General features: G+C 59.4%; 96 protein-coding genes and 8 pseudogenes (1 of these 104 running past the window's edge). 39 read left to right on the forward strand and 65 right to left on the reverse strand.

All coding sequences use genetic code 11. The features are described 5' to 3' along the window. Window positions 1-123: 123 nt before the first annotated feature. The 3 genes from JN302_RS33860 to JN302_RS33870 all read right to left on the reverse strand — a co-directional run bounded on the left by JN302_RS33860 (window position 124) and on the right by JN302_RS33870 (window position 5,300). Window positions 124-2,124 carry a class I tRNA ligase family protein gene (locus JN302_RS33860; RefSeq protein ID WP_202330518.1) on the reverse strand — a complete coding sequence of 667 codons (2,001 nt, stop codon included), beginning with the start codon at window positions 2,122-2,124 and terminating at the stop codon, window positions 124-126. A gap of 327 nt (window positions 2,125-2,451) precedes the next feature. After that, window positions 2,452-3,231 carry a phytanoyl-CoA dioxygenase family protein gene (locus JN302_RS33865; protein WP_202330519.1) on the reverse strand — a complete coding sequence of 260 codons (780 nt, stop codon included), beginning with the start codon at window positions 3,229-3,231 and terminating at the stop codon, window positions 2,452-2,454. Between the two features lie 764 nt (window positions 3,232-3,995). Next, window positions 3,996-5,300, reverse strand: coding sequence for a SidA/IucD/PvdA family monooxygenase (locus tag JN302_RS33870; RefSeq protein ID WP_202334540.1), 1,305 nt, complete (start codon window positions 5,298-5,300; stop codon window positions 3,996-3,998). Between the two features lie 2,307 nt (window positions 5,301-7,607). On the opposite strand from JN302_RS33870, the gene JN302_RS33875 reads away from it, so the two are divergent. Beyond that, window positions 7,608-10,235, forward strand: a complete 2,628-nt coding sequence (locus tag JN302_RS33875; RefSeq protein WP_202330520.1) for an HAD family hydrolase — start codon at window positions 7,608-7,610, stop codon at window positions 10,233-10,235. On the opposite strand, the gene JN302_RS33880 is transcribed toward JN302_RS33875, so the two are convergent. From JN302_RS33880 to JN302_RS33915, 10 genes and pseudogenes are all read right to left on the reverse strand, one after another. Continuing rightward, window positions 10,230-10,526 carry a hypothetical protein gene (locus JN302_RS33880; protein ID WP_202330521.1) on the reverse strand — a complete coding sequence of 99 codons (297 nt, stop codon included), beginning with the start codon at window positions 10,524-10,526 and terminating at the stop codon, window positions 10,230-10,232. The genes JN302_RS33875 and JN302_RS33880 overlap by 6 nt on opposite strands. Before the next feature lie 138 nt (window positions 10,527-10,664). After that, window positions 10,665-11,435: a GntR family transcriptional regulator gene (locus tag JN302_RS33885; RefSeq protein ID WP_202330522.1), complete on the reverse strand. Its 771-nt coding sequence runs from the start codon at window positions 11,433-11,435 to the stop codon at window positions 10,665-10,667. Window positions 11,436-11,461: 26 nt separating this feature from the next. Then, a pseudogene (locus JN302_RS33890) lies at window positions 11,462-12,065 on the reverse strand (TCP-1/cpn60 chaperonin family protein); the annotation flags it as partial. Next, a pseudogene (locus JN302_RS39445) lies at window positions 12,057-12,248 on the reverse strand (co-chaperone GroES); the annotation flags it as partial. The pseudogenes JN302_RS39445 and JN302_RS33890, both read right to left, overlap by 9 nt. Before the next feature lie 567 nt (window positions 12,249-12,815). Next, a pseudogene (locus tag JN302_RS40080) lies at window positions 12,816-12,994 on the reverse strand (IS21 family transposase); the annotation flags it as partial. A 186-nt stretch (window positions 12,995-13,180) separates the two neighbouring features. Beyond that, the gene (locus JN302_RS33895) at window positions 13,181-13,906 is read right to left on the reverse strand and encodes an FkbM family methyltransferase (protein WP_202330523.1); all 726 of its coding nucleotides are present in this window, start codon (window positions 13,904-13,906) and stop codon (window positions 13,181-13,183) included. A 1,022-nt stretch (window positions 13,907-14,928) separates the two neighbouring features. After that, on the reverse strand, window positions 14,929-15,990 hold the full coding sequence (locus JN302_RS33900) for an ABC transporter ATP-binding protein (RefSeq protein ID WP_202330524.1): 1,062 nt from the start codon (window positions 15,988-15,990) through the stop codon (window positions 14,929-14,931). A 73-nt stretch (window positions 15,991-16,063) separates the two neighbouring features. Further along, window positions 16,064-16,915: a carbohydrate ABC transporter permease gene (locus JN302_RS33905; RefSeq protein ID WP_202330525.1), complete on the reverse strand. Its 852-nt coding sequence runs from the start codon at window positions 16,913-16,915 to the stop codon at window positions 16,064-16,066. Further along, entirely contained in the window at window positions 16,912-17,778 is an 867-nt protein-coding gene (locus JN302_RS33910; RefSeq protein WP_210382570.1) for a carbohydrate ABC transporter permease, read from the reverse strand. The genes JN302_RS33905 and JN302_RS33910 overlap by 4 nt, the downstream gene beginning before the upstream one ends. A gap of 53 nt (window positions 17,779-17,831) precedes the next feature. Continuing rightward, complete coding sequence (locus tag JN302_RS33915) at window positions 17,832-19,124, reverse strand: ABC transporter substrate-binding protein (protein ID WP_202330527.1); 1,293 nt, start codon at window positions 19,122-19,124, stop codon at window positions 17,832-17,834. Window positions 19,125-19,274: 150 nt separating this feature from the next. Between JN302_RS33915 and JN302_RS33920 the strand changes: the two genes are divergently transcribed. Genes JN302_RS33920 through JN302_RS33945 form a run of 6 tightly spaced genes read left to right on the forward strand, consistent with a single transcriptional unit; the run spans window position 19,275 to window position 24,827 of the window. Further along, complete coding sequence (locus JN302_RS33920; RefSeq protein ID WP_202330528.1) at window positions 19,275-20,045, forward strand: GntR family transcriptional regulator; 771 nt, start codon at window positions 19,275-19,277, stop codon at window positions 20,043-20,045. Beyond that, window positions 20,042-20,977, forward strand: coding sequence for a ribokinase (locus JN302_RS33925; protein WP_202330529.1), 936 nt, complete (start codon window positions 20,042-20,044; stop codon window positions 20,975-20,977). Before JN302_RS33920 ends, JN302_RS33925 begins: the two co-directional genes overlap by 4 nt. Beyond that, window positions 20,974-21,738, forward strand: a complete 765-nt coding sequence (locus tag JN302_RS33930) for a 2-phosphosulfolactate phosphatase (protein ID WP_202330530.1) — start codon at window positions 20,974-20,976, stop codon at window positions 21,736-21,738. Before JN302_RS33925 ends, JN302_RS33930 begins: the two co-directional genes overlap by 4 nt. Continuing rightward, window positions 21,731-22,819 (forward strand): NAD(P)-dependent oxidoreductase, encoded by a 1,089-nt coding sequence (locus JN302_RS33935; RefSeq protein ID WP_274609295.1) that lies wholly within the window; start codon window positions 21,731-21,733, stop codon window positions 22,817-22,819. Before JN302_RS33930 ends, JN302_RS33935 begins: the two co-directional genes overlap by 8 nt. Next, window positions 22,816-23,949, forward strand: coding sequence for a mandelate racemase/muconate lactonizing enzyme family protein (locus JN302_RS33940; RefSeq protein ID WP_202330532.1), 1,134 nt, complete (start codon window positions 22,816-22,818; stop codon window positions 23,947-23,949). The genes JN302_RS33935 and JN302_RS33940 overlap by 4 nt, the downstream gene beginning before the upstream one ends. After that, window positions 23,949-24,827, forward strand: a complete 879-nt coding sequence (locus JN302_RS33945; protein WP_210382571.1) for an SMP-30/gluconolactonase/LRE family protein — start codon at window positions 23,949-23,951, stop codon at window positions 24,825-24,827. Before JN302_RS33940 ends, JN302_RS33945 begins: the two co-directional genes overlap by 1 nt. A gap of 901 nt (window positions 24,828-25,728) precedes the next feature. Here the strand turns inward: JN302_RS33945 and JN302_RS33950 are convergent. Further along, window positions 25,729-26,760 (reverse strand): hypothetical protein, encoded by a 1,032-nt coding sequence (locus JN302_RS33950; RefSeq protein WP_202330534.1) that lies wholly within the window; start codon window positions 26,758-26,760, stop codon window positions 25,729-25,731. Between the two features lie 515 nt (window positions 26,761-27,275). Here JN302_RS33950 and JN302_RS40085 point away from each other — a divergent pair. The 3 genes from JN302_RS40085 (at window position 27,276) to pyrE (ending at window position 31,344) form a co-directional block, all read left to right on the forward strand. Continuing rightward, window positions 27,276-27,401 (forward strand): hypothetical protein, encoded by a 126-nt coding sequence (locus tag JN302_RS40085; RefSeq protein ID WP_446720694.1) that lies wholly within the window; start codon window positions 27,276-27,278, stop codon window positions 27,399-27,401. 1,533 nt (window positions 27,402-28,934) lie between these two features. Next, entirely contained in the window at window positions 28,935-29,678 is a 744-nt protein-coding gene (locus JN302_RS33960) for an acetoacetate decarboxylase (protein WP_202330535.1), read from the forward strand. A 1,069-nt stretch (window positions 29,679-30,747) separates the two neighbouring features. Continuing rightward, the gene (gene pyrE / locus JN302_RS33965) at window positions 30,748-31,344 is read left to right on the forward strand and encodes an orotate phosphoribosyltransferase (RefSeq protein WP_202330536.1); all 597 of its coding nucleotides are present in this window, start codon (window positions 30,748-30,750) and stop codon (window positions 31,342-31,344) included. Between the two features lie 1,040 nt (window positions 31,345-32,384). On the opposite strand, the pseudogene JN302_RS33970 reads toward pyrE, so the two are convergent. The 17 genes and pseudogenes from JN302_RS33970 to JN302_RS34050 all read right to left on the reverse strand — a co-directional run. After that, a pseudogene (locus JN302_RS33970) lies at window positions 32,385-33,008 on the reverse strand (NAD(P)/FAD-dependent oxidoreductase); the annotation flags it as partial. 177 nt (window positions 33,009-33,185) lie between these two features. Continuing rightward, window positions 33,186-34,073 (reverse strand): universal stress protein, encoded by an 888-nt coding sequence (locus tag JN302_RS33975; protein WP_010913616.1) that lies wholly within the window; start codon window positions 34,071-34,073, stop codon window positions 33,186-33,188. Window positions 34,074-34,171: 98 nt separating this feature from the next. Further along, the gene (locus tag JN302_RS33980; protein WP_027056524.1) at window positions 34,172-34,957 is read right to left on the reverse strand and encodes a response regulator transcription factor; all 786 of its coding nucleotides are present in this window, start codon (window positions 34,955-34,957) and stop codon (window positions 34,172-34,174) included. A gap of 24 nt (window positions 34,958-34,981) precedes the next feature. Further along, the gene (locus JN302_RS33985) at window positions 34,982-35,461 is read right to left on the reverse strand and encodes a NifX-associated nitrogen fixation protein (protein WP_027056525.1); all 480 of its coding nucleotides are present in this window, start codon (window positions 35,459-35,461) and stop codon (window positions 34,982-34,984) included. A gap of 17 nt (window positions 35,462-35,478) precedes the next feature. After that, window positions 35,479-35,976, reverse strand: coding sequence for a nitrogen fixation protein NifX (nifX, locus tag JN302_RS33990; protein ID WP_010913613.1), 498 nt, complete (start codon window positions 35,974-35,976; stop codon window positions 35,479-35,481). Next, window positions 35,942-37,324, reverse strand: a complete 1,383-nt coding sequence (nifN, locus tag JN302_RS33995; protein ID WP_096453646.1) for a nitrogenase iron-molybdenum cofactor biosynthesis protein NifN — start codon at window positions 37,322-37,324, stop codon at window positions 35,942-35,944. Before nifN ends, nifX begins: the two co-directional genes overlap by 35 nt. Before the next feature lie 9 nt (window positions 37,325-37,333). Next, window positions 37,334-38,824 carry a nitrogenase iron-molybdenum cofactor biosynthesis protein NifE gene (nifE, locus tag JN302_RS34000; RefSeq protein ID WP_202330537.1) on the reverse strand — a complete coding sequence of 497 codons (1,491 nt, stop codon included), beginning with the start codon at window positions 38,822-38,824 and terminating at the stop codon, window positions 37,334-37,336. Window positions 38,825-38,884: 60 nt separating this feature from the next. Beyond that, the gene (nifK, locus tag JN302_RS34005) at window positions 38,885-40,426 is read right to left on the reverse strand and encodes a nitrogenase molybdenum-iron protein subunit beta (RefSeq protein WP_202330538.1); all 1,542 of its coding nucleotides are present in this window, start codon (window positions 40,424-40,426) and stop codon (window positions 38,885-38,887) included. A 127-nt stretch (window positions 40,427-40,553) separates the two neighbouring features. Next, window positions 40,554-42,059: a nitrogenase molybdenum-iron protein alpha chain gene (gene nifD / locus JN302_RS34010; RefSeq protein ID WP_202330539.1), complete on the reverse strand. Its 1,506-nt coding sequence runs from the start codon at window positions 42,057-42,059 to the stop codon at window positions 40,554-40,556. A gap of 104 nt (window positions 42,060-42,163) precedes the next feature. Beyond that, window positions 42,164-43,057: a nitrogenase iron protein gene (gene nifH, locus JN302_RS34015; protein WP_010913608.1), complete on the reverse strand. Its 894-nt coding sequence runs from the start codon at window positions 43,055-43,057 to the stop codon at window positions 42,164-42,166. 474 nt (window positions 43,058-43,531) lie between these two features. After that, on the reverse strand, window positions 43,532-44,428 hold the full coding sequence (locus JN302_RS34020) for a bacteriophage abortive infection AbiH family protein (protein WP_202330540.1): 897 nt from the start codon (window positions 44,426-44,428) through the stop codon (window positions 43,532-43,534). Between the two features lie 9 nt (window positions 44,429-44,437). Next, window positions 44,438-45,379 (reverse strand): restriction endonuclease, encoded by a 942-nt coding sequence (locus tag JN302_RS34025; protein WP_202330541.1) that lies wholly within the window; start codon window positions 45,377-45,379, stop codon window positions 44,438-44,440. Window positions 45,380-45,507: 128 nt separating this feature from the next. Next, window positions 45,508-46,464, reverse strand: coding sequence for a restriction endonuclease (locus JN302_RS34030; RefSeq protein WP_202330542.1), 957 nt, complete (start codon window positions 46,462-46,464; stop codon window positions 45,508-45,510). Beyond that, complete coding sequence (locus tag JN302_RS34035) at window positions 46,461-47,726, reverse strand: three-Cys-motif partner protein TcmP (protein WP_202308775.1); 1,266 nt, start codon at window positions 47,724-47,726, stop codon at window positions 46,461-46,463. Before JN302_RS34035 ends, JN302_RS34030 begins: the two co-directional genes overlap by 4 nt. 25 nt (window positions 47,727-47,751) lie before the next feature. Then, the gene (locus tag JN302_RS34040; RefSeq protein ID WP_202330543.1) at window positions 47,752-48,540 is read right to left on the reverse strand and encodes a DUF5131 family protein; all 789 of its coding nucleotides are present in this window, start codon (window positions 48,538-48,540) and stop codon (window positions 47,752-47,754) included. Between the two features lie 36 nt (window positions 48,541-48,576). Beyond that, complete coding sequence (locus JN302_RS34045) at window positions 48,577-49,008, reverse strand: PIN domain-containing protein (protein ID WP_019863318.1); 432 nt, start codon at window positions 49,006-49,008, stop codon at window positions 48,577-48,579. Next, entirely contained in the window at window positions 49,005-49,304 is a 300-nt protein-coding gene (locus JN302_RS34050) for a hypothetical protein (protein ID WP_202308777.1), read from the reverse strand. Before JN302_RS34050 ends, JN302_RS34045 begins: the two co-directional genes overlap by 4 nt. 507 nt (window positions 49,305-49,811) lie before the next feature. Between JN302_RS34050 and JN302_RS34055 the strand changes: the two genes are divergently transcribed. The 3 genes and pseudogenes from JN302_RS34055 (at window position 49,812) to JN302_RS34065 (ending at window position 51,865) form a co-directional block, all read left to right on the forward strand. Continuing rightward, window positions 49,812-50,405 (forward strand): DUF6088 family protein, encoded by a 594-nt coding sequence (locus JN302_RS34055; RefSeq protein WP_202330544.1) that lies wholly within the window; start codon window positions 49,812-49,814, stop codon window positions 50,403-50,405. Continuing rightward, a pseudogene (locus JN302_RS34060) lies at window positions 50,398-51,398 on the forward strand (nucleotidyl transferase AbiEii/AbiGii toxin family protein). The gene JN302_RS34055 and the pseudogene JN302_RS34060 overlap by 8 nt, the downstream one beginning before the upstream one ends. A gap of 80 nt (window positions 51,399-51,478) precedes the next feature. Continuing rightward, window positions 51,479-51,865, forward strand: a complete 387-nt coding sequence (locus tag JN302_RS34065) for a 3'-5' exonuclease (protein ID WP_172234340.1) — start codon at window positions 51,479-51,481, stop codon at window positions 51,863-51,865. 44 nt (window positions 51,866-51,909) lie between these two features. On the opposite strand, the gene JN302_RS34070 is transcribed toward JN302_RS34065, so the two are convergent. The 7 genes from JN302_RS34070 to JN302_RS34100 form a co-directional block, all read right to left on the reverse strand. Then, window positions 51,910-52,770, reverse strand: a complete 861-nt coding sequence (locus tag JN302_RS34070; protein ID WP_010913601.1) for an ABC transporter permease — start codon at window positions 52,768-52,770, stop codon at window positions 51,910-51,912. Beyond that, a complete protein-coding gene (locus JN302_RS34075) occupies window positions 52,767-53,708 on the reverse strand; it encodes an ABC transporter permease (protein WP_172374760.1) in 942 nt (313 codons plus the stop codon). Before JN302_RS34075 ends, JN302_RS34070 begins: the two co-directional genes overlap by 4 nt. Beyond that, on the reverse strand, window positions 53,708-54,667 hold the full coding sequence (locus tag JN302_RS34080) for an ABC transporter ATP-binding protein (protein ID WP_199201504.1): 960 nt from the start codon (window positions 54,665-54,667) through the stop codon (window positions 53,708-53,710). Before JN302_RS34080 ends, JN302_RS34075 begins: the two co-directional genes overlap by 1 nt. Continuing rightward, complete coding sequence (locus JN302_RS34085) at window positions 54,664-55,695, reverse strand: ABC transporter ATP-binding protein (RefSeq protein WP_202330545.1); 1,032 nt, start codon at window positions 55,693-55,695, stop codon at window positions 54,664-54,666. The genes JN302_RS34080 and JN302_RS34085 overlap by 4 nt, the downstream gene beginning before the upstream one ends. A gap of 5 nt (window positions 55,696-55,700) precedes the next feature. Continuing rightward, window positions 55,701-57,233 carry an ABC transporter substrate-binding protein gene (locus JN302_RS34090; protein WP_244846094.1) on the reverse strand — a complete coding sequence of 511 codons (1,533 nt, stop codon included), beginning with the start codon at window positions 57,231-57,233 and terminating at the stop codon, window positions 55,701-55,703. A 220-nt stretch (window positions 57,234-57,453) separates the two neighbouring features. Then, a complete protein-coding gene (locus tag JN302_RS34095) occupies window positions 57,454-58,245 on the reverse strand; it encodes a DeoR/GlpR family DNA-binding transcription regulator (RefSeq protein WP_010913596.1) in 792 nt (263 codons plus the stop codon). Between the two features lie 54 nt (window positions 58,246-58,299). Beyond that, window positions 58,300-60,006: a pyridoxal phosphate-dependent aminotransferase gene (locus JN302_RS34100; protein WP_202330547.1), complete on the reverse strand. Its 1,707-nt coding sequence runs from the start codon at window positions 60,004-60,006 to the stop codon at window positions 58,300-58,302. A 166-nt stretch (window positions 60,007-60,172) separates the two neighbouring features. Between JN302_RS34100 and JN302_RS34105 the strand changes: the two genes are divergently transcribed. Beyond that, window positions 60,173-61,480, forward strand: coding sequence for an alkaline phosphatase family protein (locus JN302_RS34105; RefSeq protein ID WP_172374776.1), 1,308 nt, complete (start codon window positions 60,173-60,175; stop codon window positions 61,478-61,480). A gap of 38 nt (window positions 61,481-61,518) precedes the next feature. Here JN302_RS34105 and asnB read toward each other — a convergent pair whose 3' ends face one another. The 13 genes from asnB to JN302_RS34170 all read right to left on the reverse strand — a co-directional run bounded on the left by asnB (window position 61,519) and on the right by JN302_RS34170 (window position 75,332). Next, on the reverse strand, window positions 61,519-63,411 hold the full coding sequence (gene asnB, locus JN302_RS34110) for an asparagine synthase (glutamine-hydrolyzing) (protein ID WP_202330548.1): 1,893 nt from the start codon (window positions 63,409-63,411) through the stop codon (window positions 61,519-61,521). Between the two features lie 32 nt (window positions 63,412-63,443). Continuing rightward, on the reverse strand, window positions 63,444-64,358 hold the full coding sequence (locus JN302_RS34115) for a class I SAM-dependent methyltransferase (protein WP_202330549.1): 915 nt from the start codon (window positions 64,356-64,358) through the stop codon (window positions 63,444-63,446). A 30-nt stretch (window positions 64,359-64,388) separates the two neighbouring features. After that, entirely contained in the window at window positions 64,389-64,988 is a 600-nt protein-coding gene (locus JN302_RS34120; RefSeq protein WP_199201497.1) for a phosphatidylcholine/phosphatidylserine synthase, read from the reverse strand. Continuing rightward, window positions 64,985-65,803 carry a phosphocholine cytidylyltransferase family protein gene (locus JN302_RS34125; RefSeq protein WP_202330550.1) on the reverse strand — a complete coding sequence of 273 codons (819 nt, stop codon included), beginning with the start codon at window positions 65,801-65,803 and terminating at the stop codon, window positions 64,985-64,987. Before JN302_RS34125 ends, JN302_RS34120 begins: the two co-directional genes overlap by 4 nt. Window positions 65,804-65,833: 30 nt before the next feature. After that, window positions 65,834-67,024, reverse strand: coding sequence for an aminotransferase class I/II-fold pyridoxal phosphate-dependent enzyme (locus tag JN302_RS34130; RefSeq protein ID WP_202330551.1), 1,191 nt, complete (start codon window positions 67,022-67,024; stop codon window positions 65,834-65,836). A gap of 45 nt (window positions 67,025-67,069) precedes the next feature. Continuing rightward, window positions 67,070-67,978 (reverse strand): phosphoenolpyruvate mutase, encoded by a 909-nt coding sequence (gene aepX, locus JN302_RS34135; RefSeq protein ID WP_202330552.1) that lies wholly within the window; start codon window positions 67,976-67,978, stop codon window positions 67,070-67,072. Window positions 67,979-68,485: 507 nt separating this feature from the next. Then, complete coding sequence (locus JN302_RS34140) at window positions 68,486-69,529, reverse strand: LLM class flavin-dependent oxidoreductase (RefSeq protein ID WP_010913587.1); 1,044 nt, start codon at window positions 69,527-69,529, stop codon at window positions 68,486-68,488. A 250-nt stretch (window positions 69,530-69,779) separates the two neighbouring features. Beyond that, the gene (locus tag JN302_RS34145) at window positions 69,780-71,420 is read right to left on the reverse strand and encodes an SDR family oxidoreductase (RefSeq protein ID WP_199201493.1); all 1,641 of its coding nucleotides are present in this window, start codon (window positions 71,418-71,420) and stop codon (window positions 69,780-69,782) included. 183 nt (window positions 71,421-71,603) lie between these two features. After that, window positions 71,604-72,143 carry a nuclear transport factor 2 family protein gene (locus JN302_RS34150; protein ID WP_010913584.1) on the reverse strand — a complete coding sequence of 180 codons (540 nt, stop codon included), beginning with the start codon at window positions 72,141-72,143 and terminating at the stop codon, window positions 71,604-71,606. Between the two features lie 211 nt (window positions 72,144-72,354). After that, window positions 72,355-72,600 (reverse strand): ferredoxin, encoded by a 246-nt coding sequence (locus JN302_RS34155; protein WP_027056547.1) that lies wholly within the window; start codon window positions 72,598-72,600, stop codon window positions 72,355-72,357. 38 nt (window positions 72,601-72,638) lie between these two features. After that, window positions 72,639-73,856, reverse strand: coding sequence for a cytochrome P450 (locus JN302_RS34160; protein ID WP_010913582.1), 1,218 nt, complete (start codon window positions 73,854-73,856; stop codon window positions 72,639-72,641). A 17-nt stretch (window positions 73,857-73,873) separates the two neighbouring features. Further along, window positions 73,874-74,305 (reverse strand): hypothetical protein, encoded by a 432-nt coding sequence (locus JN302_RS34165; protein ID WP_199201491.1) that lies wholly within the window; start codon window positions 74,303-74,305, stop codon window positions 73,874-73,876. Between the two features lie 865 nt (window positions 74,306-75,170). Then, window positions 75,171-75,332 (reverse strand): hypothetical protein, encoded by a 162-nt coding sequence (locus JN302_RS34170; RefSeq protein WP_202296339.1) that lies wholly within the window; start codon window positions 75,330-75,332, stop codon window positions 75,171-75,173. On the opposite strand from JN302_RS34170, the gene JN302_RS34175 reads away from it, so the two are divergent. Both JN302_RS34175 and rpoN read left to right on the forward strand, forming a co-directional pair. Continuing rightward, window positions 75,322-75,870, forward strand: coding sequence for a peroxiredoxin (locus JN302_RS34175; protein ID WP_202330553.1), 549 nt, complete (start codon window positions 75,322-75,324; stop codon window positions 75,868-75,870). The two genes, JN302_RS34170 and JN302_RS34175, sit on opposite strands and share 11 nt — an antisense overlap. Window positions 75,871-75,943: 73 nt before the next feature. After that, complete coding sequence (gene rpoN, locus JN302_RS34180) at window positions 75,944-77,398, forward strand: RNA polymerase factor sigma-54 (RefSeq protein ID WP_202330554.1); 1,455 nt, start codon at window positions 75,944-75,946, stop codon at window positions 77,396-77,398. Here the strand turns inward: rpoN and JN302_RS34185 are convergent. The 4 genes from JN302_RS34185 to JN302_RS34200 all read right to left on the reverse strand — a co-directional run bounded on the left by JN302_RS34185 (window position 77,395) and on the right by JN302_RS34200 (window position 81,072). Next, window positions 77,395-78,042, reverse strand: a complete 648-nt coding sequence (locus tag JN302_RS34185) for a nitrogen fixation protein NifQ (protein WP_202330555.1) — start codon at window positions 78,040-78,042, stop codon at window positions 77,395-77,397. The two genes, rpoN and JN302_RS34185, sit on opposite strands and share 4 nt — an antisense overlap. After that, complete coding sequence (gene fdxB / locus JN302_RS34190) at window positions 78,039-78,356, reverse strand: ferredoxin III, nif-specific (RefSeq protein WP_202330556.1); 318 nt, start codon at window positions 78,354-78,356, stop codon at window positions 78,039-78,041. Before fdxB ends, JN302_RS34185 begins: the two co-directional genes overlap by 4 nt. After that, the gene (locus JN302_RS34195) at window positions 78,353-78,556 is read right to left on the reverse strand and encodes a CCE_0567 family metalloprotein (RefSeq protein WP_027033180.1); all 204 of its coding nucleotides are present in this window, start codon (window positions 78,554-78,556) and stop codon (window positions 78,353-78,355) included. Before JN302_RS34195 ends, fdxB begins: the two co-directional genes overlap by 4 nt. 617 nt (window positions 78,557-79,173) lie before the next feature. Next, the gene (locus JN302_RS34200) at window positions 79,174-81,072 is read right to left on the reverse strand and encodes an ABC transporter ATP-binding protein (RefSeq protein WP_244846741.1); all 1,899 of its coding nucleotides are present in this window, start codon (window positions 81,070-81,072) and stop codon (window positions 79,174-79,176) included. Between the two features lie 34 nt (window positions 81,073-81,106). Here JN302_RS34200 and JN302_RS34205 point away from each other — a divergent pair, with 34 nt between their 5' ends. Further along, complete coding sequence (locus tag JN302_RS34205; protein ID WP_171903241.1) at window positions 81,107-81,262, forward strand: hypothetical protein; 156 nt, start codon at window positions 81,107-81,109, stop codon at window positions 81,260-81,262. 214 nt (window positions 81,263-81,476) lie between these two features. Here the strand turns inward: JN302_RS34205 and JN302_RS34210 are convergent, their stop codons facing one another. Continuing rightward, complete coding sequence (locus tag JN302_RS34210) at window positions 81,477-81,788, reverse strand: hypothetical protein (RefSeq protein ID WP_199201489.1); 312 nt, start codon at window positions 81,786-81,788, stop codon at window positions 81,477-81,479. Between JN302_RS34210 and nifS the strand changes: the two genes are divergently transcribed. The 12 genes from nifS (at window position 81,787) to JN302_RS34270 (ending at window position 92,659) form a co-directional block, all read left to right on the forward strand. Then, a complete protein-coding gene (gene nifS / locus JN302_RS34215; RefSeq protein ID WP_202330557.1) occupies window positions 81,787-83,043 on the forward strand; it encodes a cysteine desulfurase NifS in 1,257 nt (418 codons plus the stop codon). The genes JN302_RS34210 and nifS overlap by 2 nt on opposite strands. Continuing rightward, window positions 83,024-83,407 (forward strand): nitrogenase stabilizing/protective protein NifW, encoded by a 384-nt coding sequence (gene nifW, locus JN302_RS34220; protein ID WP_027056555.1) that lies wholly within the window; start codon window positions 83,024-83,026, stop codon window positions 83,405-83,407. Before nifS ends, nifW begins: the two co-directional genes overlap by 20 nt. Before the next feature lie 187 nt (window positions 83,408-83,594). Beyond that, entirely contained in the window at window positions 83,595-84,446 is an 852-nt protein-coding gene (locus JN302_RS34225; RefSeq protein WP_010913571.1) for an electron transfer flavoprotein subunit beta/FixA family protein, read from the forward strand. Between the two features lie 20 nt (window positions 84,447-84,466). Beyond that, the gene (locus JN302_RS34230; protein WP_202334543.1) at window positions 84,467-85,573 is read left to right on the forward strand and encodes an electron transfer flavoprotein subunit alpha/FixB family protein; all 1,107 of its coding nucleotides are present in this window, start codon (window positions 84,467-84,469) and stop codon (window positions 85,571-85,573) included. Window positions 85,574-85,584: 11 nt separating this feature from the next. Then, window positions 85,585-86,892 carry an FAD-dependent oxidoreductase gene (locus JN302_RS34235; RefSeq protein WP_027056558.1) on the forward strand — a complete coding sequence of 436 codons (1,308 nt, stop codon included), beginning with the start codon at window positions 85,585-85,587 and terminating at the stop codon, window positions 86,890-86,892. A gap of 12 nt (window positions 86,893-86,904) precedes the next feature. Beyond that, window positions 86,905-87,204 (forward strand): ferredoxin family protein, encoded by a 300-nt coding sequence (locus tag JN302_RS34240; protein WP_006333856.1) that lies wholly within the window; start codon window positions 86,905-86,907, stop codon window positions 87,202-87,204. 156 nt (window positions 87,205-87,360) lie between these two features. Further along, window positions 87,361-89,121, forward strand: coding sequence for a nif-specific transcriptional activator NifA (gene nifA / locus JN302_RS34245; RefSeq protein WP_044548983.1), 1,761 nt, complete (start codon window positions 87,361-87,363; stop codon window positions 89,119-89,121). Between the two features lie 250 nt (window positions 89,122-89,371). Then, window positions 89,372-90,853: a nitrogenase cofactor biosynthesis protein NifB gene (nifB, locus tag JN302_RS34250; RefSeq protein ID WP_202330558.1), complete on the forward strand. Its 1,482-nt coding sequence runs from the start codon at window positions 89,372-89,374 to the stop codon at window positions 90,851-90,853. A 32-nt stretch (window positions 90,854-90,885) separates the two neighbouring features. Further along, a complete protein-coding gene (locus JN302_RS34255; RefSeq protein WP_010913566.1) occupies window positions 90,886-91,080 on the forward strand; it encodes a 4Fe-4S binding protein in 195 nt (64 codons plus the stop codon). Window positions 91,081-91,170: 90 nt separating this feature from the next. Continuing rightward, on the forward strand, window positions 91,171-91,497 hold the full coding sequence (locus tag JN302_RS34260) for a nitrogen fixation protein NifZ (protein ID WP_096453587.1): 327 nt from the start codon (window positions 91,171-91,173) through the stop codon (window positions 91,495-91,497). Beyond that, a complete protein-coding gene (nifT, locus tag JN302_RS34265) occupies window positions 91,494-91,706 on the forward strand; it encodes a putative nitrogen fixation protein NifT (protein ID WP_010913564.1) in 213 nt (70 codons plus the stop codon). Before JN302_RS34260 ends, nifT begins: the two co-directional genes overlap by 4 nt. A gap of 41 nt (window positions 91,707-91,747) precedes the next feature. Next, entirely contained in the window at window positions 91,748-92,659 is a 912-nt protein-coding gene (locus JN302_RS34270) for an SIR2 family protein (protein WP_202330559.1), read from the forward strand. A 1,081-nt stretch (window positions 92,660-93,740) separates the two neighbouring features. Here the strand turns inward: JN302_RS34270 and JN302_RS34275 are convergent. The 3 genes from JN302_RS34275 to JN302_RS34285 all read right to left on the reverse strand — a co-directional run bounded on the left by JN302_RS34275 (window position 93,741) and on the right by JN302_RS34285 (window position 97,014). Then, complete coding sequence (locus JN302_RS34275; RefSeq protein WP_010913562.1) at window positions 93,741-94,709, reverse strand: GDP-L-fucose synthase family protein; 969 nt, start codon at window positions 94,707-94,709, stop codon at window positions 93,741-93,743. Window positions 94,710-94,781: 72 nt separating this feature from the next. Then, window positions 94,782-95,882, reverse strand: a complete 1,101-nt coding sequence (gmd, locus tag JN302_RS34280) for a GDP-mannose 4,6-dehydratase (RefSeq protein ID WP_010913561.1) — start codon at window positions 95,880-95,882, stop codon at window positions 94,782-94,784. Between the two features lie 142 nt (window positions 95,883-96,024). Next, window positions 96,025-97,014 carry a nodulation protein NodZ gene (locus tag JN302_RS34285; RefSeq protein WP_096453585.1) on the reverse strand — a complete coding sequence of 330 codons (990 nt, stop codon included), beginning with the start codon at window positions 97,012-97,014 and terminating at the stop codon, window positions 96,025-96,027. Window positions 97,015-97,475: 461 nt separating this feature from the next. Here JN302_RS34285 and JN302_RS34290 point away from each other — a divergent pair. Beyond that, window positions 97,476-97,871: pseudogene (locus tag JN302_RS34290) on the forward strand (IS481 family transposase); the annotation flags it as partial. A gap of 73 nt (window positions 97,872-97,944) precedes the next feature. Here the strand turns inward: JN302_RS34290 and JN302_RS34295 are convergent. Beyond that, window positions 97,945-99,111, reverse strand: a complete 1,167-nt coding sequence (locus tag JN302_RS34295) for an NAD(P)/FAD-dependent oxidoreductase (RefSeq protein ID WP_202330560.1) — start codon at window positions 99,109-99,111, stop codon at window positions 97,945-97,947. A 326-nt stretch (window positions 99,112-99,437) separates the two neighbouring features. Here JN302_RS34295 and JN302_RS34300 point away from each other — a divergent pair, with 326 nt between their 5' ends. Further along, window positions 99,438-99,707, forward strand: coding sequence for a hypothetical protein (locus JN302_RS34300; protein WP_210382572.1), 270 nt, complete (start codon window positions 99,438-99,440; stop codon window positions 99,705-99,707). Window positions 99,708-99,930: 223 nt separating this feature from the next. On the opposite strand, the pseudogene JN302_RS40090 reads toward JN302_RS34300, so the two are convergent. The 4 genes and pseudogenes from JN302_RS40090 to JN302_RS34315 all read right to left on the reverse strand — a co-directional run. Beyond that, window positions 99,931-100,163, reverse strand: a pseudogene (locus JN302_RS40090) (IS3 family transposase); the annotation flags it as partial. 28 nt (window positions 100,164-100,191) lie between these two features. Further along, window positions 100,192-100,443 (reverse strand): annotated as a pseudogene (locus JN302_RS40095) (IS481 family transposase); the annotation flags it as partial. A gap of 59 nt (window positions 100,444-100,502) precedes the next feature. After that, entirely contained in the window at window positions 100,503-101,870 is a 1,368-nt protein-coding gene (locus tag JN302_RS34310) for a sigma-54-dependent transcriptional regulator (protein ID WP_172352494.1), read from the reverse strand. After that, window positions 101,867-103,720: a sensor histidine kinase gene (locus JN302_RS34315; RefSeq protein WP_202334544.1), complete on the reverse strand. Its 1,854-nt coding sequence runs from the start codon at window positions 103,718-103,720 to the stop codon at window positions 101,867-101,869. The genes JN302_RS34310 and JN302_RS34315 overlap by 4 nt, the downstream gene beginning before the upstream one ends. Before the next feature lie 271 nt (window positions 103,721-103,991). Between JN302_RS34315 and JN302_RS34320 the strand changes: the two genes are divergently transcribed. From JN302_RS34320 to nifA (JN302_RS34330), 3 genes are all read left to right on the forward strand, one after another. Further along, window positions 103,992-105,425, forward strand: coding sequence for a dicarboxylate/amino acid:cation symporter (locus JN302_RS34320; RefSeq protein ID WP_202303126.1), 1,434 nt, complete (start codon window positions 103,992-103,994; stop codon window positions 105,423-105,425). Between the two features lie 315 nt (window positions 105,426-105,740). Beyond that, window positions 105,741-106,772, forward strand: coding sequence for a LacI family DNA-binding transcriptional regulator (locus JN302_RS34325; RefSeq protein WP_010913552.1), 1,032 nt, complete (start codon window positions 105,741-105,743; stop codon window positions 106,770-106,772). A gap of 654 nt (window positions 106,773-107,426) precedes the next feature. Next, window positions 107,427-109,142: a nif-specific transcriptional activator NifA gene (gene nifA, locus JN302_RS34330; protein ID WP_202334545.1), complete on the forward strand. Its 1,716-nt coding sequence runs from the start codon at window positions 107,427-107,429 to the stop codon at window positions 109,140-109,142. On the opposite strand, the gene JN302_RS40100 is transcribed toward nifA (JN302_RS34330), so the two are convergent. Continuing rightward, window positions 109,129-109,533: a hypothetical protein gene (locus JN302_RS40100; protein ID WP_446720695.1), complete on the reverse strand. Its 405-nt coding sequence runs from the start codon at window positions 109,531-109,533 to the stop codon at window positions 109,129-109,131. The two genes, nifA (JN302_RS34330) and JN302_RS40100, sit on opposite strands and share 14 nt — an antisense overlap. Before the next feature lie 178 nt (window positions 109,534-109,711). On the opposite strand from JN302_RS40100, the gene JN302_RS34340 reads away from it, so the two are divergent. The 5 genes from JN302_RS34340 to bioB form a co-directional block, all read left to right on the forward strand. Beyond that, entirely contained in the window at window positions 109,712-110,668 is a 957-nt protein-coding gene (locus JN302_RS34340; RefSeq protein ID WP_172352497.1) for an NUDIX hydrolase, read from the forward strand. 64 nt (window positions 110,669-110,732) lie between these two features. Next, window positions 110,733-111,707: a quinolinate synthase NadA gene (gene nadA, locus JN302_RS34345; protein ID WP_202330562.1), complete on the forward strand. Its 975-nt coding sequence runs from the start codon at window positions 110,733-110,735 to the stop codon at window positions 111,705-111,707. Continuing rightward, window positions 111,704-113,245, forward strand: coding sequence for an L-aspartate oxidase (locus JN302_RS34350; RefSeq protein ID WP_202330563.1), 1,542 nt, complete (start codon window positions 111,704-111,706; stop codon window positions 113,243-113,245). Before nadA ends, JN302_RS34350 begins: the two co-directional genes overlap by 4 nt. Before the next feature lies 1 nt (window position 113,246). Beyond that, complete coding sequence (gene nadC, locus JN302_RS34355) at window positions 113,247-114,128, forward strand: carboxylating nicotinate-nucleotide diphosphorylase (protein WP_202330564.1); 882 nt, start codon at window positions 113,247-113,249, stop codon at window positions 114,126-114,128. Window positions 114,129-114,631: 503 nt separating this feature from the next. After that, a protein-coding gene (gene bioB, locus JN302_RS34360; RefSeq protein WP_202330565.1) for a biotin synthase BioB crosses the window boundary here: on the forward strand, window positions 114,632-115,343 show its 5' portion. Its footprint extends 284 nt past the window's final position; the window shows 712 of its 996 coding nt (coding positions 1-712); it begins with the start codon at window positions 114,632-114,634; the stop codon falls past the right edge of the window.

Below are 115,343 nucleotides of genomic sequence, written 5' to 3' on the forward strand. Positions count from 1 at the left end.
CGGCCGGCCAGTGTTCGTGTCTATGGTCTGCGAGTGGCCTTCGGCAGCCAGTGGTAGCGAGTAAAGCTTCGGCATCATCGGCTTTGATTGCCGCCCAAAACTGGTCGAAATTCCGATAGGCTATTATGCCCCTTCCTCATCGAGAACAGGAATGTCTGCTCTGGCGTAGAAGCCTAGCACGGGTCCGAGATCAAAGGTCGTTCCTGGCGCAAGGCGCCGGACGGACGTGGGCCATGTTTCGGTCGATACGCCATCGATACCTCGCGCCAGCGTGCTGGCGAATCGGGGCATCAGCGGTGCGAGTGTCTGCGCCAGGATCGCAGCGGCCGTCGTCTGAAGGGCGAGCGAAGTGCGGGTGCGGGCGGGATAGAGACGTCGCGCCGCTTCATAGTTTTGCGCCTGTCGGTAGACCACACAATCGCTCACGAAACAGCAGGCTTGCGCGGCCGCGCGCCGGACCGAAAAGCCATCGTCCGAATAGGCGCGTTCCATCGCTGCGCGATGGATCTCTATCCGAGCAAAGAAAGCACGATCGGCGGGAGCCCAGTCGCCTGCGTCGGGCACACAGCCGCCAAAGTCCTGTTTGATTTCCCCGTGCAGCGCATCAAGCCAATTCAGCCAGATTCCTTGGAACACCTCGTTCTCCGTGTGGCGTAGCGCGTCCAGCGTGAAGTTCGTCCGCTCACCTTCCGGGCGTGTCAGGCCCAAATGAAGACGTACGACATCGACTGTCTTTTGGCCCAGAACCTCTTTGCCCCAGACCGCATGGCTGCGGCTTGTCGAGAACTTCTGACCGTCGAGCAGGTAGAACTCGTTCACATGATACCGGATGCGCGGCGTCCAGTGGGAGAAGACCTCAGCATAAAGTGCCGGATAAAGCAGGGCGTGGTAGAAGGAATTATCGAAGCCGAAGAAATGGACAATTTGCCAGTCCTTGCTGGGCAGGGCCGCATTCCAGTGTCGACCGAGCGATGTAGCTAGCGTCTGGATGTTGTAAAGAAAGCCAAACGCCATCTCTGGCCAGACCCAGGTCACCTGCCCCGGGAACCCCTCGGCCGGTAGCCCCCAGTCCGACGGGTGGATGATGGGCACGGAAAAGTCGCCGCGTTGGCGTAGACGCGCGAAGAGGTCCATGATCCGAACGGGGGCGCCCGACGCCCTTAAATGCCGGTCGATATTGTCGTAGCACCGTTCCAGCGCAAGTTCGGGACGGCGCACGGAGCCGACCACCGGCGCCTCGGCCGAGTGCCGCGACCGGACTGCATCTAGGTCGTGGCATAGGTTCGGTGCGCCGCATTCCTCGCAGATGTTGCCACCAGCGGAGCTGCCGCAATCGGGGCAGAGGCCGCTTACATCCGGCTCGTAAAGGTAGTCGCCTGTCACAGCATCGAAGAGCGCAGGGCTCTGGCGCAGATCTACCGCCGTGCTGCTCAGAAGACTACGGAAACACGCGGCTTGAAACTCTGCATAAGCGCTATCGCCCAAGGTGGGGAGGAAGCTGTGGACCTCACAGTCGAGAAGCGCAAGCGTGGCTCGAATCTCGTCGGCGTAGTGGCGCGCCACCTTTCCGGGCGTCGATTGATCGGCATCGGCACGCGTGGCGACGTAGCTCTGGTAATCGTCGCTTCCAGTCAGGTGATAGGCTTCGACCCCTTTCATGCGCAGGAAACGCGTGTAGACATCGGCGCCAAGATAAGGGCCAGAAAGATGCCCCAGATGCAGATCGCCATTAGGCGTCGGCGGCGTGGAGAAGACGAAGATCGGCCCGCGGGGAATCGCGACCTGTGCAGCAGCTTCGAGGGCCGCCTTGCCGTCGCACCAGTAGACATCGACGAAGTTTAGGTTTTCGAGCCCATCGTTGTGCAGCACATGCGCTTCAAAAGGATGGAACAGAACGACATCGCCGGCTGCGACCGAGATTTCCCCAAGGTCGGTCCTGACCTTGCCCGCTCCAGACAGGACCACGAAGGCCTCGATTTCGTCGTGCCGATGGGGCTCGGATGTGACGCCTGGTGCCACCTTGCCAAATGAAAACCCGGTGCCCGCGCTTCCCGTCCCAAGCGCAGCCATGTCGATACCGAACACCCGCGACAGCTGCGTTCGAGAAAACGTGGATTTCCGCATGACGAATCTCAGCTTGTTGAAGCAGTGGTATCTTCGGCTGCCAACGCAACAGCCCCTGCTGCAAGTTGCGAAGAGAGCGGCAGCCCGACACGTTGGCCGCCTCCGTTAGAATGATCCGGCTCTGGGTGCCCAAGCGGGTGACGACGGGCGCCAGTGGGGCTTTAGACGTTACAGAAGACCCCCGGCGACACCTGCACAATCGACATACCGAAGCGTCGTAACGGACTGCTGGCGATGCTCCAGTAGCCGGCAATCAAAACCATGCTCTCCGCGCAGTTTTTGGCGGCCGATCAGTTTCGTGTGCATTCCCGCCCTGGTTCCGTGAGCTCAATCGCGATAGAAAATGCCGTTTGGGGGTTTGAGGTTGTCGAGATCGGCCACTTTGCCCTCCGGCGGATTAAGGGCGCGCTTAAGCACGTTATATTCAGCGCGGGTCGGTCCACCGGTCGAAGCACGCTGGAACACCAAGTAGAGTGTACGCCGCGAACGATTGCTTTTGTTTGGTTGTGAGTAGTGCGGTGCGTAATCGTCGAAGATGAAGATGTCGCCAGCCTTCCATACTACGGGTTCCCAGGAGAATGTTTCGGCGACCTCAGGATCAATCACCCCGCCGGCATCCATGGGAAATACCCCCTTCTTGTGGTTGCCGGGACTGAAGAAAAGGCCGCCGTTGTCCGGGTCGGAGTCGTCAATGCCTATGGCAACGACCGCATGGACCATCCGGTCGGGCAGCCTGTGTGGGATGTGATAAATGTCCTGATGCGGGCGATAGCCGCCGCTATCGGGATAGTGGAAAATCAGCAACTCCTTGAGCCTGCGCGAATCTTCGTCAAGCAAATCCTCGACCGCAGACTTTATGCGCTGATCTTCTAGGAGAAGAAGACGCAATGGGTCATGGAAGTCGAGAAAATTCTCGGCCTTGGAGATGATCTTTCGATTGTCCGTCGTTTTCTCGAACCACATGAGCCATTTATCATCGCTGACATCCCAGCGTGATATGTCTTCAACAAAGCTGGAAATACCTTCCAGAGCCGCGGGATCGAAGAACCTTTCGAGCCTGACGTATCCGTCTCTCTGCCACTTTTCTCTTTGTGCATCGGTCAACATGCGAAAAGCCTCCTGTTGGAAAGAGTGGTTGGTCAAACATTCCGGTTAGAGGCAGTCGGGCGCCGTCAGGGTGTGGGCCCACGGAGACGATACTCCACGGCATGCAGACGGCGACGCAAAGTGCGTTCCGCTCCGGGTGGATTGCAAGGCTTTGTTGTCCCTCCTCGATGGAGAGATCGCCCAGGCCCGTAAAGATCTATCGCTCCGGTACGTCTGCATAGTAGTCACGGCCGAGCATGCTGTTGATGGTGCGACCGCTCGATAAGACGACCTTTCGTGCAGCCTGACGCAACGCAAGTCGTGCGCCGCGCAAATCTTTGCGACAAGTTCCCGTTCGGGTCGGGCGATCAGGGAGGCACGTCGCTGGCATCGGGTCCATCGATGCTCCAAAAACGAGTATTGTCCGCACAAGTTCGGCGCTAGACTGCCCATCCGAGGCCAAGCCGGGTCCTCGCGTTCCCTAAGCTGGTCCCGATCACTAACCTCACCCGGTCCAGCCACCACACGCATCGCTACGGGCGGGAGGCCTCCGCTGACGGCCGACGCAGCCATGGCCGTTAGGGCCACAGGGCACTTTCGAGTGAGCGACCTTGTACGGTTTCGACGACCGTGGGGCAAATTCTCGCCCGCAGAATTAAGCGATGCGCCCATAGGTCCAAGGGCATGTTCAGTCACGATGAGTTCGGAGCGGGCTCCGGACTGCGCCGCAGCGGAGGCGGACATCATTCCTTGGATGCCACCGCCGATGATCAGTAGTCGCTGAGTCATATCCCGCTGCCCATTTCTTCGGCTACCGGGTCGGGCCAGCTCTCGACGGTGGTACGGCTGATAAAGCCAGGATGCTCAGGGTTCGCGCACGGCGCGCGCTGTAGAAGGCTGTCAAGAATGCGGCGAGCTCGCCAGGCCAGCAGGCTTAGGTTCGGATCGGCCAGCCCGCGCTGCCCGGGATTGGCGTTCTGTACGAAGATGCGTCTGTCACGCGGTCCGTCCCAGCACACCGAAAAATCCTCGTTGATGACCAACTCATTGTCGGTCTGTTGCAGCCGATCCGCCATCGGTTCCAAAAAGCTTGGCACGGCGTTCTCGTAACCGGTGGCCAGGATGACGATGTCGGCCGTGACTTCTTCGACGTCGCCCAAGCCGCGCTGCAGCGTCAAGTTGTGACCCGCGCCGGCGTTGATGCAGCGCGAAACGTTGCAACCCGGCCGCAGTGCGATGTCACATAGGTCTGGCTCAAGAAATTCGTGGCGATACAGCGCCTGGTAGACGGCGCGCAAAGTGCGATCCGAAATACCATCCGAGGCGAGCACGAAACGCCGCAGGAACAGCTTGCGCTGCGGCTCGCTCATTACTGCGAAACGATCCGAAAAACAGGGCATGAACAACTCGTTTGTGAACGGGCTGTTGTCGAGGGGCAGGTAGTTTTCGCGCTGCGAGACCCAGGTGATCGAGGCAGGCCGCCGTTCTCTTGGCCCACCGACCAAATGCAACAGCACCTCGGCTCCCGACTGGCCGCCACCAACGACGCAAACATGTTTATGTCGCACCTCAGGATGGATGTGCAGCAAATCGGATGAATGGAACAGGTTGCGTCCGATCCAGCCCTGAAATTGAAGTGGAATCCGCGCTTGCTTGCCGATGCCGACCACCAGGTCTCTTGCACCGAGAACTGCATCGTCCGTCCGCACCCGAAACTCGCCATCATAGCGTATTTCGCGCACGGTCTCGCCGCCGTGGACAAGTGGGTTTCTGCGGAACGCCCAGTTCAGGTATTGCTCGAACTCAGCCCTGAGCACAGCATCGAACTGTGCATTCAGGAAGTGATACAGACGCCCGTTCTCGTGCAAGTAGTTTATGAAGGTGTAGGCGGATCGCGGATTCACCAGCGTGACCAGATCCTTGATGTGGCTGACCTGGAGTTCTGAGGAATCGAATGCGCTGCCTGGATGCCAGCGGAAGTCGACTTGCCGATCCAAGAACAGTGCTCCGTGCCCGATTTGCTCGTGTATCTGACACGCAAGGCTCAAATTGGACGGGCCAGCACCGATCCCAATGCAAGAGAGATCCAGTTGTCTTGCTCCTACTGACCTTTCCCATACAGACGCTGTGCGCAGCGAATGTGGGCCATGGCAGTTGGGCTTGCCCTCCCCGCAGGCATCGTCGACACCGCCGGACTTGCGACAGCTTGTCCGCGCGTTCGTAGTATCGGGTGTGACGCCCGCGGATCCCGGCTCCGTGATGAGGTCGGCACTCATGCGCGTGGCTGGCATCGAGAATCCCGCCTCGATGACCCCCGCGTGGTCAGTGACATGCTTTCGCAACCTATCCCTCATTGCAATTGGGCTCAGTTGTGCGCCTCGACCGCGATGAGCCGACCTTCGGCCAGCTTGGCGACCAGCGAGGGCACGGTCATCAGTGCGGCGACAGCATTTTTCCGTGGGTTTGATCATAGAAGACATCCGCTGCTGAATTCGGGAAGTCCCCTGCATCGAACGTGCCAGAGCAAAAAGATCAGCAAAGCAACGGAAGGCATGGCTTGCGATCCTGTCGAGTATCCGACATTGAGGCCGAAACCTTGCACCGGCGCCGATTTTGCACGTAGTCGTACTTTTCGACTTCATAGCGTTGCAGGCGCTCTTGGCACTTTCCACACGGTCGACTGACCTCGGCGCCAAGTGTTCGACCACCCGAAAAGGAATTTCCGTTGCAGCTGACCATCAGGCGTCGCGCACGATCGGGCCAGCCGCGTGAGCTGGAGCGCGAGGAACGAGAAAGAAGAGAGCGCGACCGCGACGACCGGGACCGTTAGAGGACCATGTTTGATCACCGGACTACGTTTACCAGTACAGCGACCCCGAGTGACGAGCGGTTTGGCAAGCTATTTGCAGCCGTCATCTGTCGGGGTGCACTGCAGGCCGCTTATGAAACGGTGTCTGGCTGGTAGCAAAACTACGTGCAGTGGCGCGGCGAGATGATAGCTTTTTTGCCGGCTTGTGGCCGTTTTGATCGTTGCGGGCCCTTGGCGCTCGAGTCTTATGTGAAGACAGACGAACCGAATCGGAATCCGACTGCTGACGAAACAGCCGATTGTGCAATGGTGGAATTCACTTACCGAGGCTGAGCGCTCGGACTGGCTGGCCTGGGCGGATTCACCGTGCCCGCGAGGCTTGGGCAGCATACTACCTTAGGCACCGCTCGATTTACAACCTGCTGGAGTGATCCACCAAATATAGATCGCAAGGAAGAATCCGCTGGCACACGGAAAGGCTTGGGGGATGATTTGGTGAGCGGCTTACAGTCGCTCCCGGAAAGGTGGCCTGGAGCACGGCACCGGCTTCTCCGGAGATCGCCTGTTGTTAGCGCCAACCTTGCTTGAATTCTTCGATGCTGGGCGAGGCGATCTCCTTGAGAGTTCCGAACCTGCCGGTCAAAACTCGGCAAGGTCGTGAAACAGATTGAGACGCCTCGCTCTCCTTACCCCATCATGGGCGGCCGAGCGCCGACCGCGAAGAAAAGCGAGTGACCTGCGGGACGGTCCAGAAAAAGTGCAGGAGTGGCTTGACCTAAACGACCGCAATCAGAGAAGACTTTGATGTCCCTCATACCGCAGCCTTCCTCATACCAGCGGACCCAGAAGCTGGCCAAATGGCGCTCTGCCAATCCTAACAGATCAGACAACGTGACAGCGCGTAGAGTGCTGGTTGCCTTGCCGCGCGGAGGCGCCAGCGGTGTATGTCTCGCCAGTTACCTCCTGCCGCGTCAGATGGCGCTGACGCTTAACCTAAACCTACACCAACTTTAACTTTATTTAACAATACGTCACAACCTTTATAAATGTACACAAGACAATGTTCTTAACATAATCAAATACTTGGCAACTACACTCGCGCTTCCGTGGCTGCGTTGACGGTAAAACCTGTAAATGGTAGTCTTTGGCTGAAAGTTTTATCAACTCCCGTTTGATCAGATGCAAGGCTACATGCAAATGGTCAGCCGATAGTCACACCCATTTTGGGCGCTGTTTCCTTGTCCTGTTTCTACTAAGAGAGCGGCTGCAAAGGTTAACTAGGATCAATTAACGATTTAACAGCGGCGGTTTGCTCCTAAGACTCCGGCTCGAGGCCGATTACTCAAACAGTCCATGGCATTTATAGTTTCTTTGCCGGCTCGTTAGAAACTTTATAGCGAATGCGGTTGCACTTTGGAAAAGTGGCGAGCCAGGCCCGAGGAATGGACGGCAGGTGTGAAGCTCGCGGCCACAAAGACTGCGCTTGCGCTGTAAATTAAGGCGCAAAACAACGCGGCTTATACTGAAGCGCTTGGCCCCCAGAGTAAAGCAAGTCAATATTTTGCAGCAGTCGTCCGAAAGGTTCCGCATGAAACGTGTGTTTGATCCTGACTCTTATGCCGAGATCGTCCCGCGAGTTCCCGGCGACGAGGTTTATCAGTTTATTGGTTACCCTGATGCAATGTTTCCAGACGGGGGCTGCCTGAGAGAAACGATCGCCCAACGGCAAAACCCGGATGATCGCCTGCTCTGGAGAGGCATGCGTGATACGCACTATAAGGCACAGGTCAGAGTAAAAGACATTCCAACTATTCTGGACGAATTCCACGACTCCATACACATCCTTTCGCTTGACTGCTTCGATACGTTGCTATGGCGCAAGACAGCAACGCCCGAAGATGTTTTTGCCGTGCTGGCCAATAATCCCGTCGCGCGAAGCTTGGGGGTGACTCCCGACCAACGGGTTCGTGCTGCTGCGCGTGCCTATCGAGCAAATCTCTTAGAGAAAGACTCCGGGGAGATCGATCTCGCTGATGTTTATCGACATTTTGCGTCGCTTTCTGGTGAGGAACGGGAACTCTTGGCCGAGGCGGAAATCCAGACCGAGATGAATGTTTGCTTTGCATTCTGGCCCTACGTCGAACTGATCAGGCAGGCGCATGCCCGTGGGATTAAAATTATTATCGTGAGCGACATGTATTTACGCGAAGGTCAGTTAAGGCGCCTCTTGGCTCGGCACCTGCCTCCAGATGCTATGAAGGCAATCAGTAAGGTTTACTGCTCTGTTGATTATGGGACACCGAAGAGTGATGCCCTTTTTCAAGTTGTGATTAAAGAGTGCGGCGTGTTTGCCTCACAAATACTTCACATTGGCGATAATGGTATATCCGATGCGCAAGTCCCGCGAAAATTGGGTATACGTGCTCTGCATTTCGTGGCATTTGATCGCAAGGTCACCGACTTTTTGCGGCTACAGCACGCGGCATCTTCGTTGATTGTAATGGAGGAGGCTGCGCCGGAGGCAGTTGTTGTCCCTCGCTATAGTCCATTTCGGCCGGTGTTCTCTGCGGAGGACCTGCATCCGAATGCGCCTGAGACAGTGATCGGCTACTTGTCGTTTGGTCCGGTGCTTTACGCCTACGCCCGTTTTCTCATGGATGAGGTTGAGGCGCTAGAACAGCGGGGCCAACGAGTAAGAGTTCTCTTTCTCTTGCGTGATGCTTATCTTCTTTCAGCTGCGTGTGAAGCCTATGCGCGCAGGCCAATTGGCAAGCTGGCACGAATCAACAGATTTGTATCTGTTGCATCATCTTTCAAAACTATCACTGATGTCGATTACTACCTCAGCGAGATCGATACGAGGATTGATAATTTTCATTCCACTGCGAAACAGCTTTTGCTTCCGCCCGAAGTGACCGAATTGCTGATACGGATCGCACATCAATCTGCCGATCCACAAAAAACGTTCCATCAGTTGCTGCGCGATGACGATGTGTTGGCGCTCATATTCCAAAAGTCGTCCGCTCTGCGTTCCAGATTGAGGCGCTATATGTCAAGTGTTTTAAAGTTGGAGGAAGGTGACACGGTTGTTTTGGCAGACAATGGCTATGACGGCACGATCTTGGACTATCTGACCCGCACCTTTAAAGATGAAATAAAAATAGACATATTGGGTCGCTATCTGGTCGCATCCCACCATCCTTACCGTCCGGCGAACAGAAAAGAGCTTATTACAACATCGTCGTGGGAATACCATTTGTTTGAGCAATGTTGTACCGCCAAGGAAGGGGCGGTTGTGGATTATGATGATGACGGAAATCCAGTTTTCGATAATGTCGAACTTAGTGAGAAGCAGTACGGGAAGGCGAAGAATATTCAATCTGAATGCGTGCGCTTCATCAATGATGCCGTGACGTTTTTTACAAAATCTGGCGTCATGCACGATTTAGCTATTTTAAAACACTCCGCCCATGCAGCCCTATTCCGCCATGTCTATATGCCCATTGAAGCGGAGCTGGAATATTTCAGGGATTTTCAACACGACAACGGTGTCGGACAAGATCGTCTCCTTACGATCTACAATCAAGAAAGTGCCTTGAAGACTGTGAGGCGCCTTCCGTCGCCTTATCGGCTGGATGCATATGAAACACGCAGCTTGGGACTTGACTTTACATTCAGCGCTTTGTTACAGAAAAGATTTAAGATTAATCTAGCCGAAAGAGATATGAACGTACGTTTTTCACCCTTGGAGATTTCGGTAGGAGGGGCGCACGAATCGAAGGTGTTCTTGCTTAGAGCGCACCATCTGTATGACGGATACTTCTCACTGTTGATTCCATATCTAAGCGGAACCTGGGTGAAGATGTTTTTGGGGCTACATTACGAGTGGTTGCAGGTTGCAGATATCGCACTATCGAACGGTGCAAGATGCGGGCTAAAAACGCTATTGGGATCTGTGGACTTGAAGGAAATAACGCAGCATGGCGAGATTTACCATTGCCTGTCGCGAGAAAGTGTTGCGATAATTCGTCCGATTGATTGTGAACAGTTCCAAGCTCCTCATTACTGTCATATTATCTTTCGCCCATTGGTTTCGAGGGCCGCTGATCCGCCGGGGGGCCAGGCACCACGCAATAATGAGGAAGAGTCACGCGTGCCCAGTGGTGCGAGTACGCGGCTGCGACGATCGAACTGGCGAACTGTTCAGATCCTATGAAGGTGCGCCGGGAGAACGGCAAGTAGTAGATGGAGAAAGTCTAATACTTGCAGGAGTAGCGTCCACGTCGGGCACGAGGAGTGCGTAGGTATCCCAGAGGCTGTCGGCGAAGCGTCGGTAGCGGATCGTATAGGCCTGCCACTGAGCATGTGCTGGAGGTGCACAGGGCAGGAGAAGAGTTTCGACATCGGTCCCCGTGAGCAGCGCGTTGGTGCCGGGATCGGTGATGATGCGGTTCTCGGCTGCGGCGTCTAGAATGGTGATCCCAGCCATCGTCGGTGTCTCGGCCATCTGCCTCGCCGCGGAGCAGTCGACGCCCCTTCGGCGCGCCAGAGTTCCAGTGTCTTGTCACCGAATTTGTCGGTGACAACGCCCGCCAGCAGTTTGCAACTCCGTACGAGTCGACGACATAAACTTCGCAGGTGGGCATCATCTGCTCCGGCCAATTAATTGGCGTGGATGAGCGATTGAGGCGCTCTTGCGCTCGATCCAGCCGGTATAATTGTAGCGATCGGCGCGGTAGGACGAGGATGAAAAGTAAATAGCCCGATCGGTCGCGTCGAAGGCGGTACGGTCAATTTGCAGCACCGCAGTACCGCTCGACACGTCGAGGGCTTTCGCCAGTCTGGCACGCGCGATGCCAGCCCGTATCTCCTGTTTGGCTCGGGCAAGCGGCACACCAAGCTGCTGCTCAAGGATCTTGGTGAGAGAGGCGTCGGCGAGGTCGATCTTTTCCATGTGGCGCCCGATTGCCGGGACGAACGAAACTGTCTCAACCGCTACGACTTCGTCGTCGATCGTGCGTAGGCGCTCGATGGTCAACACGCTTTCATCGGTCGGCACGTTAAGTGCGGCTGCAACCAAGGCATCAGCCGAACGCCAGTCGACCGTCACATGCCCAGTACCCGGTCGGAAGCCGCGCGCCAGGGCTTCTTCGGAGAATCCTGAAAAAGTGAGCAAGTCCCTGCCACTGTAACGTTTGGCAACGAACGTCCCCTTGCCAGCGCGGCGATAAAGCAAGCCTTCGCCGACAAGGGCAAGCACCGCCTGTCGCACAGTGCTGCTGCTGAGTTCGTGCTGCTTCATCAACTCCATCTCAGTGGGGAGCCGATCCCCAGGATTGAAGACGCCGCTCTCGATCTGAGACCGAATGAAATCGGCGAGCTGGATATGAAGTGGAGTTCTACCGGGCTGGACCATGCGGTCTCCTTAAGCCTAGATCACGCCTGGCTGAAGAGATCGCCGAATTTGCCGGTCTGGGCGTCCGAGCCATAGTTATCAGCCTTCTCGCGCAGCTTGCCGACGATGATGGAGCCGTTTGCCCTGCTGTTCTCCGCGATCTGGCGCGGGAGCCTCGATGGCGCGCCGCACGATATCGGCGCCGTATCTCTGGTCGGCGTTGTCGACGGCTACCGCCTCGAGTGCGCAGGGCCCACTCCGCCGCCAGGCAGGATGCCTCTCGACCGCTGCGCGGGTAGGTGTCGCGCGTCGTTGACGCGGTCCTTGCTTTCCTACACCTCGACCTTGGTCGCGCCTCCGACGCTGATCACCGCGACACCGCCGGGGAGCTCGGCCAGCCGATTCTGTAGCTCCTCGCGGTCGTAATCGGAGGTGGCCTCCTCGATCTGCGCCTTGGTCTGCGTGTGCGGCCTCGATCTCCTCCTTCCTGCCGACGTCGTCGAATATCGTGGCGTTCTCTTTCTCGATCGAGACCTTCCTAGCGCGGCCGAGCATCTCCGGCGTGACATTCTCCAGGGTGATGCCGTCGCTGATGGCGGTGCCGCCAGTCAGGATCGCGATATTCTCCAACATCGCCTTCCGGCGGTCACCGAGCTTGTGGTCCGGCGGCTTAAGCTGGCTGGTTTCATTGCGTGCGTCAGGACCGGCGGCGATAACTTTGCCCTCCTGCGGCTTTTCCTTCACGGTGTCGGGAATGGTAATGCCGCCGTCCGTCTTCTCGTCGGCTTCGATGCGGCGGACCAGGATGCGGTCATGCAATGGACGGAACGTCATATCGTTCTCCTTTAGGACAAGATTCCTCGGACTGACAGGGCTGGTGCGGGCTCGCGCGACCCTTTTTCGGTCGCGCGCACATGCGGACCCGATTTTGCTGCCTTCTCCAAGAGTGGGCTGGCCTAGGAAGTTCCGACGGTTATGCCCTGTATTGCGATTGCGCCATGGGACGCGTTGACCGTTTTCGCGATGCGACGAGACGAAGTTTGACTGGGCTATCCTGAGCCCACAAAATACGTCTTCGGCGCGTTCAGCAGCTGGCATACTGGTTGTCAGATGCCACATCAGACAGCCTGGGTTACCTCTAGGGCTACGATATGCCCCCGGTGAGAGTTGATATTCCAGCTGTCGCGAAACTGCGATACTCGATAATCGTTGCATTCTTCGGCGCACGCTCTCTTTCGACGCGTCGAGCTCGCCGAAAAAGCGAACCTCTCCCTCTTGGCCCAGTGTCCGCAATCGCGATGGCGTTCCTCGGCTTCGCGACTGCAATTCCAACAAATGATTCCCTATGATCTGCCACAGCTCGTCCTCCTGTGATGAGGATCGGCTCGGCCCGCCCGGGCAAGCCTCGGACGCGCAGTGCAGGGCGAGCCACCTCACCGACAGAGGGACATACGGTCTTACTTTGAAGCGCAGCCTTGGCGTGAAGAAGCGCTCGCGCCCAGCCTGACCTGCTTCTCGACCCAACCCTTCTCCCAACTCGACGCTGGAGTGCAGGCCACCGGCTTGACAAGATAGTGGCCGATCCCAATGCAGGGCCAAACAGCGTCATCGACGCCCTCATGCCATGGAATTCCCAGCGCTGAATGGCTGCCGCTCACGCTACATGCGGCAATATGCGCTTCAATCTGATTGCCGCGCGGCACCCGGGGACGGACGCTGGCTGGCTTGGTCTACGTTCAATGATGCGTTCGATTTGGGCCGCTGCATCAAGTCAATCGCTCGAAGACGACGTTGATGTCAGTCATTGCAGCAAGCCGGTATGATCTGCCTTCCATGAGATTGATGATCCGATCTCTATTGCCCTTTAGATAATGCTCATTTGGCTCGCATTGGATGACAGCAGGTCTGATGCACTCGTAGTCAACGGCCTCGACGAGATCGTGATCCAGTCCTTCGCAATCAATCGATAAGAAATCGATCTTGTTGGCATAAGGGGTCAGTAGCTCATTGATACCAATCGCGCTCACCTCGATATGTTCTCGGATACCTCCTATACCGTCGAAGTCGCCGAAACTTTCAACGTGTGCTTTATCCACCGACGAAAGCTCGTGGGCGTGTCCGATGAAGAGCGTCGCAGACGCTTGCGGAGCGGGCAAGACAACGGATTGAACGAGAACGTCTTCCGGGCGCGCAGTCCGGATCAGCGCTTCCAATTCAGGATTGGGTTCAACCAGAACGCCTCGCGCGCCTCTTTGGTACATAAGATAGGTACTTGAGGTAGAGATGGGGTGATTAGAGCCGATCTCGACATAAAACACACTGGCCCAAGATCTTTGGCTCTTGCAGAGTTTTGCCGCCAAGATTCCTTCGACAATAACGTCTTCTCCGGCTTGTGCGTAACTGGCCGGCGCGAAGTGCTTGATCCGAGAGTTCGGCAGATTAAGGCGAGCGATCTCTTGGTTTATGGACTGGTTTTCAAACTGGGACAGCATAGCTCGACCTAACGTATTGGAGGGGAGACCGCTACGACCGGTTGTCGCTACGGCTCTTGCTTCATAGTCCCAGCAATCGGCGTGCCACATGCCGAATGCGGTGCTTCTTACTTTTCAGGAGTGAAACACGCGCGCCCGCTGGAATGGCCGCGACACTTTTGTCGGGTTCGCGACATCGGCGCCACCAACGTCCCGGCGACTTGCCGAAGTGACGTGCAAACAGCGAAACCTGCTTGCAGCGGGCATTGAGCACTAGAGTTGCCACCTCCATGTCCTCGCTCATGCGCTACGGAAGTTAAGGCATGACAAGACTAAAGGCTCCAAGTCCGACCTTGTCCGCCAGCCGTGATCGCCTGAGGCCGGTGGCACGAGGCCCGATCACGTGAAATGCCGCCATTCGACCAGCAGGCCGTGGCGGTTCTCCATCACCCATGTGCCACGAAGCACAGCTTGGCCTCCTTGCCCGGCCCTTGCGGTAGAGCCTGGCTTCGGGATCGGGCCGGGGCATGAGCCTCCGGTTGCAACGTTTCGCGCTGCATATGGCCGGGCGGGTCACAGGCTGACGCTGCAGCGCGGCATGACCGACGTCGGAAAAGTCAAGGCCGATACCGCATCCTGGCCACCCGGTTACCCAAACGCGCTGCCAGGCCGACAATGAGTTGGCTATTCGCGAGGATTTCTCGGTGCGCTGGAACGGACCACGTGACAGTCGCATCTTCGTACAATGCGAACCTCGGGCAGCGTGGACTGACTGATCCGAACCTTAGCCCGCTGGCCTGGGCGCGTGTCGGAGCCTTCTAGACGAAACTTCATGCGGGGTTGATGGATGTAGCGCAAGCCAGCGAAATACAAAGGTTGCTGAGGCCGATCTGATAACCATTTCCCGGAGACCACACCCACCACAAACGATCTTACGCTGCCGCTGGGCGGTTTGTCATCAGTCGGCGGCAAGTCCGTCGTTGCCCATTTCAACGGCGGCATGCTGTCGTCCAACAGCAGCGTTCTGACTTTATAGCGAAGGGTCACAGGCGTGCGCCGCTTTGCCTGTCAAAGATGTGGACCCGGCGCGGATCGATCCTCAGCCTTATCTCCCCACCAGGTCGGACGGTAAGCCTGTCCTTGACGATGGCATCAATCGCGTCCGCACCAAACTTGGCGAAGATCTGCGTTTCGGAGCCAGTCGGTTCCAGCACCAAAACCGTTGCCGACAAGCCGTCGGGCGCGATGTCGATATGCTCGGGACGTATGCCGTAGATGACCGGCTGGCCGCCCTGTGCCCTGGCCCCGTCGACCGGCAGCACGGATCCGGTGTCCGAGACAAAGATCTGCTTGCCGTCCGTTGCTTCGATCTTGCCCTTGATGAAATTCATGGCTGGCGAGCCGATAAAACCGGCTACGAAGACATTGCCCGGATTGTCGTAGAGATCGAGCGGTGCGCCGACCTGCTCAACCTTGCCGTCCCGCATCACCACGATCTTGTCGGCCATTGTCATCGCCTCGATCTGGTCATGGGTGACATAGACGATCGTTGTGCCGAGGCGCTGATGCAGTTCCTTGATCTCGACGCGCATGGCAACACGCAGTTTGGCGTCGAGGTTCGACAGCGGTTCATCGAACAGGAAGACCTGCGGGTCGCGCACGATGGCGCGCCCCATGGCCACACGCTGGCGCTGCCCGCCGGAGAGCTGTTTCGGGAACCGGTCGAGCAGCTTGCCGAGATCCAGGATCTCGGCTGCTTTCTTCACCTTGGCGTCGATCTCGGCCTTCGGCCTGCCCTTGATCTTGAGCGAGAAGCCCATGTTGTCGGCGACGTTCTTGTGCGGATAGAGCGCATAGTTCTGGAACACCATCGCTATGTCTCGGTCTTTCGGCAGCACATCGTTCACCACCCGGCCGCCGATGCTGATCTCCCCGCCCGATATCGCTTCGAGACCGGCGATCATGCGCAACAGGGTGGATTTGCCGCAGCCCGACGGGCCGACGAGAATAACGAACTCGCCATCGGCGATGTCGACATTCACACCATGGATTACTTGGGCGCTTCCGTAGCGCTTGACGATGTTCCTGACGGTGACCTGAGCCAACTGGCATCTCCTCTATTGCGCATAATCTGCATCTTCATCTCGGCCATCTTGTGCTGATGCAAAACCCTCAAGATTATTCTTTGACGCCCGACATCGCAACCGAGTCGGTGAAGAAGCGCTGGAAGCCCAGCAGGATGACTGCCGGGATGAGGCTCAGAATGGTCGATGCAGCGAAGATCTGGCCGTAGTCGGTGGTATGCTCCCCCGCCATCAAGGCGAGGGTGATTGGGGCGAGGAACATATCCTGGCGCGTCGTGACCAGAAGCGGCCAAAGGTAGGCCTGCCACTGGCCATTGAAAATGATGACTCCGGCAGCGATGAGAGCCGGACGTGAAAGTGGCAGAAAAATCTGGAGGAAAATCCTTAGCCAGCCGGCTCCATCGACTTGGGCCGCTTCAATCAATGAGCGCGGTATGGCGAGGAAGAACTGCCGCAGCAGGAAAATCACTATACCGTTGCCCACGAATGGCAAGATCAGTCCGATGTAGGTGTTCTGCAGCCCGCCCCGTGCGAAGATGGCCGATAATGGGATAGCCACGACCTCCTCGGGTATCAAAAAGCTGAAGACGATGAAGGCGAAGACAACGTCGCGGCCGCGCCACTGCATCGCACTCAACGCGAAGGCTGCGGCTGCGCACACCAGCAGTGCCACAACCACCGTACATGCCGCCACGACGAAAGAGTTAATCAATCCTGTTCGGAACGATCCGCCGAGCGCACTGCCAAAATTTTCCAGCGTCGGCCGTGGTGGAATGAAGCTGCCAATGGAAAGCGGATCGAGCGAGGTGAATATCTCGCTGCCAGGCCGGAGGCTTCCGGCAACCAGCCAGACGATCGGCAGCATAAAGCCGGCGGCGACGGCGATACCGAACAGCAGATGAACGATGCGCCCCGCACCGGCCGAGTTTGTTTCTCCGGCGCTCACAGTTGCTTCTCCCGCGACAGCAACCGGAACTGGATGAGGACGATGACCATCATGATGACCATCAAGGTCAACCCCTCCGCAGCAGCCAATGGCACGTCATTGAAAAAGTAGGCCTGCTGATACACGTCAAACATGACGAGCTGCGTGCTGCCGCTGGGCCCGCCTCGGGTAAGTATTGAGATCGGCGCAAACAGCAGAAATGCGGACACCGTGTCAGCGACGATTACGAAGGCCAGCGGCCGACGCATCAGCGGAATAGTGATGTGCCACAGCGACGAAAGCTTCCCGGCGCCATCGATCGATGCTGCTTCGTAGAGTTCGCGAGGAATGTCCTTTAGGCCCCCAATGAGGAAGATCATCCAGAAGCCGCATCCGATCCACGAGCACATAACCACGATCGACATCAGCGCCTGGTCTGGCGATGTGAGGAACGGCTGAGCGCTCACGCCTATAGACGTCAACAGCGCATTTGCCAGTCCCTGCGGGCGGTATGCTGCGCCCCACAGTATTGCTCCGACGCTCGATGGGATTAATACCGGAAGGAACACCAAGGTTCGCAGCAGCGAGAGGATCCGTGAATTTTCGGCAAACAGCAAAGCGAGGCCAAAAGCGATTGCCGTCTGCAGCGGCACGGTGACCGCAACAAAGGTTAGGGTCGCCTGGAGTGTCTTGGCAAAGGAAGGCGCCGTGAAAAGAAACTCGAAATTATCGAGCCAGACGAATTCGCCGTCGGGGCCGGACAGGCTCTGCTGAACGAGCCACCCTGCTGGCAACAACCGAAACATGATGAGGGCAACCAGAGCCGGAGACAGGAAGAGGAGCGGCGCTAGGGCCGCCCTCCATTTTGCAAATCGACCAATCATGGGAGCGGCCCTCACAATCCGTCCCTCAGAAACCGCGCCCATCGCCATCGCTTTTAGCGCTCGATGCGCTTGAAACTGCGCTCAAGTTCACGTTGAAGCTGCGGAAATGTCTGGGCAGCATCACTTCCGTTGCGGATATCGCTCCACGCACGCGTGACCAGCTCCTCCAATTGGAGATATCCGAGGGTACGCGGTCGCCGGATAGCCGTGTTGGCGAGCTCGTAGCTCATCAAAATATCAACTCCCTTCAGGTTGGGATTTTGCTGGGGGATGCGGCTCAGCACTTCGGCGTTTGCTTTGATGTTTGCGGATAGATTGCTTCCACCGGTGGCAACTACCGCCCCGTCTTTGTCCAAGCCCGCATAGTTCAGGAATTCCAAGGCCCGGTCGGCGTTCGTAGTGTCCGCCGCCATTCCCAGATGGAATGATTCAGAAGGCGTCACTGGCTTGCCACCGGCAAAATACGGATGAGGCGCTGCTGCATAGTCAAGACCGTCGATCTTGTTGAATTCGGCGATTCCCCAGGGACCGCCAACAAGAAATGCAAGACGACCGGCTTTGAACAGTTCTCTCATCTCTTGGCTGTTGGTCGGACCACGCGAAGCCACACCATCGGCGAAGATGCTTCCATACCATTTTCCTGCCTGCAGCCAGGCATCATTGGCCACGTCTACGGTCAGCAAATCGTCACCCTTGACGCCTGGACCACCGCCAAGCGATTCCGTCAGAACCTGTAGCTGGTAGTAGCGATCGACCTGCTCGAAGCCGAAGCCCGTCTCGGCTCCGGCCGCCTGCACCTTCTTGGCAAGCTCGATGACCTTGTCCCAGGTCATGCGCGCGTCGGACGAGACACTCGGCGCTTCAACGCCGGCCTTGGCCAGAAGCCGCTTGTTGAAGAACAGAAGCTGCGATGACTCCCACATCGGCATTGACAGCATCTTCCCGTTGTAGGTAGCGCCCTGCACATCGCTGGGGAACAGTATGCCTTTGCTTTTTTCTCCGAAGGCGCTCGTCAAGTCTGCCAAAATGCTCAGCTTGGAGAACGTCGGGACATAAGTTGGGTCCACGAGGAAGACATCGATTCCGGAATTCCCGGTCCGGAAGCGCTGGACGATCGTGTTCTGAAGGTCGGGAAAGGGCACACCCTCATAAGCAACCTTTACGCCTGACACCTTTTTGAAGGCATCGAAGAGCCCCTTAAAATCGGCGCCGTCTCCATAGCCGAAGACCCGCAGCGTCTGGTCCTGCGCCGCAGCCGGCAACGACCCAAGCAGTGGCAGCGACGACATCCCCAGCATACCGGTCAAGAAGCCGCGCCGACCCAAGCGATAGCCCGTCATAATCATCTTGTTTCCTCCCGTTCGTTCTGCGGCCCATAATAACCGCTCCCTTAGCTTCAAGGTCCAGGCTAGGCCATTTCTTGCAAGAATGCAATAACCGAATATTGCCAGACACCAACGCCGTGTGATAGCAATGACTCGCATTGAGGAGGCCACATGGTTCAGCCCGGTAGAACACCATTGCACATTCAGCTCGCCGATATCATTCGGTCTCAGATCGAGAGCGGCGTCTTCAACCCTGGCGATCAACTCCCCACTGAGATGGAGTTGATGAAGCAGCACGAACTCAGCAGCAGCACGGTGCGGCAGGCCGTGCTTGCCCTTGTCGGTGAAGGCTTGCTTTACCGACGCGCAGGCAAGGGGACGTTCGTTGCCAAGCGTCACATCGGCCGGGACCTGCTCACTTTTTCAGGATTTTCGGAAGAGGCCGTGGCGCGTGGATTCCGGCCGGGTACCAGGCATGTGACGGTCGCCTGGCGTTCCGCTGACGCGGTGGTTGCAGCCGCTCTCAACGTGCCGACCGATGAGAGGGTGCTGACCATTGAGCGCCTGCGAACCATCGACGATGAAGTCGTGGCGGTTGAGACGGTTTCGTTTGCCGCGGCAATCGGACGCCAGATGGAAAAGCTCGACCTTGCCGACACCTCTTTCACAGAAATTATCGAGCGGCAGCTTGGTGTGGCTCTTGCGCGAGCCAGGCAGGAGATAAGGGCCGGCGCCGCGCGTGCCAGGCTGGCAAAAGCACTTGAGGTGTCGAGCGGCACTGCGGTGCTGCAAATCGACCGTACCGCTTTCGACACGAGCGATCGGGTTATTTACTTTTCGTCCTCATCCTACCGCGCCGATCGTTACATTTACACCGGCTGGATCGAGCGCAAGAGCGCCTCGATCGCTCACCCACGCCAATTGATCGCCCGGAGTAGATGATGCCCACCTGCGAAGTTTATGTCGTCGGCTCGTACGGCGTCGCGTTTTGGATTGTGGGCGACGTGCCAGCGCCGGGCGAAACCCTGCTGGGGTCGGGGTTTGCCTTCGGAAATGGCGGCAAGGGCTCTAATCAGGCCATCGGAGCTGCGCGACTCGGCGCCAGATGCAAACTGCTGGCGGGCGTTGGCGCCGACAAATTCGGTGACGAGGCACTGGAACTCTGGCGCGCCGAAGGGGTCGACTGCTCGGCGGTTAGGCAGATGGCCGAGACGCCAACGATGGCCGGGATCATCATTCTCGACGCCGCAGGCGAGAACCGCATCATCACCGATCCCGGCGCCAACGCGCGGCTCACGGCGACCGATGTCGAAGCCTTCGCAGCCACCTGGAAGAGCCCGGGCATCCTGCTCACGCAGCTCGAGATCCCAGTCGAGACGGCGGCCCGCGCGCTTGCCATCGGCAAGGCGCGGGGATTGACGACAATCCTTAATCCTGCACCTGGCCGCGCCCTGCCGAAGGAGATCCTTGCCGACGTTGACATCCTAACGCCGAACCAGTCCGAAGCGCGCATTCTGCTGGGGCTCGGCGCGCACGATCGGCAGGCCGACGCCGAAATAGCGGCAAGACTACGCGGTCTCGGCGTGGGGTACGTCGTAATGACACTGGGCGCGGATGGTGCCCTGATTGCCGGTCCTGACGGAATAATCAAAATCGCGAGCTATCCGGTCAACGTCGTCGACACCACGGGGGCCGGGGATGCATTCAATGGGGCACTCGCTGCAGGGCTGGCCAGTGGATTGACCCTCGCTGAGGCCGTTCGCCGCGGCACTGCGGCGGGCGCCCTCGCAGTCACGAAAAAGCTCGTGGTTCCGGCATTGCCCGAGGAGAGTCAGATTTCACAACTGATGAAAGATCGGACGGCCTGCGCATGAAGATCAAGGTTGCTTTCCTTCCCACCAGTCCCCTGGCTATTGCCGGAGACGTGTGCATTGTCGTGGATGTGATCCGCGCCACGACAGCTCTCGTCGGACTTTTCGACGCCGGCAGCAATCGTGTGTTTGTCGGAGGGTTTCGCTCGGACGTCGCCAAAGCACGCGCCGCCGTGGGTGAGAATGGCGTTATTTGCGCGGAGTTGGATGATGGATCAACGCCCCTCGGATTTGATCATGAGCCCTCGCCGTCCCTCCTGTCGCGACTCGATCTGTCGGGGCGCTCCGCGATGCTGGCAACGGCAAATGGCACGCCAGCCATTCTCGCGGCAGTTCGCGAAGGCGCAGCCTTGATACTGATTGGTTCGCTGCGAAACCTGGATGCGGTTGCCCGGCGTGCGCTCTCGGAGGCCTCATCGCGCAAAACAGACATCACCATAATCTGTTCAGGCCAGCTGCGAAACTCACGTATTGCGATTGAGGACAGCTATTGCGCCGGCATGATCGTTTCACGGTTTTGTGACCTTTCGAACGGTGGCGCTGTCAAACTAGACGACTCGGCGTCGCTCGCTCACGGCTTCACAATCTCGCAAGATAGTGCCGTGAAGGTGTTATTGGGCTCGATGACCGGTCGTCGCTTCATCGGCAACTGTCGGCAGAACGACGTGGAGTTCTGTGCGCGCATCAACGAATCGAAAATCGTTCCGGTCGTGACCGCGCAAGGCGAAGAATGTGATCATCCGGTTTATCTCCTCGATGCCTAGTAGCCCAGACGCCATCAGATTGATCAGTGGCCGACCTCGCGTCCTGGCCACAGCAGATCTCAGCCCGGAGGGCATCGCCTCGCTCCGCGACATGAGCGAGCTCAAATTGCTCGGCTGGGCAGCCGGCGAGTGGTTCTGTGATCGCAAGCAGCTAATGGAGGCAATTGCTGATGCCGAAGTTGTAATAGCGGGATATGAGTGCTTTGACGAGGCGCTGCTGGCTGCCGCACCTCAGCTTCGCGTGATCCTGTCAGTGCGCTCGGCCCCGGAAGCGAACATCGATGTGGCGGCCGCAACGGCGCGCGGGATCGCCGTCTTGCACACTGTCGGGCGCACGGATCACGGGGTTGCAGAGTTCACGGTTGCTCTCGCACTGGGGCTTACTCGACACCTTATCCCTGCCGGTGCATGGATTAGATCCCGCCCCCCTGACTTCGACGCCGGGGAGGACTTTTATCGCGGCACGGTATGGGGTCGCGGCGCGGGTTCTCCGCAACTCGCATTCACCGGCATTGAGCTCCATGGCCGCACACTCGGCATCGTCGGCTTTGGGGCAATCGGCCGTGTCGTCGCGGAAAAATTTTCCGGCTTTGGCATGAGCACTATCGTACATGATCCATATGTCGACAGCGCCGAGTTAAGAAGCCTCGGGGTCGAACCGGTCTCACTCGACGAACTTCTGGCACGCTCGGCAATTGTAACCTTGCACGCGCGGCTCAGCACGCAAACGCGCGGCATGATCGGCGCAGACCAGCTCGGTCGGATGGGGCGCGGCGCGTATCTCATCAACACAGGTCGGGCAGGCCTTATCGACACTGGCGCGCTACTACAGGCCTTGAATTGCGAACAGATAGCTGGGGCCGCGCTAGACGTCTTTGACACAGAGCCGCCTTCGGCAAGGGATCCGCTTGTTACCCATCCGCGCGTCCTTGCGACGCCTCATATCGCCGCGTGGACCGAAGAAATGCGTGTACGTCACACCCGCAGCATTGTGCAAAATCTACAGCGGCTCTTGGCCGGCAAACCCGGCATTCTGTCGAACCCCGAAGTTCTCACGACGGCTGGGAGAATCGTGCCTTGAAAATCATCGATGTCGCCTCCCGTCTCTATCACATTCCGCCGACGGTCTCCTGGGAGGACGCCACACACCGCGTTGCGAACCTCGAATTCATCATCACCCGCGTGACCACAGACGCTGGAATCGTTGGCGAGGGCTTTGCCTACACGACAGGGATCGGCGGAAGCGCCATCCTCGCGCTGATCGATGATTATTGCCGAACGATGATTGTCGGACAAGATCCGCGACAGGTTGAGCGACTTTGGTCGTTCCTGTATGGCCAATTGCACCGCAGCGGCACCGGGGGCATCAACACCCTCGCATTGGGCGCGATCGACATCGCGCTATGGGATATCGCGGCCAAGTGGCACGATGTTCCACTATTCCGTCTGCTTGGCGCGCACCGTGACAGTATCCCCACCTATGGCAGTGGCATCGACCTCTTCCTCGACAGTGACGCTCTACTCAACCAGGTCGAAGGGTTCCTGGCGCAGGGCCACAAGGCAGTGAAGATCAAGATCGGTCGGGACAACGCGGAAGAAGATCTCGACCGTATCACAGCCGTGAAGAAACTGATCGGCCCCACGCGACGACTGTTCGTCGATGCCAACCAGCGCTGGAATGTCGCCGACTGCATGACCCGACTGCAAAAACTAGCCGCGTTCGACCTTGGCTGGATCGAAGAGCCTCTCCATGCCGAGGATGTTCGTGGGCACGCCGACCTGCGCCGTTTCGTGTCGCTGCCCATTGCGATCGGTGAGAGCCTATACACGCGGCATCAATTTGCTGACTATCTACAGGCTAATGCCGTAGACATCGTCCAAGCGGACGTGTGCCGAGTTGGGGGTGTTAGCGAGTGGCTGAAGATTGCCAATCTGTCAGCTTCCTTCCACCGCAACATGGCGCCTCATTACATGTCCGAACTCTCCGTCGCAGTGATGTGTGCGATCGATAACGCGGACATCCTCGAATGCGTGCACGGCGGAAGCTTCTCCGAGATGGGTGTGCTTCAGACGGCGCTTCGGCTCGAGAACGGAGTGGCCTTCCCATTTGAGGCGCCCGGACATGGGGTGGTATTCGACCACGAAAAGCTCCAGCCCTTCGCTGTCGATCCTGCCCAACTGCGGAAGCGGAATCTACAGAGTGCAAAGTGATGCGGCTTCATCACGCACGCACGGCATTCGATTGCCACAACCTGCTGGGCGAAGGATGCAACTGGAGCGCATCGGACCAGAGGCTATGGTGGACTGATATTGAAGCAAAGTGCGTGTTCCGCTGGGACGACAACGGGAGGGTCGCGGCAGTGCGGCAACTTCCCGATCGTGCTGCGTTCGTCTTTCCACGCGAGCGTGGCGGCTTCGTGCTCGGCTTTCCTAAGTCTATTGTTATCACCGACCCGACCTTTACCGACTTCTCACAAGTGGCCGAAATCGAGCCGCATCTCGCGCAAACCCGCGTCAACGACGCCGCGATCGATCCTTACGGCGGAATCGTCTTGGGCACATACAATGAACGCGGCCGTGAGCCGGTCGGAAGCGTCTATCGCATCGCGCCCGATGGCAAGATCGTCACGCTCTTTGGTGGCGTAGCGGCGGCCAACGGACTGGCTTTTTCGCCCGACGGCCGGATCATGTACTTTACCGACACAACGGAAGGCACCATCCGGCGTTTCGCCGTGGCTCCGCAATTTGCGGGTCTTGCCAAGATAGGCCCACTGGCAGGCCCGAACATCGCCCCGGGATCGCCCGATGGCGCCACCGTAGACATTGAAGGGGGCTACTGGAGCGCCAGGCTACGAGGCGGCTGTGTCGTGCGTATCGATCGAAACGGTCACCTCACAGATCGCGTGGATTTGCCGAGTATGGCGCCGACCTGTGTGGCACTTGGCGGGGAAGACCTAAGAACGCTGTTCATAACCTCACGGCAAACCAGGCAATCGTCTGATGAACTTCTTCGATATCCCGAGTCCGGCAACCTCTTCCGCGTGGAGGTCGGTCAGGCTGGCGGACAGCCCTTCAGTTGCAGAATCTAGACCCAAAGGACGAGGTTTGTGTCCGTGCACGGATCTAGACTAAGACTAGTCGCGTGGGACATGAATGCGCCAGCTGCAGGTGGAATGAAACCGGGCGTCGAAGGCGTGAGGAGGGGCAGTGTGCGACATCAATCTTCGCGCTCTCGACGAAGATGCCGTATCGCTCCTCGTCCGGAAGCACGACCTCGCTCGGCCCCTCTGAACGCCACCCCATCATGCAGTGCCTGCTGGCCGACAGATTTTCCAAGAAGGCGCTCAGCCCTCGCTCGGCAGAGGCGAGGCTCGGCGCATCCATGCATCTCTGCGGGCCGGATAACGACGGATACCGGCCGGCATAGCGCGTACGAAGCTAAGGACAAAGACGCAAACACTCCGAGACGAAGGGGGCCGCCCTCGCCTCGACGCACGGCGTGCATGGCACCTAGGGCGTTCGTGTGCAAAAGCGCTGACACGCGCGCCGTCAACAACGTTGGCAGAGGTCGGCTTCACTCCTTGGTAGGGCCGTCGCAGAGAGATGTGCCCAAACCTCGTCTGGACTGCGCCGCACGCCGAGAGATCGTCGATTGCTGTCATCGAGCTTCCCCCTGTCGAACGCTGCCTTGTTTCATGTGGCGCAGGAAGCCGCCCGAGAGCCTTAGCTTGTACAAAGGAGGTGTCGTCGCGACGGCACCTCGCATCTCGAGAAGTGGGCCGGTGGGCAACGGGGAGGTTCGTTACCCACCAGCTTCCTGTCTGCGCCGCAACGCAGCCAGGATAACACGTGGTGTTAGCGCCGATCGGTCATTTTGCGGCCACGGCGAGGGCCGCCGCTGCTATGCCAAAAACCCGACCACTCATTCGCGACAGTCACGAGCGGCGGAAAGGTCGAGTTGCAATGGGCGAGCACTGGTTCGGCTTACGACTACCGAATATTCGCCAATAGCGTGGTCATGGCAGCAGTCATGGCGCTAGCATAGTTATCGGTATCCTTCACCTCGAACAGGAAGCGATTTGAACCCGAAACGGCGTCGGTCCACGTCGTGACCCCATTCGTATCGCACTTGATGTCGACGGGGCGGAAGCCAAAAACCGCATCGTCTGCGTCGGGCCCCGCGATAATGTTACCCAACTTGTCCACGGCTTGGGATGCCATGTGGAAAAAGCCTGCGGTGCACCACATAGGGCGATAAGCCTGGATTGTGTAGGAGCTCGATACATCGCTGCTCGGAGAAAGTAGCGGCTGTAGATAGCGTGCATCCGTTCGGGCCTCGAGGGAGTAGGTGAAGTAGCTTTGCAGGACGGGCGACAACTTTGGCAGGACTTCGCTCTGGTTGAAACCGTAGAAGGTACCGAACCGCTTCACCTTTGTCTCGCTGAAATCCGACCTCAGGTCCTCGAAGCACGGCATCCAGTAGATCGGGCACGGGATGTCGAACGTGGCGGCGTAAGCCGCCGCATTGAGCACAACGTTGTACTCTGTACCTCCCTGCTGCGCCACATCGGGATGGCCCGTGCCCGCGTTGAGGTAGATCCCGGCACATTTGTTACGGAAAAGGTCTGGATCAAGTTTTGCCGCAACGGCGAGATCGCGACAGGAGCCGACAATGCTAATGTAAGCCGGTCCTTCGCTGTCGCGAAGATAGTTGAGAAGGAACTCGGCGCCGGCGCGGTCCCGCCTGGGAAGGGCATTGAGCGACTCCCGGTCATGCGTGTAGGGCACGGAGGAGCCGACAGCCATGTGGGTCGGCAATCCGGTGAGGTAGCTTAGCTGTGCAATGCCGGTGACGTCCGGACTGCGGCCTGGGTAGTGATCGGGCGGGAAGTCGACCAGTACGCCGCCGAGCTCGAGCTGGCCCGATGCGGCAAGAGCATAGACGCAAGCAAGGTCCCAGTGATCGTCGGGATCGATATAGGGACGAAAGAGGTCGGTCTGGTGAAGCAATCTTACGGCCATGCGAATCCTCGTGGTTGTTCTTTAAGGCCGACATCGCGACCGAGTCGGGTGAAGAAGCATACGCAGGCTAAGTTATTTCTTGCAAGAATGCAATAATCTAATATTGCCAGCCGCCAATGCCGTGTGATAGCAATGTCTCGGCTTGAGGAGGCAGTATGGTTTCGTCGGGAATGCGGTGGCGCGAAGCGCGCGTCGAACACGTGTTTCGCTATGCCCATGTTGTCCACGCTGTGTTCCGTGCTCTCTTCAGGTGCAATTGACGTGGAACCGCTGATCACGCGCACGTTCGAATTCGTTCGAAGACAGTGTTCGAGATGAATCGCCGCATCTGCCCCGACGGGCGAAGTGAAGATGCAGACTATGTGCAATAGAGGAGATGCCAGTTGGATCAGGTCACCGTCAGGAACATCGCCAAGCTACCACGCTCGCCCTAATGCGGTGGCGGAGCTCTACGCCTACCGGATCATCGTGAATCACCGCGAGGCGTACGAGCTCTATGCAAGCACGGCGAGCGCATGTGGCGCATCTTCAGCGTCATCGACAAACGCTGTTTCCGGCCAATCGAGGTTGACCTGCTGATCGGCGATGCCTCCAAGGCCGCCGACCAAACTCGGCTGGAAGCCGAAGACCACTTTCGATGAGCTCGTCTCGGAAATGGTCGAGGCCGACTGCCGCGCCTACGGGATCGTGTTAGTGTGACGTGAAAACACGATGACTTCGCGGGCATGTGCATCTTGCCGTTTCAGGGCCGTCGGCATTTCAGGCCCGCCGCGGTCAGCCGGCATCAGTCAGTGCCTATCGTTTGGATCGGCAAATTCACACATCCTGCAAAGCAGAAAACCAGCCGCTCCATTCATGCGATCGACGATTTCGCAAAAAGCAGGGCTTTTAAAAGAGATCGCCGTATTCGTCGCATAAAAGGTTGCCCAGTACGTGACGCCGCTCAAAATCCATGGAGCAGAGAGTAACCTCGCCGTGGAGTACATTCCGATACTGTCGTTCGTCCACGCATATCAGCGCTCCGACGACTGGCTGCCGTGGTTCTACAATCTTAGGGTCTACGCTTCCACCCCTGCTGCTCACCGGTCGCGCGCGAACTAGGGCTTTGGCAGGGATAATGTCGGCGATATCGGGATGGGCCTCGCCACGAATCGAATTGATGGGATGTCGGCGTCGAGGGACCAACCAAATCGCGATACTTGTCTCCGACAAGGCGGCTATTCATGTGGGCGCCATCATCAAAAACATGAACCACGAATACCCCCAACCGCAGCGCCTGCAAGCGTTGTAGATCCCGGGGCCGTGCCAGCGCGCTTAGCCGTAGCAACTGCACGAGTAGGCTTCGAGAAACCTCACGCCCAAGGCGGCCGGTGGTTTTGGACCAGACATGCTTTTTGTCGCTGTCAGCTTTTGGACATGCATTTCAGACGCTTGAGGACAGACTTGGCCGTCTCCCCTGCGGTAATGTTGGCGTCGGCTCATCATCTAGCATCATTTCGGCGCCGGCTGTGTGGGCGGAAGATCTACACGACCTGACCGCCGCGTGCAGCGACTGCCTGCCGACTCATAGCTGATCTTTTCTCCTGAAGCCGGCGATGGGGCCAGGCCGTCGAGTGCGTGCTGCCGGATGCTGCGTATGCTGTCTGGCTAGACGGCGGATACCGCGTCACCTCCATATTTTCGCGACAGAGGTTTGGTGGCGTCGCAGGCCTTCTTGCTACACCACCGCAAGTGCTCGGGAATTCGTATCTGATCCGCGTGAGCCGAAGACCTTCTCTCTCGACTGGCTCGCCGAGGCCGTCTGTCCTGCGGGCACCAACGATTTCTCATTTGGCATGGCGCATGCGCGTCGATCCGCAAACCCCGTCATGAGGACAAATCGGAGCTGGCCGCCACTCCACCTCCTCCTACCACGAGGGCAGACGGGAAGCAGCGCCTTCAAATGAGGAACAAAATCACTTTACCTCGAATCTTGCCTCTCGATCACAACCGGAGCCATGGAACCGCGTCCGCGACCATCGCCTCGCGCCCCAAGGCAATTGCCCAGCGCAAATGGCTACGCGCGATTACGCCATGCATCCCTTACGAGGCTGCGACAGCACCTCGGAGAGCCTCGCCGCCATCATGCAGACCGATCTAAGCCCCACCTGATCCAGCACAAAGGAATTTCGAACATGCACCAAGATACCGTCCGTGGGAAAGCTTTCGCCATGCCCCTGATCAGCCCGGCCTACCCGGCCGGCCCATATCGCTTCCGCAACCGGGAGTATCTGATCATCACATATCGCACCGATCCGCAGAAACTGCGCGACCTTGTGCCGGAGCCGCTTCAGGTGTGCGAGCCTATGGTCAAGTTCGAGTTCATTCGCATGCCGGACTCGACGGGCTTCGGCGACTACACGGAAGGCGGACAGGTCATCCCTGTCTCCTTCTGTGGCCGCAGGGGGAGCTATACCCACTGCATGTTTCTCGACGACCATCCGCCGATAGCGGGCGGACGCGAGTTGTGGGGCTTTCCCAAGAAGCTCGCTAGCCCAACGCTCCGAACGGAGACGGATACCCTTGTTGGCACGCTGGACTACGGGCCGGTCCGCGTCGCGACGGGTACCATGGGCTACAAGCACCGAGCCGCCGACCTCGCGAGCGTGAGGGCCTCGCTCGCTGAACCGAATTTCCTCCTCAAAATTATCCCGCATGTCGACGGCACGCCGCGCATCTGTGAGCTCGTGGAATATCATCTAGAGGACGTCCATTTGAGGGGCGCCTGGACCGGCCCGGCAGCCCTGAACCTCTGGTCGCATGCGCTTGCCCCCGTCGCCGAACTGCCGGTGCTGGAAGTAGTCTCGGCAGTACACCTCGTCGCAGATCTCACGCTCGCGCTCGGGAAGGTCGTCCACGACTATCTCGCGAAAGCCTAGCCTCGCCATCGGAAAGGAAGAAACCATGAACTTTTACAGTGATATCTCATTGAACCAACGCGATGGGGAGCCGGTGGCCGGCTTCTCGACAAGGTGGCGCTGATCACCGAAGCCGCGAGCGGGGTCGGCAAGGATAGCGCGGTTCGCCCGCGAGGGAGCAAGAGTGGTCCGCGGATCTTGATCACAGCGAAGTCCAACAACGGCGTCCGGGATCGATCGGTTGACAGAAAATGGTTGCCAGCGAGAGGGGCAGGTGGAAAGCAGCTGATGCAGGCGATCGAAACCTTCGGGCGCCTCGATGTCCTGGTCAGCAACGCCGGCGTCCAGAACTTAGCGCCGCTTGTCGAGTTCTGCCACCAGGCACTTCCCGCCCGTGATAGGCTCCATGTCACGGTGTCGGCGAACTCAAGGCCACCAAAATCAGTGTAAGGCTTGGTCTGCTGTTCGGCGTCTGCCTCAGAGGCAGACGCTCGCCCTGTCGCCGATATCGCGTCGAGACTCGGCCTGCAGGGGAGGTGGACTACGGCCTACCTTGGACTTTGCTGCTGGCTTTTACCGTCGGTCAGACGAAGCGAGCCGAATGTTGCGCCGCGTGCTGATGAACGAAATTCTCGGCGACTCGACCTTTACCTCGCCTTTACGAGGAGGTTGCACGAAAAGCGCGGCCTTGCCCACTCGTACCACAAGAGTGGCACGGGGCGGACATGGCGGCCGAAACGCTCACCTCATGCGCAACCTGGTTAAGAAGCTGGCGCAAACGGGGCCGAGCGTGGCGGAACTCGAGGGGACGAGGATGAAACGCCCAAATCCTCAAAGAGACGGCCCGCGTCGAAAAAACCCGTGCCTAGCCGAGATTGGGCAAGGGCCAGGAGCCAAGGCTACCCAGCCGTAGCGAAGCCCGTGATCACGCTTAGGCACCCAATAACGATAATGGAAAAATCTGCGCGAAACGGTCGCACCGGTATTGACATTAATTGACACACCCCGCGAACACTTGCATAAGCCACATAGCGGTAGTGACTAGGTGCATGCCGCAGCCAATTTTTTCCCTACGGGCGAGGTCTGATCTATGGCGGCACTGGCGAAATTCAGACCAGTTGATTCCGGCCAACACGACAAGGACGAACTCCGCGAGATTGTCCGTGAGCGCTCTTTTCGATTCGGACGCTACACGCTCTCGTCGGGCATAGAGAGCGACATCTATTTCAATATGAAGCCTACCATGATGGTGGCGCGAGGCGCGCAACTTGCCGCTCTTGAATTCCTAAAAATAGCTGAGCAAGTGAAAGCAGAGTACGTCGGCGGTCTTGAAATGGGAGCGGTCCCCGTAATCGGATCGATGGCGGCTGTCAGCTCGATGATGAACAAACCCATAAACACGATCTTCGTTCGCAAAGTTCCAAAGGCCCATGGCACAAGGGACGTGATTGAAGGACTTGGGCCTAAAGAAGATCTCGACGGAAAAGTGGTCCTGATCGTTGACGACGTTGCCACAAGCGGCAAGTCGATATTGAAGGCGATTGAAGAGGTTCGCCGCGTCGGCGGCATTGTGGGTGACGCTGCTTGCCTCGTGGACCGTGACGAGGGAGCTACGGCGCTGCTAGCCCAACATGGCGTCACGCTGCACTCCGTACTGCATGCGAGCGAATTTGTGGAACGCCACTGACAATCTCATACAACGTCTTTCCGGCGACCTAGCCTTAGAGGACATTCCGCCGCTTTGCAGTGAGTGCAGGCGCCTCGCGAGTAAGAGCGATTGCCCCTGCCCATCCTCCCTGCTTTTGGTGCAACATATGCTGGCTGCCGTTCACCAGCGGCTTGACGCCATTGACTACCTCTCAGAGCAAGGCGCCATAAGACTGAAGGCTTTTACCGATTATCTGGCGGCGGTCGTTCGAATAGCTTCAGAGAGCGGCGACGCGGTACCCTGGATTGATCTAGCAACCCGGTTTAGCGCTCTTTTCGGTCCCGACGAGGTTGCCCATTGATCTCGCGCTTATTGCTTTTTCGTGGAACGAGCAGCTCGTCGGCAAATGCGTCATCGATCGCCAGCGGCGTGCCGGCGCATATGCGAGCGAAAAGCGCCGAGCTGCCGGTGATGAATCTCGAACGTGACGACGCCGATTGGCGCGATGCGCGTTGGCTCGGGGCCCTCGTACCCAAGCATGGGTGCGTTCCCATTCCGCGGCATCATGCTCGCTATCCCGTCTGTGCCGTTCTCAAGCAAGCGAGCTCGAGCGAACCGCCCCGGGTTGCGGATTTCGACAATCGTTGGTGGAGTTGGCTGGCGAATTGGCGCGTTCGGCCTTCGGCTGGAAGACCGGCTTGAGGCGGGCCAACGAACGGAATTGGCGAAGCCACGCTGGAGTATGCCTTCACTGGGGTCGCGTCCCTGCACGTGCTGTAACGTAGCTTTAGCGAAGCCGCTCGCGAGCGCGCCCTCATAGCGCCGAGCGGGCGAGCGGCTTCGGGGCGGGCGCAGAGGCTGGGTAGACGGGCCGAACTCACCTCACCCGGTCCAGCCACGACATGCATCGCCAAAGGCAAGGACCCCGCTGACCGCGCCCGCAAGGGGGGAGATTGGCCGTCATCGCTGCCTTCGCCAATCTCCAAGGCTAGAAGTTTGGAGCCGCCAGGGAAGCTGCCGGTCTCCCCCCTTGCGGGGGAGATGGCCGGCAGGCCAGAGACGGGGCTGTCCCGCCAGCGTTAGATCACATTCAATTCCCTGAACGCCCGCCCTTCAGCGACACGGCTGTACCCAAACGCCGAGCAGTCCACCGTGCGGTAGCCGCCGTGCACGATCAGCTCGGCCAGCGCCTTGCCGACCGCCGGCGCCTGCTGCAGGCCGTGGCCGGAAAAACCATTGGCGAAGAGGAAATTCTTAACCTGCGGATGCGGGCCGATCACCGCGTTCTGGTCGAGCGTGTTGTAGTCGTAATGGCCGGCCCAGGCGCGTGTCGGCTTGATCGCCTCGAAGGCGGGAATGCGGGTCGCCAGCACCGGCCAGATCACCTCTTCGAACAGCGGCCAGTCGACCTCGAAATCGGTGAGGTCGGCCGGGCCGTCGCCTTCTTCCGGTTCGGCGCCGCCAGTGAGATAGACCGAACCTTCCGGCCGGACATAGATGCCGGACGGATCGACCAGCAGCGGCATATCAGAATATTTGTCGCGCGCCTCGAAGACGAAGACGTTGTGCTTGCGCGGCTCGACCGGCAACACCAGCCCCGCCATGGCAGCCACCGTGCCGGCATTCGGCCCGGCTGAGTTGACGACGATGCCGACTTCCAGCCTGTCGCCATTGTCGAGGCTGACACTGGTCACGCTCTGGCCGTCCCACCTCCGCCTTGCGCATGACTGGAGAGATTTCCGGCGGGCGTCGCCTCCCGAGCAATGCTTTTCATGTTCGTTACTCTTCGTAAGATCGATTATTTCGATGGAGCCCCCTCTACGTATGAATGCAGGCGTCACAGTAGAGCTTTGAACAGCATCGGTGCGGGTCCGGAACCGTCATCGAGCCAAAAACAGCGGCAATGTCGGCTTTTCAAAGATCCATCTGGTCACACCGCCAAAGAGCCGCTCACGCAGCCGACGGCTGCCATAGGCGCCCATGACGATCATGTCCGCAGAAATGTCGATTGCGTGCTGCGCAAGGACCGTGGCCGCCGATTTGCCGGCACTTGGCAGGAGGTCAACCGACACCCGAGCACCGTGCCGAGTGAGATAGGCAGCGATGTCGGCTCCAGGCTCCGCGCCGTTCCCGTTGTAGTTGGCCTTCGGATCGACCAGGGCGACACGAACTTCCTCAGCAACGCATAGGAGGCCCAGCGCTTCTCGAACCGCACGGGACGCCTCGACTCGCGAATCCCAACCGACCAGGACGCGCCGTGGCCACAGCGTCGCCTCAGCCCCCTTCGGCACAACGAGCACCGGCTTTCCCGTATCGAACAAGCAGCCGTTGACCACAGGAGGTCCGAGATTCTCGTCGTTGAGGAGCCCTGGTCCGACAATCGTGAGGTCGGCGCAGAGCGCCCGCTGTCGTGCCACTTCACCGAGGCTGGCCGGATCGTAATAGTCGGTGTCAACGTCATAGGCGAGCGACATAGATTCCAGCAGTTTCTGGATATCTCTGGAGTGTCTTTCCAGTCTGACCGCGTCCTGTGTAAATCGATCGATTTGCCGAAACCGATCGTTCAATCTGGCAATTGCCTGTCCACGTCCTGCCGGCCACTCGGAGACACCATCTCCGATCCGCCGATGCGACATAAGGAGCATCGGAGCGGGTATAATCAGTACGGAAAGGTGTGCGCCGATTTCCGCACACAAGCCGGCAGCAGTTCTGACGTCCTGATCGGAATGGTCAGCGCCGGTCAAACAGAGTACCGTTTTAAAGCCCATTTTCCTGTTTCTTCCTGAGTATCCGTTGAGGGCGTTTCAGGCCGCAAGACCGGCTCACAGCGCGAGGAAAGGGAGTGGAACCACACTCGGCACTCAATTCAGCCGTCCAGCTTCTCGAGCGAGTAGCCGGCCGACCTGACGGTACGGATGACGATACCCGTCGAGGCCGCCTCCAGAGCCCTTCTGAGCCGACTGATGTGGACGTCGACTGTGCGTACACCGACATGGATATTGGCCGGCCAGGCCCCGCCGATCAGCTCGTCCCTACTGAAGACCTTGCCGGGCGCCTCCAGCAAATGCCGCAGCACGTTGAACTCGATCGGTCCGAGATGGATGTCATGGCCATTGCCGCAAACCCGGTGGGCATCGAGCTTCATCTCAAGGCTGCCATAGGAAAGCCAGCTGTTGTTTTCAATCGCGTTTGAACCCGGCTTCGGCAGCGCCAGCCTCGTCCGCAGACAATCGAGCAGCTTGGCCGGCGCCACAGGCCGCACAAAGCTCTCGTCAATGCCGGCCTTCAACAGATCGAGGTGCTGGTTCTCGGCGCCGGGCGCGATCAGGGCAATGATGGGCAGGCCGCCGGTTCGGGGCTCCCGCTTGAGCCGGGCGCAGATTGCGGACCCGGTAAGGCTCGTTGAACCGCAGTCCAGCACCACGGCCTGGAAGTCGCGATCGTCGGCCATTGCAAGTGCTTCCTTCGCACCGCCTGCCGGCTCACTGACGAACCCGTCCACCTCCAGTATGTGGCTGAGGAACAGATAGAACTCCGCATCTTGCGAACAGATCAGGACGCGTGGCTTCATCAGCGCTACCCCGAGAACCAAATTGGCCTCGACCGCGTCGGCCGCGTGGGCTGGCCATCGCGGCTCCTCAAGGCCTGACATGATCCTCTTGCTCGAAAATCGGTTTCATGCCCGTGCCACCTCGGGATAGGCGTCGATGGCTGCGATGGCATCGTCGACCAGTTTCGTACCGGCCGCGGCGAGTTTGCAGAACGTCTCGAAGCCGAATCGATGGACGTCGCGCACGGTCTTGGACAGAACGACCAGCCGCCCGGCGGTGAAAAGCACGCGCCCGAACCCCTCATGGCTCATTTCGATCATCGGCGATGCCATCAGGCCGGAGCGCTCCTCGATCGCAAGGGCGACGGCAGTGTAAAACTTGTCGAGCCTCCACAGCACGTCCGGATCGGGATCGCCGATGATCGGAATCGTACGCCGCTGTTCCTTGCTGACGATGAAGTCCGCCAGCAACTCGGCGTCCGCTTTGCCGTCCCAGGACCCGTGGGAATCTTGAGCAAGGATCAGCCGCACGAGGCACTTGACGAACGGGCTGGCAAGGGCCGCCTCGTCATCGTTGACAGCATGGCTGATCGCGACTTCAAACATTTTGCTCTTTCCTCGTTTCAGTCCTCGTCCTCGAAGGAGGGTTTCTTTTCGGCGACACCAGCTTCGGCCAGCACCTTGCGCAGCCAGGGCGGAGGACACGTTCTCAGCATCATCTGCGTGCGCAACAGCACCTCTTGGATGGTTTGTGGCTGCGGCACCTTGATTGGATGGATTTTTGCCGAAATAACCTTGGCTGCCGAAGGCCCGCCGATGGCCAGACAAAACAGCAGATGGCAGCCCTTCAGCGCCTCCACCTTCGGCGTGACGCGGTCATCGCCCTCGGTCCGACGCTTCCCGCTCTCATCGGAAACGTCATCGAAGGCCACGGCTTCCACGAGATGCCACTCCTCGCGCGTCACGTCGTAGACAGCAAAGCGCTTGGCCGACCCGAAATGGGCATTGAGATTCGTCATGTCTTGCGTGGCGATGGCTACGCGCAATGCGCCTGCCCGTCGGTCCGTCATCGGTGCGTGAACCTCGTCAGTGACGAGTGAGAGGCGACGAACGGAGCTCATCTGGCATTTCTCGTTTCCGGAATGGATCAAGCGCCTCAGGCGTCGGCGCGTGCTGGTTGGCCTGAAAGATATTGGCAACATCGAAGATCAGGTCGCGGGTCCCCCGATAGAGGATTGTGAGCTTGTGCTGGCTGCCAAGCCGGTCGAAGATCGGGAAGCCGACGCGCATGAGCGGAATGCCAAGGCGTCGCGACGCCTGGCGACCGTGGGAATGTGTTACGAGAAGATCCGCGCCCGCTGCAAGAGCTTCCAAATCGCCGAGATCGCCGATCTGAACCCACTCCGCCGGTACTTTCTGCAGAATCTTCGACAGATCGGTCGTCGTGACCGCCGCCGCGATGTCACAGCCCATGCCGGTGAAGAAGGTTGCGAGTTGATAGAGTTGGTCTGGTTCAGCAGCGATCGCAATTTTCTTGCCTCCGAAATGGAAATGTCCGTCGAGCAATGCATCCTCCAATTGCGCCCGGTGACGGCGAACCCGGGCCGGCACCGCCGCGCCCGAAACCGCCGATAGCAGCGAGACGAACCGGTCGACGGCCTTCAATCCGGTCAGCGACTGGAACACCGCGTAAGGCACGCCGGTCAACCCGTGCAGCGTTTTCGCCGGGTGGCGCATGTGCTCGCCGATGACGATGCATTGCGCGGCCGTGCCAAGCTCGCGGATTTCCTCGACGCTGGTGCCGCCATAGGTAGTGGTTACCCAGCGGTCAGGAACCGTGCCGTCGAGTGAGCCGGAGACGTCCGGAAGAATAACCGGCCTGAGACCAAAACTTTCAACCATGTCACGCAAATGCTCGACGTCAGCGACAGTGAGGTTGCATCCGGGCAGGATCGCGATCTTCTTCGGCTGCCGCGTCCGTTCGCCCGACCGTGTAATCCCTTCGATCATCGCCGCGACAGCCTTGGCCCAGCCCTCTTCGATCGCGCCGTCAAAATCGGGCGTGTTGGCGAGCACGACCTCCGTACCCGCGAGCTCTTCCACGTGCTTCAGCTTGACGTTGGCGATATCACTCGCGCAATCTTCGCCACGGGTCTCCACCAGCGCGGTCGTGCACACCCCTATCAGCTTTGGCTTTGTGCGGGTTTTGAGGTTGAGGATCGCCTCTTCCAGATGGTCCGCTCCGCCGAGTATGGTTGCCACCTCGTCCAACGCCGTTGTCTGCAAGGGGATCGCTTCCTTGAAATGCCGCACGAAGAGCACGAGCGCGAAGCTGGTGCAGCCCTGGCTGCCGTGGAACAGGGGCATCGCACCGTCGACTCCAAGAAAAGCAAAGGCGGCACCCAGTGGCTGCGACGACTTCAGCGGATTGACCGCCGCTGATTTGGTATTGCGAAGGATGCGGACCATCGGATTTCCTCAACGGTCGCCGAAGCGGTGAGCCGTCGCGCCGGCGAATTCATTGAAGGCGTTCACAGTCGCGGTCCCGTTCTTCGTGCTCGCCAGATCGTCCTCCAAGTCAGGCTGGCAATCCCACGGCGCCGGCTCCCGCACCTGGCCCCAGATCGGGTTATGAATGGCGAGGTCGATCTGCCGGACAAGTTCCACCATGCCATCATAGCCGGCATAAGGATGTTGGCGCTCCTGGTTGATATCGAGCCAGGGTGTCTTGGCCTTCAGCGCGATGAATTGCGTGCGCCCGCCCGACAGCATGATGTCGGCCTTGTGTTTTGAGAGCATGGCGTAGAGATCGCGCGCTGCCATCTGCTCGAACATGTGGTTTTCGTCCTTGAGGATCCGTTTGATCCGCTCCTTGTCTTCGACTGTGGATTTCTTGACCGAGGTGCCGACGATCTCCATGCCGATCTCCATCAGCGCGTGGACGACTGACCAGGACTTCACACCGCCTGTATTGAGCAGCACGCCCTTGCCTTGAAGCCGCGGGCGGTAGGCCTCGAGCTTCTTCCACGCAATCGCCTCCTGCTCAGCGATCAGCGTCTCAGTGCGATCGAGGATCTCCGCATCGGCGCCCTTCCTCACCAGCAGCTCAGCAATGTTTCGAAGTGCTTCCGAGGTATCGGTTATGCCGTAGAAGGAGCCCTCGAAGAACGGGATGTCCCAGCGCTCCTCCATCTTGCGGGCCAGATTGATCAGTGCGCTCGAGCACACCATCATAGCCGCCCGGGCGCGGTGCGCGGATGCAACGTCGATGTAACGCGCATCGCCCGGAATGCAGGCGCGCACCCGGATGCCGAGCCGATCAAGCAGGGGCTTCACCAGCCAGAATTCGCCGGAGAGGTTGAATTCGCCAAGGATGTTGATGTCGTAGGGTCCGGCGTCGTCGGGTTCCACCGTGCCGATGACATGATCGAGCAACGCTTCGGCGGCGAGTTTGTTGCCGAGGTTCTTGGAGCCGGCCAAGCCCGGCGCATTGATCGGCACCACGGCCAGACCGAATTTTTCGGCCGCGCGTTTGCACACGGCCTCGATGTCGTCGCCGATCAGCGCCGTCACGCAGGTCGAATAGACGAAGACTGCCGGCGGCGCATATGTTTCCTTGATCTCGCGGATCGCCTTGAAGAGCTTCCGCTCGCCCTGCCCCATCACGACGTCGAGTTCGGTGAGGTCGGTTGTGAAGCTTGTCCGCCACAGGGTTGGCCCGGACGAAGCTGCGCCTCTGTTGTCCCAGGAATTGCCCTCGCAGGCGAGCGGCGCATGGACCAGGTGCGCAACGTCGGTGATCGGCTGCAGGACGATCTTGGCGCCGTCAAAGGCGCAGCCGCCGGCTGCCGCCCCGGGGGTCAGCGGCTTCGAGCAGCCCTCCTTGCGCGCCCTGGCATCCTTGCGGCGGTTGTTATCGCAGGCGGGCTCGTCGAAAACGTCCTGGATCTTGGCACTGAGCGAGGTCATTGCGTCAGTCTCCGAAGTCGATTGGGCGATGGGCGGCCTCGGCGAAAAGCCGGCACGGGCTTAGCGGGTGAGGTCATAGGAATAATCCGTCACGCCCGTTTCGCTCGTCTCGCGATCGAGCTTGTCGAATATCTTGTCGAGGATCGTCGTCAACACGCGTAATCCACCCTGGTAGCCCATGAGGGGAAAGCGATGGTGATGGTGCCGGTCGAAGATTGGAAACATCAGCCGGATCAGCGGCGTGCCGGTGTCGCGCTCCAGATACTTGCCATAGGAATTGCCAATCAGCAGGTCCACCGGCTCTGTAAACAGCAGCGAGCGCATTGCCCAGAGATCCTTGCCCGCCCAGACCTGGGCATCCTGGCCGAAAGACGAGGATGCAAGCAATTCCTTCATCTCGGCCTCCCAGGCCGATGTGCCGTTGGTCGCGAGGCAATGTGTCGGCTCGCCGCCGGTCTCCATGACGAAGCGGGCCATGGCGTAGACGAAGTCCGGATCCCCATAGATTGCGTACTTCTTGCCGTGCAGCCATGACTGGCTGTCCGCCATGGCGTCAACCAGTCGGCCGCGCTCCATCCGGATTGTCTCGGGGATCTCCTGGCCGGAAATTGCCGAGACCTTCATCAGGAATTCGTCGGTCGCCTGGACACCCAGCGGATAGTGGAAGGATGCCGTCGCCTGCCCGACCTCGTTGCAATATTCCAGCGTCTTGCGGGTGTTGTAATGCTGCAGCGACAGCGTCGCCTCCGCGTTGAGTGCCCCTTTCACGTCTTCGATCTTGGTGCCACCGTCATACATGCGGTATTCGCCGTCCGACGGCGTGTCGAACTGGTCTGAGGCGTCCTGAATGACGGTATAGGTGACACCCATCAGGTCGAGGAGGCTTTTGAGTTCCCGGTTGTTTCCGACGCAGAATCCGTCGAAGCCTGGAATGATGTTGATGGTCCCAGCGGCTTGCGAGCGCTCGCTGCCCTTCCAGAAATGCTCCAGCACGCCCTTCACCATGCCGTCGTAGCCATCGACATGGCTGCCGACGAAGGCAGGCGTATGAGCGAAAGGCACGTCGAAGTCGCACGGGACCGAGCCTTCGTTCTTGGCGTTCTCTATGAAGCTGCGCAGGTCGTCGCCAATGACCTCGGCCATGCAGGTGGTCGAGACGGCGATCATCTTGGGGTCGTAGAGCTTGTAGGTATTGGCGAGCCCGTCGACCATGTTCTTCAGGCCGCCAAACACTGCCGCGTCCTCGGTCATCGAGGAGGAAACCGCTGACGAAGGCTCCTTGAAATGTCGCGACAAATGCGAGCGGTAGTAGGCAACGCAGCCCTGGCTACCGTGGACGAAAGACATGGTGCGCTCGAAGCCCGCGGCCGCGAACACCGCACCGAGCGGCTGGCAGGCCTTGGCGGGGTTTATGACGAGCGCCTCGCGAGCGAGGTTCTTTTCGCGGTATTCCCAAGTTTTGGTCAATTCGCGTTGATCGGTGACGATCTGATCAGGGTGCGGACATTCGAAATTCAGTTTCTTCTCGGCAAGCATTTGTCTGTATTCCGGCTCGCGGAACAGGGGAGCATGGTCGAGAACTTTTTCGGCCGATTGCGGCATGGTGGTCACCTTTTCCATCTGGCCGCGGCAAGCGGCAGCACAGGGACATCGAAACTTTGAAGGGCCTCCGCGGATCGAGTGCCCCCGAGCATTTATCGGCCTCCCTGCCTGGCAGGGAGGCCAGTCCTCATTCGGCGGCGACCGCCCTCAGCGGTGCGTCCTTCATCTTTTTCCACGGCGCGCGGTAGAGACCCCAGACCGGGTTGTTGATGGCCAGATCCATGTCGCGGGCGAAGATGGCGAAGCCGTCATAGCCGTGATACGGGCCGGAGTAGTCCCAAGAGTGCATCTGGCGGAACGGGATGCCCATCTTCTGCACCGGGTATTTCTCCTTGATACCGGAGCCAACGAGATCAGGGCGGATGCCTTCGATGAACTTCTCCAGTTCGTAACCGGTGACGTCGTCATAGAGGAGCGTGCCATTCTTCACGTAATGGCCGGTGCGCTGGTAGTCGTCGTTGTGGGCGAACTCGTAGCCGGTGCCGACGATCACCATAGCGAGGTCCTCGTAGGCAGTGATGACGTGACGAGGACGCAGCCCGCCGACATAGAGCATCACCGTGTTGCCTTCGAGGCGCGGTCGGTACTTGGCGATGACGGCATCGACCAAGGGCCGGTACTTGGCGATGACCTTTTCGGTCTTCTCCTCGATTTCCGGGCCGAAATGCTTGGCGATGTTGCGCAGGGAGGCCTCGATCTGGGTGGGGCCGAAGAAATTGTATTCCATCCAGGCGATGCCGTACTTTTCCTCCATGTGCCGGCAGATGTAATTCATCGACCGGTAGCAGTGGATCAGGTTGAGCTTGGCCTTGGGAGCGCGCTCTATTTCGGCGAGTGTGGCGTCGCCCGACCAGTTGCCGACCACCCGAAGCCCAATCTCTTCGAGCAGGATTCGCGAGGCCCAGGCATCGCCGCCAATGTTGTAGTCGCCGACGACGTTGACGTCGTATGGGCCGGACTCGAACGCGACATCGTCCTTGTCGAAGACCCAATCGCGGATCGCATCATTGGCAATGTGGTGGCCGAGCGATTGTGAAACGCCGCGGAAACCTTCGCAGCGCACCGGTACAATCGTCTTTTCGTGCTCCTTGGCTTTCTTGCGCGACACGGCCTCGATATCGTCCCCGATCAGGCCGATCGGGCATTCGGACTGCACCGAGATGCCGCCACTGAGCGGAAACAGGTCCTCGATCTCGTCGATGATCTTTTCCAGCTTCTTGTCGCCGCCGAAAACGATGTCCTTCTCCTGGAAGTCGGAGGTGAACTGCATTGTCACGAACGTGTCGATACCCGTCGTGCCGACGTAATAGTTGCGGCGTTGCGACCAGGAATATTGCCCACAGCCGATCGGCCCGTGCGAGATGTGGACCATATCCTTGACTGGACCCCACACCACGCCCTTGGAGCCGGCATAGGCGCAGCCGCGGATTGTCATCACGCCCGGAATGGATTTGATGTTCGATTTGACGTCGCATTCGGAAAGGCCCTTGTCCTCCCCGCCGGCCTCGTCCTTGCTCGTTGCGACACTGAGGTGCTTCTTGCGACGCTTCGCCGCCTTGTCTGGATATTGGGACAGCACGTCTTCGATAAGCTTCGCATGCAAAGCGCCGTCATTCTCATAGTCGAGGCCCATGGGACCTGCCCCTTTCAAGGTTCGGGTAACGCCTCGCCAACGAGGCCTTGTTTCGTAGAAAGGGGCGCCAGGTCACGGTCGGCGCCCCCTGTCGGTAGCGGCAGTTACTGAGCGACGGCCAATTTCGCTTCCTTGGCCTGAAGCTCGGCAAGCATTTGCTCGTCCGTCTTCATGATGCCGAAGTCGAGCAGCATGTCCTCGAGCTCCTCCATGGTGATTGGGGTCGGGATGGTGCCCTGGCCCGAATTGCCATGGATCTTCTCGGCCAACGCGCGGTACTCCCCTGCCTGTTTGGAGTCCGGCGCATACTGGATTACCGTCATCTTCCTCAGTTCGGCGTGCTGGACGATGTTGTCGCGCGGCACGAAGTGGATGAGCTTGGAATTGAGTCTGGCGGCCAGCGCCTCGGAGAGGTCGAGCTCGCGGTCGGTCTGGCGCTCGTTGCAGATCAGCCCCCCGAGCCGCACGCCGCCCGAATGGGCGTATTTCAGGATACCCTTGGCGATGTTGTTGGCGGCATAGAGCGCCATCATCTCGCCGGACATGACGATGTAGATCTCCTGGGCCTTGTTTTCGCGGATCGGCATCGCGAAGCCGCCGCACACCACGTCGCCCAGCACGTCGTAGGAGACATAGTCGACATTGTCATAGGCGCCGTTCTCCTCGAGGAAGTTGATCGAGGTGATGACGCCGCGGCCGGCGCAGCCGACACCCGGCTCGGGGCCGCCGGACTCCACACACTTGATGTCTTTGTAGCCGATCTTGAGCACGTCCTGGAGTTCGAGGTCTTCCACAGAACCTTCCTGGGCGGCGAGATGCAGAACCGTATCCTGCGCCTTTGCGTTCAGGATCAGGCGGGTGGAGTCGGCTTTGGGGTCGCAGCCGACGATCAGGATTTTCTGTCCGAGGTCGACCAGGGCGGCTAGCGTATTTTGAGAGGTGGTGGACTTGCCGATGCCTCCCTTTCCGTAGAATGCGATCTGACGCAGACCTGACATGTTGCTTCCTTCCTTCTTTCCATCCATAGCGGTTACCGCGACTTCAATGCCGGTCGGCAGATCCCGCCGCCTCGCACCGATCGTTTCAAAACTCGTGCCAATTTGGCCGGCTGGATCGAAGAAGAAATTTTATGATTGCTTTTCAGCTGTTTAACATTTGGCAAAAATATTAAATTGGCTAAATAAACTTGTGTCGCGGGCCCGACAAAGGCGACAGGAGATGTCGGACGGCGTTGAGTGAGACGTCGGCCGCGGAGCCCGGAAAGAAGCTAGTTGTCAAAATCTGATGGAGTAGATGCCCCCTCGCGTCTTCACCCCGATTTGGTCGGTTTGCCCGTCGGGATTGTAGCTCGGCCATCGGGCGCCACGTCGGATAATTTCGCGGGTCAGGCCTGGACTAAAGCAAGGGTCGTATGGCAGCCACAGCGGTCTGGTCGCTGAAAAGGGGACATTCTTGGAAAGGATCAGAATTGTTCAGAAATCGATCAAACGTGCGAGGCTTATAAGACCAGGATCAATTCCCAGCTCCGACATTGGAGCCTGCGCCGCCGCTGGATTACTGTGATAACTAACCTTCCACGTCACCGTTGTTGCATTGATGTGCTTGGTTATTTCCTCGAGATATGGCGCGTCCACCTCCGAAAGGGAGTGTCCCATGACGAGGATTCGACGCACTGATCTCAGGCTATGGAAGAACGGCTGCTGCTGCAGGATGATTTTGTCGGTCGGCTTGAACGTCGCCGAAAAATAGTCGTCGACGATCCTGTTGCCCTCAAGGACGCGTGTGTCCGCAGCCTCGACATCGACGCCGTGATTGAGGGAGTCCGCCAAAGTGCGCTGCCATGCATGGCCGAGCACGAGTTGGTCAGTAGAGCTACTGGCTTGCCCGTGAATGTGCAGAACCTGGCTATCGGCAATTCCATAAGCCTTCTGAAGTGTCGGCGTATAATTGAAGTTGAGATAACGCGCGGTCGGGTCGAGCGGTAAAGGTTTGCCGGTGAATGAATTGGCTGCGGGGATGCGAAGCTGTCGAATCCAATCGGCGAACCGTCCACGCATTGTAGAAGAAATAGCCTCGACGACGCGGTTCAGTTCACACTGATAGTCGTGATGGCCTGAATCACTCCAGTCCTCCGCTCCATAGGACATGAGAAATTGAGAGGCATAGTCAATAACCGTGTCGACATCGAAGTCGGCCAGCCTCGCCTCGAATTCCCACCAGAACGCGTCGTCGACTGCAAAATATGTCTCGACTTCGCGATAGGTGGCCAGATCGACTTCCTTGAGATATCGGCCGAAGTCCAGGTAATCCGATGGAATATCGTGATAGCGGTCAAAGCCATTGCCGATGATGTATAACGTGTCGCTCATCAGCCTGCTTTATTCCAGAGTTACGCTGAAGCTCGGATATGGCTTTCGAAATGCAGTAAGGACGCGATCGCGGGCGTGGTCCATTTCCCGGGCAGCGGCATCGGTCAACATGAAGGTCGGACAGGACGGATCGCCACAGCCGCACGGCCTGATCGCACCGATTGAAAGCAAGGTTTTATAGCGGCGACGAAGGTGATCTAGTTCACGCACCGTCGCTTCGAGGGCCGATCGGACGCTTGGATCACGGATGTGATGCAACGAGGGAAGGCGATGGATTTCTACGCCTTCACGGGTTTGCCAGATGCCGGTGCTAAGCACGCGAATGGTGTCTTCGACGGCCTGTAGGAAGGCTGGAAGGTTACTCTCCTGCTGAAAGGGTGTTCGAAAGGCCGGTCTATCGAAGGCCCGCGCAAGCATCGCCAGTGTCTGGTCATCGGTAATAGCCGAGAACCGGTCAACGAAATCGCGCAGTTCAGCCGCGGTGTCGGGAAAGGGGACCCCTTCGACCAAACGTCGAAGGAGGAACTCGGCGCGGAGCCTCAGATGTTCTTCAAACTCTGAGCCCGACCAAATCGTGACGCGAGCCACTCCCAGCTTGTTGGCCGCAGCTTTCACTTCGTCCCGCCCCTGAGCGGAGACGCTGCATCGACAAACAAACTTAAAGGTCGCCGGGCGCCCGAACGCAGCACCGATTGCCGCTGACATATCCTTCTCGGCCTTTGTCTGAGTAAGACTTGCGCGGTTTACGCATTGAATGACAGTCCGTTCGTCCGGCCGGTCGTCGAATGGCCGAGTGCCGACGATGTCTCGCCCTTGATCGCTGCCGGTCTGGCCGTACCAGGCGAGGTCGGTCCATCCCTCACAGAGGTGATAGGCAAAGACAAGTCGTTCGAACTCGGACCCACTGAAATCCTCGAAATGAATCGGTCGAACTGTCTGGGCGATACTCATAGAGATCCCTTCCTGGGACGCACGCCCCTAGCCAGGACCCTCACAGCAGATTGTCCGATTGCTGCGCATGTGCAGGGTCGGGCGGGGGCACAAACTGGTCGATGTTTTTCAAAAGGCAATGTGTGTTGCTATTTCTCGGCATCAAGCCAATTGCTTCCTGTTCGCAGATCGGCGGGATCCTCGGAGTCTTTTGGGATCTGGAGGGAGATGCGCCAATCGTTCGTTTTTCGCCGGCGCGAGTCGAATTCGACGCGCTGGATCGCGGCCATCTCGTCGGATGCGTACTCGACCTTGTGCGCCGCATCGAGAGTGATCTGCTCGGCCTCTATCCAAAGCGCGACCGTCAGTAGGACGTCACCGAGCACGCAGGGGCCGTCGGCGGTGGTGAGGGTGACTGAGCCGGGATAAGGAAAGCATGCGGTGCGGAACGCAGGCGGTTGCGCCTTTTGAATGCCGTCAAACGGATCTGCAGCCCCTTGGATTTGGTGCCACAGATCAGTTAGAGACCAAGTTGTGTCGGACTCGGTGTTGCGAAAGATCGGCGCGAGCGGGTCAGTATCCTCCGGTAAAGTAAAATCCACGTCCTGCGGACTGGGAACTTTCCAATCGAGCGAACGGAATCTCCGGATGCCGATCCGTGCAATGCCGCAGGCCCTATGCCAAAAGAGCACAAAGTCCAGTCGCAACAAGATCGAGTTGATTTCCGCAACCGTAATTTCCGAAATTTTCCGCAGGGAAATGCCCGCATGAGACGCGGCAATCTGAGCCTCCGGGGAAAAGCCAGATGCGGCGACGGCAATGGTTCGATCCGCGCCAATCGAAGACTTCTTTGTGGCTAGCTGCTCGATCCAGGTGACATCCTGCAGCCTTGATCTGCGTCGACATTCGATTGTGACAAGCATTTCGGTCGTGCCGACTTTGGCACGAATGCTGGCATCCACTTCCCTCAGCCGACCTGTGAGCTTGCAACGCAGACGATCCGGTGACTTGACGATCAGCCCCCGGGGGCCTGCGTCGGCCTCGATCCGCGCGATCAGGCGTTCGAATTCGCGCCATTCGGGATCCCGATGTCGGTTCGCGGTCATTCTTTTGGACCGCCTCTTGTTCCGGCATTCAGGAACATTGGGAAGAAGCTGATCTGCTTCTTCATTTTGATGACGTCATCAACGCCAATCGTATTGGCCTTCCGTCGCTCCCCGCCGGCGGGTGTTATCACCTCAAGGTCTGGGTTTTCGATGATCGCTGCATGGACATCGTCGGCGTGCGCCGGGGTAATGTTGTATATGCTTTCGTAGAAGTCCATGACAGGCATGGCGTCTCCGCATTCCATGATCAGGCGCGGAATGTCTCCGAGAAGCTGGTTCTTTGCCGATACGCGACCGCTGATGTCGAAGAGGTAGAGCATGCCTTCATCATGCTTTGGATCGTAGGAGAGCATGTTGAGGCCGGATCGACCGAAGTGTGCCTGTAAGCTGGCGTTGTCGTGAAGAATGTTGTTGTAGACCTGCCTTGCCCGATAGGCATTCGCAAAGTGGATCAGCCAGTACCGCCACCCGCCGGGATTATTGATCGAGAACGGGCTGACATAGGGGGCGCACAATCGGAAAGCGTCAAAGACGATTTTCTCGGCTGTGCCGAGCCAGTCCTTTTGGCTCATTAACGCATCGAGCGCCTGGATATCGTTGCTCGTCAGCCCGAGATGATCGAGCTGGGCGCGAAGCCGCTCCGGCTGGTCCTTTTGAAGGAATGCGAGCAGCGAACTGATGACGAAGGTGTAGAAAATCTCAGCCGCGGGATAAGAGTGCATAATGTCGAGGATGGTGTTCCGCTCGACATGGCTGTGACCGCATTGATCGAGGTTGAAGATGACGCTCCGATAGCGGCCTTGCCCCAACAGGCTCTTGATATCGGGATAAGCGGCTTCGAAGAACTCGTTCAGATATTCGACCCGCAGATGCAGCTTGGGGCAGCTCTGGCTAGCCTCTGCTTGCATCGGTGCGACATGCGTCTTCAGAAGTTCGATCGCATCGCGGTTGGCGTCGTTGAATACGAGGAGGCATTCGACTTCGACAGCGCCAAGCCCTTGGACGGCGCGCTGCGTGTTCACAGCCTCGACTGCTCGTTTTAATTCCTCGATGAAAATCAACGGCGATCCAGGTGAGCCGCACTGGTAGCGCCCGCCGCCAGCGAAACCGTCGACGATCGCGAGGCGAAATCGCTCCTGCTGAGGCAGCCTACAGCGGACCGTCAGGTAGTCGAATACATATTCTCGCAAAATTTTATGTTTGCGGCGAGAGTGTTCCTCCAGCTTTGCTCCGTCGGCCCATTCATATCGTTTTTCGACCACTTTGCTCCCCCCGACGGATGTTGTTCTACATTGTAACCGTGCCTTGCTGGGTGGTCGGCATCTCGTCCCAGGTCCGGCCCCGATACTCGCGCCCGTTGGCCTTCTTGGAACGCTTTTTGTTATCCTTGCCCCAGGTTCCCCACTGCTTGAAGAAGAAGGCGGTACCGGCCGCCAGGCATTGGCCGTAAATTTCGTCGATCCATTCTTCCCTGATCGGTCGAGCGGATTTGCCGCTTTCACCGCCCACGATGGCCCAATGGATGTCGCGGAGGTCGACGGCGCCAACCGATCCAATGAGAGGCTCAAAAGAGATGAAGCGAATGGCTGCGGGCGCCTGGCGGAGATAGTCGACTCGACTCACGACGTTCGAGTCTTCAATGCTAGTGCCCAGCCAGACATTGGGCAGGATGTCGCCCAACCGCGAGGCGACGAGAGCTGCCATTCGCCCGGGACGCTTAGTAAGGATTTGATAGTTGTGGCGCGGGGTCTCGCGCATGACCTTCCAGACCTCAAGGATGAATTCGTCGCTGACACCCTCGTGGAAGAGGTCGCTCATAGAGTTTACGAAGATTTTCCGCGGTTTCTTCCATCCGTAGGGCATGGCCAGCGCCTTGCGATCTTCCCGCACGACGCCATTCCACACCGTGCGCTTTCCCGTCTTACGGGTAAGTCCCGCATATTTTGCGATGCCCATGGCCTCAAGGCGTTTGGCCATTTCCATAGCATAACAATGGGTGCAGCCTGCGGTGACGATGGAGCATCCTGCGACGGGGTTCCAAGTGGAGTCTGTCCACTCTATCTGAGTTTCAGCCATCTTGCCCTCCCGAGCATTCCTTGACCCCACGCCGCATCAGACCGCTCCGCGTATCGGATTGACGACCTTGAGCCCGGCAAAGTCTTTTTCGTTATCTGTTACCAGCACGCACTCGTTCGCTCCGGCGACAGCGGCGATGATCATGTCGAGCCCGCTGCGCGGCTTGCCGGCCGCTTTTCCTCCTGCCATCAGCCGCGCCCAGATCAGCCCTGCCTTGTCGTCGAACGAGAGGATGCGGCCCGCAAACAGCGCCTGCGGCCCCTCAGGCCCAGAGAACCACTTGTCGAGTGCGTCGCGTTTTTTCCCGCGCGGCTTCTCCAGAACCCCGCGAAGAATTTCCGCAACGGTCAGCGAAGCGATGAACAAATCCTCGTCTCGCTGTCTCGACATCCATGCCAGGAGCGATTCCGACGGCTGCGATTTCACGACATTGCTGATGATGTTGGTATCGAGGAGGTAGCGTGTCACAGGTCGATCTTCCGTCCCTCTTCATGGGGGCGGGAAAGATCGAGGTCAGCTCCCACCAGCGGCGAACGACGCAATGCGGCGAGAATCCCGCCAAGCTTGGGTGGCTCGCCGGCGATGGTCTGGCTGACAGCAGCGCGCAGGCTAGAGGCATCCGGTCCATCTTCGGCCAGGCGGCGAGCCAAAGATCGAATGAGGTCGCGATCGACATCGCGGCCAAGCACCTCGAAGCGCGCCAAGCCGCGCTCGCTGAGGCGAGATCGATAGTTTTGAATGGCGCGTTTTTGCGAGCTGCCCATAGTTACCTCCGACTTATTTCCAGTAATATAACCAGAATGCTGGGTTTGATCAAGGTGCAGGCAGTCCGGGCAGTGCGCTCTTTCGGTTGAATGGGATCGGTGGACGCGTGATATATGTTTACGCGACGGTACTTTTTGACCAGCGTCGAGCAGGCCGCCGGCCGACGCGAGGTGTAAAGATCGTCCGATGTGGTGCCGATGGTTGGCGAAACCTCAAAAAAATCTTTCTGGCAATTTTCCCTTTGAAATCAAAAGCGTAACTTTTTTACGACCTCAGCGTCGGATTTTTTGCGCTGACAAGAGAAATATCTCGGCGCCGACCAGAGGGCCTCGGCCCCAGGACGGGCGAGGCTCGTTCGGAGAACGGCGCGAAACAGGGATTGGTCGATTCGCGCGGCGATGATTGACCACAAGGCCTGCTGGACGGGTTCCGCGTGCAGGTGCCCGTCGCTCCCCGCCTTGCAAAACTGTCAGAAAATCGCATACATTTCTGACAGGAGTATGGCCATGCAACGGTTGACCGAACAGATTCTTGCGCACGCGAAAGGGCTGCCAGAGGGCACGCCGGTCGCAGCTAAGAGCTTGCTTCACCTGGGGAATCGCGCCGCGGTGGATCAGGCATTGTCGTGTCTAGCCGAGCGGACGCAGTTGATCCGGGCGGGTCGCGGCGTCTATCTCCTTCCGGTCACGAGCAGGTTCGGCACCCGGGCTCCCTCCGTGGAGCAAGCGGTCGAGGCGCTTGCCAGCCAGCGCGGGGAGATCATCGTCACCAGTGGGGCCGTTGCCGCCAACACCCTCGGTCTCACGAGACAGGTGCCGGTCCGGTCGGTCTATCTGACTTCCGGCCGCACCCGGAAGATGAGCCTCGGCAAGCAGGTCGTCGAGCTTCGCCACGCGCCTCGTTGGCAGCTCGCCATGGCGCATCGGCCCGCTGGCGAGGCGGTGCGAGCGTTGGCTTGGCTTGGGCCGGGAAAGGCTGAGGCCGCCCTCCAGACACTGAAGCGGAAACTCCCGCCGGGCGCCTTCAGCGAGTTGGTCGCGGTAGCGCCGCAGCTTCCGACCTGGATGGCGCGCAGCGTGGGCAAGGCCGCACATGGCTGATCCCTTTCTCCACCTCCCGATCGAGGATCGGCGGGAGGCGCTCGGCGTCGCGGCCGATCGGTCCGGCAGGCCGGCGCATCTCCTCGAGAAGGACGTGTGGGTGGTCTGGGCGCTCGCCACCTTTATGGCTCGGCGCTCGGCAAGGGCGGCACGTCGCTGTCCAAAGCCTATCAGGTTATCCAGCGGTTTTCCGAGGACGTCGACCTAACATACGACATCCGGCCGATTGCACCCGACTTGGTGGGCGACGACGGCGAAGCGTTGCCGGAGACCCGTAGCGAGGAAAAACGCTGGTCCAGTGAGGTGCGTAAGCGCCTGCCCAATTGGGTTGAAGGAAGCGTTCAGCCGATCATCGCAGATGCGCTCGCGGCTGAAGCTTTGGCGGCCGCCATCCGCGTCGAGGGCGAGAAGCTGTTCATCGATTACGAAGCCGCGACGCCTGGCTCCGGCTATGTGGCGCCGAGCGTGATGCTCGAATTCGGAGCACGATCGACGGGCGAGCCCGCGAGCTTGCGCGACATCGCCTGCGACGCGTCTGGCCTGATCGAGGGCGTGACCTTTCCCACGGCTCGTCCACGCGTGATGCATGCGGAGCGAACCTTCTGGGAGAAGGCGACGGCCATCCATGTCTTCTGCCTGCAGGAGCGCCGGCGCGGCGATCGCTTTGCTCGTCACTGGCACGATGTCGCGCGGTTGGACGAAACCGGTTTTACCCCGTCCGCCTTTGCTGATCGCGATCTGGCGAACGCAGTGGCGCGCCACAAGACCATGTTCTTCGCCGAGAAAGCGCCCGATCGAACGCCCATCGATTACGCGGCGGCTGTCAACGGCGGTCTGCGGCTTGTGCCCGCAGGCGATGGTCTGAAGGCGCTTGAAGAGGACTACGCCCGCATGGTCGACGACGGGCTTCTTCTGGAAGACGCGGAGCCTTTCGAAGCGCTGATGGCGCGATGTGCCGATATCGCCGAGCGAGCCAATTACATCCGCGAATAGAAAAAACTGGGGGGGCGGCGCCGTGCGAATTTCGCGGATCAAAATTACAAACTTCGCCAATCGGCGCGCTGCGGGCGGGAATGCTCGATGCGCTGATGGCGGCAGAGCCAAGCCTCGCCGATCAGCGCGAACAGGTGGTGCGCATGTCGGCGGCGCTCGCTGTCGGCGGGCCGCTCGCCGACCTGGATCTGGCGAGCCTCGGTGGACGCGACGCGTCGCCTCTCCATCTTAATCTGTTGACGCCGCACTCGGCAAAGGGCTGCGAAGATGATGTCGTGATCATGGTGGGACTCGATCTGGGCGGTTTGCCCTGGCGCAACGAGCAGCCGGCGGCGCGACGCGAAAGCCGACGGCTGTTCTATGTTGGCCTGACGCGGGCCCGCGACGAGATCCATATGCTGTATTCCGGTTACGTCGATACCGGCCGCGGGCGAAGGTTCGGCACCCCGTCCCGTGCAAGAGCGTAGCCGTCGACAAGTGTGGAGATCAGCTCCTTTGCATTGGGAAACCGTTATTTGAGGGTCGGGTCGAGCTTATCGCGCAACCAGTCGCCGAGGACGCTAACGGCAACGGCCGTGATGACAATGACGAGGCTTGGAGCGAGCAGCATCCAGGAGGCGCGGGTGATATACTCGCGGCCGGCCGCGACCATGACACCCAGGCTGGTCATCGGCGGTTGAACGCCGAGGCCGAGGAAGGAGAGTCCGCTTTCCACCAGGACGATTTCCGGAAAGGTCACCGTCGCCGCCACGAGAAGCGTCGCCGCGCTGTTGGGCAGGATATGCCGCAGATAGACACGCAGCGGATGGGCGCCGAGTTGGCGCGTTGCGCTCGCATAGCCCTGCGCGCTGGCGGTGATTGCCAGTCCTCGTGCCAACCGCGCATTCCGCTCCCAGCCATAAAGTCCCATCAGGGCGACGAACAGCGTCAGCGAATTACCGAAACAGGCGAGCATTGCCAGCGCCACGATTAGAAATGGTAGCGAAGCCTGTACGTCGATCATTAGCAGCAGGGCATGCTCGACGAGCCCGCGGAAATACGCGGCGATGAAGCCAATCCCGGTACCGACCAACACGCTGATCGCAGTGGCGCCGAAGGCGACCAGCAAGCTGGTGCGGATCGAGTAGAAAAGACGCGAGGCCACATCACGGCCCAGATCGTCGGTTCCCAGGACGTGTAGCATCGTTCCGCCAAAGCCGACGGGCGGCGCCAGGCGATGGCGCAGGTCGATGGAAGTGATCTCATGGGGAGCCATCAGCGGCGCGGCGAGCGCCGTGAGGAGCATGAGGAGAACCCAGCCCACAGCAAGGAGTGTCGGCAGGTCCACCGAGCGAGGCGGCGGACGGTTGGTTTTTACAGTTGCCGTTTTCATTGCGATCCTGAGTTTGTTCCACGCAAGCGCGGATCGAACACGCCATAAAGCAGGTCCATCAGCAGGTTGGCCGACGTCATGGTCAGCGCCACGAGAAGGAGGATGACCTGCACCACGGCGAGATCACGGTTCGCAACCGAAACCACCAGCAATTGGCCGATGCCGGGCCAGCCGAAGACGCTTTCCACCAGTACGGCGCCCGCGACCTGGCCGCCGAGCATCAGGCCGAACAGCGTCAGCACAGGAATGATCGCATTCGGAAAGGCATGGTGGCGAACCACCTGCCGCCACGTCACGCCCTTGGCGCTGGCCGCCACGATGTAGAGCTGCGACAGAACTTCGATCATGGCGCTACGCGTGAAGCGCGCGATAATGGCCGCCCCGCCCAAACCAAGCGTGAGCACCGGCAGTACGAAGCTTTCCGGCCGATCCGCGCCGCCGGACGGGAACAGGCCGAGCGTCACGGAAAAAATCAGGATCAGCAATAGCCCGAGCACGAAGCTTGGCACGGTGAAGCCGAACACGGTCAGCATCATCACCGATCGGTCGACCCAGGTGTCGCGATGCATGGCGGCGTAGGCGCCGACCGGAATGCCGATCAGCATCGTGAGCGCCAGTGCCGGCAGCATCAGCGCCAATGTCAGGGGCGCGCGCTCGAACACAAGCTGCAGGGCCGGTTTTCCAGCTAGCATGGAATTCCCGAAATCGCAGTGAAGTGCCGCCAGGACATAGCGGACATATTGCACATACAGAGGCTGATCGAGTCCCCAATGCCGGCGAAACGCCTCAAGATCCGGGGCGCGGGCGCTGGGACCGAGTATCTGCAGCGCCGGGTCTCCAGAGGCCCGCAGCACCACGAATGTAAAGGTCACCACGATCAGGATCGACAGGCCGGCACGCAGGACCTTGGGGCCGGCGAAACGAAACACAGCACTCATCAATGCCTCACCAAATGGCAGGCGACCTGCCGTTCCGATCCTAGCGGCAGGAGTTCGGGCAGGCTCTGGCGGCAGACATCGCGCGCAAGTGGACAGCGTGGATGAAACGGGCATCCGCTCGGCCGATCGGTGGGGCTTGGCGGTTCGCCTGGCAACGCCACATAATGATCGAATCCCCCCGGAAGCCTCGGCATGGCCGAGACGAGCGCCTGCGTATAGGGATGGGCGGGTTGATCGATAATGGCGTCGGCGCGCCCCTGTTCGACGACGCGGCCAAGATACATGACGACGATCCGGTCGCTGACATGGCGAACGACCCGCAAGTCATGGCTGATGAACAAGAGGCCGAGCCCGAGCTCCTGCTGAAGATCCATGAGCAGATTGACGATTTGCGCCTGGACGGACACGTCGAGCGCCGAGACCGGCTCATCGCAAACCAGAAGCGAGGGTTTTGGCGCGAGCGCCCGGGCAAGCACGACGCGTTGGCGCTGGCCGCCGGAAAGCTGATGCGGATAGAGCACGCCATGGTCTTCGCCGAGGCCGACGCCGTGGAGAAGCTCGGCCACACGTTGCTTGCGGCTTGCCGGATCGCCAATCCCGTGAATCGCCAGCGGCTCGGCGATGAGAGCGCTGACAGTCATTCGGCGATCAAGCGCTGCCAAGGTGTCCTGAAAGACCAGCTGCATCTGGCGCCGCTGCGCGCGCCACCTGTTGCTGTCGATGCGCGGCAGCGGCAAACCCTGAAACAGCACACCTCCGCTGTCCGGCGGCTCCAGACCGAGCGCAATATGGCCGGTGGTGGACTTGCCGCATCCGGATTCGCCGACAATGCCGGTCGTCCGGCCCATCTCGACATCCAGCGACACGCCATCGACTGCAACAAGATATTTCCGCGGTCCGTAGAGTGGCGAGCCGAGCGGAAAGCGACGGGTGATGTTGTTGAGACGCAGCAGGGTCATTGATACGTGCCGGCGTCCAAACGAAGGCAACGCACCGAATGCCGCGCGGCGACCTGCCGCGGTTCCGGTCGGCTCGTGCGACATGCCGCGATCGCGTGCCGGCAGCGCGGCGCATAGGCGCATCCCGGCGACAGATTGCGTTGTGGCGGCGCGCCGGCAATGGCGGTCAACCGCATGCGCGGACCGTGCGAGGGCGGAATGGCACCGATCAGGTCGCGTGTATAGGGGTGCTGCGGCGCGGTCAGAAGCGTGTGTTTCGGTGCCGTTTCGACGATCTGGCCCGCATACATGACGCATGCCCGGTCACAGACGGCCGCCACCGCGGCGAGATCATGGCTGATCATGACCAGCGCCATGCCTGTGTCGCGTTGAATATCTTTGAGCAGCAGCAGGATCTGCGCCTGCACGGTAGCGTCGAGCGCGGTCGTTGGCTCATCGGCGATCAGCAGTTCGGGCCGGCCGGCGAGCGCGATGGCAATCATCACCCGCTGGTTCTGGCCGCCCGACAGTTCGTGGGGGTACGCGTTGAGCCTGCTTGCCGCAGCGGCTATCCCGACCTGGTCGAGCAGGCGGCAGGCCTGGGCACGGGCGGCGGCACCGCTGAGGCCACGGTGCAGGCGAAGCGCTTCGGTGATCTGCGCGCCGATGCGATGCACCGGGTTCAGCGCGCTGGCCGGATCCTGGAAGATCATGGCAATGCGTCCGCCGCGCACCCGATCCAAAACGGATTGTCGTGCGCCCACAAGATCGAGATCACCAATCCTGGCCTCGCCCCCGATCTCGGCGGATTTCGGCAGCAGGCCAAGAACCGCCCGCCAAGTCACGGACTTGCCGCAGCCGGATTCGCCAACGATACCCAAGGCCTCGCCTTTGTTCACAGCGAGATCGACACCGTGCAGCACAGGCACATCGCCGAACGCCACCCTCAAGCCAGCAATGCTGATGGCAGGTTTGGTGGCGGAAGCCCCGACGCCATGAGCCGGCAACAGCGCGGCGCCCGCGCTGTTCTGGAAGGACTTGTGCAGCATGGAACTCAGGCCACCGGCTCAGGCGGCATCTTCGGACCGAGATACATTTGCGGCAACGGGTTGGGCTGCCAGCTGACATCCGCCTGCTGCCCATAGATAAAGGGCATGGAATGCAGCGGCGTGATGCAAGGGTCCTCGATCTCGACAATGTCCTGCATCCGTTTGAAGGCCGCCTGGCGCTTGGCGAGATCGGTCGTCGTTTCAAGCTCGTGACCGCGCGCGTTAAACTCGGCATTGGTCCAGCCACCTGTTGACTGGAGGTCATTGGTCGGACCGATAATCTGCCACAGCATGGAAACGGGATCGGCGTAGAAGGCGCCGCCGGACGTGTCATTGATGCCGCCAATGTCGCCGACCTGCGTCCAGTTTTCACACATGATCAGCTTGACGTTGATTCCGGCAGCCTTCCACATCTCGACAAGCGCCTGGTTCTCGGCGAGCTGCATCGGATAATAGGTGCCGACGGAAGGGTATGGGATTTCCTCACCTCTGTAGGATGACTTGGCGAGCAGTTCCTTGACCTGCGCCGGATCATAGGACACCCCCTTGCGGTTGGGGTCGTTGATCTCGCCGAAGATCGGTAGCTGCCAGCTGGTCAGCGCTTTCGCCCGGCCGTCCCAGAGGCCGTCCGCCAGCGCACCGCGATCGATAGCGAGAGCGAGCGCGCGACGCAGATCGACATCTTTCAGGATGGGAGTCCTTAGCGGAGCAAATGTGAGAAAGCGGAACCACATGGCTTCGCCACCAACGATCGAGAGGCCGTTGACACCCTCAATTTCGGCAATGTGGTCCGGAGTGATGTCTGTGACGATATCGTAATCGCCCGACTTCAGTCCGGCGATGCGCGCGGCGATTTCCGGCAGCCGCTTGAAGCGGATCGAGGCAAACGGCGGCTGGCCTCCCCAATATTCGTCGTGCGCCACCAGTGTGATTTCGTCCCCATTGCGGACCTCGCCGATCTTGTAAGGGCCGGTGCCGATCGGCTTCGCCGCCCAGGCGTCATAGCTGCTGGCGCCAGCCCGTGCTCTGGCGCTGATGATCTGCGTGCCCCACGCGCCGAGCCGCTGGGCAAAGACCGGATCCTCTGTCCTGGTGATCAAACGGACAGTGCGATCATTGATCTTCTGCACATCGGCAAGCGAGGAGAGGAAGTTGGCAAACACGGCCGCGCCCGGCGCATTTTCGCCGCGCAGTCGATCCGGCCCGAGCGAGAAGACAACGTCATCCGCCGTCATTGTGGAACCGTCATGAAACTTCACATTGTCGCGCAACCTGATCTCATGGATCGTGGCGTCAATTTGCTTCAATGATGTCGCGAGCGCGAAATTCAGGCGAAAATTGTCGTTGTAGTCGGTCCGTAAAAGCTGATCGAAAATGCTGTATTGCACCCGCCAGGAAACGTTGGCGATGGAGGAACCGTCCACCGGTTCCAGAATTGTGCGCAGGTCCTGAACGGCAATATTGAGGTTCGGCCGCCGGCCGGCTGCCGCCATGATCGTGTTCGGCAATGCTATTGCGCCAGCCGCCATGGCGCTCATGCCGAGAAATCTGCGACGTGTCGTTTGCATATCAAAATCCCCTCTCTTTCAGTCGGGATGACAATCGGAGCGAATGAAATCCGCTCCCGAGACGGGATGAGACATAGCGCGGTTATGTGACGGTTTTTTGCATGTTTGAGACGGATTGTGTTGGTTATTGAAATCAAAAGGAAAAAAATGTTTCACGATTGGGGCAGCCGTGCGGGCTGAAAGAAGAGGATCAAGTAGAGACCAGTGCGGGGTTGTGACGGTTTTGCGGATATAGAACTTCAACACCGGCGGCTTCGATCTTGTCCAGCATGTCCGATGCAGGCCTCCGGTCGGTGATGATCGCGGTAATCGCCGAATGGGGCAGGATGCGGTAGCGCGCCGACAAGCCGAATTTGCTGTGATCGGCGAGAATGACAATTTTCCGTGCTTGCTCGCAGAGCGTCGCAGCAAGCTCCTGTCCGACCTGTTCATGGTCGAAGACGCCATTCGGATGCACCGCATTGACGCCGATAAATGCGACGTCGATCTGCTGTTCGCGGAGTGTACGCAAGGCGGTGAATCCGCTTACGGTCCGGAAATCGACATTGAAATCGCCCCCCAGCATGACAACGCGATGCCGATGGCCTTCGGCCGCGGCGATGGCAGTATCGACCATGTTGGTGACGACGCGCATTTCCGGGAGGGCCGATATGCGGCTGGCCAACGACAGAATGGTGCTGCCGCCCCCGAAAAAGAGATTCTGACCGGGCTTCAGAAGACCCAGGGCGATCTCAGCGATGGTGCTTTTTTCCGCGCGCTCGGAAACAGCTCGCGATGAGATGGCCAGCAGCTTTGGCTGTTGCGTTGCGACCGCGCCACCATGGACCCGTGCGACCAAGCCATCCTGCTCGAGCCGTTTGATATCCCGCCGCGCAGTCTCTTCTGAAATATTGAACCGCTGCATCAAATCTCGGATGCGCACTTCGCCATTCGCCTGGATGATTTCAACGAGCCTTTTATGACGATTGTAACTAAGCGACATGCTTCTCTCTCTCGCGGCATTCGAAAAAAGACTATTCAGTTCGCTGCGCAAATGTCACGTCAGGGCGTCACTCTCAGAGGCCGTTGAGCGGCTTAAGGTGCGCCGCAGAGCTTTTGCCAGCCTTTCGTTTTCCGTCCGACTTCGAACCGTCAGGCGCAGATATCGATCTGCGTCGTTCATGGCTTGATAGCCGCATTCTCTTACGAGGACGGATTCGAACAGAACGAGGCGGCGCTTGAGCTCGGCAGCGGATACCGAATTTTCAGGCAGCCGGCACAAGATGAAATTCGTTTGCGAAGGTACGACGTCGAGGCCCGGTACCGTCCGCAGCTCCTCGATGAACAGCTCTCTATCTTCTCGCAACATGTCTAGACTGTGTTCCAATTCCTCTGCGAATTCGGGAAGCAGGAACAGTGTGTATTCCGCAATGCCGTTAATGTTCCACAGCGGCAGTTTCCGGCGCACGGCGGCAACGAGGGTGGGATCGCCAGCCATGAGGTAGGCGAGCCGGATTCCGCCAAGTCCGAAGACCTTTCCAAGGCTCTTCACCACGATCAAATTGGCACAGGACGGAACCAGATTCTCAACGCTGTTTGGTCGGCCATCAGCGGGAAAATCAATGAACGATTCATCCACGATCAGCCGTCGCCCTCGAGATCCTAGGGCCTCCGCCAGCCATGCCACGTCAGCATGATCAACAAGTCGACCGGTCGGATTGTTTGGATTTACAACGATTGCCGTATCCGCGCCTGTCGCCAGTACGAATTCCAGGAAAGCTCGAACGTCGAGATCGAAATAGGGCGGGGTGAGGACGAAGTTGTTCTTTTGTTCGTCATCGAGAGGTGTTTGAAAGCCGGCGAACGTCGGCACGGGAATCGCGATTGTTGGGTTCAGCGTTGAATAGAGCGCCTGGATGAGGTCGGTCACCCCGTTTCCGACTGCAATAAAGTCCGGCTGCTGCGAGGTCATCGTGCCAACAACTGAAGCGATATCGATCTGCTGAGAAGGATAGCATGTCAACACGCCTTCGAGCCTCGCCGCCAGCCGATCGTAAAAAGTCTTGGGAGGGAAGCGGGTATTGCAAAGAAGCATGTGCTCGGCGATTGGCTTGCGCCAATAACCTCCGACGCTCGTTTCCAGACGCCGCAGCACGTTCTCCTTGTCACACCGAAATTCCGCGATGGATGCGTCGACACCGTCGCAAATATCGAGCAGCTTGGAGCCGGCAGTCAGCACATTGCCAGGCAACGCTACGTCCAGCTGGGACAGGCCCGCGACTAACCTGCTGAAGGCCTGATGCAGAGATGCCGCGGCGCGGCTTTCGGCCAGAAGATTGCGTAGAACATCAGCACTCAATCGATAAATCCCGGTCGGCGCGTCGGGCCGCCAAGCGGAGCCGCGCAAACCCTTGTTGGTATTGATACCGTCAAGAACCTCACTGTCGAAAAGCGGTGTTCCCCATATCAGGAGAGTATCGCCATCATGTTGGCGGAACTTCTCAATGAGATCGCCGTCATGCGCGTCGTGCCACGAAAGCGTATTTGTGCTGTCCTGCAGGCGGAACCCATCGAATGTGCCGCTACTCAAGTTTTCAACGAGAGTGACATCGTCAATGCCGTTTTCGACACAGGCGTTGACGAGACGGTCCAAGAGCGGCTGACCGTTGATAGGAACCAACGGTGCATCGTAGCTGCCACTCCACAGATGTATTTTTGGCCCTGCGAAATCGAGGATAAAAATAGCACGGGTCGTATCGGCCATCTCGGACTCCTTTCTTCTGAAGGAAGCAAAAAGAGCGCGTAGAAGCGCCCATTCCCAAAATCAAAACGACCCACTGGCGCTCGAAGTATCCCGTGATGCGTTCATACCGGCGTCATCCGAAGCCTATAGGGGGCTTTGGTTTCGATCGGTCTCTTCCAGGTGCAACATGACCCACACCAATCCATCCAGGCCTACCGCTCGTTTTCAGACGCCTGCCTCGATAAAGCCGCGCGCTCCTACGAAAGCGATTCTGATCCTCATGGACGGCGTAAGCGCGGACTATTTCGAAAAGCACAAACATCGGTTGCCGACGCTTCTTCGTTTGGCAGGAGACGGTCTGTCCATCACTCGCCTGCGCTCAACGGTGCCGGGAACGTCGATGCCGGGGCGCGCAAGCATGCTAACCGGCGCGGCGCCTCAAGCGAACGGGATCTACGGAAACCACATTGTGCGAGATGGCTCGTTTGTCTGCGCCGACGCGTCTGATCTGCGGGTTCCGACCATTGCAAAGCTTGCCAAAAATAGCGGGCTTGATGTCGCGTCCATCGGCGCTGGGTTGATCGACCCAGCCGATTGCGATGTCTTCGTGCCGGCCTGGTGGGAACGAGGGTTTCTCCAGGGAAGCCGGTCATTTAAGAGCCTGCCCGAAAACCGCATCGCTCGCTCGCGCATGATCAAAGATCCAAATGGACGGTTGCGAGCCGCCGGCGTGCTCGATCTCTTCGGCTTCCCGTCCAGTAGCGACACCGTTGCGAGCACTCCTCTCGTTGCGGGCCTGGCCGCGGATCATCTCATGATCGGGGCTGCAGGAGCGCTGGCTTGCTCGGAGAACCCGCCTGATCTCATTTTGACCGAGATCGACATGACGGATTCGATTCAGCATCAGTTCGGATACGAAAGCGAGGCGGCACATTGGTCTATCGCCGCGGCCGACATGATGATTGGCGCTCTCATCGAAGGACTGAGGCGAGTCGGGCGGGAAGACGATTACGCGATCGTAGTCGCAAGTGACCATGGACATAGCGCCGTCCACACAACCATTTATCCGGATGCGATCATCCCTGACTTGCTTTGGGAAAGTGAAGGAGCGACGCTCCATGTCCTGGTTGACGGAGCTCATGACCGCAGAATCGCAGACGGACTGTTGGCGCGCTTCCAAGTGGAGCCGTGGTCGAGCGACCATGTTCCGGTAAATGAACGTGATTGCATAGCGACCTATGTCGCACCTCCTGGACACTCCTTCGAGGAGACCGTTGGAGACACGCAAGAAGCTGGCCCGACGGGCAGACCTCGATACTTGTCCACCCACGGTTTTCGACCGGGCAGCGCGGAGGACGATCGGATATGCCTGTTGAGCATCCCTGGAATGCAACCTTGCAATATTGCCTGGGGCTCCGCTGAAGAGTTCACGCCAACCATTGCTCAGATCTTGGGATTGTCCGACGCCCCGTTTTCGGCAAAGGGTCTTCTGTAAAATGCCCGCAAGCGACCGCCTGCGGGCTCGCATATTCATCATGAGAATACCTCTTTGAAGAATATCCCAAGGTTGGCCAACAGCCAGAACTTCCGACCAAACGGGTCTGAAGGATTTCGTCGTCCGGCCTCGAACCAACGCCGCAAAGCAGCAGGATCGAACAAATCTCCCAGAGGAGAGTCCTTATCAAACAGCAGCCTTCGATATTCCGTTGCTCCCTCGCCAACGGCCCACTGACCCAGTGGCAGCGGAAATCCCATCTTTTTGCGAGATAGAACAGATCTGGGCAAGACGCTCCGGTATTCCCTTCTTAAGGGGAATTTTGAGACATCGAGACGTTCGCTGAAGGAAGCAACCGGATGCCACAGTGCCTGGACCGAAGCGATTGGAGACCTCCACCTCAACCGCTGTGAGCCGGGCATCGCCATTGCGGCGGTAACGAGCTGGTGATCGGTATAAGGAACGCGAGCTTCAAGCCCAGCTGCCATTGTGGTGTTGTCAACCATTTCCAGCAATGCGGGCAAATGCGTAGAGACGAGAACATATGAGATCTTGCTAAAGAAATCTCCGCCCGCCTCCGCAAATTGAGTCGAGAAATGATCGAAGAGCTCCATCTCGTGCTCGGTTCGCATCTGACCATCGATAGCAAGCGAGCGGATCTCTTCAGCTGGGAAGTAGCTATAGCGCTCCAGGAAGAACTGCAGCTGACTGCAATGGACGCCGAGTCCAAGGCGTCGACGTGCGATCTGAGCAAGAGCAGGTGGCAATGCGGTGATGATTTTGCTTCGATTGTAATCATACGGTGTACGGAACAATCGGCTGTAACCAGCAAAAATCTCATCGGCGCCCTCGCCCGTGAGTACGACTTTGTGCTCCTTCGAAATCGCCTTTGCGAGCGTGAACATGGCGGTTTCGTTATGCATTCCAAGCGGATGTCCACGCAGGCGAACCAGCTCCGCTACAGCGTTGATATCGGAAGGTTCTCCAATCGGGACGACCCGGTGAGTGAGCCCGAATTCAGCGGCGACCTCCATCGCATAGGCCGTTTCGTCATAATCGGCGGTCTCGACCTTGCCGGTATAGCAGACCGGACGAATTTGGGAGCGAGCGGATGCCTCATAGGCCAGGATGCTCGAGTCAAGTCCACCGGACAACAATGCGGCGACAGGTACATCAGCCACCAGCTGACGCTGAACGGCACTTCCGAGTAGTCTGCGTATGTCGGAGTGGTCCGGCTTACATCGCGAAATGCGCTCGGACAGATTCCACCAACGCTCCGACGTGTGTCGCCCGTTTGTTATTTCGAGGAGATGGCCGGGCTCTAACTTGGAAATTCCGGCAAAGAGCGTTCTGGCGCCGACAACCGCGCGATAGGAAAGAAAACTGAGCGCGCCGATCGTGTCGGGTCCGCGCATCACGCCCGGCCAGCGAATGAGAGCGTTCGGCTGCGACGCAAACAGAAGCCCAACATCGCAAATCGAGTAGTAGAGGGGTTTTACCCCCAAACGATCTCGGGCGATGAGAACAAGCGATTTCCGTGGATCGAAAAGCGCGAAGGCAAACATCCCGTCAAGGCGGTTTAAGAATGACTTTCCCCAAGCAATATAGCTAAGAATTAGAACCTCGGTGTCGGACACCGTCGAAAAGGAAAAACCCATGTCCCTCAATTCAGCTTTAATTTCCCGATAGTTGAATATCTCGCCGTTGTACGTTACCACCACTCCGGTATTGTCATCGCGATAGGGCTGATTGGCGCGAGAATGAGCGTCGACAATCGACAGCCGTCGATGCGCGAATGCGACCGATTGATCAATGTATAGGCCGCTGGCATCAGGCCCGCGATGAGCGAGAGCGTCAGCGCAACGCTCAACGGCCTCAGCACAAACGGGTGTTCCCTCGTTTTTGAGGACTATCCCAAAGATTCCGCACATTGGGGTCGCTCTCTTGGCACGAATAACGCCAACTACGTGCTCGGCTTTTCGCCGATCATCTGGATGCAGCCATCGCCGAACCAGAAGCGGGCCAGCGGGTGGTCATAATGACGGTACATCGGAGCGAGAAAGCGCCGAAGATTATGGAAATTTTTTGTATACCTTGAGATCCTGCGGATTTTCTCGAAGCCGCACTCGCCATACCAGCCTCGGATTTGTACCTCTGTGAAGGCGAACTCGTGATAGGTCGGCGCCTGGAAACGATCCCGGATCGTCACGAACAAATCATCGTCAAAAAGGCTCCGAAAGAATTCGTTTTCGCCGGGTATATATTCTTCCTCTTCGCCGTCCTTTATTCTCAACATCCAGTTGATGGCTTCGCGTGCGGTGGATGCGTCCAGATTGTCGATGGAACTGCGGAATTGACCGTCGCTTTGGTAGAGTTCTCGCAAGTGATTGATGCATCGGTAAATGACGCCGTTGGCGGTGCCCATAATCGTCAAAAAGAAGCTGCCGCCGGGGCGGGTTACACGGGCAAGCTCTTCAAAGCCTTTTTTCGGATTGCTGGTGTTCGGCAAAACCCCTGCGCAATGGACAAAATCGAAACTGAAGTCGTCAAACGGCAGATCGAGCACACTGCCCGCGACCAGTTCCGAGCGCGGCCCAAATCGGCTGAGGCGTTTGCGCGCGCAATCCATCCAATCATTGCTCAATTCAAGCGAAACAACGTTTCGTGCCCCCTTGTCGAGAAACGCATAGGACGCATTCGCGTTGGAGCCGCAGCCCGCGTCCAGGACATCAAGACCGCGGAAGCTACCGGTAGGCAAGCCGAAATATTCCTCCTCGATCAGAGAGACCAACCTGTCGAATATGTGGTCATCATTCTCCTGCTGGCGCTGGTAGCGATCAAAGACGGTGCGAGTTTCGGCCTCGAAAGAGTTTTCCATGTATTCTCTTCCCTATAGCTGCAAACTGATTCACTTTGTGAGTAAGGCGACAGATCCGGCTGCGGCGAGTGTAAGGTTACCCAAGCGCAACGCACTGCCGGTACCTGGAAATTTGAAGTTTGAAAGATGCAGGACCGACAGCACAAACCCTGCACCGATCAATAGGTTGCCCAGGCCTTGCACCGGCAAGTGATGGTCGGCGACGAAGAGGAACGCCAACACGAAGAGATTATTGTTCAACGGCAATCCTCTGCCGAATCCGTCAGCGTCCAGTCCGAACGTCGAAAAATAGCTGAGGCGCAGAGCCCCTGACAGGATGAGGCAGTTGGCAGCCAACAATGCGAGAACGGAGAACGCGTTGAAGGACAAAATCAGAACCGCTGGAAAGACGGCTGCGTAGACCAAATCAAGCAGCCCGTCCAACGCGCCACCCAGCTGTGCCATCAAAGCGGACCGGTTCGGGGAACTCTTCGCGACCATGCCGTCGGCATCATCTGCCAAAAGAGCCCACAAGCCGAAACAGATGCCAATCTCGAAGCGCCCGATCAAAGCAAAGTAGATCGCCGTGGTGGCCAATATCAGCCCAAGGGCTGTAATGGCATTTGCAGCGTCGAACAGATAGCGGATCATCCTCCTACCCCCGCCACGGCGGCCGGCGCGTCGGCACTATGTCTGTGAGGTCGCTCGAAGGCGAAAATCCTTTCCGCTACCCGCAGGTCCTGTTCACTGTCGATCTCGTACCATCGCAAATCGTCACATCGCGCCGCGGCGAGTTGCAGTCCGCGCTGCTCGATGAGATGCGCGAGCAGCTCCTCGGTATAGGCTTTGATTGCGCCCGAGCCGATCAGGTCGTGGAGGACCGGGACGATCACCGTTTGGAGTTCGGCGCCAGAGAACCGGATGAGGTTCATCATCTTGAAGAGCACCGGGGTGCCTGATGCCAGATTTGCCGCCGTCTGCTTCAACCGGACTTCGGATATGAAGCCGTCGCTGGAAAGGACGGCCGCGGATCCTTCCATGGATGGATCGAAGGGCGCGACCGCAGCGGCATTGGGCGCCTCGACCCTGATCAGGTGGCGCAGTGCATCTTCTTCGAAGAAGACGTCACCTTCGAGGAGATAACAGTCGCCGGAAAGAAGCGTGTCGCGTGCCAGCCAGAGCGAGTACGCGCTCCCTGTCTTGTCGAAGACCGAGGACTCGACATAGTTGATTTCAACTCTGCCGAAGCGTTCGCCACACGCATGGCGAATGGCATCCTTGCGATAGCCGACAACAATCGTCACCTCTTCAACTCCCACCGTCTGAAGGTTCCACAGTGCATTGTGAAGTATCGGTGTGCCGTTGACTTCGACGAGGGGCTTGGGACACAGATCGGTCAGCGGACGCAGGCGGGAGCCGAAGCCGGCAGCGAGAATGACGGCTTTCCTGGGAGCAGCGGGAGGCATCTCATTCACCTCTTTCGTTTTGTTGCGGTGTCATTTCCAGGCGTTGAGGAATTCGACGAGCCGGGCCAGGCCGGTCGCGAGTTTTTCAGGTGGAATTCCATAGGACAGGCGCAGGCCGGCGGGGTCACCGAACGCGGTGCCCGACACAGCTGCGACGCCAGCTTCGGCAAGCAGAGCCGTCACGATATCGTCGGCTGTCGTTGAGGCGCCGTCTTCCGATCCCGGTCGCAGCAGATGGGAAAGGTCGAGATAGAAATAAAAACCCCCTTGCGCCCTGGCGACCAGTACACGCATCAATGAAGAAAGCACGTCGAGGCCAGCCCGTCTGGCGCTTGTCAGGCGTGAACGCAGCTTGCTTTCATAGTCCGAGCCGCCCCTTTGCAAATGGGCGAGTACCGCGTGCTGGGCAATTACGTTTGGATTCGAGGTAGTGTGCGATTGCAGGGCCTTGACGGCATTGATCACCTCTTTTGGACCCGCCAGATAACCGATGCGCCAGCCGGTCAATGCCAGTGATTTGCTGAAGGAATTGACGATCAGCGCGCGTGCTCGAATTTCGGGAGCGACCGAGACGATCGGATGGTGGGTATGACCCCCGTGCACGTAGTCGCCATAGCACTCGTCGAAAATGATCCACAGGTTGCGGCTGACCGCCAATTGAGCGATGGCCATCAGGGTCTCAACATCGTAGACCGCACCGGCCGGATTGCTGGGCGTGTTGATGACGATCGCCCGCGTGCGCTCGGTGACTGCGTCCTTGATGTGCTCGGGGCGCGGGACGTAACCGTTGGATTTGGTGTCGACGAAGACTGGTGTCCCGCCGGCGATTAGTACCTGGGCCGGAAACGTTGTCCAGTAAGGCGCCGGGATGATGACCTCGTCGCCCGGGTTTAGCAGCACCATTGCGGCATTGAACAAGGCCTGCTTTGCTCCGGACGTCACGGCAACTTCCTCGGCCTTCCAGATCTGTCCGGTATCGAGGGAGATCTTCCGCGCCAGTGCCTCACGCAGCTCCACCATGCCAACCGTATCGGTATAGCGATTGACGCCCTTATTGATGGCGTTGATCGCGCCGTTGCGAATCGTGGGAGCAAGCTCGCTCCAGATCTCGCCGGCGGTCAGATCGATGATCTCCTTGCCGGCATCGGCCGCCGCTTTTGCGGCAGCGCGCGCCGCGGCGGTACCCGATGTGCCAAACAGGTTTGTCCGATGCGCAAGCATGTGCGCTCCCGTTTTCGTTTGCTTTCAAAAGACGGGCTGGGCCTGCTACCGCACGCCGGTCGCCGTCTGCGGCAGATACTTCTCTTCCGCCGCTGAGAGTTCCTGGTAATTGAGCAGATCGAAGAGTTCATCGAGGGTCGCCACCTCGTCCTCGATACCGGCGATACTTTCTTCGCGGAGGATGCGGTCGCAGACCTGGCGCATGGCCGATATCGCCGCGCGCATGTTGTGGTTCGCCCAGATGACCGTGGAGATTCCGGCCGCCCGATACGCGGAGACCGGTGTGCGGTAATATTTCGTAGGCACGATCACGACCGGAAGGCGGTTCTGCCAGGCGCGCGTGAAGGCGAAAATCTGCTCAGCGTTGGACTTGCGGGAATGAATCAGAATAGCATCGGCGCCGGCCTCAGCGTAGGCTTGTGCTCGCGCCAGCGCCTCATCCTCTCCGCGGCCGGCGATGAGCGCCTCGATCCGGGCGACCAGAACGAACTCCGCATCCGGCACTTGGTCCTTCACCGCCTTAAGCCGGCCGCAGAACTCGGGAATATCGGCCAACGGGTGCCGATCACCGATGAACGAGTTCATTTTCGGGAACGCCGTGTCCTCGATACATATGCCGCTCGCGCCATGTTGGCGCAGCTTGCGGGCGACCAAACGGGCATTGTTGAAGTTCCCGAACCCGCTGTCCCCGTCGACGAGGACTGGAATGTCCACCGTGTCGGAAATTCGCTCAACGACATCGACGAGTTGGGACCAGGAAGCTTCGTTCGCATCTCGATATCCGAGACTGGATGAAATCGAGAGGCCGGACGCCCAGAGCGCCTTGAAGCCAGCGCGCTCGGCAATCGCCGCCGAAAGGCCGTCATGAGCCTCCATTGCGAAGGCGAGTTCACTGGACGCGATCATTCGGCGCAAGCTCTCTCGCGTCTGCGCACCAGACTGCCTCTCCACCATGCGGTCTCACCTCCACCGACGCTGTCCAGCCGACAAGCCTGTCATCGCTGCCGACGAAGTACTTTCAGAGGCGAACCGCTCTGCCCACCGATCGGCGATCTGCCACTGTCGTGCACACATACAGAATCAATGAAGCAAGGCGCGTGCCGAATTGGCGAACCACCTGCGCCGCACCAGTTCTCCATACCGGCGGGCCAGGTCCCCTCTCGACATTTGTCGGGCTTCCGACATCCTCGTCCAACTTCGGACACAAGAGGGGTAGGGGGAGTGGCTATTCGTCTACGCCATGGCGGCCGTTCCGAGGCTGCCGATCAACGGTCTCAAGCGAGATGGCCAGGGAGCGGAAGACCGGCGGTCCGTGCAGGCAAGGACGGACGACGTTGGTCTTCGATCCCGGTGATCGCCGGTCGGCTTGATTATTTATCCATGCCTCATGGACGAAGTGTCGAGCATCGGCATGCGAGATTTCAGCTCCCCCAGTGGCCGTTCCGAACTTCAAGCCTTGACCTAACCAAGCGACTTGTTGATCGATGGGATGATCTTGTCTCCCCAGAGCTCAATCTGGCGTAGCATCGTCTTTTGGTCGAAATCTCCCAATTGGGTCTGAATTGCGATCTGGTCCGGCTTCAGGATACTTATCTCTTCCAGCAGGCGATCGATGACGCGACTTACGCTGCCGATCGGCAGGTTCTGGCGCATGGTCTCGAACGACAGATCCTGCTGCGTCGGTGTTTCCTGCAGCAGATAGCCGTCCCGGCTCTGCTGGCGGCGCTGATGAAGTGCTTCAGATAGCCGGCGCTGGAAGCGGGCGTTGTCGAGATAGCTGTCGATCTCCGCCTGATCGTCGCTGGCATAGCAGCAGCGCAGAAGCCCTATCTTGGCGGCGGTGACATCCTTACCCCGCGAGGCCGCTGCTGCCTCGATGGTCTCACGCAGCGTTCTTAAGTTTTCCAAGCCGTTGTGGAACGCCGTGACGAAAAGATTGTGGCCCTCACGATAGGCCCGGCACATGCTTCGCGCGGACCCGCAGGCGATCCAGATCGGTGGGGCTGGCCTTTGGATGGTGCGCAGCGAAATCGCCGTTAAAGGTATCTTCTCATACTGGCCATTGTGCTCGAAGACCTTCTGGTTAAGGCCCTTGAGAAGGATATCCAGGTATTCCGCAAACACGGCCGGCGCCTGATCGACATCGACGCCGAAGCGCTCGAACTCGAACTGCTGGTATCCCGAGCCGACGCCGAGTTCGAGGCGGCCGTTCGAAACGATCTCGGCAAAGCCGATCTCGGAGAGCAGGCGCTGCGGTTGATATAGCGGCAGCACACACACACCGGTGCCAAGGCGAATGGTGCTCGTAAGGCCAGCACAGTGCGCCACCATCATCAAGGGCGAGGGAACCAGGCTGTAATTGTTGAAGTGGTGCTCGGCGAACCAAGCGGTGTTGAAGCCAGCCTGCTCCGAAGCGATTGTCTGTTCAATGGAGTTACCGATGACGCTGTCGCACGATTGATGATAGCCTCGCTGGGCCGCCAAGATGAACGTCGCGAATTCCATGGCGTGTCCCTCGTTTACACAAAGTGGCCAATCAAGCCTTCGACTTGTGCCGATTGCGGGTGGGTCGCGGTATCGATGCGGCCTGGCGACGACGTAGTCGACGATCTTGCGCAAAGCCGCTTATCGTTCGGCGGCCGCAGGCAAGCGCCAAAACCTGGCTAGTCATTCGACCCTGATGACGAGTTTTCCGTCACCGATGAAGACGATCACTTGGCAAGCCGCGCTTGGCACGTTCCATGCAGCCGCAGTCTCAATCCTCGAACCTCGTCGGCTTCGACGAACCGCAACCCGTCGCCGGCGAACATTCCGTTGGATTTTCTTGATCGGTTGGCTGGGCGTTTCGCGCGTCAGCCAACGAGGTCAAGCCGCCGTCCACGTAGAGGGTCGAGCCGTTTACGTATGAGGCATCAGGCGAGGCCAGAAAGAACACTGCCTCGGCGACGTCTTCGGGCTCTCCCATCCGCCCCATCGGGATGCGCCGTTTGATCGCTACGGAATCGATGCAGCCGGACTCGACCAACTGAGCAATGTCAGGCGTACGGATATAGCCAAGAGCGACGGTGGCCGTTCGGATGCCGACCGACCCGAGTTCGGCCGCCATGCACCGGGTCAGAATGTTCATACCCGCCCTGGACGCCCCATAGGCATGGCGCGGCACGAAGGGCAGGAAACTATTGATCGATCCAAGATTGAGGATTACGCCGCCGGCGTCCATCGACTTGATCGCCTCGCGCGCGCAGGTGAAGGTGCCGGTGAGATTGACGTCCAGCACCCGCTCGATCTGTTGCGGGATTTCGATCCCTCGCACAAACGTATCGGCAATAGCAGCACAGTTGACGAGGACCTCGATGCGACCGAAGCGCCCCCGTATTTCCTCGAACAGCGCCACCACGTCGCTCTCGACCGCCAAGTCGACGGATTTCGCCACGTGCCTGCCGCCCAGCAAATCAGCGAGTTCTGCCGCCCCAGCACCATCTTTATCAGCAATCACGACTGTGTCGGAGTTCGCGGCAAAGCGGCGAACGACGGCGGCGCCTATACCGTTCGCGCCGCCCGTCACGACCACTGTGCGCGCGCCAGTTCGTTCGGCCGGCCGGAAGAGTTCGGCTCGAGGCGTCTCGTCGACCGGCGGGTGCGCGTCGCCCGGCTGGTTGAACGACATCCAACCGCCGTCGACCGTCAGCACCGATCCTGTGATGTAGCCCGTCTGTGCGCTGGCCAAAAAACGCACGGCCCGAGCGATCTCGTCGGGGCGCGCCATTCGCCCCATGGGCACGCGGCGGCGCACGGCCGCGAGGTCCATCTTGCCCGCACGTTCCAGTTCCGCCACCATCGGCGTGCGCACGTATCCTGGCGCTACCGCCGTTACGCGGATGCCGCGCGAGGCCCACTCGCATGCAAGCGATCTCGTGAGAGCGATCAAGCCTGCCTTCGAGCTGGCATAGGCGTTGCGCTTGGGATTGCCGAGCACGCCCGCCAGCGAAGCGACGTTGACAATGGCAGCGCCGGGCTGCATGCGCCTCGCCGCTTCGCCGGCCATGATGAAAGGCCCGATCAGATTTGTTGCCAGCACGCGTCGGAAGGCCTCGAAACCGGTGTCGATAGTCGCAGCCATGGCGGGTCCTATCGCCGCGTTGTTGACGAGAACATCGATTTTCGCGAACTGCGCTTCGATGCGGCCGTATAGGGCGACAATGTCCTCTTCTCGTGAGACATCGCATTCGAGGCCCAGATGCGGATGGCCGAGACCGCCGGCCAGTTCAAGAACGCCGCTGCCAGGAAGGTCCACCGCAACGACGATGTCTCCATCGGCGGCAACGATCTCGACCAGCGCACGGCCGATTCCGCCTGCCGCTCCCGTTATGATGACGACCCGTCCTGCCTGCTTCATATGAACCTCTCCGCAGCCAGCGTCAGAGATATCGACGCGAGTCAGCCGCAAGACCGGTCGCGGACGTCCTGGTGACGGCGAGTTTCCATACCGGGTAGACGTGTTGCGTTCCGCGACCGTTCCCGCGACGCGGCTCCGCAATTGGGAGCCTTGGAAAGCATTGTGGTGACATGCATGGCATTTTCATTTTGATGACGAGCTGCGGCGCTTCCTGAGCGCGTAAACCGGGTCATTGGGATGCGCTGCTCCGATCGGTTGCCGCAAGCCGAACCGTTCTGCCTCGGGGACCGCTGGTGGGGTCTGCTCTTCGAGCCAATCGTAAACGACGGTCCGTTCGGCAATGCGCCACGCCCCTTCCCTCTTCTGAAAAAGATCGCAGTAACGGCCGCAGAGAAGCACCTGGCGTGCTTCTCCGTCATTGTCTGGTCCGCGTTGCAGCGCGGTGAAATAGCTTTCGACCACGGCCTCCGACGGGTCGATGAATTCGATCAAGACGTTCGTGATCTGGTGGATTAAGCGCGGTCCGGTTTTGAAGAGACCAAGCGCAAACTCAAAGAAGCCCTCGGCTGAGCCGCGATAGGCACCGTGATTGTCATGCGCATCGGGCCAATATGCACTGCGCAGCGCAGCCTCATCCGCGCGGTCTATGCCGCGGCAGTACCGATAAAGGCAGTCGCGGATCGCCTCGCGGTCGCGCAGTTCGGTGATTTTTGCCTGGCCCATCGCTCTGTCGCAAATTTGAGATTGGAAGAGGCGTTTCGTGCCTCTAGGTGCGTGCAAGGTCGAACCGATCGGCAACTGAAGAAGCCAGAACGGAGACGAACTTCACGTGTCGCGTGCGTGTCATTGAGGTCTCGATGCCGGAGAGGAGGTTGGCAGGGAAGCGGCCGGACATCTTGCTTTGCGGTGTGGGGCCACGTCTCGTCGATTCCACCTAAGCTTCCCCAGTTCTTGGTTGCATGGCGGCTGGTTCGAACCGCGCTGCCGAGGTGCGATCGACTTCCAGCGCACGTTCGGGGCAGGATCGCGCGCCTTGTGACGCAAGCAGTTGCTCCCCCTCCGCAACCTGAATGTCACCGGGCAGGATGTAGCCATCGTCATCAAGCTTGAAGATGTCCGGCGCTTGCGCCCAGCATCGCGCGTGACCCTGGCATTTGGCATTGTGGACGATAATGCGCATAGCGCTGCCTCCATTGTCTTGGCATGGCTCGGCGATGGTCATGACCAGTCCAGGATCAGATTTTCGATCCCGAACACATGGCCGCCACAGGTGATGGGCGCTGTACCCTCCTTGATCCGGAAGGTCGGTATGCGCGCCAGCCATTCCTCCAGGCCAATGACAATCTCGCGCCGGGCAAGGTGTGAGCCAAGGCAACGGTGGGGACCATAGCCAAAGGCGGCGTGGCGGTTGTGATCTCGCGCCAGATCGACCGTGTTGGGGGATTCGAATTCCTCCGGGTCGCGATTTGCAATCATCGTGGCGCACGAAACATAGTCCCCCTTTCGGATCGGCGCGCCTTCGAAGTCGATATCTTTCGTAGCCACGCGGATCAACTGAATGGGCGGATAGGCCCGCAGCAACTCTTCGGTTGCGAGCAGGATGCGGGCCGGTTCGCTGCGCAGCAGTTCCTGATCCTTGAGGTTGCGCGCTAGATAAGCCAGGTCAAAGCCAATAGCTGCTGCGACAGTGTCAAGTCCCGCGACGAACACAAGCACGCCGATGCCACGGATCTCCCCGTCGGTTAGCCGGCGGCCCTCGATCTGTGCCTGCACGATGAAGGTCATGAGATCGTCGACCGGATCCTTGCGGCGATTGGTTGCAAGTTCATCGATGAAAGCCACAATCTTGCGGGCAGCCACAGGTCGTTCCACATCGTCGCCGTGGAGCAGATCTTTCGCCCAGCCGACAAATGTATCGAGTCCCTGATCCGGCAATCCCAGAAACCGAAGGAAGATGCTGACAGTGAACGGAAAGGCAAAATCCTTCATGACGTCGCAGCTCGTGGCCGATGCGGTGATCCGGTCGATCAGGGCTATCGCTCGCTCACGGACAGCCGGTTCCAGTGCCGTCACCCGCTTGGGCGAAAGCAGCGGACTGAGCAGTGAGCGAAATGCGCCATGGGCCGGTGGATCGAGCTCAAGCGGGATCGTCGGCCAGGTTTCGCCCAGTATGGAGGAGAAGATGCTGCGATGGCTGGAAAAAGTTTCAGTGTCCTGCAGCACCTTACGCTGATCTGCGGCGCGGGTGATGACCCAGGTGCCCCGGCCATCTTGCGTGTTGTAGGGGGAATAGAAGATCGGAGGCCCGTCATGGGCGCAAGCGACGGCTGCGTGTGGATCCCCGTTGGGCGTTGGTGGCATGCCTGGCGATGTGAACAGGCTGAAGTCTCTCACCATTTCGGGCGGGACATGATCTGGGACCGGGTTGATCGCCATTGCATTTCTCCTGCCGTCTAACCACTAACCAGGCCGCGCACCATGGCATCTTGGTCATCTAGAGAGCCGACGAGCGAAATCGTCGGAGACCCGGCGTTTTCCAGCTTCGAACGGCGAACCGGAATGAAGCTCTTGCTCCACAGCGGTTCGGGGTCGATCATCTCTGCGAGGATATCCGCAGCGCGGCACGCGAAAGACCGGTTGGCCGCCGAAGTGCTCGCCGGTCTCCTCAAGCGCCGGCGAGAGGACAGGAGCAAGCACATTCTGGTCGAACCGTATCTGCAGATCGATCGGTGGCCATTGGCCGGTGCCGGGCGGTTGTGACGGTGACGCCAGTCACGCCGGTCGATATTGCATTCCGCGGGCAATGCCCGTTTCGGATAGAATCTGAACTGACGCTGACCTGACATGTCGTCTTCCTTCATTGCATTGAGCGCGATATCACTCACGAATGGACGCCAGTCGGTATCTCCTGCCGTCTCACATGAGAGCTTCAAAAGAGAGCTTCAAAAGTCGTGCCAACGGCGCGGAAAGAGCCCTGCAGGAGATTTTCTACATATCATTCAACAGCTTGAACGAATGCGCAGCCGCAAGCCTGGCTGTCCCGGACATGACAAACCCGACAGCAAAGTCGCGGCAGCTTCAAAATGCTCCGAGAGCACAAGGCGGCTTTTTCCATCACCTTGGGACCGTGCCCGCCTCACGCAAGCGCGGTTCAGAAAGATCACATGGCCAGCTTGCTAATGGACGTGCTGGCTTTTTTGTACCCGTTGTCGATTTCGAAGCGGTCTCGCGAGCGTCGATAGGGCGAAGCGCGTGGGCCTGTCAGCCGTCTCAATCCTGAGAACGGAGGCCATAGGGACCCTCGTCAGGTTAACCCCGATCGACTCCTGTCCCTCGTTCCGAGTTTGAGCCCAGATTTTCGCTTCGAATACGAGCCACGTGTTCGCCGCGCCGGCGACCCGGCGACCCGGCGACCCTCCGGTCCGACTTCCGACATTTTTGTCCAGCTTCGGACAAAGAGGGTCGCGGCTTGATACCCATAAAGGGGATCCCCTCCGCCCAGAGCCCACGATCTGGTGATTATGGGCGCGCTCGGTCTCGGCGAAGGCATGGTTCTGGCCGCTCAAGGCAAAGAGGGTCGCTGCAAAAAACAGTGTGAACCCAAGCCTAAAATCAAATGGCATGGCGCTTGCGTCGTACTCGGCAGAACCCATCACAAGGTGGCCAGGAGTAAGACCATTGCTGACATCGCGACGCCCCGTACAAGCGCGTACCGCTCTCGTTGCCGCGGCGAATCGAGAGCTCGTTTCTTCAGACGCCCGTGCTTGCGAGCGGTTTTGCCATGGCTGATCCAAGGCCGACACAAAACGCGCGGCGCCCGGCCGAATTGCCGGCCGAGGTCGATGCCGTGTCAGTTTCAACCGAAAAAGCAGCGCACCAGTTTTCCTCCAGGAGCACATTGATGACCGTCAAAAAAAAGGTTCCTTTCGTCACCTTTCGCACGCGTGTTCGCGATGATTCCATCGAGGGACCAAACCCGCACCGCTGGGAAGACAAGACATCCGACGACTGTTTCAGCGGCAAGCGCATCATCCTGTTCTCGCTGCCCGGTGCCTTCACCCCGACCTGCTCGACCTTCCAGTTGCCCGATTTCGAAATGCTCTACGACGAGTTCGAGAAGGAGGGAATTGACGCAATCTACTGCGTTTCCGTCAACGATGCGTTCGTCATGAATGCCTGGGGCAAGGCCCTGGGGCTGAAGAAAGTCCAGCTCATCCCAGACGGCTCGGGCGAGTTCACCCGCAAGATGGGCATGCTGGTTGCCAAGGACAATCTCGGCTTCGGCATGCGCTCCTGGCGCTACGCTGCCGTGATCAACGATGGCGTGGTGGAGCAGTGGTTCGAGGAGGACGGTTTCTGCGACAACTGCGAGGCCGACCCCTATGGCGTATCGTCGCCGCAGAACGTCCTTGAAACGCTGAGAGCCGCCAAAGCCGTGACGGCTGCATGATCTAGACGAGTCAACGTCTCGAAAATCCCCTTGCACAAGGCGAAGGTCGCTCGGTAGGAGTTTCACGCTAGCCATGGAGTCCTCAGCAAGCCTGCTTCAGCGTCAGAAGCAATCGTTGGTTTTGACGCCGCAAATGATGGAATCCATTCGCCTGTTGCAACTGGCGCATCCCGAACTGCATCAGTTCGTCGAGCAGGAAATCGAGAAGAACCCCTTTCTGGAACGGGCCTCAAACCGGGCGCCGAAGGACATTCCGTCGATTTCGGCCGGGAACCCGCGCATCGGGCCGACCACGGGCGGAATATCGGATCGGGCCTCGCAGTGGAAATCAATCCGCGGCAAAAACAATGTCCAACCGGGGGGAAACCATGCGTTCGAAGATTCCTGGACGTCCATCGAAACATTGCACGACCATGTCGCTCGTCAGATCGCTCTCAGCGCATTCGCGCCGCTGGAGCGGCGAATAGCTGGCGAGCTTGCCGGTCATCTGGAAGACACCGGATACCTTCCGGTGAACCTTTCGGAACTGGCTCGCAGCCTGAATGTCCGGGAGGCTGTTGTGGAACGGGTTCTCGGAACCTTGCAGCAGTTCGATCCACCGGGTATTTTTGCGCGAACTCTCAGCGAATGCCTTGAGATACAATTGCGGCAGCTAGACAGGTTCGACCCGGCAATGGCAGCGCTGGTCGCCAATCTTGAAGCGCTGGCGCGACGCGATTTTCAAACATTGAAGCGCCATTGCGGTGTCGATGAAGACGACCTTCTCGACATGTTGCACGAAATCCGCGCGCTGGATCCCAAGCCCGGAAACCGATTCCAATCCGGAGGGCCTGAATCGATCATTCCCGACGTCTTGGTCCAGCCCTCTCCCGGAGGTGGGTGGCAAATCGAACTCAATCCAGACACGCTGCCTAGGCTGCTGATGAACCAAAACTATTTTGCCCAGGTCTCCCGCCTAAGCGCTCAAAATTCGAAAGATCAGTCATTTCTCAACGAATGCCTCCAAAACGCGAACTGGCTAATCCGCAGCCTTGATCAGCGCGCCAAGACGATCCTCAAGGTAGCGGCTGAAATCATCCGCCAGCAGGACGCCTTTTTTGAACATGGGGTCGCCCACCTGCGGCCTCTCAATCTCAGGACTGTCGCGGATGCGATCAACGTGCACCAGTCGACGGTAAGCCGGGTAACGTCGAACAAGTACATGCTGACCCCGCGCGGCGTGTTCGAACTGAAGTATTTTTTTACTGTCGCGATCGGCTCCTCCGAAGGCGGCGACGCGTACTCCGCCGAAGCTGTCCGCCATCAAATCAAGGCGATGGTTGCCGTGGAATCGCCCAACGAAGTGCTTTCAGACGACGACATTGCCACCCGGCTCAAGGAAACCGGGATCGACATTGCTCGCCGCACCGTTGCGAAATATCGTGAGGCGCTGAACATCCCGTCCTCCGCGCGACGTCGCCGGGAAAAGCGCGTGCGTCTTCGATGCCAATCAAGCCCGGACGGCGGCGGCGACGAAAGCGGCTCTTAAGCGAGCCCGTTCTTGATACGTGCCAAGTGGCTTTCGCCTTCCTCCGGGCCAAAACAGCTTTCGAAATCGCCGCATTCCTGACAACTGGGCGCGGTGCATAGCGAAAAGCCTTCAGCCTCGCAGAGCTTACGATAGAAATACTTCTTCCATTTCATGTTTTTGGTGTTGCCGGCCGCCAGCGCCGGGAAATGCCTGGCCATTAAGCGGCTGAGTTCGGCCCGATTGAAAAGGCCAAGGTCCTGCCACAGATGGTCATTGCGCAAACTGCGCCTGGCGATGATCTTGGCGAAGAGGGTGCTCGCCGGATCGCCTGGCCTGGCATGTCCAATAAGCAAGCCGCGCAGAAGCCCTTCCTCCATATCCGGCTCGGGATCGGTCAGCTTTTCCAGCGCGAAGGCGTTGACGGGAACAGCCGGGAAATAGCGTGTCATGACATCTCGCAGGTCGGCACGCGAAAGGCCGGTTGCTTCGGTCGGGGTCGCCTTGCCGGCCTCGACCTCCTCGAACGCGAGGTAGAAAACACAGGCAAGCACATGCCGGTCGAACGCCGCCGCCTGGTCTGTCGGCGGCCATTGGCTGGTGCTGAAACAGCCACGGTGATGGGCGAATGTGGCGCCGTTCTGCTGGTCTTGTCCCCAGCTCATGCAGCAAGCTTGTCGGCCGCAAGGTGGGTCTGGCAGTTCTTCGGGCAGACGCGGCCGCAGGCGCCGCAGCCGATGCAGCGGCCGGCATGGTCGACGATCATGACCATGCGGTTGAGCTCGCCGTCGAAGTCGTCGTCCTCGCTCGCGCAGATGCCGAGGATTTCGCCTGCGTCATCGACGCCATGAAGGTGCATGACCTCGCGCGAGCAGACCTTGAAGCAGCGGCCGCAGCCGATGCAGGTCGCGCCATCGATCGCCGTCAGATAGTGCGGCGTCCAGGGAGAGCCGTCGCGGGTGACGAAAGCGCCCGTCATTGTGAATTCTCCAACGCTGCGAGTTCTTCCTTTGCCGCATCCAACTCGGCAAAAACCTCGAAGGCTTTCCAGGCGACCGCCTCGATCTCGGTCCAGTTGACCGGAAGGTCCTCGGCAAGGTCGTGCAATTCCATCTTGGCGGCTCCCGCGCGCGACTGCAGCTTGCGGACCTTCTTCTGCAACAGCGCAAGGTCTGACATGATCCCCTTCCTCGCAAGCCGGTCGTTACGCCCGCGCCATGTCGGGACGCGCTTCGATGGCCACGAGCGCATCGCCGGCGCGCCGGCCTCGGCGGGTTTCCGGAACGTCTCGAAGCCGAACCGGTGATGCCGATGGACGCTGCAGCCAGCTTATGCAATCCCGCGCGGCGAGACGCAGGCCGTATCCTTCGAGTTCGGCATAAGAGCGGTTGAGCGCAGACGACAATCAAGATCTTGTTCCCGACGTCGACGCGGGCGGTGAGCGCATATTGTGAGGGTGTCGATTTGGCGACGCCCCTATGCCAGAGAAGGCGGATCTCGCGTGGATCCGGCGCGTTGCTTTCCTTCGCTCCATTGATCGCATCAACCAGGATCTAAATAATCGCGAGGCGGCTGCCGCCTCATGAGGAAGCCTCAAGCGCCGTGCCGGGAACGCAGGACGCAGCTCATAAAAAGTTGTCTTCATCCCATTCATGGGTTTGCTCAAGAGCGCGGCAGGAAGACAGGCCGGCACCAGGCGTGTCGTGGATTGGACAAGCCCGACGACAGGTTGCGGCCGCCTTTTCAGGAACGGCCCGACAGGATTGCTGGGGAGGCAAGCTGAATTCACGCCGCGTTCAACCGCGTTGCACATTGGTCTCATCCCACCCCCCCTTTGTCAGTTCCAAGGCCTGCCGCTCGAACAGGCGGCGGTAGATGCCGTCGCGACGGATCAGCGCGGCATGGTCGCCCTGCTCGGTGATGCAACCACGGTCGAAGACAAGCAGCCGGTCGAGTGCCCGCACCGTCGAAAGCCGGTGCGCAATGACGAGCGTGGTGCGCCCGACCATGAGCCGCTCCATCGCCTTCTGGATCAGCACCTCCGATTCCGAGTCGAGGCTTGATGTCGCCTCGTCCAGAATCAGGATTGGGGCATCGGCGAGGAAGGCGCGCGCTATCGCCACACGCTGGCGCTCGCCGCCTGAGAGCTTCACGCCGCGCTCGCCGACCAGCGTACCGTAGCCGTTCGGCAGGCGCGCAATAAAGTCATGCGCGCTGGCGAGCCGCGCCGCCTGCTCGACATCGGACCGAGAAGCACCCGGCCGCCCATAGGCTATGTTCTCGGCCAGCGAGCGGTGGAACAGGAGGGGCTCCTGCTGTACGATCGCGATCTGCGAGCGCAGCGAGCCCTGCGTCACCCGCGAGATGTCCTGCCCATCGATCAAGATTCGTCCAGCATCCAGGTCGTAAAGCCGCTGGATGAGCTTGACGAAAGTGGTCTTGCCGGAGCCAGAGGGGCCGACCAGACCGACCCGTGCGCCGGCCTCAATCGAAATCGACAAGTCGCTGTAGAAGGGCGACCAATGATTGCCGTAGTGGAAATGGACGCTCTCAAAATCGATGTGACCCTTCGTGATCCGGATCGGCTTGGCGCCCGGAACATCGGCCACGTCGGGCGGCTGGCTGTAGGTTTGGACCAGTTCCTCCATCTCATTTACAGAGCGCTGGATGTTGCGCACGTGTATGGAAACATCACGCAAGTACCCATACAGGACGGTGAAAGACCCGAGCACCAAGGCGATGTCACCTGGGGTAGCCTGGCCGCGCGACCACAAAAATAAGGCATAGCCGATCAAAGCCGCTCTCAGCGCAAGAAGCATGATCCCCTGGAATGCAGCACTGACCGTCCCGCGCACCCAGGTCCGGAGGGTGCGGTGCCGCCACTTGGAGATAACTTTCGCCAGGCGATGATCTTCCCGCACCTCGGCGCCGAAGCCTTTGACCACAGCGTTACAGCTGATCGCGTCCGCAAGCGAGCCGCCAAGCCTCGTATCCCAGTTGTTGGCGAGGTTTGCGGCTGGCGCCACATAGCCGAGCGACAGGACAATGATCAGCGCCACATAGCCAACCGAGCCGCAAGCGATAATCAGCCCCATCATCGGCCAATACCAGCCGAGCAGAACGCTCGACCCCACGAGCATGATGAGCGACGGGAACAAGGCAAGAAGGATCGTGTCGTTAAGGAGGCAGAACGCCCACATGCCGCGCGTGATCTTGCGCACCGTAGAGCCGGCGAAGGTTTTCGCATGCCAATCGGTCGAAAAGCGCTGGACGCGATGGAACGCGTCGCTGGCGATGTCCGACATCATCTTCAGAATGAAGTCATTGACGGCAATGAAGGCGATGTTGCGCATGACGACGGCGCCGAGTGCGAGCGCAATCAACATTGAAAAGGCCGCAAGAGCCGCATCCCACACGACGGCGTCGGCTGCCGCTCCTTGGGCGACCGCGTTTACGAGCCGTCCGGAATAGAGCGGCGTCAGAACGTCAAGGAGCGTTGCCACCAGCACCGCGAGCATGATGATCGGGAGCCGGACCGGTTGCCTGCTCCAGTGGCGCATGGTGAAGGCGAAAACGTCGCGAAAGGCGGCGCCGCGTAGATCGATGTGAAAACGCCGCGTGGCTTTGTAAGAGCGCAGCAGGCCGCTCGGTCTCAAGAAACCCGAAATGGAAGGTCTGCGTGAGGACGAAAACATCGCTCGGAATGCGGGTGGCTGATCTGGAGCTGACATGTTGGTTTCTTTCCTTCGTTCCATCGATCGCGATGTCACCCGCGAGATGAATATCGGCCGCGGGCACGCGCTGCCCTACGAGGAGAGAACCGCAAAAGCCGCGCCAAAGGCTCAGAAAGAAGCTCAGAAGAATTTTCTGCATATTCTACAATGACAAACGAGATCTCAGCAGGGCAACGGGGGCGTAACAGTGGCGTGTCGCGCACTCGACAAACCCGACAGGACGCCTCGGTCGCGCGGGCATCCTTGGCGAACGGCCCGACAGGATTACTCCTCACGCGAAGCGGAATCTACGCCCGATTCAACGGCGTTCCGCGTTGAACAATTCCCGCCGATGTCGGAAATGCGACATAGCAGTGTTAGAGCCATCATGTTGTTTTGAAATGATTCCCTTCTTTGGCACGGTCCATGCGTAGCTGTTCGCGAACGCGTCCGGCCTGAAGGAGAGACAGTCCATGATCAAGCGCACCGAAAACGCCGTGACCTAAAGACCGCGCTTGCCGGGGGCCGAGCCGGCGCAACGCTGGCGCACCAAGGTCGAGGCGGGTTGCCGCGCCGGCGCCAAGAAGCGCGCAGGCCGAATGTGGCGGCGGCAACTCCTTCGGCTGACCATCATCATCATCATGACAGACCGGGCGTGCGCCTTGTGTGATTGCGCTCAGGAGAAGGATCACATCCATGAGACCTGTTTATCTGGACAACAACGCAACGACACGGGTCGATCCGGAAGTCGTTCAAGCGATGCTGCCGTTTTTTACCGACCATTTCGGCAACCCTTCGTCGAGCCACGATTTTGGCACTTCCGCCGGGGCGGCGGTGAGAAAGACGCGCCTGCAGGTGCAAACGCTCATCGGCGCGGAGTTCGACGACGAGATTACCTTCACCTCGGGCGGGACGGAAAGCGACAACGCCGCGATCCTTTCAGCGCTCGAGGTGATGCCTGAGCGCACAGAGATCGTGACTTCCGCAGTCGAGCATTCGGCCGTGCTGACGCTTTGCGCCCACCTGGAGAAGACGCGCGCCATCAAGGTGCATAGGATCCCGGTGGATCGCCACGGCCGGCTCGACCTCGACACTTATAAGGCCGCCCTCACCCCGCGCGTGGCGATCGTCTCGATCATGTCGGCGAACAACGAGACCGGAACGATCTTCCCGGTGGTCGAGCTTGCTGAGTTGGCCAAGGAAGTCGGCGCCCTTTTTCATACCGACGCGGTGCAAGCGGTCGGCAAGCTTGCGATCGACTTGAAATCGACGGCAATCGATATGCTGTCTCTCTCCGGTCACAAATTACACGGACCGAAAGGGGTCGGCGCACTTTATGTAAAGCGCGGCGTGCGCTTCTGTCCGCTGATCAAGGGGGGAGGCCAGGAGGGCAACCGCCGCGCCGGCACGGAGAATACGCCAGGCATCGTCGGTCTCGGCGTGGCAGCCGATCTTGCCTTGAAATTCATGGACGACGCGAACATACGGGTAAAGGCGTTGCGCGACCGCCTGGAGAAGGAACTTCTCCAGCGCATCCCACACGCCTTCGTCGCCGGCGATTTGCTAAAGCGGTTGCCGAACACCGCAAACATCGCCTTTGGAGATATCGAAGGTGAGGGCATACTGCATTTCCTCAATCGCGAGGGCATTGCCTGCTCCTCCGGCTCTGCTTGCGCCTGCGGCTCGCTGGAGCCGAGCCACGTCTTGGTGGCGATGAATATCCCCAATAACGCGGCACACGGCGCAATCCGTTTCTCCTTTTCGCGCAACAACGGCGAGGAGGACGTCGACCGGGTGCTCGAGGTCATGCCCGGGATCGTTAGGAAGCTGCGTGAGCTTTCCCCATCTGCCAGCCAGGCGAGAGGACTTCAATCAACTCCAGGCCTGGGCGACAAGGCAAACCCGACAACCGTTTCCGGCCCAGGAGAATGCAATGCGCAGTTGTTTCGCTGAAAGCCGCGCCATCGATGTCACCGACATCCTCGCCCGGCTGAAGAGCCTGTCGGCTGCGGAGGAGTTCTTCGCAGTCCTTGGCATCTCTTATGATCCGAAGGTGCTCAATGTCTCACGGCTGCATATCCTGAAGCGCATGGGCCAATATCTCGCTGAAGAGGATTTCGCCGGTCTTCCCGACGGGGTGATCGCCGCGCGGGCGCGTGCGACGTTGGAACGCGCCTATGAGGATTTCGCGACATCCTCGCCACTCACCCACCGGGTCTTCAAGGTGCTCAAAGAGCACGATCCGGACAAACCGGCCACTCGGGACCACACCTTTGTCCCGTTCGAGTCGATCCTGAGGCGGTTCGGGACAGAATGAACGCGACACGAGTGCGACGCGACAATGTCGAAAAGCCGACAAACCCGGTCATCACGACGGCACCCTTCGGAAGAAATACAACCCCATGTCAAAAGGAAACAGAGCAACGCAAAGCGGTTGGCACGAATGATGCTGCGAAGGAGATGAACGCCAGGGCCGCTTGCGGATTGGAGCCGAGAAAGACGCAATGCACATTGTAATCTGTATCAAGCAGGTGCCGGACTCCGCGCAGATACGTGTCCACCCGGTGACGAACACGATCATGCGCCAGGGCGTGCCGACCATCATCAACCCTTACGACCTGTTCGCCCTCGAAGAGGCACTGAGATTGCGCGACGCCCATGGCGGCGAGGTCACCGTGCTTACGATGGGTCCGCCGATGGCAGAAGATGCGCTGCGCAAGGCGCTCACCTATGGCGCCGACCGCGCGGTACTCTTGACCGACCGCTGTTTTGCCGGCTCCGACACGCTGGCGACCTCCTTCGCGCTTTCTCGGGCAATCGTGAGAATTGGCGAGACCTTCGGCGCGCCGGACATCGTCTTCGCCGGCAAGCAGACGATTGACGGCGATACCGCCCAGGTCGGGCCCGGCATCGCCAAGCGCCTCGGCCTCCTGCAGTTCACCTATGTGGCGAAGATCGACTCTATCGATGTCGATGCGCGCGAGATCACCGTCAAGCGCCGTTCGGAAGGCGGTACGCAGATGCTGAAAAGCAGGCTGCCTTGCCTCATCACAATGCTGGAAGGCACCAACGAAATCCGCAGAGGCTCGCTCGAGGACGCCATGCGCGCCGCGCGCAGCCAGATCGTGAAATGGAGCGCGGCCGAAGCTGGCATTGAGGACCTCAACAAATGCGGCCTGCGCGGCTCGCCGACGGTCGTCAAGCGCGTTTTCGCCCCTACCACGCGGGCGGAAAAGGCGACGCAGATCGACATGACCGACAAGACGCAGCACGACCTCGCTGACGAACTGATCGCCTCAATCTTTACCCGCCAGCCAGCGCTGGAACACGAACTCGCCTTCGACGGCGGCCAGTGACGGGACGGCAAGGAGAGATGATGTCGAACGGTAACCGCGAAGCCCCTCCTTCCGCCGGCCGTGCCGGCATCAAGAGGGAATTGCCTGAGCACTTTAGGGACTATCGGCACGTCTGGGTTTTCATCGAACTGGAACGCAGCGAGGTCCATCCCGTGTCCTTCGAACTGCTTGGCGAAGGCCGCAAGCTCGCCGACAAGCTAGGCATCCAGCTTGCGGGGATCGTGCTTGGACCGCCGGGTGACGCGACGCAGCATGCCGTTGCCGAGGCCTTCGCTTACGGCGCCGACCTTGTCTACCTCGTCGAGGCACCGTTGCTTGCCGACTATCGCAACGAGCCTTTCACTAAGGCGATGACGGATCTGGTCAATACCCACAAGCCGGAAATCCTGCTTCTCGGTGCGACCACGCTCGGCAGGGATCTCGCTGGCTCAGTAGCGACGACCTTGCTGACAGGGCTCACTGCCGACTGTACCGAACTCGATGTAGATGTCGACGGTTCGCTCGCCGCGACCCGTCCGACTTTCGGGGGTTCCTTGCTGTGCACGATCTATACGCTCAACTACCGGCCGCAGATGGCCACGGTACGACCGAGGGTTATGGCCATGCCACCGCGGACGGACAAGCCGGTCGGGCGTGTCATCCGGCACAAGCTGTCAATGACCGAGGAAGAGATCATCACCAAAGTCCTTGGCTTCAACCTCGATCGCCAATCGGCAAAGGCAAATCTCGCCTACGCCGACATCGTGGTTGCCGGAGGCCTCGGTCTCGGCTCAGCGGAGAATTTGCAGCTTGTGAAGAATCTAGCGCGGGCAATCGGCGCCGAATATGGCTGTTCGCGCCCGTTGGTCCAGAAGGGCTGGATGCCTGCCGATCGGCAGGTTGGCCAAACGGGCAAGACCATCCGGCCAAAGCTTTACATAGCGGCCGGGATTTCCGGCGCCATTCAGCATCGGGTTGGCGTGGAGGGGGCTGATTTGATCGTAGCCATCAACACCGACCCGAACGCCCCGATCTTCGAATTTGCCCATCTCGGCATCGTCACCGACGCAATCCGTTTCCTGCCGGCATTGACGGAAGCTTTCACCCGGCGGCTGTCGCCGCACAGCCACGACAAGCTTGCGAGCTAAGGGAGAGGGCCATGATCGAGGAAGAATTCGACGCCATCGTCGTCGGGGCCGGTATGTCCGGAAACGCGGCCGCCTACACCATGGCAAGCCAGGGCCTGACGGTGCTGCAGTTGGAGCGCGGCGAGTATCCGGGCTCCAAGAATGTCCAGGGCGCCATCATGTACGCCGACATGTTGGAGCAAATCATTCCGGATTTCCGGGATGATGCGCCTCTCGAGCGGCATCTGGTCGAGCAGCGATTCTGGGTGATGGACGACACCTCCCACACCGGGATGCAGTATCGATCGGACGATTTCAACGAGGCGAAGCCCAATCGCTACACGATCATCCGCGCCCAATTCGACAAGTGGTTTTCGCGCAAGGTGCGCCAGGCCGGCGCGACGGTGCTGTGCGAGACGACGGTGACCGAACTTGTCCGCAATGCCAGCGGCAAGGTGATCGGCGTGCGCACCGACCGGGCTGGCGGGCCGATCTACGCGGACGTCGTCGTGCTCGCAGAAGGTGTCAACGGACTGCTCGGTACACGGGCCGGCCTGCGCAAGATGCCGAAGCCAGAAAGCGTGGCGCTCGCTGTCAAGGAAATGCATTTCCTACCCGATGAGGTCATTGAGCAGCGGTTCGGCCTCCAGGGCGACGAAGGCTGCGTGATCGAAGCGGCGGGCACGATTTCCCGCAGCATGGCCGGACTGGCCTTCCTCTACACCAACAAGGAGTCGATCTCTCTCGGCATCGGCTGCCTCGTCTCCGATTTCGCCCAGACAATGGAGAGCCCTTACGTCCTCCTCGACAACTTCAAAAACCATCCTTCGATCCGGCCGCTGATCGCGGGCTCGGAAGTCAAGGAGTATTCCGCGCATCTCATTCCCGAAGGTGGCTACAAGGCAATTCCGCAGCTCTTCGGCGACGGTTGGGTGGCGGTCGGTGATGCCGCCCAACTGAACAACGCTATTCACCGCGAGGGTTCGAACCTTGCCATGACTTCCGGTCGCATCGCGGGCGAGGCAATCATTGAGATCAAGGGCCGCAACCAGCCGATGATCAGGAGGAACCTCGCCCTCTACAAGACCATGCTGGACAAGTCCTTCGTAGTCAAAGACCTGATGAAATATAAGGACATGCCGGCCCTGATACACACCAATTCCCGCAATTTCTTCATGACTTACCCGCAGTTGATGTCGCAGGCCGCGCAGAACTTCATGCGGGTCGACGGAACCCCGAAAATCGAGAAGGAAAAGGCGACCACTGCTGCCTTCATTAAGGCGCGTTCGCGCTGGGGGCTGATCAGCGATGTGGTCCGCCTGGCACTCGCCTGGCGCTGAAGGAGAAACAGGATGACGATGGCCGTGACGAAGTTGCGTGTCGAGGAGAAGCTTTATCAGAACCGCTATCTGGTCGATCCGGGCCGCCCGCATATCAAAGTGCGACCGCACGAGAGGCCGAGCGCGAACCTGCTCGCGCTGACACACATCTGCCCGGCCAAATGCTATGAGTTGAACGACAAGGGACAGGTGGAGACCACTTCCGACGGCTGCATGGAATGCGGCACCTGTCGCGTGCTGTGCGAGGCCAGCGGTGAGATCGTGTGGAATTACCCGCGCGGCGGCTTCGGCGTTCTCTTCAAGTTCGGATGACTGGCGCAAAGAGCGGGAAACGAGAGGCTCGGAATGCGGTCAAGACCGCCAATATTGTTCACAATTGCCGAAAGGCTGAAAATACTATGTTTCTGGAACTCAAAATACAAAAAAGGGCCTGGGAGGAGCACCTTGGACAACCCTTGAGGTGTTTGCATGGCTCACATGCTTCCAGATCAGGTCGGTGAAATTGTATCTCGGAACACCCCGCCTGAACCTGCGGTCGAAGCGGCGCGCAATGCGGACAGCTTGCTCGGGGGAATCTACGAGATATCGAAGATTCTGACTGCCCCGACCCGGCTGGAGATTACGCTTGCCAATGTCGCGAATATCCTCTCCTCGTTTGTGCAAATGCGTCATGGCGCAATTGTCGTCCTGGACGCTGAAGGAGAGCCGCAGATTAGCGCAACTACCGGCGGCGCTGTGCCTCAGTCAGCCATCGGCAGTGTCATACCCCAGGCCGTAATAGACAAAATCGTCGCTACTGGAGTGCCGATCGTCATACAAGACACAAGCACGTCGGAGCTGTTTCAGGCCGATCCTCAATCGACCAGCGGCACGATCGCAACTGCGTTTATCGGTGTCCCGCTAAAGGCTGAGGAAAAGATCTTCGGGACGCTGTCGATCGACCGGGTCAGGAACGGTACCACCAAGTTCCGTTACGAGGAGGACTTACGTTTCCTGGCCATGGTCGCCAATCTGGTCGGCCGGACCATCCGCCTGCATCGCACTTTGAGCACGGCTGGTCAGCGACTTATCGAGAAGCAACCGAGACCAGAGCAATCGCTCGACGAGGACAGGACCCATCCGGCCCGACATCCGCATGTCAAGATCGACGGAATCATCGGAGAAAGTCCCGCACTCAAGCAAGTGCTGGAGATCGTCTCGGTCGTGGCCAGGACCAATTCCACCGTGCTTCTGCGAGGCGAAAGCGGTACCGGCAAGGAGTTCTTTGCACAGGCCATCCATAAGCTTTCGCATCGGAGGGAGAAATCCTTCGTCAAATTGAACTGCGCCGCATTGCCCGAAAGCGTCTTGGAATCGGAGCTCTTTGGCCACGAGAAGGGCGCCTTCACCGGGGCTATCCTGCAGCGCGCCGGCCGGTTCGAATTGGCGAATGGCGGAACCCTGCTGCTTGATGAAATCGGCGAGATTTCGCCTGCCTTTCAAGCCAAGCTGTTGCGCGTCTTGCAGGAAGGAGAACTTGAGCGAGTGGGCGGCACCAGGACCCTAAAGGTTGACGTGCGGCTCATATGCGCCACCAACAAGGACCTCGAGATGGCTGTCCGGAATGGAGAGTTCAGGGCCGACCTTTATTACCGCATCAATGTGGTGCCAATAGTCTTGCCTCCCCTCAGAGAGCGGCCGGGCGATATTCCACGCCTTGCCAAAGCTCTCCTCGATAGATTCAACAAGGAGAACCATCGCGATCTTGCCTTCACGCCGTCGGCGCTTGACCTGATCTCGCAATGCTATTTCCCTGGCAACGTGCGTGAGTTGGAGAATTGTGTGCGACGGACGGCCACACTTGCGCGTTCAATGACAATAACTCCGTCGGATTTCGCCTGCCAGAACAGCCAGTGCCTTTCTTCGCTTCTGTGGAAAGGAGTCGGCCGTTCGCACGGCGCCTATGCCGTCGACGAGTTCGCACGTGGCAATATGATGCCGGTTGGATCGCCGCTGCCTGCCATGCGAGTCGGCCCCTCCCAGAATGAGGCATCGCCCGGCGAGACCTGCGACCCCAACCATCCAGCTTGCCCAGCAATCAACCAGCGTCTGACGGAACGCGACCGACTGATCGATGCGATGGAGAAAGCCGGCTGGGTTCAGGCCAAGGCGGCTCGTTTCCTCGGTCTCACGCCGCGGCAGGTCGGCTATGCTCTGCGCCGGCATCATATCGAAGTGAAGAAGTTCTAAACGTCCCTGATGACATCAAACGTGGGGGCGCGGTTGCTGCCCGCACCGGGCGTAACTGAGACAAGACGTCACTTTTCGCGTTGCTTTTGACCGTTGTCGGCGACCTGACAAAACCGTGTCGCAGGAAACGGACACAAATGGACACAAAAGGCCGACGTAAAAGCCAACATGACGGATAAGACCGCTTTTGGGGTTGGCATATCTCTTGCGCTCTGAAGTGCGATGTTCACACCACGCACGGAGCCGCTCCATGTCCGCACCGATGATTTCGCTACAGGGCCTTTCCGGCACGACAGTCTTCGATCAGTCGCCGGCGAGAGCGAAATCCGGTGGCTGCGCATCTTCATCCTGCGGCTCCTCCGCGAAGCCGCACGAGATGGACTCGGCCGTCTGGGAGAAGATCAAGGATCATCCCTGCTTTTCAGAGGAAGCGCACCACTATTTCGCGCGCATGCATGTGGCGGTCGCCCCAGCCTGCAATATTCAATGCAACTACTGCAATCGCAAATATGACTGCGCCAACGAAAGCCGGCCTGGGGTCGTTTCGGAAAGGCTGACGCCCGACCAGGCGCTGCGCAAGGTGATCGGGGTTGCCAACGAAGTGCCGCAGCTTTCCGTGCTTGGCATCGCCGGACCGGGCGATGCCTGTTACGACTGGAAGAACACAAAGGCGACATTCCAACGGGTCGCCAAGGAAATCGGCGACATCAAGCTGTGCATCTCAACCAACGGGCTCGCGCTGCCAGACCGCGTCGCCGAGCTTGCCGAAATGAATGTCGATCACGTGACGATCACCATCAACATGGTCGACCCGCGGATCGGTGCCAAGATCTATCCGTGGATCTTCTATGGCAACCGCCGTTATACCGGCGTTGAGGCCGCCACGATCCTGCACGAACGACAGATGTCGGGGCTGGAGATGCTGACGGCGCGCGGCATCCTCACCAAGATCAATTCGGTAATGATCCCCGGCGTAAACGATGAGCACCTGATCGAGGTGAATAAATGGGTCAAGGAGCGCGGCGCGTTCCTGCACAATGTCATGCCGCTGATTTCCGACCCGGCGCACGGTACGCATTACGGCCTGAGTGGGCAGCGCGGCCCCAAGGCAATGGAGCTGAAGGCCCTTCAGGATCGTCTCGAAGGCGGCGCCAAGTTGATGCGCCACTGCCGGCAGTGCCGGGCCGATGCTGTCGGCCTGCTCGGCGAGGATCGTGGCCAGGAATTCACGCTCGACCGGCTTCCCGACAAGGTCACGTACGACGCCAGCAAGCGCGAGACATATCGGGCAGTGGTCGCGCGCGAGCGGGACGATCGCCTGGCGGCCAAGAGCGAGGCGCTCGGGATGGTCAAGACCGCAGGCTCCGGCAAATCGCTTCTGGTAGCGGTGGCGACCAAGGGTGGCGGCCGCATCAACGAGCATTTCGGCCATGCGAAGGAATTCCAGGTTTATGAGGCCTCTCCGAAAGGGATCAGTTTCGTCGGTCATCGCAAGGTCGAACAGTATTGCCTCGGCGGCCGGGCCGAGGACAAGAGCCTCGACGGCGTCATCTCTACGCTCGAAGGCGTAGACATCGTGCTGTGCGCGAGAATTGGAAATTGCCCCGAGGATCGTCTCAAGGAAGGTGGGATCCGAGCAACGGAGGCTTACGGGTATGACTACATCGAGACCGCGATCGGCGCGCTTTACGCCGCCGAGTTTGGGAGTGAGCCACTGGCTGCGACGGCCTGAGCCGCCTCATTCTAACCGAACCGGAGTTGAAAATGGCCTTTAAGATCATCGCTTCCCAATGCACCCAGTGCGGTGCCTGTGAGTTTGAATGCCCTTCGGGCGCGATTAAGTTCAAGGGCGAGACCTACGTGATCGATCCGAAAAAGTGCACCGAATGCGAGGGGACCTTCGAAACGCAGCAATGCGCCTCGGTATGTCCGGTGTCGAAGACTTGCGTCCCTGCCTGACCTCCATTTCGGCTACTGACACGGTCGAGGCGCCTCCGCAGGACCATCGACCTCCTGTTGGAAAGCTGCAGCCGAGAGAAAGGAACGGCCATGAGCCTCGGACGCGAACAGGACATCGAAATCCGTACACCCCCGCGATTCATGCCGGGTGAGCGGGTCCGCGCCACACGCCACATAAAAAATGACGGCACCTATCCGGGCAAGGAGATCGGTGAAAATCTGGTGCGCAAAGGCGACGAGGGCTATGTGCGCGACATCGGCACCTTTCTCCAGCAGTTCTACATCTATGCGGTCGAATGGGTCGATCGCGGCACCGTCGTCGGCATGCGTGCGCGTGAACTCATGAGCCTTGAGACGGCCCGGACTCCTTCCAGTGCCGAAATCGGTGCTGGGTTTGACGAAGGAACGGCCCGATGAGGGTAATGATCCGCAGGACCCGTGCTGGCTTGTCGGCATATATTCCCAAAAAGGATCTCGAAGAGCCGATCATCAAGGTCGACAACGAACACTTATGGGGTGGCGCCGTGACGCTGAAGAACGGCTGGCGGCTAGTCCTGCCCGACCTTCCGCGCGATACGCCTTTGCCGATTACCGTGGAAGCAAGGAAGATTTCCGACGAGGACTGACCTTCGGGTTGACACAAAGAGAGCGGCAAAGGGATACGAGCATGAACACAATGACCTCGGGCCATCTCGTCGTCATTCGGGACAGTTTTGCCGAAAGGCAGCTTGACCTTTTGAAGAAAGGGCTCGCGGCCGATCAGGTCATTCCCTATCTCGGCCCGGGTCTGCTTGAGATCCGCTCCGCGGGACCGCCCGTACCGCATACCCCCGAAGCCGTTGCCGCAGCGCTCAACAAGCGCGCGCCAGCCCCTTCGAAGATTCGCACCAACATGTGGTCGGTAGCGCAGTATATCGAACAGCGCCGGCACCGCCGGACGCTTCAAGTTTGGATGGCCGAAATATTCGCGGCCCCGGTGGTGCCGACCATCTTGCATGCCTGGCTTGCAACGCTGCCGCTCTCCGTGATCGTCGACAGCTGGTACGAAGGTGCCATGCGCGCGGCTCTAATACAGACCCGCCGAACGGACGTCGTCGAAATACAGGGCGTAACACGGGCGCACGAGATCGGTGACATTTGGACGAAAGCCTACGATTTGTCCGGGATATTACTCGAATCCGCACCAGCGGCGAAGACGGTTCTCTACGCCCCTCACGGCGGTGCCAGGCCGGCCGCAAACTTCCTCGTCGCAGATTCCGACTACGTTGAAGTGCTGAGCGAAATCGACATCCAGACGCCGATCCCTGACCTGGTGAAGGAACGGCGAGCTAGTCGTGGTCTTTTCTTCATCGGCTGCCGCTTCAACGATCAGATGCTGCGCACCTATGCCCGGCAGATCATGAAGCGCTCCAATGGCCCACATTTTGCGGCAATCGATACAGCGACGCTGACCAAGAACGAGCGTCGTTTCCTTGCGGCAAGCGCAATCACGGTCATTGACATGCCGACGGGTCAGGCCGCAGCCCGTCTCGTCGGACTGGGCGAGACATTGCATGAAGCCAAACGGGGTATCGTTTGAGCCATTCTCAGACACCTCAACATTGCCGAAAAGGTAAAACGGGCAATTGACTTCCGGGTTTTTCAACAACTCCGAGAGGCACTCTGAAAAGCTACGACGGTTATTGCATTCGAGGCTGCAGCGGATATGGCATTCGATGCTGCGGATGAACACAGCGGCGACGGGCTCGAACCAGCCGAGCAGAGCATAGCCTGGCGCCAGGGTTGTCGCGGCGAGCGGTCGCAGCTGATCGGCTTCACTTGGCGGTAAAAGCTGTGGCACGGCGCGATGACCAGGGCCGGTTGGGGTCGATGCCAATCGAGCTAAGGCCAAGCGTGCTCACCGCATAGGCGGTCACCTGCCACTGCCATATAGGCGGTCACCTGCCACTGCCATCCCAGAGCGTCAGGATGATCGCGTTGCGCGACAGCTTGGCGCGCCGCAGACGCGAGCGATTGGTTCAGGGCAGCCCGCTTCGCCATCAACGAGACCCGCTGCTGCATGAGTTGTAACGCCCGCACCACGGCGCCGCGAATCCGCGCTTGTGGCGCCATGACCTTGAGGCGAGTGAGTGCGGCGCTAACAACGCAGACTGAACCAATCCGATCAGCCCGGCCCATGCCGGAGAGCACGGCGACCAATGCCGCCAGCTCCACCACGCAGGGGGACACGATCCCGCCTGCGGCTAAGCGCGAGTTGAAAAGCATACGTCGACGCCCGCCATTTCCGCATGCACCGCCTTGGATAAGGCCTGCCTCGAGGCATGATGCGGGCCTGGTTGGCTTTCCTGTCGATGCCAGCTTCGTAAGCAGCGGCTCCCGCGAGGTCGAGCAGTTCTAACTGGCGGCTTGAGTTGACGGCGCTCACGCACAGCCGTTCCAGATGCGGCCAGTTATGCGGCCTTCCCCTTCCCATTTGGCTTGGGCAAGCTTCTGGGTGATCCTCTGCATCGCCGGTCGCAGAGAGGTCCGGTCTGCAAAGTCAGCACAGGCCACTATTGCGGCCGCCTCGAGATGTATGCGTCCCTCTCATCTGTTTGGCCGGACTGGGCGAGCTTGCACCCGGTCGGACATGCAGTCCAACCTGGATGCGCGCTTCCACATCAAGCCGCATGAAGGCGAAGAAAATCCTCATACGTCGCTTGCAACCCGGCACCAAGGGACGTTTTGGCTTTCCAGCCAAGGTTACGCAAGCGCGTTACGTCCAGTAGCTTGCGCGGAGTACCGTCTGGCTTCGTCGTGTCGAACACCAAATTGCCCTCCCAGCCGACCGCCGCCTTGACGAGTTCCGCCACCTCGCGAATTGTGACGTCCTCACCAACGCCAACATTAATCAGGGGCGCAGTGTCGGGGGCTGTCAAGGCGTCAAAATCCGAATCTGGCAGGCCAAGCAGGAACGCAATGGCATCGCCTACATCCGACGAATACATAAACTCTCGCCGAGGATTTCCGGATCCCCAGACCCCCACAGAGGAGTCGCCGTTCATTTTAGCTTGATGAAAGCGGCGTATCAGAGCAGGCAGAACGTGACAATTTTCGGGGTGATAATTATCGCCGGGACCATATAAATTGGTCGGCATCAACGCGAGATAGCGCGCCTTGTACTGCCGGTTGAAAGACCAGCACGATTCGACACCTGCGATTTTTGCCAAAGCGTAGGGACGATTCGTCGCTTCAAGCGGACCGGTGAGAAGGTATTCCTCCCGTATCGGCTGCGGACAGTCGCGTGGATAGATACACGAGGAGCCAAGAAAAATCATCCGTTCGACGCCGGAAGCGTAAGCGGCATCAAAAACACTGACTTGAATCGCGAGGTTGTTATGAAGGAAATCGACAGGGGAGCTGGCGTTCGCCAGTATACCACCAACCTTCGCGGCGCACATAACGACGTAATCTGGCCGCTGCGACATGAAGAACCTGCGCGTCTCGCTCCGGTCAAATAGATCCAGTTCGTCGTGAGTACGTGTTATTATCTCATAGGATCCTAACGCCTCGAGGGCTCTCATCGTGGCCGATCCAACAAGGCCGCGATGGCCTGCCACATAGACTTTCTTCATCTTTTTGTTTTCCATTGTTAACGCTCTGGGCGCTCCTTAAGAAGGCCACCATAGCACTGACAACAACCCCGCATGGCGCCGCCGTTGTCAGCATAACTCTCGTGGACTGTGTGAATAATAACCCTGATTCATCAGCACTGCTTCACGCTCCGCCATGCGCAAATCTTCCCGAACCATCTCCCTAACCAATTCGATGAAGGAGATTTTGGGCTCCCACCCAAGTTTTTCTTTCGCCTTGCGGGCATCGCCGAGAAGTGTCTCGACTTCTGCAGGACGAAAATAGCGGGGATCTACTTTTACGATCAGAGCTCCCGTCTTTGCATCGTACCCCTCTTCGTCGACCCCTTCCCCCACCCAACGAACATCGATGCCGAGTTCAGCGGCCGCGACGGTGACGAATTCGCGCACCGAATGTTGCTCACCGCTAGCGATCACAAAGTCTTCAGGTTGCTGCTGCTGCAGCATCAACCACTGCATCTGGACGTAGTCTCGAGCGTGCCCCCAATCGCGACGCGCATTAAGGTTGCCGAGGAATAGAGTGCGTTGCATTCCAAGCTTAATCCGAGTCAAGGCGCGCGTGATTTTGCGAGTTACAAATGTTTCTCCGCGCGCAGGTGACTCATGATTAAATAAAATGCCGTTACATGCATACAAATTGTAAGATTCTCGATAATTTACGGTGATCCAGTGAGCATACAATTTGGCAACAGCGTAGGGGGACCGGGGGTAGAACGGTGTCGTCTCGGTCTGTGGCGTTTCCCGCACCAGCCCGTAGAGCTCAGACGTCGAGGCTTGGTAGTAGCGCGTATGCTTGACGAGCCCCAGGATCCGAATTGCCTCGAGGATACGCAGCGCACCCAAGGCATCGGAGTTCGCGGTGTATTCTGGTTCTTCAAAGGAGACTGCAACGTGGCTCTGAGCTGCCAAATTGTAAATTTCGTCCGGCTGAACCAGTTGGATGACGCGCGTAAGGCTCGACGAGTCTGTCAAGTCCCCGTGGTGAAGTGTAAGATCAACGCCACTTTCATGAGGGTCATGATAGAGATGGTCTATACGGCCAGTATTAAAAAGAGACGATCGTCTCTTTATCCCATGCACAGAATAGCCCTTTTCTAAAAGCAATTCTGCGAGGTAGGAACCGTCTTGTCCCGTAACCCCGGTGATTAAAGCTACTTTTCTCTTTGACAAGCTTGAATCCTTTTGATTTTGACGCGCCCATGAAAACGCTCGCCTGCGGCGGGATTGCGTGGCGAGAAAGGGGCGTATTGGGCAGGGCGAACGGGGGCCTCTGCGCGAAGGCAAGGGAGAGTTCGATCGGGATGCCAGCCTTTCATGGAGCCGGGGAACGTTCGAAAGTGTTGTCGATCAAGATCAAACGACGCGGGTCATTCAAATCGAATTCGACAATTCGTGGCACGAAGAGGCGGGCGTAGCGGGTGAAGGCGCTAGTCGGAGGAAAGCGAATAACAGTGTCGCATCGACCGAGGAGATACATCTCAACGAGCGCGGAAAACCCCCCGTCGGTGCCCAGTGCTGCACTGTGTAAGGGGCCGGCCTGATCCGCCTGGAAGCGTTTTGGGACGGTGAAAAGTTCGGGAAATACGCCCGACAGGTGATCAACAACCTTGGCGCTGTCTGTACACAAGAACACCCTTACAGGTCTTGAATGCGGTTGCGCCTTGGCCATACGAATGGCAGTGCATACCTGCTCTAAGGCAACCTTCGGATCAGCCCAGTAAGGTGCGTGATCCATAATATCTTCGCCGTTGCCGTGGCGGACATGGACTCCAATTATGCTGTGCCCGTCAAAATGTTCCTGGTAGAGCGCTTCAATGCGATCCTCAATTTCGACCCTCGGTGTGATGCTCCTAAATATGGTTCGCTCGGCCTTTTCATCGCAGCGCCACATCAAGCAAGCATCACACACTACCGTGTTGGCTTCACAATCATCTTGGGCCTGGAAAAGATCGTTAAGCTCGTCACGTTCTTGGAAAATCTGTTCATCCGGACGGTACACGCAGTCGATGGATGGCTTGTTCCACCACGACGGGAAGAAGGGACCAGGGAATGAGACGTGGTTGATCTGGTCATCGCAAATGACCCGTACACCACCGATATCCTCAATTGGCTTGAAGAAAGCTGGAAAGGCATTCGCAAACGGGTTGTCAAGGTAACAAGAGCCGCGCCAATCTATTGCTAAAGCTCGTCCCGTCCGATGTGCGTAGTCCCAAGCCGACGCGAGAGACCACAGGCAATCACCGAGACCCGTGCGCCGTCGAGAAACAACGAACCGATCGTTCCTTGAGCGATCAACAAGCATCTAAATTGCCTCTCTCCAGAACACCACAAGCCTCAGCTTTGCTGCTGCGTTTGAGGCAAGCGCCTGCGCAATTCGGGGAAGATTGTCGTGCTGTGCCAATGCGATGTAGCTTGCGTCTGTCGCGGAAGTGCCTGGCCGCGATGGACGCGCGCCTGGGCTGGTCTTCCGCGCAGACCAGAAAATGCTCTTCGGAGCCAACGCAAACATCAACCACTTTCCTTAAGGCTGCTACATTCTTGAATTCTTTCTATGCATCGTGCCGTAACATCGGTAAAATCGTCTGTTTCGATGAAACGCATCCACGCCATGGATGGCTAGTGACATGGGTTCCAGAGCGTGGCTGTGAACCCGCTCGCTGTGCTCGACGCACCGCTAACCCCGGCGGAACCTCACGGTGACAGCACGCAGCATCGACCTAAGTAAGCCGGCCATGAGCGCGGGCCGCGGCCACGAAGCTTCGACTGGGCCAGGTTCTGCATGGGAGCGCCACAAAGAAAGAGGCGATGCGTCGAGCTGTAAGCGAGCCTGAGCTCGCTTTCGAAGCGCTATGCCATCAACCCCAAGACGGTCGCGAAGTGGAGGAGCGGAGCTCGACCGCCGATCTGCCCACCGGCCCCAGGGAGCCGAGATCGAAGGTTCTGTCTGCCGTAGGAGAGGACCGTTGTTGTGGCCTTCCGCCGCAACACACTGCTGCCGCTGGACGATTGCCTCTACGGCCTTGCAGCCGACGATCTCGCATCTGACGCGCTCTTCATTGCACCGATGTCTGCAGCGCAAGCATCGGCTTCTTCCACATTGATATTGCGGAGATCCCAACCGAACAGGGCAAGCTAAACATCAAGGCCTTTGTACCGCGGCACCGCCTGTCGCGAACCTTCGCGCCCCTCTGTCCCGCCGGCACCAAAGGAGACCGTCGCGGCGCCGTTGTTGCTAGATCACATTCAATTCCCTAAACGCCCGCCCTTCGGCGACACGGATGTACCCAAACGCGGAGCAATCGACCGTGCGGTAGCCGCCATGCACGAGAAGCTCGGCCAGCGCCTTGCCGACCGCCGGGGCCTGCTGCAGACCGTGGCCTGAAAATCCGTTGGCGAAGAGGAAATTTTTCACCTTGGGGTGCGGCCCGATCACCGCGTTCTGGTCGAGCGTGTTGTAATCGTAGTGCCCGGCCCAGGCGCGGGTAGGCTTGATCGCCTCGAAGGCCGGAATGCGGGTCGCCAGCACCGGCCAAATCACCTCTTCGAACAGCGGCCAGTCGACCTCGAAATCCTGGGGATCGGCCGGGCCGTCGCCCTCTTCCGGCTCGGCGCCGCCGGTGAGATAGACCGGGCCTTCCGGCCTGACATAGATGCCGGAGGGATCGACCAGCAGCGGCATGTCGGCATATTTTTCGCGCGCCTCGAAGACGAAGACATTGCGCTTGCGCGGCTCGACCGGCAGCGCCAGCCCGGCGAGAGCGGCGACCTTGCCGGCATTCGGCCCGGCGGCATTGAGGACGGTGCCGGCTTCGATCGTCTCGCCATTGTCGAGCCTGACGCTGGTGACACGGTGGCCCTGCCGCTCGATGCCGATGACCGAGGCGGTCATAAAGTCCACGTTCTTGCCGCGCAGCGCCTTGCGGAACAGCGTCAGCATCGCATGCGCGTCGAACCAGCCTTCGCCGGTCCGACCATAGGCGCCGGCAGAAATGCCTTCGGTCGACAGCCAGGCGAAGCGCTGCGTCAACTGCTCGGCATCCTCGAGCACGATGTCGGCGCCCTCGGCGATCTGCGCCTCGTGATTGGCCTTGAGGATCGGTAGCCCGGCTTCTCCGGCGAGGATCAGATAGCCGCTCTCGCGGAACCCGATATCGGCATCCGTGCCGAATTCTTCCTTCAGCCGCCGGAACAGCTTCAGCGCGAACTGCGACAGGCGGATGTTCTGCGGGATCGAGAATTGCTGGCGAATGGAGGCGCAGGACAACGTCGTTGCCGCGTGCGCGAACTGCGGATCGCGCTCGATCAGCGCGATCGAGCCGGAAAACCCTTCCTCGCGCAGATAGTAGGCGATCGAGGAGCCGACGATGGCTCCTCCGATGATAACGATGTCGTAACGCACTTTTTTGTCGCCTTTCCGGTAACCGCCCGTGTCGATCACACAGCCGTCAGCATGATGTCGAAGCGCGTGCCGCGGCGGGCGCGGGCTAGCGAGTTGTAAAGGGTTGCCGCATGCGCTTGATCCAGCGGCGCTCACGCAGCTGCCGGTCCTGCCTCACGCAGCAAGTCGTCGGCTCTGTCCGTCTTCTCCCAGGTGAACTCAGGCTCTTCACGGCCGAAGTGTCCGTATTGCGGTATATCGGGCGTACGAGATCAAGCATCTTGATGATGCCTTTCGGTCGGAGATCGAAAACATGCGAATCCAAACATGAGGCCCTGATCCCGCCCTTGCTCGAGATCCTGCCATCGTCCTTCATCAACGCCCTGGCTGATGTCGGGCGACTGCCCGGTGAGAGCCAGAACGACGGCGCAATTTCGACCATCAAAACCGATGGCATCGTCGTAGCCAATATCGAGTATCGTATCGCGGGCGACTTGGGTGTAATCGATGTGCGCATGGCTGGTACCCTCGTCCTGCTGGCTTTGTCATTTCGCGCTCTTCGCAAATGCTGTTTGGCGGCGGAACATAAAACGACACCAGATTTCTGCCGCCACTGATCTCGAAAGTTGTGATGAGCGTACCATTGACAGCGATTTGCGCTCGCAACGATTCCATGAATTTCTTTGAAGGATCTGTTGCAACGCTAAACAACAACGCAACGAGATTGGCGGGGGCCTGGTAAGACGGCAAGCTGGAACTGGTTGGCCAAGAGGGAGGCGATCGGCGCACCTTTCCCCAGGCGACGTGCTAACTTGCATCGTGCACCTCATCCGCCATTTGCTAAATGTTTTGTCCCGGCATTTGCTGGAGCGGATTGAAAGTGAACGCTCGGGCTGGGAAGCCCATGCCTTCCAGATGAACTCGCAGGGCGTGAGGCCCTTGAGGGTCTTCAGCTTGCGGCCGGAAATTGTAGGCCGCGACGAAGTCGGCAAGATGCCGACGCAGTTGGTCGCGATCGTCGTAGTGGAAGCGCTTGACGGTTGCGTCTTGATGGTCCGGTTCATTCTCTCGACATGGCAATCGGCCGATGCTTGCCTGCAGGCAGCGGTGGGAGCGCGTCAGATGCGGGACGTCGGCTGCAACGCGTAGAGGCAATCGTCGAGCGGCAGCAGCCTTGTTGCGGCGGAAGGCCACAACAACGGTTTTCCTCGACAGACAGAACTGTCGACTCCCTGGAGCCGGTGGACAGATCGGCGGTCGAATTCCGCTTCTCCACTTCGCGACCGTCTTGGGGTTGATGCCATAGCGCTCCGAAAGCGACCTCAGGCTCGCTTCACCTAGCCCATAGTGCATCCTTTGAGTCGGACGAGAATGGCGAAATTTCTTTTCCGCGACATGCAAGCAAGAAGGCTTCAGCCAATGGCGGTTTTTCGATAATCGGCCGTGTCTATCCCATGTCGTTTCAGCTTGTCGTAGAAGGTCTTGCGGGGAACTCCCAGGACTTCGATCGTTCGCCTCACGTCGCCGCCGCATTCCTGCAAGGCATCGCGGATGACAGTCGCCTCATAAAGGCTGACCTTCTCGGACAAGTGGAGGCTTGATACCGCTTGTTCCTTTCGACCTGATGCAATGGGCGTGCCCAGCCTTTCAAGTCCCAAAGCAACGCGATCGGCGAAATGCACGAGTTCACGGACATTGCCGGGCCAATTGTGGCTCACGAGGCGATCGCGCACGCCAGCGCTGATGTCCGGAACTGGCCTGCTGAAGCGTTTGGAGGCGCGTTCCAGGAAATGCCCAAAGAGCATCGGGATGTCTTCGCGCCTTTCGCGAAGCGGCGGGATGCGGAGCGTCACCACATTCAGCCGGAAATAAAGGTCTTCCCGGAAATCTCCGCGGGCGGCCGGATCGCCGAGATCGGCCTTGGTAGCCGACACGACACGAAGGTCGATGCTGCGGGTTTCGTTCGTGCCAAGCGGCGTGATCTGCCGGGTCTCAAGCACCCTCAGAAGCTTCACCTGGAGTGCTGGCGGCATCGACTCGATTTCGTCGAGGAAGAGCGTCCCTCCGTTCGAATGCTCGATGCGACCGGTCCTGCGCCTCTGCGCGCCAGTAAAGGCGCCTGCCTCGTGCCCGAAAAGTTCGCTATCGATGACGCTTTCGGGCAGCGCTCCACAATTCAGGGCAACGAAGGGCTTCGTGCGTCGTCTGCTCCAGCGGTGAAGCAGATCCGCGACCACCTCCTTGCCCGTGCCCGTCTCGCCTTCCACAAGGACATCCACATCGGTATCGGCGATCTGGCGGAGAGTTTCGCGCAATCGAATCATGGTCGGTGCCTCCCCGATCAGCGGGATATCGCCCGCAGATCGGACAACCGCATCCCTAAGACGTCTGTTTTCCAGGACCAGGCGCCGTTTTTCCGAAGCGCGATGCAGCGTCACGAGAAGCCGGTCGTTCGCATATGGCTTCGAGATGAAATCGTAGGCGCCATCCTTGATGGCGGCAACGGCCAGCTCGACGTCGGCATGCCCGGTGATCAGGACAACCGGAATTTCCGGGTCGATCGCCTTCACTCGCTCGAAGAGCTGAAGTCCGTTCAGCCCGGGCATACGGATGTCACTCACGACAGGGCCATCGAAGTTCCCGTCGATTCTGGCGAGTGCGGCCTCGGCCGAACCGAACACGCTCGGTGAGAACGAGGCAAGCTTCAGCATCTGCGTGGCTGCGCGAAGCACATCCTCGTCATCGTCGATAAAAATGACCGGTCCTGATTCAGCACTCATGCCGCTCGCCTCAGCTCGACCGTGAAGGAAGTCCCTCTCCCGTGGCCGGCATCATCATGCCGCAACGAGCCGCCGAGCTCACGTGCGATCTCTTGCGAAATGACCAGGCCAAGACCGAGACCCTTTTCCTTGTTGGTAACGAAGGGCATGAAGAGGCTCCTGCGAATGTCGGGGGCAAGGCCGGGGCCGTTGTCCCGAAGGGAAATAGCGACCATTTCCCCGTTTTCGGCGAGCGCTATCTCGACGCGGGGCTCCGGTTGATCCTTCAGAGCGTCAAGCGCGTTCTGGAGAAGGTTGACGAGTATCTGCTCCAGTCGCATGCGGCTTGCCATGACAATTGGAGACGGATCGATCCGCTTCCGTTCAATCGTCACCCCGGAATCGCGAATTCGGCCTGAAAGAAGCGACAGAGCGCCGTCGATCGCGTCGTCCGCCAGTATCGGTCCCATCGATCCGCTGGCGCGGCGGGAAAAGGACCATAGCGTTTCAGTGATCGTGCCGATCCTGCCGGTCATGGCGACGATCGAGGTCAGATTCTCGGCGGTTTCTTGCGACCGGCCGATCCCTAGAAGACGCGCGGCATTTTCAGCATAGGTGCGGATTGCGGCGACCGGCTGGTTGATCTCGTGGGCGACCCCGGCCGTTATCTGTCCCAGGATTGACAAGCGGTTCGCCTGGGCGAGTTCGTCGCGCAGGCGACGCACTCTTGCTTCAGCGTTCTCTCGCTCGGCGATCTCACCGGCGAGCGCTGCGTTCGAGCTCTGGAGCTCCGCCGTGCGCAGTTCGACGCGATGCTCCAGTTCCGCATTCAGCAACACAAGCACTTCTTGCCGCTGCCGGGCCGCCCGCCGCCGTCGAACAATGATGAAAATGACGAATCCAACGAGAACGAGGGCAAGCAGCGTTGTCACGCGGGCTGTCATGACCGCCGAGGAGATCTCGGTGTCGGCGGGGATGAGCAACGACATGCGCCAGCCCGGAACTGCTTTGCCGAGATCCTGCGAAACCGCAACGAAACCGGCTGATCGACTCTCAGGAGTTGCGGTGACCAGGTTGTCGCCGCGGCGGGAAAGCGGCACCGGCTCGAAAGTCACGCCCGGTAGCTGCAGACGATCGCGAGCGGTTTGCTTCTCCTTTGCGGAAAGCGGTGAGAGAGCGCCAAAACGCCATTGGGGCACGCTCGTGGCAAAAACCACGCCTCGCTCATCGGTCGTGAAGACCACGAAGCCGCTCTCCAGCCAACGCGACTCGACGCGGTCGAGCTCCACCTTCACCACAACCACACCGAGCGGCCCCTCCGGCCCATCGACCCGGCTCGACAGATAGAGACCAGGGCGCGCGCTAACCGTGCCGAGCGCATATTGCATAGCCGCCCCATCCGCCATCGCCTCGGTGAAGTAGTGGCGAAAGCGGTAATCGCTGCCGACGAAACTGGTCGGCTCGCCGGCGTTGCTCGCAGCAACCGCTACGCCCTCAGGATTAATGATGTAGAGTATAGAAGAGCCGGCGTCGCGCGCGATGGCGCGAAGCTTCTCATCAAGCGCGGCTTCGTTGGCAGTGCTCGGACTGCGAAGCATCTCCTGAACGGCACCGTCGCGTGCCAGAACTAGCGGAATCATTCGCTGCTTCTCGATCTCTCCTTTCAAACTGTCGGCTGCAAGTGGGAACGCGGCAAGAGCACGGTCGCGTAGGGCATACTCTGCTCTGGTGCCGGCGATGCGTCCCGTTGCAAAGACGACGAAACAGAGCGCCGCACCAAGAATTGCAAGCAAAATCACAAGCCAGAGAGATCGACCGCCGGATCTACCAGGGAAGACCAATGGGGCGCGCTGGAAGGCGCCATTACCCATGTCTTCTTCCGCCATCGTATTCTTAAAACCGATCATTGACGAACCATAGTGCGGGGTTCCGCCAGAAGGGAAGGCGATCCGTGCGGAAAACCGCACAATCTTGCTGCGCGATTTGTTGAAGATACCTGAGGCTCCGGCGATTTCCGCGCTCTCTTGGCTTGGCACGGCTATTGCGGTCAACAACGCAGCAGCGTTCGACCGGGGCGCCGCGATGGGAGAAGCCGCGGGGAGGAGCAGCCCGCCCCAAACCGGTCAGGGAGAGAAAACTTACATGTTGACCCCACTGGCTCCAAGCGTAAAGCGCGCACCCCGCAAGACCCTTTTTGCCAAGCCTTACGTGCAGGTGCTTGTCGCAATCCTGCTCGGAGTCGCGGTTGGCCATTTTTATCCGCAAATCGGAGAAAACCTGAAGCCGCTCGGCGATGCCTTCATCAAGCTCGTCAAGATGATCATCGCGCCCGTTATCTTTCTGACCGTGTCGACTGGAATTGCCGGCATGAGCGATCTTCAGAAGGTCGGCCGTGTTGCCGGCAAGGCGATGGTCTATTTCTTCACCTTCTCGACGCTCGCGCTTATCGTCGGCCTCATCGTCGGCAATGTCATTCAGCCTGGCGCCGGCCTCAACATCGATCTGACCTCGCTCGACGTCCAAGCCGTCAATGGCTATGCCTCAAAGGCCCATGAGCAGTCCGTGACCGGCTTCCTCATGAACATGATCCCGACCACGATTGTCGGCGCCTTTGTGGAAGGCGACATTCTACAGGTGTTGTTCTTCTCCGTCCTCTTCGGCATCGCGCTGGCGATGGTCGGAGAATCGGGCAAATCGGTTCTTTCCTTCCTTCAGGACCTCACTGCACCCGTTTTCAAATTGGTCGGCATCCTGATGAAAGCCGCGCCGATCGGTGCTTTCGGAGCAATGGCCTTCACGATTGGCAAATATGGCATCGGTTCGGTAGCCAACCTTGCGATGCTGGTCGGGACCTTCTATCTCACGGCCTTCCTCTTCGTATTCGGGGTTCTCGGTGCAGTCTGTCGCTACAATGGCTTCTCGATCTTTTCTCTTATCCGCTACATAAAGGAAGAGCTGCTGCTGGTCCTCGGAACGTCCTCCTCCGAGGCTGCGCTGCCCTCTCTCATGGAGAAAATGGAAAAGGCCGGCGCCAAGCGCTCGGTCGTGGGCCTGGTTATCCCGACCGGATATTCCTTCAATCTGGATGGCACCAATATCTACATGACCCTCGCGGCCCTTTTCATCGCGCAGGCGACGAATACGGATTTGTCAGTTGGCGATCAGGTCCTGCTGCTGCTCGTCGCGATGCTTTCCTCCAAGGGTGCAGCAGGTGTCACAGGTGCCGGCTTCGTCACGTTGGCCGCTACGCTCTCCGTAGTGCCGGCAGTTCCCGTTGCTGGAATGGCGCTGATCCTTGGCGTCGATCGCTTCATGTCGGAATGCAGGGCACTGACGAATTTGGTCGGTAACGCGGTGGCATCGCTCGTCGTCGCCCGCTGGGAAGGCGAACTGGATCAGGCGCAATTGAAAGCTGCATTCTGCGGCCACCAGCCTGCCGAGACATCAACCGGCCAGCCACTGATAACGCCCGCGCCGAGCAACTCGGCAGCATCGCTGCCGGTTGAATCGCCTGGCTGGTCCCAAACGCCGGACGATCGGGCCGCGGGTTCCAAACAAACTTTCGCGGGCCGATGAAATCAAGAATCCCGAAATGCAGTGGGTGCAAAATCATCTGCGCCTTGCGAAGGTCTTGCACCGGTCACGACACACAAGCCATCGATGATGCGCTTAATGCCTCCGAAGTTTGCGACGGTTCGTGGAACCGGGCGTGGAGCTCGATCGGAGCCGTCGGCACGGCTGAACAATTCGCCCACGCTCTACGTCTCGGCTTCTACCTCGCACCATGCCACGACAAGAATTCGGTAGCGAACAGGATCAATGCAGGAATGACAGATTTTACTGAATCGACCTTTGCCGGGACTCTTGATGTCGTTTAATCAGACTCGAACAATGGCGAAGCGACCCATAATTGCTGATATCGCCCGGGAAGCCGGGGTTAGTGTTGCCACCGTTGACCGAGTTCTGAATGCCCGTCATCCGGTGCGGAAGGAGACTGCGCAGCGGGTCTTAGCGGCGGCACAGGCCATCGGATATCACGCCGCAGGTCTTATCAAGCAGCGCCTGCAGCCGGACCTGCCGCAATATCGGCTTGGCTTCATCTTGAGAAAACCGACTCACCACTTCTACCAGGGCTTCGCGCGTGAGGTCGAAGCGGCGGTCAACGCGGCGAAGTGCTTCCATGGCACTTCGCTCATCGAATTCGCGCCGTCGCACATGCCATGCGACCTTATTCCATTGCTCAAGGAATTCGGAGCGCGCTGCCACGCGATCGCCATGGTGGCGCCGGACCATCCGGCGATCACGGCAGCCGTCCAAGAACTCAAGGCAAAAGGCATCCCCGTTTTCTCGCTGCTTTCCGATTTCGCCGAAGGTGTTCGTGAGGGTTATATCGGCCTCGACAACCGCAAGGTCGGGCGGACGACAGCGTGGATGCTTTCAAAGGTCGCAAGACGGCCGGGCAAGGTGGCGGTTTTTGTCGGCAGCCACCGTTTTCAGGGGCAGGAGCTGCGGGAGGTCGGCTTTCGCTCCTATTTCCGTGAGAATGCACCGGCATTCGAGCTGCTCGATCCGCTCGTGAACCTTGAAGCACGGCAGATCACCTACGAGGCCACGCTGGATCTCATGCAACGGGAACCCGAACTCACCGGCTTCTATGTGGCCGGCGGAGGTATGGAGGGAGCGATCTCCGCGCTCCGTGAAGAAGGCGAAAGCCGGGGTCTCGTCGCGATCGTTAACGAGATCACGCCGGAGTCACGGGCTGCACTCGCAGATGGCATGATCACGATGTCGGTCGCCACGCCCCAGCGCCTGCTTTGCCAGGAACTGATGACGCTGATGGCCCAGGCCATCAAGGTCGGCACTTCGGAGACGCTTGGGCAGACTTTTCTGCCGTTTGAGATCTATCTGCCGGAAAACATCTGAAAAACTGATAAAATACTATCATGAGAGCCTAATTTCCTTTCATTCATGAAAGAAAAGCAGCGGGAGTTTGATTGACTCACCTGCCTCATTCCGGTCTCGTTTAACAACGAATGATTGCTGCGCGGCGGAAGCCAGTCAGCCGAGAACGACGACCCGCACTTCATGAAGAGAGAGGAAAGCCATGCGTCAAGCATCGCTCCGCTTTGCTATCGACCGCATGACGCCGCCCCATCTTGCCAGGGCCGCACTTGCTCGCGGCCCGGGCCTGACTGGCATCGACATTAGCTATCATCTCAATGGCAATTTCATTGCGCGCGAAAAGCCGGCTGCAGACGTCCGTCTTGCTGACGGATCAATCGTCACGACTATCTTCATCAACGCCTTTTCGTGTTTCAATGAATCCCCGCGTGCAAGGGCGAGGCGAGCAAACTCGTCGATTGTGCAGCGGCCTGCGGAGCGAAGACGCCGACGAATGCGATTCGCCAAGGACATCCACGCGCTGGACAATAGGCGCACTTGCCTCGGGCATCGATTTCATGGCGCGAGATGGATGATCACATGCACGATACTCGCAACTCCGAGCAAAGTGCCAGGCAGATCTCGTCGCGCTGCATATCGCTTCCAAAAATGAAAAGCCCTAATTCAAAGTCCGAGATGAATAACGTGGTCCCTATTGTGCCGTTGCACGAGAGGGCGCCGGACATCTTTGAAACGTCGACAGCGCTCACCGCTCCCTCTGGGCTGGAAGCCACGTTGGCCAACGTCGTCGACCTCCTGCCATCGTTGGTGCAGGTGCGGCACGGCATCATCTCGCTCTGCGACGGTGCCGGCATACCGGACATGACCGTCGGCGCCGGCTGGAGCGAAGGCAGCGATGAGCGCTACCGCAAGCATCTGCCACGGGCGGCGATCGACCAGATCATAACGACGGGCATGGCGCTCGTCGCCGAGAACATAGCGTTGGATCCGGCTTTCAACGCCGCCGACAAGGAGGTGCTCGGGGCGTCCGACAACATGAAAGTGTCGTTCATCGGCGTACCCATTCGCGTCGATGCGAACGTCGTGGGCACGCTGACCATCGACCGCATCCTGGACAACAAATCAGGCTCCCTCCTCGATTACGACCTGCGCCTCCTTACCACAATCGCTAATCTGGTTGGACAGACAGTGAAGCTGCATCGCCTGTTCGCGTCCGACCGCGAGCGACTGATGGCCGAAAAAATCCGGATGCAAAAGCAATTCGGCGAACTCAAGCAGCCTGGGCATGAGGGCAAAAGGGCTCATGTCAAGGGGATCATTGGCGACAGCCCGGCGCTGCGGGGGCTGCTTGAGAAGGTCGCGTTAGTAGCCAGGTCCAACAGCACCGTTTTGCTGCGCGGGGAATCGGGGACCGGCAAGGAGCTGGTCGCCAAGGCCGTTCACGAGATGTCGGGACGCGCCAAGCGGCCGTTCATCAAGCTCAATTGCGCAGCGCTCCCTGAGACAGTCCTGGAATCCGAACTGTTCGGTCACGAAAAGGGTGCCTTTACCAGTGCATTCAACTCGCGCAAGGGGCGCTTTGAGCTCGCCGACAAGGGAACGTTGTTTCTGGACGAGATCGGTGAGATTTCGGCCTCGTTCCAGGCAAAGCTGCTGCGCGTGCTGCAGGAGCAGGAGTTCGAGCGCGTCGGCAGCAACCAGACGATTAAGGTCGACGTTCGCGTGATTGCCGCCACGAACAGGAACCTGGAAGACGCGGTTGCAAGGAACGAGTTTCGCGCCGACCTTTATTATCGCATCAGCGTTGTTCCCTTGCTGGTGCCGCCATTGCGCGAAAGGCGCGGTGATATTCCGCTCCTTGCTGCTGAGTTTCTCAAGAATTTCAACAGCGAGAACGGCCGTACGATGGTCTTCGATGCGAGTGCGACTGAAGTGCTGATGAACTGTGCTTTTCCCGGAAATGTCCGCGAGCTTGAAAATTGCGTGCAGCGGACGGCGACCCTGGCAGCGGGAGCGTCAATCGGCAGAAACGACTTTGACTGCTGCCATGGCCGATGCCTTTCCGCGATGCTATGGAAGCACGCATCGAAGGAGACTGCGCCGAAATCGGAGCCGATCGCACCATTGCCACTGAACCCGGCCATGCAATCGTCTGGTGCTTTTGCTTCGGCCGCCATTGGGGTCCCGCATGACGACAGCGAGCAGGCACTGCCAGCGCCTGTTCGGCTAGGCCTCGTAAGCGACGCGAAGATGACCGATCGCGAGCGTCTCATCGCGGCCATGGAAAGATCCGGCTGGGTACAGGCAAAGGCAGCGCGCCTGCTTGGACTGACGCCGCGCCAGATTGGTTACGCGCTGAGGAAATACGGTATCGAGATCAAGAATCTCTGAACCTGCTGTCGGATTTCAAGCGGGGCCACGAGATAGCGCGCGAGGCGAATAGCTGGGACAAATTAGCGTTGATTGGTACGGCTCGGACCTCCGTCGGTGAGGCGTTGCAGCCCTCCTGTTGGCGCCGGCCGCAATCCACGGCCCGCTCGACCGCACGGCGCTTGGTATCCCAGTCAAGTTGGCGCAAACGCAGCGCCGTCATGGTCGGTCCGATGGCCATGTCGCTCCGCCGGCCCCGTGCCGGATGTCTCGCCATTGAAACGGAGAACAGTACGCCGTCAACCAACCTTACCGGCGTGGTGTAGGCCGTCAGGCAGACCAGCGGCGTGCTGCCCTTTCGCGCACGGATGTTCGGCGGCGTGATCGCCTTGACGACACCAGCGGCGCTCAATCCTCGTCTCTCCTCACCCAGCGTCACCCACGGCCAGTGTCGCGTTTGGCATATTTTTGTCGAGGTGCGAAGAGGTAAAATCGCCAGAGCGCGTGGTGTTGACGCGACGGGTGGAATGATAAAGAACAGAACTAAATCGGTTTAGACAGGCGGAGCTCTGCCAAGTAGGTCAGGAACTATGGATCAGGCAAAGGGACCAAGGAAAGGCAGAGTCACAGGCAAGACCAACGACGTCAATGCGGACCTCATCGCAGTCGTCGTTGCCGTGAACGACGCTGGACCTTGTGTTCTGACCATCGAACAGGGGGGCGCCCTTCCCTCGGGCCCGTTTGAGCTCGCTCATCGTTCGCTCCAGTCGGGCCTCAGGGCATGGGTGGAACTGCAGACCGGTCAGCCTCTCGGTTATATCGAGCAGCTCTACACCTTCGCCGATCGCGATCGGATCGGCGCCAACGAGCGCGTGATCTCGATCAGCTATCTCGCACTCACCCGCGAAGAAGATGCGGGCGCCTCGGGCAGGCGCAGCTGGGCCAGCTGGTACGACTATTTCCCCTGGGAGGATCATCGCTCCGGCAGGCCCCCGATGCTGGAAGAATTGTGGCCGCGCCTTATCGAATGGGCGGACGGCGCGGACGACGGCGCGACGCGCTTCGATCGCCGGCGGCGAGCGGCGGTCGCCTTTGCCTTGGACGACCGGGCATGGAACGAAGAGCTAACACTGCAGCGCTACGAGCTGCTGTATGAAGCCGCCCTGGTGGAGGAAGCAAAACGCGGCGGAGATTCGGCCATCCTCGCTCCGGTGCCGGGCAGATCGATGAGCGCCGATCATCGCCGCATTCTGGCAACGGCTATTGCGCGGCTGCGCTCCAAGATCAAATACCGGCCTGTTGTGTTCGAACTGATGCCGCCGCTCTTCACGCTTTTACAGCTACAACGAACTGTGGAGGCGCTCTCCGGCAGGCTCATCAACAAGCCGAACTTTCGCCGGCTCATAGAGCAGCAGGAGCTGGTTGAGAAGACCGGCGCGACGACCGCCGAGACCGGCGGCCGGCCGGCGCAGCTCTACCGCTTCCACCATGCCATTCTAGACGAGAGGCCTGTGGCCGGCACAAAATTGCCGCTCGCACGGGCTTGACACCACTTATAGTCACAACGATTATATAGGCCTTATAATCGCGTTGACTATAACTGGAGGCTCGATGACCGCCGTCCTGCCTTCGAGCGCCTCACTGTACGACCGCGTTCGGCGCGTTATCCCACCGATCGAGTGGCCGCTCTTCGTCGAGGACATCGACGCGATCCAGGAACTGAAGCGACAGCGCAACGCAGTCATCCTGGCGCATAACTACCAGACGCCGGAGATTTTTCACTGCGTGGCTGACATCGTCGGGGACAGCCTGGCGCTGGCCCGCAAGGCCATGACGGTCGATGCCGAAATCATCGTGCTCGCGGGCGTGCATTTTATGGCCGAGACCGCCAAGCTCCTCAATCCGGACAAGACCGTGCTCATCCCGGATCTCGGCGCCGGCTGTTCGCTGGCCGAGTCGATCACCGCCGAAGACGTGCGCCTGATGCGGCAGCGTTATCCGAGCGTTCCAGTGGTGACCTACGTCAACACCTCCGCCGCGGTGAAGGCTGAGTCCGACATCTGCTGCACCTCGGGCAATGCGCTCGCGGTGGTGAAATCGCTCGGCGCGCCGCGTGTGATCATGCTGCCCGATGAATATCTGGCGAAGAACATCGCGGCGCAGACCAAGGTCGAGATCATTGCCTGGAAGGGGCGCTGCGAGGTGCACGAACGCTTCACCGCGGCCGACATCCGCGAGCTGCGTGAGGCCCATCCCGGCATCAGTGTACTTGCCCATCCCGAATGTCCGCCTGAAGTGGTCGCGGAAGCCGACTTCGCCGGCTCGACGGCGGCGATGTCCGACTATGTCGCGCGGCATAGGCCGGCGCGTGTGGTGCTGATGACGGAATGTTCCATGAGCGACAACGTCGCGGTCGAGCATCCGGAAGTAGATTTCGTGCGCCCATGCAATCTGTGCCCGCATATGAAGCGCATCACGCTCGCCAACATCCGGACCGCGCTCGAGGAGAACCGCCACGTCGTCACGATCGATCCTCATGTCGCTGAACGGGCCCGCTGGGCTGTGGAACGCATGCTCTTTGTATGACGGCGGACATCCATCACATTGGCGGCGCGCCGGTCATCATCGGCGCTGGTATCGCCGGGCTCATGACGGCGCTACACTTGGCGCCGCAACCAGTCGTCCTTCTGTCAAGGACCTCGCTCGGAACCGAAGCCTCGAGCATTCTAGCCCAGGGCGGGCTCGCAGCGAGTCTGGGGGAGGACGACAGCCCCGACTTGCACCTCGCCGATACGCTTGCTGCCGGCGATGGGCTTTGCGACGAACAAATGGCCAGGAGGGTGGTAGAGGCCGTACCTCAAGCCGTCGAGAACCTTATTCGTCTTGGTGCTCCTTTCGACCGGTCGCTAGACGGGAGGCTACGGCTGGGCCTGGAAGCGGCGCATTCGCGTCGCCGCATCGTGCACGCCGCCGGCGACGCAACTGGCCGCGAGTTGTTTCGGGCGCTACTCGGCGTGGCGCGGCGAACCCGTTCGATCACGATCATGGAAGGCATGACAGCGCTTCGCTTGGTTGTCGCGGAGGGCAGCATTGTTGGCTTGCTGACTGTCCTGCATGGCGCCGTGTTCGCATTGCCCACACGCCGCGTGGTGCTGGCGACCGGTGGGATAGGCGGCCTGTTTTGCGATACAACCAATCCGCTCTCCTCATTCGGGCACGGCCTGGCGCTGGCAGCCTGTGCTGGAGCGGAACTAGCCGATCTCGAATTCGTGCAATTCCACCCGACGGCCCTCGACATTGCGCGCCGGCCAATGCCGCTTGTCAGCGAAGCAGTGCGTGGCGAAGGCGCGGTGCTGATCGATGAGCACGGCCATCGCTTCCTGGCAGACACGCCCGGGGCAGAACTCGCATCGCGCGATGTGGTCGCGCGGGCGATCTCCGATCAGCTCGCCGCCGGGCATGGCGTCTATCTCGATGCCCGACATTGTCTCGGGCAGAAATTCGCAAGACGCTTTCCGGCAATCGACGCTATTTGCAAGCATGCCGGCATCGATCCGGCGGTGGAACCCATTCCCGTGCGGCCCGCTGCTCACTATCACATGGGCGGCGTGGCCGTTGACGCCGAGGGGCGAACTTCCGTTAGCGGCCTGTGGGCCTGTGGCGAAGTCGCATGCACAGGACTGCATGGCGCCAACCGGCTTGCCAGCAACTCGCTGACCGAAGCGGTTGCAACCGCCGCCTGGGTGGCTGAAAGCGTCGCAGCTACCTCTGCGGGTGGGCAGTGGCCTAGGCTTCCGGCAACTGTTCCCATCCGGCCCGACCCTTCACCTATTCGCCCAATTGTGTCCGATGCGCTTGGCATTGTTCGGAATGGGAAATCATTGTGCGACACGGTCGCGACACTGCTGCCGATCTCTGTTTGCGAGACGGCCGCGGCCGATCCGGCCCTGGTGGCATTGTTGATGGCGATCGCCGCCCTTCGGCGCGAGGAGAGCCGCGGCTCCCACTTTCGATCCGATTTCCCCGGGCGCGATGCCGCCGCCCTCCCCTCACGATTGACGCTCTGCACAGCTTTTGAGAATGCCGTCACGCTCAGATGGCAAGCATCCGAACGGAGCCGTTGACATGACTTCACTTGCACCACTTCCCCAGATCATCATGGAGCCCATCGTGCGTTCTGCCCTGCTTGAAGACCTGGGCAGAGCCGGCGACATCACGAGCGATGCGATCATCCCCGCCGATTGCAAAGCGACGCTGGCGTTGAATGCCCGGCAGGCAGGCGTTGTTGCCGGGCTCGACTTGGTCATGTTTGCCTTCCTGCTGGTCGATCCCGGGATCAGCATCCAGCTGCGGTGTCCTGAGGGCGGCAAGGTTTCGGCCGGCCAGACCATCGCGATCGTAAACGGGCCGGCGCGCAGCCTGCTGACGGCGGAGCGGACGGCGCTCAATTTCTTATGCAAACTCAGCGGCATCGCGACGGCAACGGCTACGCTCGTAAACGCGGTGAGGGGCCATAACGCAAAAATCGTGTGCACACGCAAAACGACGCCCGGCCTGCGTGTCCTGGAAAAGTATGCGGTACGAGTGGGCGGCGGTGCCAATCACCGCTTCGCGCTCGACGACGCCGTGCTGATCAAGGACAACCACATCGCCATTGCCGGCGATATCCGCACCGCAATCGAGCGGGCGCGCAGCGCCATCGGTCACATGGTCAAGATCGAGGTCGAGGTCGACAGGCTGGACCAGTTGGAGATGGCGCTGGCAGCGGGTGTCGACGCCGTGCTCCTCGACAACATGTCGGTCGAGGACCTTACGCAGGCTGTGGCTATGGTCGGTGGCCGCGCGATCACCGAGGCTTCGGGCCGGGTGACGCGGGCGAGCGCCGGGGCAATTGCGGCGACAGGCGTCGACCTCATATCGGTCGGCTGGCTTACCCACAGCGCGCCCATCCTCGACATTGGTCTCGACATGCCGGCCGACCGAAATTGCAACAGGCATCTGAACTGATGGAGAGGACATGAACCGGGATCGCAGGAACTCCTTTGGTCGCAGGCTAACCTGCGTCAGCACGTCCCAGGTTCCACCAACAGCCGACGCAAGCCTTCTCGGCGCCAGGCGACACGCTTCAACAACGGAGGCGGGAGGGACGGACCAGCAAGGCACAGAAAGCCGCGTCGCAGCCCTTGGCGTCATCATCTGCCGACTCGACGAGATGCGCCAGTTGGCGGCCTCTCACGGGCTGGAACTTCTGGGTTATCTGCTGGACGTCGCCTTCACCGAATCCTGCGACGCGATCAGAAAGGAGCATTCCTGTGCTCAGAGTAATATAACGGAAACCGTAATCCCCACGGATGACGTGAGTTGAGCCTGCGGGCAGCAGTTGGAGAGTCCGCTCAAGAGCGCCACCAGTCGCGTTTCGATAGAAGACTTCCCGCTGGCATGCGCCTGGTCTTCAGCATCCACTGCAACGCTCCAGGTCAAGGACGGAAGATTATGGAGAACAAGATTTTATGAACGAACTCAGCCCAGACCTGACCTCGGATCCAATCGGTTGGGCGCTTCCCCCTTGGACGCGAGCGGAAGCCCAAGCGCTCCACGACGCGCCATTCAACGACCTTTTGTTTCAGGCGCAGACCGTTCACCGCCGGAATTTCGACCCCAACAAGGTCCAGCTCAGCCGGCTTCTCAGCATCAAGACGGGCGGTTGCCCGGAGGATTGCGGCTATTGCAGCCAGTCGGCGCACCACGAGAGCGGGTTGAAGGCGTCGAAGCTGATGGAGGTCAGGCGCGTCATCGCCGAGGCGACAAAGGCGCGAGACGCCGGCGCCACCCGCTATTGCATGGGCGCTGCCTGGCGCAATCCCAAGGCGCGCGACATGGATGCGGTCGTGGCGATGGTCGAAGGCGTCAAGGCGCTGGGCATGGAGACCTGCATGACGCTCGGCATGCTCGACCTCGGCCAGGCGCAGCGGCTGAAAGAGGCTGGCCTCGACTACTACAACCACAACATCGACACGTCCGAGCGCTACTACAAAGAGGTCATCTCGACCCGGACGTTTGCCGACCGCCTGGATACGCTGGCCAATGTCCGCGACAGCGGCATCAAGGTCTGCTGCGGCGGCATTGTCGGCATGGGCGAAGAGCCGGTGGACCGAATCGACATGCTGGTGACGCTGGCCAATCTGCCGGAGCATCCCGAAAGCGTTCCGATCAACATGCTGA

The sequence above is a fragment of the Mesorhizobium sp. L-8-3 genome, from assembly GCF_016756615.1.
GTDB lineage: Bacteria > Pseudomonadota > Alphaproteobacteria > Rhizobiales > Rhizobiaceae.

Coding starts and splice junctions, on each gene's coding strand:
- JN302_RS33910 (WP_210382570.1), bottom strand. CDS start 17,778: ATGATTGGTCGATTTGCAAAATGGAGGGCGGCCCTAGCGCCGCTCCTC.
- JN302_RS33980 (WP_027056524.1), bottom strand. CDS start 34,957: ATGTCAGGCCTTGAGGAGCCGCGATGGCCAGCCCACGCGGCCGACGCG.
- nifA (WP_202334545.1), top strand. CDS start 107,427: ATGAATAACGTGGTCCCTATTGTGCCGTTGCACGAGAGGGCGCCGGAC.
- JN302_RS34210 (WP_199201489.1), bottom strand. CDS start 81,788: ATGGATGTGATCCTTCTCCTGAGCGCAATCACACAAGGCGCACGCCCG.
- JN302_RS34175 (WP_202330553.1), top strand. CDS start 75,322: ATGACCGTCAAAAAAAAGGTTCCTTTCGTCACCTTTCGCACGCGTGTT.
- JN302_RS34095 (WP_010913596.1), bottom strand. CDS start 58,245: ATGTCGCTTAGTTACAATCGTCATAAAAGGCTCGTTGAAATCATCCAG.
- JN302_RS34030 (WP_202330542.1), bottom strand. CDS start 46,464: ATGACCGCGAACCGACATCGGGATCCCGAATGGCGCGAATTCGAACGC.
- nadC (WP_202330564.1), top strand. CDS start 113,247: ATGACTTCACTTGCACCACTTCCCCAGATCATCATGGAGCCCATCGTG.
- nifK (WP_202330538.1), bottom strand. CDS start 40,426: ATGCCGCAATCGGCCGAAAAAGTTCTCGACCATGCTCCCCTGTTCCGC.
- JN302_RS34350 (WP_202330563.1), top strand. CDS start 111,704: ATGACGGCGGACATCCATCACATTGGCGGCGCGCCGGTCATCATCGGC.
- nifH (WP_010913608.1), bottom strand. CDS start 43,057: ATGTCAGGTCTGCGTCAGATCGCATTCTACGGAAAGGGAGGCATCGGC.
- JN302_RS34285 (WP_096453585.1), bottom strand. CDS start 97,014: ATGCTTGTTGATCGCTCAAGGAACGATCGGTTCGTTGTTTCTCGACGG.
- JN302_RS34055 (WP_202330544.1), top strand. CDS start 49,812: ATGCAACGGTTGACCGAACAGATTCTTGCGCACGCGAAAGGGCTGCCA.
- JN302_RS34140 (WP_010913587.1), bottom strand. CDS start 69,529: ATGGAATTCGCGACGTTCATCTTGGCGGCCCAGCGAGGCTATCATCAA.
- nifS (WP_202330557.1), top strand. CDS start 81,787: ATGAGACCTGTTTATCTGGACAACAACGCAACGACACGGGTCGATCCG.
- JN302_RS34340 (WP_172352497.1), top strand. CDS start 109,712: ATGGATCAGGCAAAGGGACCAAGGAAAGGCAGAGTCACAGGCAAGACC.
- nifB (WP_202330558.1), top strand. CDS start 89,372: ATGTCCGCACCGATGATTTCGCTACAGGGCCTTTCCGGCACGACAGTC.
- JN302_RS33895 (WP_202330523.1), bottom strand. CDS start 13,906: ATGCTGTCCCAGTTTGAAAACCAGTCCATAAACCAAGAGATCGCTCGC.
- JN302_RS34235 (WP_027056558.1), top strand. CDS start 85,585: ATGATCGAGGAAGAATTCGACGCCATCGTCGTCGGGGCCGGTATGTCC.
- JN302_RS34255 (WP_010913566.1), top strand. CDS start 90,886: ATGGCCTTTAAGATCATCGCTTCCCAATGCACCCAGTGCGGTGCCTGT.
- JN302_RS34315 (WP_202334544.1), bottom strand. CDS start 103,720: ATGGGTAATGGCGCCTTCCAGCGCGCCCCATTGGTCTTCCCTGGTAGA.
- JN302_RS34050 (WP_202308777.1), bottom strand. CDS start 49,304: ATGGGCAGCTCGCAAAAACGCGCCATTCAAAACTATCGATCTCGCCTC.
- JN302_RS34195 (WP_027033180.1), bottom strand. CDS start 78,556: ATGTCAGACCTTGCGCTGTTGCAGAAGAAGGTCCGCAAGCTGCAGTCG.
- JN302_RS34025 (WP_202330541.1), bottom strand. CDS start 45,379: ATGAGTATCGCCCAGACAGTTCGACCGATTCATTTCGAGGATTTCAGT.
- JN302_RS34150 (WP_010913584.1), bottom strand. CDS start 72,143: ATGGGCCAGGCAAAAATCACCGAACTGCGCGACCGCGAGGCGATCCGC.
- rpoN (WP_202330554.1), top strand. CDS start 75,944: ATGGAGTCCTCAGCAAGCCTGCTTCAGCGTCAGAAGCAATCGTTGGTT.
- JN302_RS33875 (WP_202330520.1), top strand. CDS start 7,608: ATGAAACGTGTGTTTGATCCTGACTCTTATGCCGAGATCGTCCCGCGA.
- nifD (WP_202330539.1), bottom strand. CDS start 42,059: ATGGGCCTCGACTATGAGAATGACGGCGCTTTGCATGCGAAGCTTATC.
- JN302_RS34260 (WP_096453587.1), top strand. CDS start 91,171: ATGAGCCTCGGACGCGAACAGGACATCGAAATCCGTACACCCCCGCGA.
- JN302_RS34145 (WP_199201493.1), bottom strand. CDS start 71,420: ATGAAGCAGGCAGGACGGGTCGTCATCATAACGGGAGCGGCAGGCGGA.
- JN302_RS33935 (WP_274609295.1), top strand. CDS start 21,731: ATGCCTAGTAGCCCAGACGCCATCAGATTGATCAGTGGCCGACCTCGC.
- JN302_RS34160 (WP_010913582.1), bottom strand. CDS start 73,856: ATGGCGATCAACCCGGTCCCAGATCATGTCCCGCCCGAAATGGTGAGA.
- JN302_RS33865 (WP_202330519.1), bottom strand. CDS start 3,231: ATGTTGACCGATGCACAAAGAGAAAAGTGGCAGAGAGACGGATACGTC.
- JN302_RS40085 (WP_446720694.1), top strand. CDS start 27,276: ATGTGGCGCATCTTCAGCGTCATCGACAAACGCTGTTTCCGGCCAATC.
- JN302_RS33925 (WP_202330529.1), top strand. CDS start 20,042: ATGATGCCCACCTGCGAAGTTTATGTCGTCGGCTCGTACGGCGTCGCG.
- JN302_RS34105 (WP_172374776.1), top strand. CDS start 60,173: ATGACCCACACCAATCCATCCAGGCCTACCGCTCGTTTTCAGACGCCT.
- JN302_RS34205 (WP_171903241.1), top strand. CDS start 81,107: ATGTTGGTTTCTTTCCTTCGTTCCATCGATCGCGATGTCACCCGCGAG.
- JN302_RS33960 (WP_202330535.1), top strand. CDS start 28,935: ATGCACCAAGATACCGTCCGTGGGAAAGCTTTCGCCATGCCCCTGATC.
- pyrE (WP_202330536.1), top strand. CDS start 30,748: ATGGCGGCACTGGCGAAATTCAGACCAGTTGATTCCGGCCAACACGAC.
- JN302_RS34040 (WP_202330543.1), bottom strand. CDS start 48,540: ATGGCTGAAACTCAGATAGAGTGGACAGACTCCACTTGGAACCCCGTC.
- JN302_RS33860 (WP_202330518.1), bottom strand. CDS start 2,124: ATGCGGAAATCCACGTTTTCTCGAACGCAGCTGTCGCGGGTGTTCGGT.
- JN302_RS34115 (WP_202330549.1), bottom strand. CDS start 64,358: ATGGAAAACTCTTTCGAGGCCGAAACTCGCACCGTCTTTGATCGCTAC.
- JN302_RS34325 (WP_010913552.1), top strand. CDS start 105,741: ATGGCGAAGCGACCCATAATTGCTGATATCGCCCGGGAAGCCGGGGTT.
- JN302_RS34085 (WP_202330545.1), bottom strand. CDS start 55,695: ATGCTGCACAAGTCCTTCCAGAACAGCGCGGGCGCCGCGCTGTTGCCG.
- nadA (WP_202330562.1), top strand. CDS start 110,733: ATGACCGCCGTCCTGCCTTCGAGCGCCTCACTGTACGACCGCGTTCGG.
- JN302_RS34100 (WP_202330547.1), bottom strand. CDS start 60,006: ATGGCCGATACGACCCGTGCTATTTTTATCCTCGATTTCGCAGGGCCA.
- nifT (WP_010913564.1), top strand. CDS start 91,494: ATGAGGGTAATGATCCGCAGGACCCGTGCTGGCTTGTCGGCATATATT.
- JN302_RS34185 (WP_202330555.1), bottom strand. CDS start 78,042: ATGAGCTGGGGACAAGACCAGCAGAACGGCGCCACATTCGCCCATCAC.
- JN302_RS34065 (WP_172234340.1), top strand. CDS start 51,479: ATGCTCGATGCGCTGATGGCGGCAGAGCCAAGCCTCGCCGATCAGCGC.
- fdxB (WP_202330556.1), bottom strand. CDS start 78,356: ATGACGGGCGCTTTCGTCACCCGCGACGGCTCTCCCTGGACGCCGCAC.
- aepX (WP_202330552.1), bottom strand. CDS start 67,978: ATGGTGGAGAGGCAGTCTGGTGCGCAGACGCGAGAGAGCTTGCGCCGA.
- JN302_RS33985 (WP_027056525.1), bottom strand. CDS start 35,461: ATGTTTGAAGTCGCGATCAGCCATGCTGTCAACGATGACGAGGCGGCC.
- JN302_RS34120 (WP_199201497.1), bottom strand. CDS start 64,988: ATGATCCGCTATCTGTTCGACGCTGCAAATGCCATTACAGCCCTTGGG.
- JN302_RS34200 (WP_244846741.1), bottom strand. CDS start 81,072: ATGTTTTCGTCCTCACGCAGACCTTCCATTTCGGGTTTCTTGAGACCG.
- JN302_RS34310 (WP_172352494.1), bottom strand. CDS start 101,870: ATGAGTGCTGAATCAGGACCGGTCATTTTTATCGACGATGACGAGGAT.
- nifN (WP_096453646.1), bottom strand. CDS start 37,324: ATGGTCCGCATCCTTCGCAATACCAAATCAGCGGCGGTCAATCCGCTG.
- JN302_RS33920 (WP_202330528.1), top strand. CDS start 19,275: ATGGTTCAGCCCGGTAGAACACCATTGCACATTCAGCTCGCCGATATC.
- JN302_RS34225 (WP_010913571.1), top strand. CDS start 83,595: ATGCACATTGTAATCTGTATCAAGCAGGTGCCGGACTCCGCGCAGATA.
- JN302_RS34080 (WP_199201504.1), bottom strand. CDS start 54,667: ATGACCCTGCTGCGTCTCAACAACATCACCCGTCGCTTTCCGCTCGGC.
- JN302_RS33950 (WP_202330534.1), bottom strand. CDS start 26,760: ATGGCCGTAAGATTGCTTCACCAGACCGACCTCTTTCGTCCCTATATC.
- nifX (WP_010913613.1), bottom strand. CDS start 35,976: ATGAGCTCCGTTCGTCGCCTCTCACTCGTCACTGACGAGGTTCACGCA.
- JN302_RS34020 (WP_202330540.1), bottom strand. CDS start 44,428: ATGAGCGACACGTTATACATCATCGGCAATGGCTTTGACCGCTATCAC.
- JN302_RS34090 (WP_244846094.1), bottom strand. CDS start 57,233: ATGAGCGCCATGGCGGCTGGCGCAATAGCATTGCCGAACACGATCATG.
- nifA (WP_044548983.1), top strand. CDS start 87,361: ATGGCTCACATGCTTCCAGATCAGGTCGGTGAAATTGTATCTCGGAAC.
- JN302_RS33930 (WP_202330530.1), top strand. CDS start 20,974: ATGAAGATCAAGGTTGCTTTCCTTCCCACCAGTCCCCTGGCTATTGCC.
- JN302_RS34320 (WP_202303126.1), top strand. CDS start 103,992: ATGTTGACCCCACTGGCTCCAAGCGTAAAGCGCGCACCCCGCAAGACC.
- JN302_RS33945 (WP_210382571.1), top strand. CDS start 23,949: ATGCGGCTTCATCACGCACGCACGGCATTCGATTGCCACAACCTGCTG.
- JN302_RS34070 (WP_010913601.1), bottom strand. CDS start 52,770: ATGAAAACGGCAACTGTAAAAACCAACCGTCCGCCGCCTCGCTCGGTG.
- JN302_RS34130 (WP_202330551.1), bottom strand. CDS start 67,024: ATGCTTGCGCATCGGACAAACCTGTTTGGCACATCGGGTACCGCCGCG.
- JN302_RS33885 (WP_202330522.1), bottom strand. CDS start 11,435: ATGGTCCAGCCCGGTAGAACTCCACTTCATATCCAGCTCGCCGATTTC.
- JN302_RS34240 (WP_006333856.1), top strand. CDS start 86,905: ATGACGATGGCCGTGACGAAGTTGCGTGTCGAGGAGAAGCTTTATCAG.
- nifE (WP_202330537.1), bottom strand. CDS start 38,824: ATGACCTCGCTCAGTGCCAAGATCCAGGACGTTTTCGACGAGCCCGCC.
- JN302_RS34270 (WP_202330559.1), top strand. CDS start 91,748: ATGAACACAATGACCTCGGGCCATCTCGTCGTCATTCGGGACAGTTTT.
- JN302_RS34075 (WP_172374760.1), bottom strand. CDS start 53,708: ATGAGTGCTGTGTTTCGTTTCGCCGGCCCCAAGGTCCTGCGTGCCGGC.
- JN302_RS34230 (WP_202334543.1), top strand. CDS start 84,467: ATGTCGAACGGTAACCGCGAAGCCCCTCCTTCCGCCGGCCGTGCCGGC.
- JN302_RS34275 (WP_010913562.1), bottom strand. CDS start 94,709: ATGGAAAACAAAAAGATGAAGAAAGTCTATGTGGCAGGCCATCGCGGC.
- JN302_RS33880 (WP_202330521.1), bottom strand. CDS start 10,526: ATGGCCGAGACACCGACGATGGCTGGGATCACCATTCTAGACGCCGCA.
- nifW (WP_027056555.1), top strand. CDS start 83,024: ATGCGCAGTTGTTTCGCTGAAAGCCGCGCCATCGATGTCACCGACATC.
- JN302_RS34155 (WP_027056547.1), bottom strand. CDS start 72,600: ATGCGCATTATCGTCCACAATGCCAAATGCCAGGGTCACGCGCGATGC.
- JN302_RS33975 (WP_010913616.1), bottom strand. CDS start 34,073: ATGGGCTTTAAAACGGTACTCTGTTTGACCGGCGCTGACCATTCCGAT.
- JN302_RS34125 (WP_202330550.1), bottom strand. CDS start 65,803: ATGCCTCCCGCTGCTCCCAGGAAAGCCGTCATTCTCGCTGCCGGCTTC.
- asnB (WP_202330548.1), bottom strand. CDS start 63,411: ATGTGCGGAATCTTTGGGATAGTCCTCAAAAACGAGGGAACACCCGTT.
- JN302_RS33915 (WP_202330527.1), bottom strand. CDS start 19,124: ATGATTATGACGGGCTATCGCTTGGGTCGGCGCGGCTTCTTGACCGGT.